Origin of the sequence: Novosphingobium sp. 18050 (genome assembly GCF_902706195.1) — a bacterium.
Classification (GTDB): Bacteria; Pseudomonadota; Alphaproteobacteria; order Sphingomonadales; family Sphingomonadaceae; genus Novosphingobium.
In genome coordinates, this window is the sequence record NZ_CACSJO010000001.1 from 332,221 (window position 1) to 444,706 (window position 112,486).

A 112,486-nucleotide genomic window follows, 5' to 3' on the forward strand; every position below is an offset into this window, starting at 1 on the left:
GGCCCGTCTCCATCAGTTCCGAGGCGACCACCACGTCGACATCGCCCGGCATCGGCATCTGCGCCATGACCGGCAGGCGGCCCGAACCGTCAGGCTTCGCAAGTTCGACGTAATAGACGGTCGAGCCGGTGCGCTGCGCGACGCCGGGAACCGAAGTGCCCTGTGCCATCCAGCCCTCGGCGCGGGCGACTTCCTGGATCCAGTCGGCCAGCACGCCGCCGCCCTGTCCGCCCAGGGCGAGGATGGCGATGGTGAGGCGGTTCTGGTTGGGAGCGGTGGTCATGGTAATGTCTCGCATCAGGAGATTTGTTTTTTCGTCGTCCCATATCAAGTCTGGGACGACGTCATTTTCAGAACGCGCGTGCCATACGCTCACGCTCGGCGCCTGCCTGCCAGCGCGCGATGATCGCGCCGCTGATCTTTGCCTTGAACCTCTCGAACCTGCCCGGATTGGCGACGATATGCGCGCGGTAGAAACTGGGGCACAGCACGGCCGCATGGCTGACCTCTCCGCACAGGCCGCAGCCCACGCAGGAGTTTTCGACATGCGCCACCGGGTCCTGCCGCAGCGGATCGGGATTGGGCTTGATCGTCAGCGAAGGGCAGCCCGACAGGCGGATGCAGCTATGGTCGCCGGTGCAGGTATCGCTGTCGACACCGAAGCGTTCGCGCACCACGCGCTTGCCGGCCTTCAGCGCGGCGGCCTTCACCTTCTTGTCGCGGCGCTGCAGGTTGAGCATGCATTCGGACTGCGCGACGATGACCTTCGGCCCCTTTTCAGGAGTGGTCAGTGCCTCGCGCAGCATGTCGCGCATCTTGGGTATGTCGTAGGTCCGCGTCGTCTCGCGGACCCATTTCGCACCGACGCCGCGCACGGCCTTGGTGATGAGGTTACGGGTCACGCGGTTCTTGTTGTCCGCGCGGGAGGAGAGGATATCCTGGCCGCCGGTCGCGGCGGAATAGCCGTTGTCGATGATGATGGTGACGCCGTCGTCCTTGTTGAACACCGCGTTGCCGATGCCGGACGTCAGGCCGTTATGCCAGAAACCGCCGTCGCCCATGATGGCGATGGAGCGCTTGGAGCCTTCCCCTTCCTTGGGCTTGAACGCCGATGCGCCCGCCGCGCCGAGCCCGTAGCCCATCGTCGTATTGCCGATGTTGAAGGGCGGCAGGATCGAGAACAGGTGGCAGCCGATGTCCGCCGAAACGTGCGTCGGACCCAGCTCGCGCTCGACCAGCTTCATCGCGGTGAAGATCGGACGTTCGGGGCAGCCGGTGCAGAAACCGGCGGGGCGCTGCGGGATTTCCTTGGCGACCGGAGCCGGCAGCGGGTTCGCCGCTTCCAGTTCGGGCGCCAGCGCCGGCGCATGGTCGGCGAGGAACTTGGCAAGACCCTTGCGGATCACCTCCGCGGTATACTCGCCCGAACGCGGCATGGTGTCCTTGCCGACGATCCGGGTGTCGAGCCCTGCGCGGCGGACCAGCGTGTTCAGTTCATGCTCGATGAACTCCGGCTGGCCTTCCTCGAGGATGAGGACGGCGCTCTTGTTCCGGCAGAAGTCCGCGACTTCCTCGGGGATCACCGGGTAGGCCACGTTCATGCAGTAGATCGGCAGCTTGCTTTCGCCATAGGCGTCGGCCAGCCCGATCAGTTCCATCGCGCGGTTGACGTTGTTGTAAAGGCCGCCCTGAACGATCAGGCCAATGCCTTCGCCGGTCTCTTCCGGGCCGAACCACTCGTTCAGCTTGTTGTCGCGGACATAGGCGATGCCTGCGGGCCAGCGCTTCTCGATCTTCTCGACTTCGTGGAGAAAGTTCGCCGGCGGCAGCACGATGCGGTCGGTATCGCGCACCGGATGGGCAGCGGCCTCGCCCACGGTCAGCGGCGGGCGCACGTTGTCCTTGGCCACGAACGAGCCGGTCATGTGGCACGAGCGCACGCGTAGCTGCAGCATGACCGGGGTGTTCGAGGCTTCGGAAAGCCGGAACGCCTGCTCTACCGAATCGACGATGCTGGGCAGGTTCGGACGCGGATCGATCAGCCACATCTGCGACTTCATCGCGAAGGCGTGGGTGCGCTCCTGCATGATCGAGGAACCCTCGCCGTAGTCTTCGCCCACGATGATGAGCGCGCCGCCGGTGACGCCGCCCGAGGCGACGTTCGACAGCGCATCCGATGCCACGTTGGTGCCCACCACCGACTTCCACGCGACGGCGCCGCGCAGGGGGTAGTTGACCGAAGCCGCCAGCATCGCCGCCGCCGTCGCTTCCGAGGCGCTGGCCTCGAAATGGACGCCGAGGCTTTCCAGCAGGTCGTTGGCGTCGGCGAAGACGTCCATCAGGTGGCTGATCGGCGAGCCCTGATAGCCGCCGACATAAGCGACGCCGGACTGCAACAGCGCCTTGGTAACCGCCAGGATGCCCTCGCCGGTGAAGGTCTCGCCCTCACCCGCGGTCAGCTTGGTGACTTCCTTCTTGAAGGAACGCTCCGCCATCGGTTTTTACTCCGAGACGAGCGCGAGGACGCGCAGCGGACTGCCCGAACCGCCCAGGATCTTGAGCGGAGCAGCGATCACCACCGCGCCGGTCGCGGGCAGTTTGTCCAGGTTTTCAAGGCACTGGAGGCCATACTTGCCTGCAGCGTGAAGAAGCGTGTGCGCCGGATACATCGGGTCGAGCAGGAATGCCTGTCCCGCGTCGGTGCCGATCGTCTCGACGCCGAAGCCCAGCACGTCGCGCTCCTCGACGATGTAGCGGATCGCGCAGGCGTCGGGGCCGGGCGTATGCGCACCGTCCTCGCGGCGGTTGGTATAGCCATCGACGTCGCGCTTCGACCAGTCGGTACGGAACAGCACCCAGGCGCCGGCGGGGATGGCGCCGTGCACTTCTTCCCAGGCCTTGATGTGTTCGGCCTTGAGCAGGAAATCGGCATCGGCAGCGCATTCGGCGGAAAAATCCAGGACGACGGCAGGCGCGACCAGCTTCTGCGCAGGCACCAGATCGACAGTGTTGTCGGCCAGGTCCTTCCCCGAAACCCAGTGCACCGGTGCATCGAAATGCGTGCCGGTATGCTCACCCACGGTGAAGTTGTTCCAGTGCCAGGCAACGCCGCGCTCGTCATAGCGCGAGATTTCCTCGCGCGAGAATGCGGCGGTCTGGCCGAAAGGCTCGGGCAGCACCAGCAGCGGGGTGTCTTCGGAAAGAGTCTGGGTAAGGTCGACAACGGTGATGTTACCGGCGACGAGTGCCTGTGCGAAGGTAGCAAGAACGTCTGTCATGGACTTGGGCTCCTTTTCGGACCATTACGCGAAGACTATCCGATTAAGTTGCATATGCAACTAAAATGTCATGGAATGGCGGGAGACCCGTCTGGAGCTTGGGATGAGCGAGGATTTGCGCCCTTTTGGTAACCCCGGGTCGGAAGATTTCCGCCTCGATGCCTACCCCTTCTACCTGCTCAACCGGGCAGCGAGCCGGTACAACGTGGCGATCGAGTCGGAGCTGCGCGGCATCGGGATCGACATCCCGACATGGCGCGTTCTGATGATCCTGGGCGAGCACGCCCCGCTCGCCATTGGTCAGGTCGCCAAGTCGGCGGTCATCAACCTCTCGACAATGATGCGTATCGTCGAGCGCATGTCCAAGGCTGGCCTCGTGGCCACTGCCCCGAGCGATACCGACGGCCGCGTGACCGAGATCGCCCTGACGGAAGAGGGGCGTGAGAAGCTGGCGGCAGCACGTCTGGTGACGGCGCCTTTGTATGAGAAGATCATCCGCGGCTTCTCAGCGACGGATTTCACGCGAATGCTGGATATGCTCAGCCGCCTCCACGACAACCTGGACTGATTGAACTTCCTCCCCGGCTTGGGGAGGATTAAACTTGCACGTGCAACCATATTAGTTTAGGCCTGAAGCATTCTTAGGAGGGCTTCCATGCGCATTGCCTGTCTCGGCGGCGGACCTGCCGGTATCTACTTCGCGATCTCGATGAAGCTGCGCGACCCGGCTCACGAAATTCATGTCTTCGAGCGCAACCGCTCCGGCGACACGTTCGGCTGGGGTGTGGTGTTCTCAGACCAGACGCTGGCAAACCTGGAAGTCAACGATCCCGTCAGCGCAGCAACCATCACCGACAGCTTCGCCCACTGGGACGACATCGACGTGAGCGTGGGCGAAAACACCGTCACCTCCTCTGGCCATGGTTTTATCGGCATCGGCCGCAAGCACCTACTGCAGATCCTGCAGTCCCGCGCGGCCGAACTGGGCGTGGTAATGCACTTCGAGACGCAATTCAGTGACGACCTTTCAGCCTATTCCGACTTCGACCTGATCGTGGCGGCCGATGGCATCAATTCGATGGTCCGCACCGCGAATGCTGAAAAATTCGATGTCGACATCGACACCAAGCGCAACAAGTTCTCGTGGCTGGGCACCACCAAGCTGTTCGACGCCTTCGCCTTCATCTTCGAGAAGACCGACCACGGCTGGATCTGGGCGCATGCCTACCGCTTCGACGCCACGCACTCGACCTTCATCGTCGAATGCTCGCCCGAGACGTGGGAAGGTCTTGGCCTCGACAAGATGGAGCAGGCCGATTCGATCGCGTTCTGCGAGAAGATCTTCGCCCGCCACCTGGATGGCCATCCGCTCATCACCAACGCAACGCACCTGCGCGGTTCAGCTGCATGGATCAACTTCCGCCGCGTGATCTGCCGCCAGTGGTCGTTCGACAACGTAGTGCTGCTGGGCGACGCTGCGCATACCGCGCACTTCTCGATCGGTTCGGGCACCAAGCTGGCGCTCGAAGATGCGATCAAGCTGGCGCAGGTTCTCGACCGTCCCGGCATCACCGGACGCGAGGAACTGGCCGGTGCGCTTGCCGAATATCAAGCGGAACGGCACGTCGAGGTCCTCAAAATTCAGAACTCTGCGCGCAACTCCACAGAATGGTTCGAGACTCTCGACCGATACCTCGGTTTCGACCTGCCGCAGTTCGCCTACTCGCTGATGACCCGCTCGCAGCGCGTCAGCCACGAAAACCTGCGCCTGCGCGACCCCGCCTGGCTGGCAGGACTGGAGCGTTGGTTCTGGAGCGGCAACGAGGGGCGTAACACCCCGGTGCAGCCGATGTTCACGCCGTATACCCTGCGCGGGCTGACAGTACCCAACCGCGTGGTCATGCCGCCGATGCTGACGTATAGCGCTGACACGGGCGGCTATGCGACGGACTTCCATTCGGTTCACTACGGCGCCCGCGCGCTGGGCGGGGCTGGCCTCGTCGTCACCGAACTGCTGGCCGTCGGCCCTGAAGGGCGCGCCACCCCCGCCTGCCCCGGCCTTTGGCATGACGGTCAGGTCGAGCGCTGGTCCGCCTTCAACGAGTTCGCCCACCAGCACTCGGCCGCGAAGACCTGCGCGCAGATCGGTCACTCCGGCGCGCGCGCGGCCTGCAAGGTTCCGGGCGAAGACATCGCCTACGATGTGTCGCTGGATGCGCCCTGGCCCACCGTCTCGGCCAGCGCGCAGCCATGGCGCAAGGGCGGCACGGTACCCAAGGCACTCGACGCCCGCAAGATGGACATGATCGTCCAGCAGTTCGTCGCCGCTGCCCTGCGCGCCGACAAAGCCGGTTTCGACATGCTCGAAGTGCAGGCCGGCCACGGCAACCTGCTCTCCAGCTTCATCACCCCGGTCATGAACGCCCGCGACGACGAGTTCGGCGGCACCCTCCACAACCGGATGCGTTTCCCGCTGCGCGTCATCGCAGCCGTGCGCGCCGCATGGCCCGAAGGCAAGCCGCTGGCCGTGCGCATCTCCGCCAACGACTGGGTCGGGGAAGCCGGCGTCACGCCCGGCGAGGCGGTCGAGATCGCGCGGGCATTGCGCGAAGCGGGCGTCGATATCGTCGACGTGTCTGCCGGCGAGACCGCGCCCGAGGGGCGCCCCGTTTACGGCCGCATGTTCCAGACCCCCTTCGCCGACCAGATTCGCAATGAGGCGCAGGTACCAACCATCGCCGTCGGCAACATTGCCGACGCCGATCAGGTCAACTCCATCCTGACCGCCGGGCGTGCCGATCTCGTCGCGCTGGGCCGCACACACCTGTTCGACCCGGTGTGGACGCTGCGCGCCGCCGCCTCCGCCGGATATGAGGAACAGCCGGTGCCGGCGCCTTATCGCACGGGCCAGGCGATGGCCCTGCGCGCCGCGTACCAGAAGGCGGAAGGGGCCCGGACCTGAAACCCGGGAAAACCTTCCTCGACCAGTTTCGTCGTCATCGTACAGTTTCCAGCCCTGTGCGAAGGTGGCGGATCGGTCGCGGTATGGTCCGCTAAATGTCACTTGCAGGAATCGACATGTTCGCCCCGGGCGCTATGGAACCTCCCGAAAAAGGAGCTTTCGAGGCGATGGCCGAGTCCGATAAACCTGCATCTGCAAGCACCCTGGACTTACGCGTCTGGGTACGCCTGCTGGACTGCGCGAAGATCATCGAGAAGCGCCTGCGCCGCAATTTCGAGGATCAGTTCGGCACCACCCTGCCCCGCTTCGACATTCTGGCAACGCTGGACCGAGCGCCGGACGGCTTGCGCATGGGCGAACTGTCGCGCGCGCTGCTGGTCTCGAACGGCAATGTGACCGCCATCGTTCGTCAGCTACAGGAGCAGGGTTTCGTTAATTCGCGCCCGGCCCCGGACGACGGCCGCTCGGCAATCGTGTCTCTGACACAGCAGGGCCGCGCCCAGTTCGTTGCGCTGGCCGAAGCGCATCACGGCTGGGTCCGCGAAGCGCTCGCCGAGTTTCCGGAAAGCAGCCAGCGCCACCTCCTCGACCTGCTGACGCAGCTCAAGTCATCCATCGCCTAGGATAGCCAAGATGCCTTTCACCACCCGCGCCCAGGTGCGCTTCGCCGATGTCGACCCGGCGGGAATCGTCTTCTACCCCCGCTACTTCGAAATGCTGAACGGCGCGGTCGAGGACTGGTTCGAGCAGGATCTGGGTATGGATTTCGCGGCGATGCATCTTGAGCGCCGCATCGGCGTGCCGACCGTAAAGCTGGAAACCGAATTCGTCTCGCCGAGCCGCCTTGGCGACCGGCTGGAGATCATCATTACCCCCCGGCGCCTCGGCCGCACGTCCTGCGGAATCTCCGTGGTATTCACCGGCGAAGGCCGCGAACGACTGCACGCGCAGGTCGTGCTGGTGTGCATGGACCTCGACAGCCATCGCCCGGTCGAATGGCCCGAAGGCGTGCGCGCTGCAATCGAGGCCGGGCTGATCGCGGCCTGACTTGCGGGCCCGGGACGCAGGGCTTCGACGCCGTAGGTGAAACCGGCTTCGATCCCAAATTCCACACCACCTACGAAAAAGGCGCCGCCCGGCTGAAGCACAGGCAGCGCCCTTTCGTTTACTCTTGTACTTTTAGACGAGCGCGCCGTGGCAATGCTTGTACTTGTTGCCTGAACCGCAAGGGCACGGTGCATTGCGGCTGATCGGCAGGTCGGCAAACGGGTTGCCCGCCTGCTCGGCGCCATCATGGCCACTGGCACCCTGCTCGATGAAGCCCTGCGGGCTACCGGCGAGCGAGCCGAACAGCGCCGGGTTCAGCGAGGAGCCGTCGCCGTCTTCGGAATTGTCGAGGCCGGTGAAGGGATCGATGTGGCCGGTCAGGAAGTCGGGCAGTTCGGGCAGCTGCGCGGGCTCGGGCATGCGCAGTTCGCTGACCGAGATGATGCGGGTCACATCCTCGCGGATCGTCTCCAGCATGCGCTCGAACAGGCTGAAGGCTTCCTGCTTGTATTCGTTGATCGGCTGCTTCTGCGCATAAGCGCGCAGGAACACCACCTGGCGCAGCGCGTCGAGCGTGGCGAGGTGCTCCTTCCAGTAGTGGTCAAGACGATCGAGCAGGATCGACTTTTCCACCTGCCGCCAGATCGCCGGATCGTCCTGCGACATCTTCTCGTTCATCTGCGCTTCGGCGATGTCCGAGATGCGCGTTTCCACCACCTCGGGATCGATCCCGTCCTCTTCGACCCACGCTTCGATCGGCGCATCGACATTGAGGATGTCCTTCGCCTTTTCCTTTAGCTCCTCGATCTTCCAGTGCTCTGGGTAGGAGCCCGGCGGGCAGGCGTCGGCGATCAGGGCGTTGATGGTGTCGTTGCGCATATCGACGACGACGTCGTCCACGGTCTCGGCGTCCATGATGTCCGAACGCTGTTCGTAAATGACCTTGCGCTGGTCGTTCATCACGTCGTCGTATTCGACGACCTGCTTGCGCACTTCATAGTTGCGCGCCTCGACCTTCTTCTGGGCGGTCTCGATGGCCTTGGACAGCCACTTGGAGCCGATCGCCTCGCCGTCCGCGAGGTTGTTGTTCATCATCTTGGAGAACAACGTGTCGGGGCCGAAGATGCGCAGGAGGTCGTCCTCGAGGCAGAGGTAGAACTTCGAGAGCCCCGGATCGCCCTGGCGGCCCGAACGACCGCGCAGCTGGTTGTCGATGCGGCGGCTTTCATGGCGCTCGGTGCCGATGACGCAAAGGCCGCCGGCTTCGAGGACGAGGCGCTTCTGCTCACCAACCTCGGCCTTGATCTTGGCCACGGCGGCATCGCGCTCGGGGCCTTCCGGCATGTCGCGCAGTTCGTCCTCAACGCGGAATTCCACGTTACCGCCCAGCTGAATGTCGGTGCCGCGGCCCGCCATGTTGGTGGCGATCGTCACCGCACCGAGGCTGCCGGCCTGAGCGACGATATGCGCTTCCATCTCGTGGAAACGGGCGTTGAGGACCGAGTGCTTCACGCCTTCCTTGTTGAGGAAGTCCGACAGCAGTTCCGACTTCTCGATGGAAACGGTGCCGACCAGGACCGGCTGGCCGGTTTCGTACTTGGTGCGGATGAGCTTGGCGATGGCGGCGAACTTGTCCACCGTGTTCTTGTAGAACTCGTCTTCCTCGTCGACGCGCATCACGGGCACGTTGGTGGGAATGGTGACGACGTTCATCTTGTAGATGTCGTAGAATTCGCCTGCTTCGGTCGCGGCGGTGCCGGTCATGCCCGAAAGCTTGGGATACATGCGGAAGTAGTTCTGGAAGGTGATCGAAGCCAGCGTCTGGTTCTCGGGCTCGATGCGCACGCCTTCCTTGGCCTCGACGGCCTGGTGCAGGCCGTTCGACCAGCGACGACCGTCCATCATGCGTCCGGTGAACTCGTCGATGATGACGACCTTCTCGTCCTTGACGATATAGTCGGTGTCGCGCTTGAACATGACCACGGCCTTGAGGCTCTGGTCGAGGTGGTGAACCACCTGCGTGTTTTCGACGTCGTAGAGGTTCGAGCCTTCAAGCAGGCCGGCGGCTTCGAGCATGCGCTCGGCCTTTTCGACACCGTCCTCGGTCAGGCTGATGTTCTTGGTCTTCTCGTCCGCCTCATAGTCCTCGGGGACCAGCTGCTTAACCAGCACGTCGACCTGGAGGTAAAGGTCCGACTTGTCGTCCGTCGGGCCGGAGATGATCAGCGGCGTGCGGGCCTCGTCGATCAGGATCGAATCGACCTCGTCGACGATCGCGTAATTGAAGGGACGCTGCACCATCTGGCTGCGCTCGTGCTTCATGTTGTCGCGCAGATAGTCGAAGCCGAATTCGTTGTTCGTACCGTAGGTGATGTCGGCTGCGTAGGCCTCGCGGCGCTCGAATTCGTTGAGGTTGGGCACGATCACGCCGACGGTCAGGCCGAGGAACCCGTGGACGCGCTCCATCTGCTCGGCGTCGCGGCGGGCGAGGTAATCGTTCACGGTGACGACGTGGACGCCCTTGCCTTCCAGCGCGTTGAGGTAGGTCGCGGTGGTGGCGACGAGGGTTTTGCCCTCACCCGTGCGCATCTCGGCGATTTCGCCGCGGTGCAGGACCATGCCGCCGATCAGCTGGACGTCGAAGTGGCGCATGCCGAACACGCGGCGCGAAGTTTCGCGCACTGTGGCGAAGGCCTCGGGCAGGAGATCGTCGAGGGTCGAGCCGTTCGCGAGCATCTCGCGGAACTTGATCGTCTGGGCAGAAAGCTCCTCGTCGCTGAGGGCTTCGATTGCCGGTTCGAAGGCGTTGATCTGCGCGACGACCTTGTCGAGCGACTTGACGTAACGCTCGTTGGACGAGCCGAAGATGGACTTGACGAGTGCGCCGAGCATGGCGGGAAATCCCTGTTTTTCGTGAATGCGTAAAATCGAAGGTGCGCGCAGCCGGGGCATGGCCCGGGCGCGTCAAAAGCTCGCGAGAACGCGAAGAGTTGCAAGCGCAGCGCGTTATTCGCGCGCGCGGTCTATCCCGGTAAGAACTGTCGCCACGGCAACCGGAACCGGCGCAGCGATACGCGGCGGGGCATGGAGCCGGGTATTGCGCAGGCCCGGTTCGGGCAATTGCGCCAATGCAACGGGTGCGCGGGGCGCCTTGATCGCCGCCACTTCACGCGGCGTCGCCACCTGCACGCTTGCCACCCGCGACGCACACGCGTCGACAGGGCCGATCTGCGCGGCAAGGCCCGTCAGCAGGGCAAGCAGGGTCAAGAGCAGGCGATGAGCCATGACAGAGCAGATAAGGACGAGTCCTCGACCTGTCCACAGTAGAGGCCGGATAAGCGCAAGGAAAAGCGACGACGGCAATGTCGCCCAACCTCGCAGGACACTCGCGCGGTGCCGCCGCGCCTGCGCTGCTTACCACTTATTCACCCTGTTTGCGCTAGACACGCAGGTGTGAAAGGGGGGCGAACATGATGCACGAACGATCGAAGCGCCTCGTGCTGCTCGACGGGATGCGCGGTATCGCCGCCATCGGCGTGGTCCTGTTTCATGCAGAACTGGCCGGTCCGGGCGTCATCTTCTCACGCGGATACCTGTTCGTGGACTTGTTCTTCCTGCTTTCGGGTTTCGTACTGACGCTTGCTTTCGACGCCCGCTTCGGACCGGAACTGCGCGTCGGCACCTTTCTGCGTCAACGCCTGCGTCGGTTTCTGCCGCTGGTCGCAACCGGGTCACTGCTCGGGGTGCTCGCCGTCCACGGGCAAGACTATAAGCCCATAGCCTTCCTCCTATCCTTCGTGGTTTCGGCGACATTGATCCCGTTGCCGATGACGATGATGTTTCCGCTCAATCCGCCGCAATGGTCGCTGATGGTCGAACTGGTCGCGAACGGGGTTCATGCGCGCTGGCTGCACCGTATCCCGGCGCGCATACTGCTGCTTTTCGCCGGAGCCTGCGCGGCGGGCATGGCCGCGATGATGATCCGGGCGGGCGAGGGCAACCTGGGCGCCGGCATCTGGCAGCTCCCGACGGGCCTGCTGCGCGCGGGATGGTCTTATACGCTCGGCATCGTCTTCGCCCGCATCTGGCGTGTCCGCAGTACCCGTATCCCGGCAGACTGGCGCATCGCCCTGCTTGCGCCCCTTGCCGTGACAACCGCCCTGCCGTTCCTGCCGGCACCGGTTTGGGCAGGCGATCTGATGGTCATCCTTGCTATCTTCCCCGCGCTGTTCTGGATGGCTGCCGGAGCCGTAATACCACCTCCCTCGGCCGAGCGATTGCTGACGGCGCTGGGCGCGATTTCCTTCCCCCTCTACGCGGTCCATTTCCCGATCCTGCGCATCGCCGACGAACTGGGCAACGAGACCGGGCGCGCTTTCGGCGTTGCTGCGGCGATTGCCGTATCGGCCGCGTTGGCCTTTGCCGGCCCGCAGTTGGCCGCCTTCAGAAAGCGACGTCTCGCAAACTCGGCAGGCGGAGCCGTCGCCGACGCTTGACCTGTCACAACCATGCGTTACCCAGCCCGCCATGGCCTACCCCGTCTCCCCGCTCGCCTCGCCCTTTCCCGCCCTGCCCGCGATCGCGGGCGTGACGCCGCATGTCGTGCGCGCCGGCTACAAGGACTGGGGCCGCTGCGACCTCACATACGTCACGTTCGAGGAAGGCACCGCCGTCGCGGGTGTCTTCACCAGGAACCTGTGCTGTTCGAGCGAAGTTGAACTGGGCCGTGACAACGCGACGCAGGGCCGTGCCCGCGCGCTGGTGGTCAATGCCGGCAATTCCAACGCCTTCACCGGCTACCGCGGCCGCGAGGCGGTGGAGCAGATCATGGACCAGGTCGCTGCGCATATCGGCTGCGCGCGCGAGCAGGTGTTCGTATCTTCTACCGGCGTAATCGGCGTGCCGCTCCCCAAGGATAAGGCGCGCGAGGGCGTTGAAAAGGCGTTCACCGCCCGGCCCTGCACCTGGGAAGAAGCCGCCAATACCATCGCCACCACCGACACCTTTGCCAAAGGCGCGACGGCGACCGCGATGATCGGCGATACCAAGGTAACGATCAGCGCCATCATCAAGGGCTCTGGCATGATCGCGCCCGACATGGCGACGATGCTGGGCTACCTGTTCACCGACGCGGCTGTGGAGCCGGCGTTCCTGCAGGCCTGCCTTTCCGCTGCGAACCTGCGCACGTTCTCGTGCATCACCGTCGATTCGGACACCTCGACCAGCGACACCGTGCTGGCCTTCGCCACCGGCAAGGCCGGCAACGCCCCGCTCACCTCGTTCCAGAGCGATGGCGCCCACGCTTTCGCCGCCGCCGTCCATGACGTGTGCCGCCAGCTCGCCCACCTCGTCGTGCGTGATGGCGAAGGCGCGCAGAAGTTCATTGCGGTGGCCGTTACCGGCGCCGTCTCGGACGAGAGCGCGCGCAAGGTCGGCATGGCCATCGCCAACTCACCGCTGGTCAAGACCGCCATCGCCGGCGAGGACGCCAACTGGGGCCGCGTCGTCATGGCCGTAGGCAAGGCAGGCGAACCGGCCGACCGCGACAGGCTGTCCATCGGTTTCGGCGGCACCTGGGCCGCGCGAGAGGGCCTGCCACTGGCCGACTACGACGAAGCCCCCGTTACCGCGCATCTCAAGGGCCATGACATCTCGATCGAGGTCGACCTGGGGCTTGGCGACGGCAGCGCGACCGTGTGGACCTGCGACCTGACGCACGGCTACATTTCGATCAACGCTGATTACCGGAGCTGAAATGGCCTCTCCCATATTCACGCTCTGGGGGCGACTGAACTCCCACAACGTCAAGAAGGTCGCCTGGTTTGCCGAGGAACTGGGTCTCAAGTACGTGCGCAACGATATCGGCGGCCAGTTCGGCTACACCGACGACTATCTCGCCAAGAACCCCAACCGCCTGATCCCGATGATCGAAGACGGCAAGGTTGTGCTGTGGGAATCGAACGCCATCCTGCGCTACATGGCGGCGGAATACGGCGGCGAGCGCTGGTTCCCGCGCGATCCCATCGACCGCGCGCTGGCCGACCGCTGGATGGACTGGCAGTTCGCCTATGCCGACGCTCAGCGCGTGCCCTTCCTCAGCCACGCCCGCACCCCGCGCGAGAACTGGAACCACGAAGTCATCGCCCGCGACGTGGCAACCTGCGCCCGCCACATGGCAGTGCTGGACAAATATCTGACGGAAAAGCCATGGCTGTCGGGTAACACGTTCGGCATCGGCGACATTCCCATGGGCGTCTATGCCTATACATGGTTCAGCCTTCCCTTCGAAAAGCCGGAGTTCCCAGCCGTTGCCGACTGGTATGCCCGGCTATGCAAACGCCCCGGCTTTGCCGCGCAAGTGATGATCCCGCTGACGTGATAACGCCCGCCCTTCACGCCGCCGTCGAAGCCATAATGCGCGAGGCGAGCGAGAGTGCGATCCTGCCGCACTACCAGTCGCTTACGGCCAGCGAGATCGACAACAAGGCGGCCGACGACGTCGTCACCATCGCCGACCACGAAGCCGAAGCCCTGCTGACCGAGCGCCTCTCCGCCCTGCTGCCCGAAGCCTCGGTAGTCGGCGAGGAAGCCGTGTTCGAGGATGCCTCGGTGATGGAGCGCCTGAAGGACGGCTTGTGCTGGATCGTCGATCCGGTGGACGGCACCAACAACTTCGCTGCCGGCAAGCCGCCCTTCGGCGTGATCGTGGCGCTGGCGGACAGGGGCGAAATCCTCGGCGGCTGGATTCTCGACTGCCTCACCGGCCGCTTTTGCCAAGCCGGCCTCGGCACCGGCGCCTGGATCGACGGCACGCGTATCACCGCCCGCACTACCGGCGAACACCCGCCGGTCGCGGCCATTTCGACGATCTTCCTCGATGACGGGGCGCGTGAAAAAGTGCTCACCCACATCGCCCCGCACTACCGCCTTGTCGACATTCCGCGCTGCGCCGCCGAGCAGTACCCGCGCCTCCTGCTGGGCACGAACGACATTTCAGTCTTCAACCGCACCCTGCCCTGGGACCACGCAGCGGGCGTGCTGCTGCTCAACGAGGCCGGTGGCAAGGCCGCCCGCCCCGACGGCAGCGCCTACCGCGCCGACGAATACGAACGCCGCGACCTTATCGGCGCATCGAGCCCGGCGCTATGGGACGGTTTCGCGGAAATCGTCGCAAGGATCGGCTAATCTTCCCCCCCTCCTCCGAAGCGGTCGGGACTTTCAGCACAAAGAAAAAGCCCCCACCGCGCGCGCGGTAGGGGCCTTTCACCTGACCGAAGCGGTCAGCTCAGCAAATCAAAGTTCGGCTTCGAGCCAGCCCTTGAGCGCGTTCTTGGGCGCAGCGCCCAGCTTCTGCGCGACCGGCTGGCCGTCCTTGAACAGCACCAGCAGCGGGATCGACTTCACGCCGATCTGCGCCGGAATGCCGGTGTTGGCCATGATATCCATCTTGGCGATGGTCACCTTGTCGGCAAGTTCTTCGCCGATCTCTTCGAGAGCCGGGCCGATCATCTTGCACGGACCGCACCAATCGGCCCAGAAATCCACGAGGACGGGCTTGTCGGACTTGAGGACGTCGTCCTCGAAGCTGGCGTCGGTAACGGCAATGGTGGACATCGAATAGCTCCTGGGAAATGTGTCGGGGGGAATAAAGTGATGAGCAATCTAGGGATGAAACGCGCGGACGCAACGCCGCGCGCATGAAAGCTTTACGCGCGCACCGTCAAGTCCGGCTTGTGCAGTGCCAGAACCCCGGCCGGGACTTCGATCAGCAGCGGCACCGCAGTGTAGAGCAGCGCCACTTCGACGTCTCGCCCCGGAAACGTCGCTTCCAGCGCGGCAGCGTAGGCGCCCATCTGACGCAGCACGCCTTTCGGCACCTTGTCCAGACCCTCTGGCGGGCGCCGCGCACTCTTGTAGTCGACAAGGCGGATGCGCGTCGGCTCGATCACCAGGCGGTCGATCGTACCGGCAACTACCTGCCCGCCCACGACTGCCGCCACCGGCACTTCGGCAAGACTATCGGGTGCAAAGAGATCTGCCCAATCCGGGTTACCCAATACCGCCATCGCGCTTGCCAGCAAGGCCGCGCGGTCCTCCTCGTCAAGGTCGGCAGCATGGCGCGCCAACCAGGCCGAACCGGCGCTTTCGCGCATATCCGGGGCCACTTCGGGCAAACGTTCGAGCAGCTTGTGCACCAACGTACCACGCCGGGCAGCATCGCGCCCCGCTCCCGGCGGAAACGGCGGGTCGGGCGCGTCTTCCTCGCCCAGCGCGGAAGGTGCAAGCGGGCGCGGCGGACGCGGTTCGGCGGGGGGGCCACGCTCCAGCCAGACCGGTAGCGGATCGCGCAAGTCGAGCTGCGCCGCAGCGGCCTTCACCGCGACCGGTGCCGCCAGACCGCCGTGCTCACACCGCGCGCCCCATATCGGATCGGCAACCTCGGCCCCTTCAGGGAACACGTCGCGCAGGCGCGCATACCAGCTTTTCGGGCTCGGCCCCTCGCGGTCCTTCGGCCCCAGTGCCCCGCCCACGAACAGCGCTTCCTCGGCGCGAGTCATCGCGACGTAGAGGAGCCGCCAGTGCTCCTGCTCATCAGCGCTGCGAGCATCCTCGATATGCTCGGCAATGCGGCCCTGCTTTTCGTCTTTCGACAGCGGCGGTAGCGGAATGGTCCGCGCCGCATTGACAGGGTCGGGCAGGTCCATGCCGCGTTCGCGTGCGTTATCGGGATTGCTTGTGGCGTCGGCAAGGATCACGATCGGCGCTTGCAGGCCCTTCGAGCCATGCACCGTCATCACCCGCACCAGACCTGCGGCATTGTCAGCCTCGCGCTTCAGTTCGCCGTCACCGGCATCGAACCACGCGAGAAAGCCGGCAAGGCTGGGCGTATCGGTGACGACGTAAGCTTTCGCCGCATTGAGTAGCTCGTCGATCGGATCGTTCGCTTCGCTGCCCAGCCGCGCAACCAGCCGGCGCCGTCCCTGCCAAGGGCCTACCAGCAGCCAGTGCAGCAGGTCCTGCGGCGGATTGAAATCGGCGCGCCCGAGGAGATCGACCAGCTGCGCCATTACGGCAGCCACCTCAGGCTCGCGCGAGCGGCGCATGTGTTCCCACAAAGGCGTATATTTCGGACGATAGGCATGGGCCAGAAGCTGCTCCTGGCTCCACCCCACCAGCGGCGAAACCAGTAGCCCGGCAAGGTTGAGATCGTCGAGTGGCTGCACTGCGAAACGCAGCGCTGCGACCAGATCCTTGACCGCCAGCGGCGCGCCCAGCCGCAGGCGGTCGACGCCCGCCACCGGCACCCCTGCCGCATGGAGCCGGGCGACGATCAATCCGGCCAGTTCCTTGCGCTGGCGCACCAGCACCATAATATCGCCCGCACCCGCGCGGCGCGGCGCACTCTTGACCAGCGTCAGGCCGGGGCCGTGCGGGTCGAGCCATTCACGGACCTGAAGCGCGATGCGCTCGGCCATCTGCCGGTCAGGGCGCGACAGCCAGTTCGGCGCGGTGCCGTCCTCGCCATCTTCCTCGCCTGCGCCCTCGTCCTCGCCATCCGAGGCATCACTGACCGGCCGCCATAGCGCGACGTAGCCCTTGCGGTCCTGCCCTTCGTGCCGTCCGGGCGGTGCATCCAGCCCGAAGTTTGCGTGACCGATGCCGACGATCGCCTCGTCCACGAAATCCAGCACCGTCTGCGCCGTGCGGAAGGAACGATCCAGCCCGAGTTCCAGCAGATTGCGCGGGGTAAAGTTGCTGCGCAGCATCTGCGCGTTCTGCGCCGCCTCGCCCATCTCACGCCGCACGCGGTCGGCGGCGCGGCGGAAGTTCTCGGGGCTGGTGCCCTGAAAACGGAAGATCGCCTGCTTGTAATCGCCCACGACGAACAGCGTGCGCATCAGTTCACCGGCGCGGCCCGCATCGCCGCCATCCCCGCGCCCCTCATGCTGGCCAAGGCCGGCCCAGAACTCGCCCGCCATGGCGAAGATGATATCCCACTGCGCAGCATTGGTATCCTGCGCTTCGTCAACGAGGATATGGTCGAACCGCCGGTCCAGCTTGTAGCGGATCCAGTCCGCCTGCTCACGATTGCCCAGCAGATCGGCGGCGCGGCGGATCTGGTCGTCGAAATCGATCAGCCCCTCGCGCTGCTTCGCCTCGTCCCAGGCGATCGCGAAAGCCCGGCCCAGCCGCAGCGCCGGGACCAGCCGGTCGGCAAGGTCCAGCAGGCCCCGCGCACTGCGGATCGCGCCGATGCGCTCGACCACGCGGGCGCAGTATTCGGGATAGGCAGGGTCGATCTTGTCCTGAGACTTGCTCGCCTTGGGCTCACCCTTCTGCGTCAGGAACACGCCGGTCAGCGCGTCCAGCCCGGCCAGTCGCTGCGCAGCGTCGCCCAGCAACCATTCACTGATCGCATCGACCGCGCCAAGCCCGGTCTTGGTGCCCCACTGGTGGTTCACCTCCATGCAGCGACGCAGCGAGGCGACATCGAACGCAGCATCGGCGCATTGACCGGCAAGCCAGTCACGGTCTGCCTCGGGTGACAGGCCGACCAGCCGCAGCACATTCGCGCGCATATCGCCCGCCTGCCAGCCGCCAGGCCCGAACCACGCCGAGCGCGCGGAGGCGCAGCGCAGCAGGAACCCGAGCACGGCGTCAGGGCCATGCCGCAGCGACAGCCCTTCCACCGCGCGCAGCAAAGTCGGGTCGCCCAGCGGATCATCCTGCGCATTCACCAGCAGATCTGCCAGAACCTGCCGGGCCAGCAGGTCGCGCTCGCGCTCCTCCATCGGGCGACTGCCGGGAATGAGATCGGCTTCCTGCGGGAACGTCGCCAGCAGCCACTGCGAGAAGGCATGGATCGTGTCGATCCGCAGCCCCCCGCCCGGACTGTCGAGCACAGAGGCGAACAGCGTGCGCGCACGCGCCTTGCTCTCGGCGCTGGCGGTCGCCCCGATGGCAGCCAGCCGCATCCCCAGCGCTGTGTCGTCCAGCCGCACCCATTCGGCCAGCGTGCCGTTAATGCGCGCAGCCATCTCGGTCGCGCCCGCCTTGGTGAAAGTGAGGCACAGGACCTGCGATGGCTCGACGCCCGGTTGCAGCAAAAGCCGCAGCACGCGTGAGGACAGCACCTGCGTCTTGCCCGTGCCCGCCGAGGCGGAAAGCCACACCGTCTCCTGCGGATCGACCGCAAGCATCTGGTTCCCGTGCAGCGGATGGACGGTTGCCGGGCCGCTCATGCCGCGTTCTCCCCGCCATGCGCCGTGCTGCCGCCCAGCGTCGTGATCCACTCGTCCAGTCGCATCAACTGGTCGTAATCGGCATAACTGCCCAGTTCCGGGTTCAGCCTTGCGGTGAAGGCCTCGGCGCCCAGAATCCAGCGGTCCAGCGCGTCGTTCAGGTAGCGCATCGTCTCGGGCAGGAAGTCCTCGCGCGGGATGCCGGACTTCTTGCGGCCCTCCAGCACGGGTTCGAATTCATAGCCCATCGCGCCGTCCTTGGCCTTGCCCATCGACCAGTATTCGAAACCCTCGGCCTTGCCCGAAACCCCTTCGAACCCGCCCGCCTCTGCAATCAGCGCGACAAGGCCAAGCTGCAGCGCAAAGCCTTCCTGCACGCGCCGCCCGGTCGGCGGCTGGCCGGTCTTGTAATCGACCACGGCAAGGGTGCCGTCCTCGCGCCGGTCGAGCCGGTCGGCGCGGCCGTGGATGCGCACTTCGCGGTGCTGCATGTCGCCCCATGCCTCCACCGCGAGGACTTCGCGCCCGGCAGCCTTGGCGGCGATGATCTTGCGCTCGAACGTCTCCAGCGCGGCGGAGAGGCGCGGCCACCACAACGCGCGCATCAGCGGGTGGGCGTTCTGGTCGGTCAGCACCTGCTGGGCGATGGCGTGAAGGCCGCCTTCCGGCTCGCCGGCGCGGTGCCACAGCTCCATGATGAGGTGCGCCACTTCGCCCTTCCACGCCGCGCTCGGCTCGGCATCGAGACCGTCGAGGCTGCGCAGGCCCAGGATCGCGCTGGCGTAGAACTGGTAGGGATCGCCGCGAAGACGGTCGAGTCCGGTCACCGAAAGATCGACACGCCGCTGCTCCGCCGAGGGTTCCGGCTGCGGGCGCGGGTGCGCGAGAACCGCCGGGGCATCGTCGATCAGCCGGGCCAGACGGACGGCCTCGCCCTCAAGGTGGCGGCCCAGCTGGTCGCCCAGCATCGCGCGCACCCGCAGCACGAAGCGCGAGGGGATCACCGGGCCGCCCTCGTCCCTTTGCGCCCAGCTCAGCACAACCTCCGGCGCGCCCAATGCTGCGGCCAGATCGTGCGCGGCAAGGCCGATGCGGAAGTCCGCGCCGGGCACGCCAAGCGCGCGCAGCACGGCAGGCGGCAGCAACGAATCCTGCGCCGGGCTGGCCGGCCAGACACCCTCGACAAGCCCGCCGCAGATGACCAGATCGGCGCGGCTCATGCGCGCTTCGAGCAAGCCGTAGATCGAGACGCGCGGGTGCCCGCCCCAGGGCGGACGCACCGAGGCGCGGTCCATCGCATCGCGCAGCACGGCGTGCAGTTCACGCGGATCGAGCAGCGTTCCCGCCGCCCCAGCGGCATCGCGCAGTTCCTCAACGAAAGCGCCCAGCGCGCGGCCGTCCGCTCCGCTCCACACCGTCTCGCCGCACATTGCCTCCGCCGCATCGGCCAGCATCTCGAGCAGCTTTTCCAGCGGCTCGGCATCGCTCAGCGCGAACAGCGGAGTGAGCAGCGTTTCCACCTCACCCCACCAGTCGCCCAGCTTCGCCTCCTGCGCCTTGGCGGCCACCGGCGCGAGGCCGACGCCGGGGCGCGGCCCCCGCAGCGCAAGGTCCAGCCGCCGCGCATTCTCCAGCCAGCGCGGGCGGCGTTCGCCTGCCCCCGCCAGCGGATGGACCAGCAGCGCGATCAATGGCACCGGCGCGGCCTGCTCGGCCACCACTTCCGCCAGCAGCAGCATGAGCCGCCCGGCGGCAGTCTGCGGCAGGGGCCGACCGGCGGTGTCGTCGGCGGCGATGCCCCAGCGTTCCAGATGCGCCACGACGCGCGCGGCGAGGCCCCGGTCCGGCGAGATCAGGGCGACGCGGCGCTCAGGCGTTTCCAGCGCCTCGCGCATCAGCACTGCGATGGCCTGCGCCTCCTCGCCGGGGTGGGTGCTTTCCATCAGGCGCACGCCGGAAAGGCGGCGATGTTCGGCGGGAAGATCAACCCACGCCGCAGATGCGCGCGGCGGCAGGAACAGGTTGGAGATCACCCGGCGGCGCTCTGGCGGGGCGGCAGCGGGGCCGGAGCGGTGCCAGGCCTGCACTTCGTCGCGCCGCAGATCCATGCGGTTTAGCAGCAGTTTCAGGTGGTACTGCGGGTGCGTCACCGCATCGCCGCGGCCGAACGGCGGGTCATCATACTGCGCCGGATTGCCCGCAGTGCCGAGTTCGTCCCAGACCTCCGCATCGAGTGACAGGTCGAGATCGGGCAGAACGACGCTGCCCTGCTCCATCTCGCTCACCACCCGCAGCAATTTCGCGAGGGCAGGCGATGCGCCCGTCACGCCGGCTGCCACGACGGGCCATGCAGGCGGGTTTTGCGCCCAGCGCGCGGCGGCGTGATCGAACAGGCGGTTGCGGCGTTCCGGCGCGTCGATTTCCCCGCGTGATGCGAGTTCGGCGATCCAGTGCTGCTGCACCATCAGGAAGGTGCGGGTATTGTCGGTCCAGTGGCCCGCCATCTCGCCCACGATGCCGATTACGCGGTCGGACAGCAGGTCGATCGGGGCGATGCCCTCGGCCAGAAGGCGGTCCATCGTGCGCCCGATTTCCCAGGCGCGTCGCAGCAATGCCGCGCCTTTCCCCGCAGCATCGCCTTCGACTTCGCGCAAGTAATGGGCCAGCCGCAGCCAGCGTCGTGTCGGGTCCGCAGCAGGCGGAATATCCGCCGCGCCCAGAGGATCGAGCAGCGGGCCAAGCGTCTCGTCCAGATCAAGGTCGCCCACCACCACCATGCGCGGCAGCAGCAGGCCGGTGCCGGAATGACGCACGAACGCCTCGGTCATCGTGCGTACGGTGCGGCGGCTCGGCAACAGCAACGTCAGCCGCGCAAGACCAAGCTCGCCTTGCGTGTAACGCGGCACGAGGCCAGCTACCAAGGCATCGGCAAAACCGCGATGGGCAGCAATCGAGTAGACTTGGGGGCCACCTTTACCGATGGGCGCCCTGTCAGGCACGCGTCAGCCATTCCTCGGTGGGCTTGATCGCTGCGGGTTCACCCACTTCGAACCACAGGCCCATATGCGAGATGCCGTAGAGGCGGCCTTCCTCGATCGCGCGGCTCCACAGCAGGTTGGTCGAGAACGGACCCTCGGGCGCATCGCGCAGCAAGCGCTTCGATACGATCTGGATGCCGGTGTAGATGAACGGCGCGACCCGGCCCGGACGGCGGCGGGTGACCTTGCCGTTCGGATCGAGGTGGAAATCGCCCTCGCCCCGGTAATGAAACGCACGGGTGTGCGGCACCATCAGCAGCAGCGCGTCCATGCGCTCAGCGTCCCAGCCCTGCGACAGTTCGGCGAAGACATCGCTGGGGCCGTCGAGCCAGATGTTGTCGCTGTTGAGGCAGAAGAACGGATCGGGCATCAGCGAGGCCGCGCGCACCATGCCGCCGCCGGTTTCCAGCAGCTGCTCGCGCTCGTCAGACAGGGTGACCTGCGGCGCGGTCTTGCGCACCTTCAGGTGGCCTTCCAGCGCATCGGCCATGTAGTGGGCATTGACCACCGCATGGGCGATGCCGGCACTGCCGACCTTGTCCAGCGCATGGTCGATCAGTGACTTGCCGGCCACGCGCACCAGCGGCTTGGGCTGGCTGGCGGTGAGCGGACGCATGCGCTTGCCCAGCCCTGCGGCCAGGATCATCGCCGTGTCGCTGGCGAGCGGCTTGTCACTCATCGCTCGAAGGTGCCCCCGTCGGCATCGCGCAAGGTTGCCGGAATATTTGCATCGAACCACGCCGCGACCGGCCCCAGCGCCGGGTGGGCGAGATCACGCTCCAGCATGGCCCATACGCGCGGGATCAGGTCGAGGTAGCGCGGCTTGCCGTCGCGGCGCCACAGGCGCACGAAGATGCCGATGATCTTGACGTTACGCTGCGCACCAAGGCGCGCATAATCGGCCAGGAACATGTCGGCATCAGCGCCGGACCCACGCACATAATGGTCGAACATCTGCGCCTCCAGCTCAGGCGAGACATCGCGGCGCGCGTCCTGCAGCAGCGAGACGAGGTCGTAAGCCGGGTGCCCCACCAGCGCGTCCTGGAAATCGAGCAGGCCCTGCTTCTCCAGGCTGCCGAGCAGCATGATATTCTCGGCGTGATAATCACGCAGCACGGTGACGCCGCTCTGGCGCTGGCGGCCGAGCAGTTCGGCCATGACCGACTCCCAAGCCGAAACAAAACCGGCGACATCGACGTAAAGGTTCTGCGCGGTGCAGTACCAGTCGATGAACAGACGCACCTCGCGCTGGTACTCGCTCATCGAATAGTCGCGGAAGGGCCCTGGCGGCAGCTGGTGCAGCCTGGTCAGCGCATCGACGGCTGCGGCATAAATCGCAGGCTCGTCGGCCGGCCACTGATCGAGATAGTCGCGCATCCGCGCCTCGCCGAAGTCCTCGATCAGAACGAGGCCGCGCACGGCGTTCTCGGCCAGGATGTGCGGCGCGCGCATGCCGTTGGCGTCGAGCCAGTGCGCCGCGCGCAGGTACGGTTCCGGGTCTTCGTTGGGCGGCGGTGCGTCCATCAGCATGGCGGTTTCGCCGCTGGCCTTGCGCACGCGGAAATAGCGCCGGAACGAGGCGTCGCCGGGCAATGGCTCCACCTCGGCAGCGCCCCAACCGGCGGCGGCGAGGAAAGCGTCGACGCCCTCGGGCAGGGACGTGGCGGGCAAAGGGACAGTGTTCTGCGTCATCGTGGCATCCGCCCTAGCCAATCTGGCCCACCTTCGACAATGGCGATCCTGCCCTCTTCCGCAACTTCCAGCGTGATTGAAAGGCAGCCCGGCTCATGTGCGAAGCCGCCGGCGTGATCGGGCCACTCGGCGATGAGAGCCGCGCCGCTGCGGTAATCGTCCAGGCCGATTTCCTGCGCCTCGTCCGGGTGCTTCAGGCGGTAGAAGTCGGCGTGGACCAGCGGCAGGCGGACGGCCGGCGGATCGTAAGGCTCGATGATGGAGAAACTGGGCGACGGCACCTCGCCGTCATGGCCAAGTCCGGCGATGATCGAGCGCGCCAGCGTGGTCTTGCCCGCGCCAAGCCCGCCGGTCAGCGCGATGACATCCCCGGCGCGCAGTTCCTGCGCAATCGCACGGCCAAGGCGGTCCATCGCGGCGAGATCAGGCAGCGCGATCATGGCAATTCAATGATCGCACTGGTGCCCTTGCCCGGCTCGGACGCGAGGCGCAGCGATCCGCCGTGGGCCTCCACCAACTGGCGGGCGAGCGGCAGGCCAAGGCCCTGTCGGCGATCCACGCTCTTGCCGTCCGCGCTCACCTTCATGCCGTCAAGCGCGCGGGCCAGGCTGCGGCTGTCGAGCCCGGCGCCCTTGTCCTGCACCACGATCCGCACGACATCCTCCCCCGCAGCCGACTTGCGGCGCGAGACATGGACCAGCACGCGTGCCCCGCGCGGCGAGGCGGCGATGGCGTTGTCGACGATGTGGCCGATGGCGCGCGCCAGCCGGCGGCGGTCGGCCACTAGCGGGCGCATCAGGCCATTGGCCTGCAGGTCCAGCGTCAGCCCCGCCTTCTGCAGCCGCCCTGCCCGTTCCTCGACCACGGTGCGCACGAAAGGCATCGGGTCGATCTCTTCCAGCTTGAGCGGGAGCAAGCCCGCTTCGCTCTGCGAAAGGTCGAGCAGGCTGTCGATATGTTCGCCCAACTGCGCCGAGGCGGTGATGATCGAGCCGACATAGTCCTTGCCCGCATCGCTGAGATCGCCGCCGAGGCCGATCTCCAGCATCTCGGCAAAGCCACCGATCGAGGTCAGCGGGGTGCGCAGTTCCTTGCTCATGTTGCCAAGGAAGCGGGTCTTGATTGCATCGGCCTCTATCAGCGCGGCGTTGCTTTCGCGCAGGGCGTCCTCGGCCTTTTGCGAATCGGTGATGTCCAGCACCGCCAGCAGGCCATTGCCATCGGGCAACGGCACGCCGGCAAATTCCAGCATCCGCCCGTCCGCCAGCGCGATGCGCCCGCCGGTCTGCGTGCGGTCGAGCGTCGCGGCCCGTACGACGTTGCCGACCGTCTCCGCCTCCACCGGGCGCTTCAGGCGCGGGGCGATCTTGCGCAGCAGCGCTTCGATATGCGGGTGGGTGTCGAGGAAATCGCTGTCCAGCCCCCAATCGGCGGCGAAACGGCGGTTCCAGATCTGCATCCGGCCATCGGGCGCAAAGACGGCGATCGATTCGAACAGGCTGTCGAACGTGGCTGTGCGGGTGCGCAGCAGAGTGTCGCGCATGGCGGAAAGGCGCAGCTGTTCGGTGCGATCCTCGACGATCAGCAGCAAGCCGCCATCGGGGACCGGCTGGGCGACGATGCGCAAATGCGTGCCATCCGCCAGCGCCCACGGCTCCTCCTGCGTACTGCCGGCGGAAAACCAGGCGGCCTTCTCGCGCCGCCATGCCGGGAAGTCGCGCGCCTCGGGTACGCGGCCGGCATCGCGCGCGGCATCGAGCAGGCGCTCGAACGCGGGTGGATCGACCAGGATGCGGCCATCGAGCTTGAAGAGGCGCTGGAACGGCTGGTTGGCGAACGTCAGGCGGCGCTTGGCGTCGAACTGGGCGACGCCGGCGGAAAGCTGGTCGAGCAGCGCGCGCTGCGCCTCGCGGAAGGCGCGGAACGAGCGCGACATTTCCTCAAGGTCTTCGATGTCCACCGCGTAGCCCGCCACGCCGTCCTCGCCCAGCGGCAGATCGCTGACGCGCAGGGCGCGGCGCTGGCCGTCGATGGTGGTGGAGACGATGCGCTCGATAGGGATGCCCTTTTCCATCGCCTGACGCGCGACGTGCCCGGGGGCGATGCCGTCCACCGCCTCGATCAGTTCGGTACCCTTGGCGACCACCGCATCGGCGCTTTCGGCGCCCACGGCGGCGACATAGGCGTGGTTGACCAGTTGCAGTTCGCCGTCCGGGCGGCGGAACCACATCGGCATCGGCGCGGCCTCGATCAGCGAGACGAGCGCGTGGAAATCGCCGCGCGCGCGGGCGGCTTCATCGCGCAGGCGGGTGAGTTCGGTCTCGCTGTCGCTGAAGTCGAACACCCAGACCATCGCCGCGCCGCCAGGGGACACCTGCGGGTCGGCAAGGTGACCGCGCAGGGCCAGGCTGCGGCTCGATCCGTGGGGCGTCGCCACCATGCGGAATGGCGCGGCGGTCTTCTGGCAGCGGCGCACCGCTTCGGTCAGTTCGGCCAGCTTCTCGGCAGGCAGGCCCTTCCCGTTTCCATCGAGTTCGGAGAGATATTGCGGCACCCCGTCCAGCCCCAGCCACTGGCCAAGGCGCGGGCTGGCCTCGATCCGGCCGTCGGTGCGCACCAGCAGCGGCAGCGCCGGCGATTCCTCGACCATGCGGCCAAGACGGCGGGCGGAACGAAGCTGGTGTTCGGCGCGGTTCTGGCGAGCGCGGGCGGCCAGCACGGCCCAGGCGGCAGCCATGGTCCAGGCGCCGAGCAGCAGGCCGATCAGAACGGGCAGGAAGCGGGAGAATTCCATTGCGCAAGGCTATGCTGCGCCCCGCGGGTGCTGACAATGGGGGATGGCGCGATTCTGGTAGATACGCGCGCCCGAATTGCCACACGAAATCACCAGCCAGCAAAAGCGGCATGATGCACGGGGGAAATCAAGCAGCTGAAAACGAACATCGGGCCGACGCCGGGAGCGTCCTTGCAAGGACGCGGGTATCGTAGCCCGTAGTCGCTTGCGAATATCCGGGTAGCGGCGCGCAGCCCGGCTCGGCCTGTATTTCAGAAACCTGCTGCTTGCCGAGCGCGGTGGCTTGCTACGGCATCGTCAAAGGGGAAACTGTTGCGCCAGATTGCTCCGGAAGCGCGAAAAGCGCCGGCCCGATACCCCGCCCCCTGCACTCGGCTGTGGCGGATGGGCTGCGCGGGTGCAACACGCCCTGTCACCCTGTTGGAGCGGGCGAGGCTGGCCGCCCGCTCCCATTCAGACAAGGGGCTGATTTGCCCTTTAGCGCAAGGAATAGGCTATGATCATGCCCGAACTCGGGGAACTCACAACCAGTTGTGCGTCAGGCGTGATCGCCAACAGACCGGGCGTTCTCGCGGACCAGGCCGTTGCATGGCTGGTGAGGTCGATCGCATAGACCCCAGCATCGGTGCTGACGAAGGCCAGTGTGTCGGTCACGACGATATTGCCGGTAAACTTCTCTCCTGCTGGCAAGGGCCAGGCCCATTTAACGGCGCCGGTCTCCTCGTCGATCGCGTCGAATTCCAACACTTGGTTGCTTGCGGCATAGACAACGCCTTTACCAACCGCCGGGATGACGGTGTAGCCGCTTGCCGTCCGCCAGCGATAGGCCCCTTTTGCAATATCGTAGCTGACCAGGGGGAAAGAAATCGAATATGTACCCTGTCCGTTGCCGGAATAGGCAACCACATGGTTGTCCGAACCAATCATCGGCGTGCCGCCGTAAGAATACCCATTCCATTGCCAGAATGGATCGTCGATGGACTTGACGATGGCGCCGGTCACCCTGTCGATCACATCGAGGTTGCCCGAATAATAATACAGATACCTGGCATCGACCGCCGGCGCTTCGCCGTCCCACGAGTTGCCACCCGATCCGCTAGTTTGCCATGTTTGAGTGCCCGCCTTGAAATTCCAGGCATAGACCTCGTTTCCGTAGTACCCAGAAGCGATGTAGGCGCTGTCATCATATACGGTTGGCTGGGCGAAGGTCGACCACTGTGCGGCAAATATCAAGTTACGCTTGAACTGTCCGCTCGCGGCGTCGAGCACCACCAGCGGATTATTACCTGACGATGTGAACATCGTGGAAAACAACACTTCGCCATCAGAGAGCGCAGGACCACTGGCATTGGAGACATTGCCGAGGCTGTAGTGCCACCTTTCAGCGCCCGAAGATGCGTCCAGAGCCACTGCAACGCTTGAACCGTCGGAGGCGATTCTGGTGGAGTAGATCGTTCCAGCCTTTGCCGCCACTTCCCGGAAGCCTTGCGTGGCCGAAGGCGCGTATTGCCAAACTTTCACGATCTTTGCCGGATCGAATGTCGCATGAACATAACCGTTATGCGACGGATTACGCTGACGGGTCGTCCAATCAGAGAATTTCACGTCAAGTGTATAGTCGAAGCTCTGGGTCGAACCAGGGTAGACCGTGGCGCACCCCGCTTCCTTGCAAAGTTTGAACGCGACAGTCGCCTTGTGAACCGCTGCGGAAAGGCCGCTGACGGTCTTGAAGTTCGCGGTGAACTTGTTTCCCGACTGCACAACGCTTCCATCAAGGGAAAGAAGCGCGGCGTCGAAACTGAGAACCGGAACTATGGCGTCGGTCGAACTGCCGGAATAGGTCGCATCAAGAGTAAAGGACGCAACGGAATTTTCCTCGGTCGCAGCCTGGCTTGAAGCAGACGGTGCCAGCGTGACAGCCAGTGTCGGCACGACGGGAACAGGGGCAACCGGCGTTGAATCATCTGATTCTCCACCGCAGCTACTCAAAACTACACAAGTAAAAACCGAGACGACCTTGCGCATTCCCAATTCTCCGCGCGACCCAATCGATCGCAAGTGGACAAAAGGGGCAAGCGGAGGCCCGGCCCCGCGTTGCATAACCTGAAAATCTGGACATTGCCCCCAATGCAATTACGCGCCTGCCAAAAAAATAATTCCAGTGCAAGAACTTAACTAAACAATCAGCATTCGCGCGAAGAGTTCCGGCTGCTCCATGCGCACGCAAACGAAGTCTTACGCGGGAGACCTATAGGGTCACGCCCCGCTTCGGTTAGTTGAACGGTGAGGTTTTGACAGCACGGCTTCAAAGGCAGCGAGCGCACTCTCCCACGAAAAAGGGGCGCATCCTTGCGAACGCGCCCCTCTGTCAATCAGATCGAAAACCGATCAGTAGCGGTAGTGGTCCGGCTTGAACGGGCCGGCCTCGGGCACGCCGATGTAGTCGGCCTGCTTCTTGGACAGCACGGTCAGCTTCACGCCCAGCTTTTCAAGGTGGAGCGCGGCGACCTTTTCGTCGAGGTGCTTGGGCAGCACGTAGACGCGGTTCTCGTACTCGGCGCTCTTGGTGAACAGTTCGATCTGGGCCAGCGTCTGGTTGGTGAAGCTGGCGGACATCACGAAGCTGGGGTGGCCGGTGGCGCAGCCCAGGTTCACCAGACGGCCCTTGGCGAGGATGATGATCTGCTTGCCGTCCGGGAACGTGACGAGATCGGTGCCCGGCTTCACTTCCTTCCACTCGTAGTTGTCGAGTGCCGAGATCTGGATCTCGCTGTCGAAGTGGCCGATGTTGGACACGATCGCCTTGTCCTTCATCGCGGCCATGTGTTCGCCGGTGATGACGGCTTCGTTGCCGGTGGCGGTCACGAAGATGTCGGCGCGCGTGACGGCGTCTTCCATCGTGACGACCTCGTAGCCTTCCATCGCCGCCTGCAGCGCGCAGATCGGATCGACTTCGGTGACGAGAACGCGGGCGCCGCCGTTACGCAGCGAAGCGGCCGAACCCTTGCCGACATCGCCGAAGCCGGCGACGCAGGCGACCTTGCCGGCCAGCATCACGTCGGTGGCGCGGCGGATCGCGTCGACCAGCGATTCACGGCAACCGTAGAGGTTGTCGAACTTCGACTTGGTGACGCTGTCGTTCACGTTGATCGCGGGGAACGGCAGCTTGCCTTCCTTGGCGAGGTGGTAAAGGCGGTGAACGCCGGTGGTGGTCTCTTCCGAAACGCCCATGATCGCCTTGACCGAAGCGGTCAGGTAGCCCGGACGCGCCTTGAGGAAAGCGTTCAGCGCGCGCACGAACTCGATTTCCTCGGCGTTCGAAGGCTCGAACAGGGTCTCGCCGGCTTCGACGCGTGCGCCCCAGAGCGCGAACATGGTGGCATCGCCGCCATCGTCGAGGATCAGGTTGGCGGTGAGATCGGGGTTCTCGTCGGTCGCCCAGTCGAAGATCTTGCCGACGTAGTCCCAGTAATCGGAAAGCGATTCACCCTTGATCGCGTAGACCGGGATGCCCGCAGCAGCGATGGCAGCAGCGGCGTGGTCCTGCGTCGAGAAGATGTTGCAGGTGGCCCAGCGCACTTCGGCGCCGAGCGCGACGAGCGTCTCGATCAGCACGGCGGTCTGGATCGTCATGTGCAGCGAACCGGTGATGCGCGCGCCCTTGAGCGGCTTGCTGTCGCCGAATTCGGCGCGCAGGGCCATCAGGCCCGGCATCTCGGTTTCGGCGATGTCGATTTCGGTGCGGCCGAAGTCGGCAAGCGACAGGTCGGCGATCACGTAGTCTTGAATGGCGGTCGAGGCAGTGGCCAAGGGAAAGCTCCTGGGGTTTGTCACGTCGGCGCCGCACAAGGGACGAACCCCGAGCGCAGCGCCGACAATGACGCTTCCCTATCGTTTCCACCCGCCGGTGGCAAATATAAAGATATCTTTATATGATTGCCGCAGCGCGTTCGTACAACGCTTCAACCCAGCCCGATCTCAGCGTCCCGCGAGTGCGAGCAGCGGGCGCGGCTGGCGTTCAAGAAGCTGACCGGCCACTTCCACCAGCGTCTCGTGCCCCTGCACGCTCGCCAGCCCCTGCGCCACCTGGTGCAGTTCGTGGCACGAGAGCCAAGGGTGCCCGGCGCCATATTCATTGGCCATGACGACGCTCATCTTGTCGAGCGCCTTGACCGCGCCCTCCTCGCCCGCCTCTACGGCGAGTTGAGCGCGCAGTTCACCGTTCGCTTCATTGAGTTCGGCCATGTGGCTGCTGGTGAAGCGGCCATAGTCCTCCATGAAATTATCCGCTGTGGTGCGGCAGCGAAGGCCGGTGACCATCAGCATGATGTCCATCCGGCGCAGCTTCTGCGCGTCGCCCGCCTCTGCATGGGCGGGTGTTGTCAGGCCTTGAGCCAGACCCAGGCCGCAAGCCATCGCCGCAGCCGCCGAAAACCACCTTTTACCCTTATGTTCAGAATTGCACATTTTGCCGTTGTCCCCGCAAGTTAATACCCGCGAGACAAAGATGACAACGATTGCATTTACCCAGATCTGAAAAGGCATACTGAACCGAAATTTACTATGCGGCCCAAAGGCTTTGGGGATAAATTTGCCACATACAGCGCCTTTCAGCGCTCACTAGTGACCGCTGCCATGGATTGTTCACGCGTCCTAACGGCCGGGAAAGCAAAGTTCTGAACACAACGTGCTCTGCACGCCTTCGCACCCGTCCTGCGAATCCCGACGCTTCACCCGAGTCGGAGCACAGATTGTCCACCGCGAAGCAACGACGTGAATTTCCCTTCGGCCAGGCGTTGCCGCAGCACCGTGCCGCCCTATATCTCCCGCGACGCTATTCCCCGTGAACGAAAGGACGAATTCATGACCATCGCCGTTGGAGACAAGCTGCCCGACATCAAGTTCATCAAGGTCGGCGAAGGCGGTCCCGAGCCGGTTCAGAGCGCGGACTTCTTCGCAGGCCGCAAGGTTGCGCTGTTCTCCGTCCCCGGCGCCTTCACGCCGACCTGCTCGGCCAAGCACCTCCCGGGCTTCGTCGACAAGGCGGCTGATCTCAAGGCCAAGGGCATCGACGAAATCGCCTGCACCGCCGTCAATGACGCTTTCGTGATGGGCGCCTGGGGCAAGGCCTCGGGCTCGTCGGACGTGACTATGCTGGCCGACGGCAATGCCGACTTCGCCAAGGCCGTGGACCTGGTCATGGACGGTTCGGGCTTCGGCATGGGCACGCGCGGCCAGCGCTTCTCGATGGTCGTCAACGACGGCGTCGTCGAGCAGATCAACGTCGAGGCTCCTGGCACGTTCGAGGTTTCTTCTGCCGACTATATGCTCGGCCAGCTCTGATCGTCAGGGCCGGTTGACTGCAAGAGGGCGGCCTTTCCTTCGGGAAGGGCCGCCCTTTTCGCATCTGGCGCAGCCATCGGGGGGGCGTTGGAAGGCCCTGCCCGGCTTGTCCGCCACTTGCACCCAAGTTAGCACTGCTGAACAGGTTCACAGGCCCCTGTCTTCACAGGCGCACTTCGGGAAACAGCATATGGCACGTTCGGTTATCGTCACCGGTGGTTTCGGCTTCCTCGGCCAGGCGGTGGCGCAAGCCTTCGCGAAAGACGGCGACAAGGTGGCGCGGATCGACTTCGCGCCCAAAGCGAAAAGCGCCCTTCCCGGCACGCTCGACATCGGCGGGGTCGACCTGACCGACGCGGCCTCCACTAGGGCTGCTCTGGACAAGGTCAAGGCGACGCATGGCGGCATCGACGTGCTGGTCAACGTCGCCGGAGGCTTCACCTGGGAGACGCTGGAAGGCGGCTCGATCGATGCATGGGCGCGGATGCAGTCGATGAACCTGCTGACTGCGGCCACGATCACCCAACTTGCTCTGCCCGCGCTCAAGGGTTCTGCGGCGGGACGCATCGTCAACATCGGCGCGGGCGCTGCGAACAAGGCGGGGGCCGGAATGGGCGCCTATGCGGCATCGAAATCGGGCGTCCACCGCCTGACCGAAGCGCTGGCCGAGGAACTGGCGGGCACCGCCGTCACCGTCAATGCGATCCTGCCCAGCACGATCGACACTCCGGTAAACCGGGCCGATATGCCCGATGCCGATTTCTCGACCTGGGTGCAGCCTGCTGCCATTGCCGATGTCATCGGCTTTCTCGCTTCGGACAATGCGCGCGCGATCAGCGGCGCGCTGATCCCGGTGACGCGCGGCGGCTGAGCCTCAGCGCCGCCGGGGTACGTAGACGACGATGCCGTCCTGCGCCCATATACGCCGCCACTCGCGGCTATGGGCCAGTTCCCCGGCAAGCGGGGCATTGTGCTTCTCGTCGAGGATGAAGGCGGCCGGTTGCCATTTGTGCACCACGTCTACCAGTGGGACGATGCCGTTCTCGATCCCTCCGTTGTACTGCCATTCCTTGCGCGAGTAGCGGTAATAGCGCCCGTCGTAGGCGACATGCCATGCCGGATAGCCGGCATCGATGATCGCTCCACCGAACGGGAAGTCGCCGTAGACCGTGCCCTGCACGCCTTCTTTGCGCAGCCGCTCCACGGCGGCCAACGGCAAGGTCGCAGCGAAGCGCGTGGGCGCCAGCAGCGGCGCGAACAAGGCGACGAGGAGGATCGGGACAACGACCATTGCTACGCCGATTCCTGTGCTGACACCGCCTTTGTCATCCGGCCTGGCGCCTGCGCGCGCGATCACCGGAACCATCGCCACCGCCCAGAACAGCACGAATCGATAGGCCGTCACCGTCATCAGCAGCAGGCCGATCGCCACCGCCAGTTCGCTTGCATCGATGCGCCTGCGATCGGCCATGACCAGCCGCGCCGCCAGCAAGACCGTCACCAGCACCGGCACCGCATTCGAGCGATTGCCCGAAATCCAAAGCGGCAGCCACTCGCTAGCGCCGATGGCGATGCTGGCTTCGGCATTGGTCGCGGAGGTCTGGATGATCGAAATGCCGTCAGGCGTCGCGAAGACCGCTGCCACGCCGATTACCGCCAGCGCGGTCGGCGCTACCGGCAAGCTGCGGCTGCGGCCAGTTAGCCAGGCGAGCCAGCCCGGCAAGGCCGCCAGCCCCATTGCGATGACGCCCACGCTGACCGACGGGTGCAGGTTCTGCCACGCCACCAGCAGTGGACCGCCCAGCGCGATCGTCAGCAGAGGGCGCAGTCCCAGCCGCTGCAAGGCCAGCAGCAGCCCGAAGCACAGGCATGCAAAGCTCTGCGGCCTGATGCTCGCGGTCGGCAGTGCGGCTATGAACGTCAGGACCAGCGCCAGCATGATCGCCGACATCGCTGCACCGCGCAGGCGGCAGGCGGCGGCCACCGCCCAGAACCCTCCGAGCCAGCACATCGCGTCCACCACGCGTAGCAGGTTCCAGCCGCCGACCCGCCGCGCCAGCGCCATCAACGCCTGCCCGGCCCAGGCCACTGACGGCAGTGGCTCATCCAGATGCAGCGCCGAGAAAGGCTCACGCGAGACCGGGCCAGCGCGGTCGAGGATCAGTTCCCCCAGCTTGAGTTGCCAGAAGATATCAACGTCCCACACGGTGCGCAGCAGCAGCGCCAGCAGCATGACGGCGGGGACCCACGCCAGCAGTATGCCTGCTGCGTTCACCTTTCTGCCCTGTGTGCTGTGAATGTGGTCGATCATCTGCCTGTACGCCCGCGAAAACATGCGTCTCTTGCCGCAGTCGCGAGCGCGTTCAAGCCCCCTTGTAGGACTATTCCAATTCTCTTGTCCGCCCCGTTCGGGGAGATCGCGGGAACAATCAGATCGCAGGTTCTCTCACGGCCGGCGTCACCTCTCCGCCCGCCATGCGGCGTAGCCGGCGATGAGTTCTGGATATTCGTCCAGCCGCGGAAAACGGTCGTAGCGGCGCTCCACCTGGGTATGAAGCCAAGGCAGTTTCTCGGCCGCCTGCATCTCCACATAGGGAGAGAAAGCGCGCGGATCGTCGAGCAGCGTTGCGCGCACGTTGATGAAACCCATCGCCGGATCGACCTTGGTAAAAACCCAGGACTTGCACCAGGGACAATGGTGGTGCTGCGCCTCATCGCCGTGAAGGCCGCCGATCTCGGGCTCTCCCGAAACCAGTTCGAACCCGGCTGTGGGGATGGAAATCGTCGTCGAGAACGCGCTTGCGGTCATCCGCTTGCAGCCCGAGCAGTGGCACAGGCTTTCGATCAGGGGCAGCGCAGTCAACTGGAAGCGCACCTGCCCGCAGCGGCAACCACCTTCCAGAACCTGCGCCTGTCCCATCACGTCCTCTTTGTCCAATCAGTATTATCCGATCAGTACCCCATCAGGCTGAGCACTTCCTTGCGGGAACGCTCATCCTCAAGGAATGTGCCCATCATCCGACTGGTGATCATGCCCACGCCCGGCGTGCGCACGCCCCGAGCGGTCATGCAGGCATGGTTGGCCTCGATCACCACCGCCACGCCCTGAGGCTTGAGGTGCTGCCAGATGCACTGCGCCACTTCGGCGGTCAGGCGTTCCTGGATCTGCAATCGGCGCGCAAAGCCGTGCAGCACGCGCGCAAGCTTGGAAATGCCCACCACATGGTTGCGCGGCAGATAGGCGATCGCCGCCTTGCCGATGATCGGCGCCATGTGATGTTCGCAGTGCGACTGGAACGGAATGTCCTTGAGCAGCACGACTTCGTCGTATCCGCCCACTTCCTCAAAGATGCGGCTCAGGTGGGCAGCCGGATCTTCCTGATATCCCTGGCAATATTCGAGCCAGGCCCGCGCCACGCGCTTGGGCGTATCGATCAGGCCCTCGCGCGTAGGGTCGTCGCCCGCCCACTCGATCAGCGTGCGGATGGCGTCCTGTACATGTCCGGGGACTGCGGGCTTTCCGGGCGACCCATCCTGCAGATCATCCTCGTCGTGACCGACCAGACTGCTCATCCCTCTTGTTCCTTTTCAATCTCTTCATCAGGCGCATACGCATCAGCCGTCCGTTGCGCCGGAACAACCCACGTCGCTCGATAGGCTCGAACATTTCGCCGGGGCGTTCCGGATCAAGCACCCCGCTCTTGCCGATTGCTCTTTCAGCTTCCGACAACTGTTTCAAGGGCAACGGTTCGAGATATTTGCCGGTACGCGGTGTCGCCCGATTGAGCGTGTCGACCATTGCCGCCATCGAACCGTGACGCTCGATCCCCGCCGCGACTTCGGCTTCGGCAATACCGCAATGCTCGGCCAGCAGGCGGATGCGCAATTTGGTGATCGTATCGCCCACATGCGCATTGGCCGGACGCGCGGCGTCGATGAAGACATCGCACTCGCTGTCCAGCCCCATCGAACGGTTGTTCATGTTGGCCGAACCCACGCGCAAAATCTCGTCGTCGACGATCGTCAGCTTGGCATGGACATAGATCGGCGTGCCGTCCGAGGCCGAAGGCGTGAAGATACGGAAACGGCCGGAATGATCTGCCTTCTGCAGCGTCTCGACCAGTTCGACGCGGGCCGTGTCCATCGCCTGCTGCTCCAGCCAGCCGTCGGCGGTGACCGGGTTGACGATGAAGAACTCGGGCGGCTCGTCCTCCAGCAACCGCTCGCAGATGGCCTCGGCAATGGCGCGCGAGGCGAAGTACTGCGTCTCTGCATAGATGAAGCGTCTGGCGCGGCGGATTTGCTCGACGAAGAGCTGCTCGATCTCGCTGATCTGCGGGCAGTCACCGTATTCGGCGCGGGTGCGGGCGATGCCGACTTCGACATTCTCGAATTCGGGACGCAGGCTGGCGGGCCACGGCGATTGCTGCTGCGGGCGGCAAGGAGCAAGCTCGTCCCCGCCGGCAACCTTCCAGCGCTCGCGGCCAAGCTCGCCCAGCGCGGCGGCCACTTCGCCTTCCAGCAGCATGGTGACGTCGTGCCAGGGACCATAGAGATGTCCGGTCGGTCGGCGGCGGCGCGGGTCCTTGGGAATATGATCGGGCGTGTCCCAGCGGTCCGAGGTCATGTCGATCCCGCCACAAGCCGCGACGACATCGTCGACCACGACGATCTTCTGGTGATGGCTGCAACCGACCGGGTGCGCGGAATCGAACTTGAAGTCGATGCGGGGATGCTTTGCCCAGCGTGCCAGGTCGAACAGCATGGTGCCGCGGAACATGTACTTCACCACCGCGAAGTTCCATTTCAGCAGCAGGATCTCCAGTTGCGGCTTGCGGTTCACCAGCCACAGCATGAAAGAACCGAGGCGCGCAGGGAATTTCCGTTGCCGGCCGCGCTGCCACCAGCGCCTGCCGGATGTCAAAAGTATCCGCGAATCGAAGTCCCAGCCGACCATGAAGATGCGCTGCTGCGCCTCATCCATCACCTCGCGGATCACTTCGAAATAGTCGGCCGCGTCGATGACGACATGCGCCCGCCGCGCCATGACATAGCGCCACACCGAGGGCGATACCCCCTCGGTGTGCTGCATCACGCGATCTTCCTCGCCGGAACCCGCCCGCGCAAGGTCCCCCTCCGTCGCAACCTGATTCATCGATAGCCTTGTTGGAACTTCCACCACGCGCGATCAAACGCCGAACCCCGCTAATGTTCCCTTTGGCACACAAAAGTTGGCGGTACACTGAAGGCTGAATTGCCTGCAGCGGCGATCTCGCATCGCGGCGATTGCCTGAGCTTGCCGCCCGGACAATCCTGCCGCGGAACGATAACCGGGAGCGGAGCCCAACAATGGCCACAAGGCGATGACGACAAGCCTGAGCCGGATCATCGGCGAACTGGCCGACCGCGAGGCTATCCGGGAGTGCCTCTACCGCTATGCGCGCGGGGTCGACCGGCTCGACGCCGACATGGTCCGCTCGGCCTACTGGCCGGACTGCCTGGACGAACACATGGGCTTCACCGGCAATGCCGAAGCCTTCATCGCATGGTCATTCCCGATCATGGGCGCCATGGACCAGACCATGCATCTCATCGGCAATGTGCTTGTCGAAGTGCGCGGCGACGAGGCCGATGCGGAATCGTGCTTTCACGGCATCCATCGGATCAATCTGCCGGACGGTTCGAAGTCGGATGTGATCGCCGCCGGGCGCTATCTCGACACCTTTCACAGACGCGGCGACGAATGGCGCATCGCGAAACGTTTCGTGGTGACAGACTGGTTCCGCCAGTATCCGGATTCTGCCGACTGGTCGCAGGGAATGCTCGGCATCATGGCCAAACCCGGTGGGCGATTCCCCGAGGATGAGAGCTACAAACGCATCAGAATTGGCTGAAAACCGCGAATTTTCCACAAGGTAGCGGCCGTTCATCGCGTCTACGGGGCGATTCGCCCCTTGTTTCGGCAACCGTTCACCCGGCAGCGCATTCGCCTCCCTATAGTCTTCCACCACCCCATCCGCCGACCCGCGATATTTGTCGCGGCGGCGGGCCCGGCCATGTCGGAGGGGTCCGTGTCCGGGTCTTCATCGTTGTCCCGGACCGCCTTTCACGCCCCTGACAGGGGGTCTGTCCCGGGGCCGCCCTCCCACGGCCCCGTCAAGAAGGAGTACGCCATGAAGAAAACCATCATTGCCGCCGCGATTGCCGCTGCCAGCCTCGTTCCCGCGGCTGCAATGGCACAGGCAGCCCCGGCAGCAGCAGCAGCCTCGGCCACGCCGAAGGTTGGTGCCAAGGTCTTCGACGCAGAGGGCGGCGAAGTGGGCACCGTAGAAGCAATCCAGGGCGACGTCGTGACGGTCTCCACCGGCACCGCACGCGCCGGCCTGCCCACCAGCGCCTTCGTCGCCCGCGAAAAGGGTCTGACGATCGGCATGAACAAGGCGCAGCTCGAAGCCGCCGTGAACGGCGCCAAGGCTGAGAACACGGCCGCCAAGGATGCTGCCATCGTCGCCGATGCGCCGATCAAGAGCAGCGACGGCGTCGTCATCGGCACCGTCTCCAAGGTCGAAGGTGACAACGTCACCGTCGCGCTGAGCAACGGTTCGGCTGCCGCGCTCAAGAAGTCGTACATCGGCCTTGGCACCGACGGTTCGCTTGCGCTCGGCATGACCGCGGCAGACTTCGCCAAGGCGACCCAGGCAGCCGGTTCGGCCCAGGCCAGCACCGATGCTGGCGCAGCCGCAAGCGGCGCCGCTGCCGCCACCGACAGCGCCGGCCAGTAAACCAGGCCTGCTTCCCATCGCGCTTGCGAGTGCGGTGAAATGGGGCCGGGACGCGACGTAAAGTCGCCTCCCGGCCCTTTTTTAGTAGTGCGTGCAGCACTGCCGCCATTTGGCAAAGTCACGCGCGAACCGGGAATTCGCCTTGCAACACCCGGTATTGCTGCCCCAATGGGTGCGCAAGCCCTTCCAAAGACGCGCGCGGCCGCGTCGCCTGAACAGCGAGCGAACCCATCTTGACCCTTCCGGAACGCGCCCGAGCCTTCTTCCTCGCCGTCCCCGGCATCGACGGATCGCTTGATCTTGCGCGTCGCCGTGCGGCGACAGGCATAGGTGCGGTCCTGCTGGGCCTCATCGCCATCCTTTTCGCCTGGGCGGGCGACAGTGCGCAGAAAATCTTCCTCCAGTTCGTCCACGTCCATCCTTACGCCCCGCTGGTGCTCACCCCTCTAGTCTTCGGCGCGGTGGTGCTGATCACCCAGCGCTGGACGCCTGCCGCACGTGGGTCGGGCATTCCGCAGGTCATGGCGGCAGGACAGGACCTCGATCTTGCACGTACGCCTATGCTCTCGATGCGCACGGCCATCGCCAAGCTGCTGCTGACGGTGACGATGCTGCTGGGCGGCGGTTCAGTCGGCCGCGAAGGGCCTACGGTGCAGGTCAGCGCGGCTGTCATGGTCGCGTTACACCGGGTATTTCGCGTCCCCGTCACGTCGGGCGTACTCATCGCGGGCGGCGCGGCCGGTGTCGCTGCAGCCTTCAACACCCCGCTGGCGGGCGTGGCCTTCGCGATCGAGGAACTTGCCGCCGCATTCGAGCAGCGGGTTGCAGTGCTGGTCATGGCCGCCGTCGTCGTTTCGGGCCTCGTCAGCCTCAGCATCGCAGGCGATTACGTGTACTTCGGCGCGATGCACCAGACCCTGGTGATCGGCTCGGTCGTAGTCGTAGCGCCGATCGCAGGCATCTTCGGCGGCGTTCTGGGCGGCATGTTTTCGCGCACCCTGCTCGGCTTCGCCCGCAGCGCCCACCCGTGGTTCCTCGCGGTCCGCAGCCGCCCGGTCACAGCCGCCGTCGTATGCGGACTGATCGTCGCGGTCGTCGGTATCCTGAGCGGCGGTTCGACCTGGGGCACCGGCTACGAAACCACCCGCGCCATGATCGAAGGACAGGACGGCGCCTCCGCCTGGTTCGGCCCTGCAAAGTTCCTCGCCACCGCCGCCACGGCCGTTTCAGGGGCACCTGGAGGCATTTTCGCCCCCTCGCTTTCCGTCGGCGCCGGATTCGGGCAGCTGCTGTCCTATGTCTTCCCCGACGATCCCATGCCCGCAGTAGTGTTGCTGGGCATGACCGGATACTTCGTGGGCGTGACGCGCGCGCCGCTCACTGCCGTGATTATCCTGATGGAAACGACCGCAAGCCGGGGCATGATCGTGCCACTGTTCCTCACTGCGATCATCGCCGACGCCGTCAGCACGCTGGTTTGCCGGGAAAAGCTGTATCACGGCCTGTCGCGCGGTTTCACCGCAAAGCCGCCTGCCCCGGCATCGACGGCCTGAGGCGCAAGGCTGCCTCAAACGGGAGGCCGCGAGACGGCTATCTGAACCCGGTGCTGAAATGAAAAACCCCGCCAGTGGCGGGGTTTCTTTGTAATGGTGGTGCACCCAGAGCGATTCGAACGCCCGACCCTCAGATTCGTAGTCTGATGCTCTATCCAGCTGAGCTATGGGTGCACAGTACCATTTTTCCAACACACAAAATGTACCGCAAACCCCAGAAGGGAAAGTGGTGCACCCAGAGCGATTCGAACGCCCGACCCTCAGATTCGTAGTCTGATGCTCTATCCAGCTGAGCTATGGGTGCGTTGGAGGTGGCCCTTTAGGAAGGGAATCGGATGCGGTCAACGCCTATATCGCACCTTCCGTCAGGAAAATGCGTTAGCCGGCGGAAAGGTAGCGCTTCAGCGCCTCGGCAAGCGGATAATCTAGAGGCGGCATCGACAGCGCAGCGATCGCCCCCGGCGCCAGCCACGCCAGCTCGGCCGCCTCCAGGGCGCTCGGCACGCCCTGCCACGTGCGGCACGCATAAAGGAGTATGACCAGCGGGCGTGACGGCCCTTTGCCGCCTTGCTTCACCGGCACCGTATGCCCGCTGGCAAAGCTTACCGCCTCCAGCGCGGGGATGTTCAGCGTAATGCCCAGTTCCTCGGACAGTTCGCGGACAGCCGCCTGCTCAGGCGTTTCGCCCGGATCGACCTTGCCGCCGGGAAATTCCCATAAGCCGCCATGCACGGCCCCGAAATCGCGCTGCTGCATAAGTACGGTGCCATCGCCTGCCGTAAGCGCCACGGCGACCACCAGCATCGGTGTCGGAAAATCTTGCAGTCGAACCTCCAGCCTTAAAGGCAATTTAACGCACCGGTGCGATGCCGGCGTCCACTAGCGGGAATTATACGGTGAACATGCTGCTGCTGCGCATCCTATCAACGATCACGAAAAGCGAACGCGGCACATCCTCGGTCGAATACGGGCTGATCCTCGCATTCATCGTCCTCATCGTCCTCATCGCCATCCAGGCAACGGCCACCCAGACCGTGCAGTTGTGGACAGACGTTGCAGCGAAGTCCGCGGCAGCACAGGCGCAAAATTGAACTCACCGCAAACACAGAACAATCTAGCTTAAACCTTTGTCAATCATTGCACTGTAAATAACAAGCTGTCCAAGGCGCAGAAGAGAGACTGAAGCGAGGCGGACCGGGTACACTAGACTGCTTTATCAGGAGACAATTCATGAAGTTTCTCGCCAAGCTGCGCCGTAACGAAAAGGGCGCCACTGCAATTGAGTACGGCCTGATCGCCGCTCTTATCGCAGTTGCCGCTATCGCCGCCATGCAGGGCATGGGTTCGCAGCTGATGTCGACCTTCAACAAGACTTCGTCGAAGATGTCTGAAGGCATCAAGTAATAGCCGATTACTGGCGATTACATGAATTCGAGGGCGGCAGGGAAACCTGCCGCCCTTTTCGTTTGCCTGCCACACATTCATTGAACGCCGGAAAACCGCGCCTGCTCAGTAGGTAACGAGCTTCACCTTCTGGCCCGGCGTCAGTTTCGAATCCGCCTGAAGCCCGTTCAGCACCAGAAAACGGTCCGCCCGCGCGTCGGAATAAGCCATTTTCGCCGCCAAAGACTGCACGGTGTCGCCTGCCTTTACAGTAACCACATCGAGCAAACGGGGCTTCACACTGCCGGCATCAGCGGCGGAAATGCGCCGCAGCGAGCGGAACATCGGGGTAAAGACGTCTGCCCCTCCCTGCTGCGCCAGCGCCACGAAGTGATAGGCCCGCCCGTTTCCGAAGTCGTAGGCGAAGACCACCACGTCGACCGTGCCGCTCGAAGACTGTACCCGCGCCGTCCCGTAGGCAGCCGGAATGCCGTTCACCGTCGTCTTCTCGATGGCGGTGGGCGTAATTCGCGCCTGATTCGATTCGGTTAGCCCGGCGAAGACCGTGCCGATGTACGAATCGAGAGTCCCGCTGAGCTTCCCGCCGGAAAATTGCGCCTTGCCCGAAGTTCCGGTGATCGACACCGAACTGGTGCCGTTGACCATGAAGAAGCCATCGGGCGCATCGAAGGCGAAACGCAGCACCGGATGCGTGTACTTGCGGCCGTCGACCACACCCTGCTTGGGATCGTCGCCATAGACCAGACCGTCGATTCGGGTGAGGAACGCATCGCGATTCGTCGTGCCCGTCGCCGAATTGCCGGCATACGTCATCGCCGTGCGCACGCGTGACGCGGGATCGGGGTGGGTGGAGGCCCATTCCGGGGTCTCGCTTGTTCCGCCGCGCAGCTGCGCTTCCAGGGCATTCTGCCGCGCCAGGCTTTCCAGCACTGTCGCCATGGACCGTGGATCGTAGCCCGCGCGCTTCAGGTAGGTAATGCCCAGCTGGTCCGCCTGCAGTTCCTGCGAGCGCGAGAACTTGAGCGTCAGCAGCTGTGAGCCTTGCGAAAAGACCTTCTGGCCAAGCTGCCCGAAGGCATTGTCGCCCAGCACCGCCCCTGCAAGCACGGAGCCGAGAAGGCCGATGATCTGGTTGCGCTGCGCCGCTTTCTGCCGCTGCGCCGAATGACGCGCGGCAACGTGGCCGACCTCATGCCCCAGCACGCCGGCGAGTTCCGCCTCGTTGTTCATCAGCGCGGTCAGCTGGCGCGTCACGTAGACATACCCGCCGGGAATGGCGAAAGCGTTGTTCACCGGCGAATTGAGCAGCGTCACCGTGAAGTCGCCGGCCGTGTTCGACAGTCCCGACTGCAGCGCGATCTTCTTGCCGACCTGCTCGACATAGCTGGCCTGCGTACCCGTGACCGCTCCGCCAAACTCGGCCAGCAGTTCCGGGTGGGCCTTGGCGCCCTGCGCCTTGTCGGTAGCACTGATGGCATAAACTTTGGCTGCCTTGGCAGCCTGCGCATCCAGCGGTGCCGGTCCCGTCAGCGTAACCAGCAGGCCCAACGCGCCCAGCGCCGTAGCCCCGCGCAGCACTGTTTTCGAGGCTCGTTTCGAATTGATGGCCATGTCGCTTCCCTTCCCTGCACGAAACGTCGCCGTTTCGCGTTGGCTCTCAAGTATTCTTCCCATGTCGAGGAACGAGGCGACAGATGCCTTGTTCCGCCCCCTACCGCGCCGTGCCGCCCGCCAGCGGATGGCGCGAATTGACCAACGCGACCAATCGCGCGCTGTCGACATGGGTGTAGATCTGGGTCGTCGCGATATCCGCGTGGCCCAGCAGCATCTGCAACACGCGAAGATCCGCCCCGCCTTCCAGCAGGTGCGTGGCGAAGGCATGACGCAGCACGTGCGGCGAAACACGCTCGGGATCGATCCCGGACCGCGCCGCCAGTGCCCGCAGCAATTGGAACAGCCGCACCCGGGTCAGGTGACCGCTCGCCCCGCTCGACGGGAACAGGTACCGCGAGGTGCCCTTGCGCACCAAAAGCCAGCGCGACAAAACGGCCCGCGCGCGGGTGCTCACCGGCACCATGCGCTGCTGCCCGCCCTTGCCGGTGACGTAGAGGAAAGGCGCATCGCGCGGCACCGCAGTCAGCGGCAGCGACACCAGCTCCGTCGCACGCAGACCCGAACCATAGAGCATTTCGAGCAGCGCCAGCAGCCGCACGGCATCGGGGCGTTCACTGACCGCATCCTCGTCGGCGGTGGCGAGGAAACGCTCCACCTCCTCATGGCTGAGCAGGCGCGGCAGAGGCCGGCGGGTCCGCGGGCGCGGCAAAGCGGGCGATGGATCGTCGGCGCGCAGACCTTCGTCGATCAGGAAACCGTAGAACTGGCGCAAAGCCGAACAGCGCCGCGCAAGACTGGAGGCTGCAAGCTGACTCCACGCCGAACCGAGCCGTTCCAGCTCGTCAGGCTGCGCCGCCGCGACATCGCCAAGCACTTCGCGCGCCGCTTCCAGATCGCGGCGATAGGCGGCCAGAGTGTTCGCCGCCGCGCCGCGCTCGGCGGCCAGCATGGCAAGAAAGCGTTCGGGGAGATCCTCTCCCGTCACTCGTTCAGACCCGCGCCACCGCTTCGGCAGCGATCATCCGGGCTTCGGCATCGAGACCGACTTCGCGCAGGGCCGAGACGATGTGGAACAGGAAGCGCGGCGTCATGCGCTGCCAGTCGTCGCCCTGCATGCCGAATCCGGCGAGCAGTACCACGCTGGCGGCATCGCCGCGCCGCGCCGCACTGTCGATCGCCTGGGTCCAGCGGGTGGTTCCGCCGATGCTGGCACCGGTTTCGCCCGAAACACGCTCCGCCTCCCCGCCGTCTATCCGGCCGAGGCCCGCGAGCCCCGCAACGAGGAAGGCCGACCGGCGCTTGTTCACGCTGTCATCGTCGTCGACATAAGTGCTGACCGTACCCGAATCGACCGTCGGTCCACGCCCTGGCGCTGCCAGGACCAGCATCCCCCAGCCGCGCGAACCGGCATTGACCACATTGGCCCAGCGCAGTGCATTGGCATCGTAACCCGCCGCCAGCATCGAGGCGATCAGCGATGGCGCGCTGTCAGCCAGCGCCGCGCTGGGCGCCATGCGCGCAGCGGCAGCGGCCGTCAGCACTTCGCGCGAATACTTCAGCGGCCCGCTGACGTTCCACAGCGCCTGCATCGCTGCAAGGCGCGCAGCCGGGTCTTCCTGAGTATAGGCATCACGCAGGGATTCGGCCCGGTCCTGCCATTCGCCGGTCACGTCCGGATCGGCGTATATCTGCGAATAGAGGTCGACCATCGCCGCATTCGACAGCACGCCCGCCGCCGCAGCGCGGTCCGCCGCCGCGGCACGGCGGGCAAGGCCCACCATTGGCGCCAGTGCGGTGACATAGTCATAGGACGGCCCCGCGCTCGCCATCAGCGTAGCAGGCGGCTCCAGCCCGACACCGATCGCAAGGCCATAGCGCCAGGACGTCAGACCGGTAACCTTGTCCCACTCGATCGTCACTGCTCGGCGAGACTTGCCGGCGGCGCCCGCGTATTTCTGCGCGAGCAGCATGTCGATCTGGTCCATCGTCCCGCGATTGCGGTCACGCTCCAGCCGCGAGATCGAGGCAGTGCTGTTGCCCCGGAAAGCATCGCAGATGGTGCGGGTGACGCCCCAGGCGGGGTCTTCGCGCAGCGAACCCTGCGTCGCCATGACAGGGCACATGCCGGTGAAGTCGGCGTTTTTCGAATAGACGTCGAGCACTACCGCGCCGATAGCCGGGTTGTAGTCTGCGATATCCATGTCCTGCAGGACGGCACGCGCGGCATCGGTTTCGCCCATGCGCAGCAGCAGCGAGACGCGCAGCGCCAGGAAATCCTGCGCGCTCATCCCGCGCGGCGGCTGCAGACGCGAAGCCAGTGCGCGGCGCAGCAGGATGTGTCCCCAGCGCGAAACGAGCGCACCGCGGTTACCCGAAAGCGCGACCTGGATGAGGCGGCCGTTCTGGATTGCCAGCGAATCGAGAGCCAAGCCGCCCTCGTCCTCGCCCAGCAAGCCGGCCTCGTTGACCGAACGGCGCGCCTGCGGCGGCATGTCGATCACGATCTTGCTGCCAAGCAGCGCCTCGAAATCCTCCGGCGACATGCGCGCCAGTTCGTCGAGCGTGGGCACGCGCGTCAGCGTCCCCTGATCCGGGGCCGGCTCCAGCGCCGTGGTTTGCGGCGTACCGGTGGGGACTGCCTGCACCACCGGCGTCGAGACCGCACGCGGTGCCGACGACGGCGCGCTGCCGGGCACCACCGGGCGCGGCGCTGCAGGGCGCGGCGCGGCGGTTCGCGAAGCTGTCGGCGCCGGCTCGTCGAACATCTTGGGAAGCAGCGATTCGGGCGCGTCCTGCGCCGCGACCCAGACCGAGGTCAGCGCCAGCGCGGCGCCTGCGAGAAGGTAGACCGCCCTCATTTCGCAAGCTCCGGCAGGGGAACGGAAATAGTCTGGTCCGCCACGGGCTGGACGCCCGCATCCCTCCATGCGGCAACGCCCAGGGCAACCACGGCGAGCGGAACGGCGATGGCGATTGCTCCTGCAAGCCTGCGCCTGCGCTTCATGATCGTCACTCGTCTTCCTTCATCATGCCCGATCTTAACCGTGCTTGCGCTGCGACCTAGCGCAACTATAGGCGGTCGGGCAATGGACGTTCAACAGACCCGGTTTTCCGCGCAGGAAATTGCGGCGCTCGCCCGCCGTATCGACCGCCCGATCGTGCTGGTAGGCATGATGGGCGTCGGCAAGTCGAGCGTGGGCAAACGGCTCGCCACCCTGATCGACTGCCCCTTCGTCGATGCCGACGACGAGATCGAGCGTTCGGCGCAGATGACGATCCCCGAAATCTTCGACACTTACGGCGAAGACTATTTCCGCGACGGCGAGCGCCGGGTGATCACCCGCCTCGTCACCGAGCGCGCGAATGCGGGCAAGCCGCGAATCGTGATCGCCACCGGCGGCGGTGCCTTCTGCAATGCCGAAACCCGCGCGCTGATCCTCGACAAGGCGATCACCATCTGGCTCGACAGCGAAGTCGATACCCTGGTCGAGCGTACCGCGCGCAAGGAAAACCGCCCGCTGCTGCGCGACGGTGATCCTCGTGAAATCCTCGGCCGCCTGCGCGATGAACGCGCGCCGCATTACGCCCAGGCACCTATTCACGTGACGAGTGGCAGCGGGCCGCACGTCCAGACGATCAACAAGGTTCTCCAGGGAATTTCGCAATGGCTGTGATCCCCGTCGATATCGCATCGCGCCCTTACGAAGTGCGCGTGGCCGCTGGCCTGCTGGCCGAACTTGTGCCCAATTGCCGGGGCAGACTGCGCAAGCGCGGCGTACCGATCATCACCGATTCCAACGTCCACGCCGCCTGGGGCGCTGTGGTCGAGGCATCCTTGCGCGATAATGGCCACGAACCGCACTGGCGCATCCTGCCCCCCGGCGAAAAGACCAAGTCGTGGGAAGAACTGGCCGCCACGGTGAACTGGCTGCTGGCCCTTGAAGTGGAGCGCGGCGACCATATCATCGCGCTGGGCGGCGGCGTCATCGGCGACCTCACCGGTTTTTGCGCCTCCGTGCTGAAGCGCGGCTGCCACTTCATCCAGGTGCCGACGACCTTGCTTGCGCAGGTCGATTCGAGCGTCGGCGGCAAGACCGCTATCAATACTCCTGCCGGCAAGAACCTCGTCGGAGCCTTCCATCAGCCTTCGCTGGTGCTGGCCGACCTTTCGGTGCTGGATACCCTGCCGACGCGCGAACTGCTCGCGGGCTATGCCGAAGTAGTGAAGTACGGCCTGATCGACGATGCCGATTTCTTCGGCTGGTGCGATGCCAATGCCGCAAAGATGATCGCTGGTGACGGCGCCCTTCGCGAATATGCGGTTGCCCATTCGGTGGCGTCCAAGGCTCGCATCGTCGCCGAGGACGAGTTCGAGACGACGGGCCGCCGCGCCCTGCTCAACCTCGGCCACACGTTCGGCCACGCGCTGGAAGCCGAAACCGGTTTCTCTTCGCGCCTGCTGCACGGCGAGGGCGTGGCGCTGGGCATGGTTCTGGCCGCACGCTACTCCGCCCGTCGCGAACTGATGCCGCACGCCACGGCAGAGCACGTCGCCCGGCATATTGCCGAAATAGGCCTCCCCGCAAGCCTTCCCGCCCTCGGCATGGACTGCGACGGCGCCGGCCTGGTGCGGCACATGCTGCACGACAAGAAGATGGACGCCGGCACCCTGCCCTTCCTGCTGCTCAAGGGCATCGGCCAGACCTATCTCGACAAGCAAGTCTCGCTGGACGACGTCGCCGCTTTCCTCGACGAGGAACTGGCGCGCCCGGCCTGAACCGCAGCAAAGCGGCGCGCCGTTGCCTGAGGGCGACGGGTGCCCTCAGTGCGGGAACGCCATTCGGCCCATGCCCGTTCCTTGTATGGGTTCCTCGATTCTGTCGCGTTACAGCACGGCCGGGGGGCCGTTACGCTCCGCGTGAATCCCCCGGAGCGTACCGGAGGCGGCAGGCTTTGTCGGGGTCTGCCGCCTTACCGGTGCGGGTCATATCGAAAATTGACGGCATTACATCGACGTGACATTGCTCGCCCACGCACCGCGATTGCGCATCGCGACAAGATAATTACGGGCCGAGAAAGTCACCTCATCCATGACAGCAGCCGAAGCGACACCTAAACTCGATTTCCCCGAGGAGGCCGCGCGGAACGACCGCGCCTTCCTCGGACACCCCAAAGGACTGGGTTATCTCGGCGTGGTGGAGGGGTGCGAACGGTTCTCGTACTACTCGATGCAGACGCTGCTGACGCTTTACATGGTCAAGTATCTGCTGGTGCCCGGCCGGCAGGAAAGCGTGATCGGACTGGAGTGGCTGAAAACCCACCTGTTCTCGGGCCTTGAAGGCCAGCCGCTCGCCTCGGAAATTTTCGGGACGTACACCGCGCTGGTCTACCTGACGCCAATCCTCGGCGGTCTGCTCGCCGACCTGCTGCTGGGCCGCCGCGCGGCGCTGATCGCGGGCGCGGTCATCATGTCGCTCGGCCATTTCCTGATGGCATTCGAGGGCGCCTTCCTGCTGGCCCTGCTTTCGCTGGTCATCGGTGTGGGTCTGTTCAAGGGCAACATCGCCAGCCAGGTGGGCGAACTCTATGCCGCTAACGACATCCGCCGCGCCATGGCGTTCCAGATCTTCTACATCTTCATCAACGTCTCGGTGATCGCCGCACCGCTGATCTCCGGCACCCTGGGCGAGAAGATCGGCTGGCACTGGGGCTTCGGCGCCGCCGGAGTGGTCATGGTGATCGGCCTGCTTATCTACCTCGCCGCACGCCCCTGGCTGCCGGCGGACAGGCCCAGGACCGTGAAATCGTCTCAGCCGCGTCCCCGCTTCGAGCCCGGTGACGGTGCGCGCCTGGCCGCCGTTCTGGTGCTGGTGCCGATCCTCGGCCTCTCGCTTCTGGTCAACCAGCAGATCTTCAACGCCTACCTCGTCTGGGCCGACCAGCAGTTCCAGCTGACTTTCATGGGCACAACCCTGCCCACCAGCTGGATGATTACTCTGGACGCGACGCTCAGCTTCTCGATGCTCGTGGCCGTTGCCGCGTTCTGGGCCTTCGTCGGCAAGCGCACCGGGAAGGAACCGGACGAACTGGGCAAGATGATCCTGGGCTGCGTGTTCATCGTCGGTGGCGCACTGTGCCTCTACATGGCGGCGCTGACGCAGGGGACGGGCAAGATCGGCCTGTTCTGGCCGGTGATGTTCCACCTCGTGAATTCGATCGGCTTCGCGCATCTGCTCCCGGTAAGCCTGGCCCTGTTCACCCGGCTGGCGCCGCGCGCGCTCAATGCCTCGATCGTGGGAATCTATTATCTGGCGTTCTTCGGCGCGAACCTGGCAGTCGGCAAGATCGGCACCCTGTTCGAGACGATGCCCACCACGCAGTTCTGGCTGCTTCACGCAGGAACCGCGATGGTCGGCCTAGTCGGCTTCGGGCTGTTCAAGCTGCTGCTGGCCAAGCGGCTGATGGGCGCACCCAAGCCGGGCTGACCTCGGCCCGGCGGTTGCACAAATGAAAAGCCCTCGGGAGACAATCCCGAGGGCTTTTCATTGTGAGAGGCATCGTCCGCAGCGCGAACGAAGGCGATCAGGCCCCGACGAGGCCCCGAATCGCGCTTTCGAACAGGCCGCGCCCGTCGGTGCCGCCGTGGGTGTCCTCGATCGCGCGCTCAGGGTGCGGCATCATGCCCAGCACGTTGCCGGCCGCGTTGAGCAGGCCTGCGATCGAGCGGGCTGAACCGTTGACCTCCTCGGCATAGCGGAAGGCTACGCGGCCCTCCCCCTCGAGACGGTCGAGCGTGGCGTCGTCGGCGAAGTAGTTGCCATCGTGATGCGCCACGGGAACGCGGATTACCTGTCCGGCATCGTAGGCGGAGGTGAACAGCGACTGCGCATTGGCGACTTCGAGGCTGACTTCGCGGCAGACGAAGTTCAGACCCGCATTGCGCAGAAGCGCGCCGGGCAGAAGGCCGCTTTCGGTCAGCACCTGGAAACCGTTGCACACGCCCAGCACCGGCACCCCGCGCTCCGCAGCGGCGATCACCGCCTGCATGATCGGCGAGCGCGAGGCGATAGCGCCGCAGCGCAGGTAGTCGCCGTAGGAGAACCCGCCGGGAACGGCGATGAAGTCCAGTCCCTCGGGCAGTTGGCTGTCGCCGTGCCAGACGCGGTGGGGCGCTGTGCCCGAGACCTTCTCCAGCGCCACCGCCATGTCGCGGTCGCAGTTCGAGCCCGGGAAGGTGATGACGGCGGAAGTGAAAGCCATCAGGCGGCCACCTTCTCGATGCGGTAGTTCTCGATCACCATGTTAGCGAGGAGCTTGCGACACATGTCGTCGATCGCTTCGTCGGTAACGGTCTCGGCGACGTCCAGCTCGAACAGGCGGCCGGCGCGCACGTCGTTGACGCCGGCAAAGCCGAGGCCTTCGAGCGAATGGTGGATCGCACGGCCCTGCGGATCGAGGACGCCGGGCTTAAGGCTGACGTGGACGCGGACTTTCATCTGAAGGGCCTTTCGCTTTGCGGGCGCAGATTCGTTGGGAGCGCCTATGACTCCCCAGCGTCGCCGGGGCAAGTCACGCTGTTACGCGATCGGCCAGGAATGTCCCGGCAATGCCCCGGAAATGCACCAGATCGGGCGCGCGAGATTGAACCACCCCGCCCAACCTGCCATCTGCGAGGGGCGGTCGCAGCCCTGCGCCGAAGCGGAGTTCCAAGTCCAATGACCATTTCCTTTGCCGGACAGGTTGCAGTGGTCACCGGCGCCGGAACCGGGCTAGGCCGCGCCTATGCGCTGGATCTCGCCCGGCGCGGCGCGAAAGTGGTGGTCAACGATCTGGGCGCGGCGCGCGACGGAACCGGCAACTCCGACGCCGCCCTCGCCGTCGTCGAGGAAATCCGCGAAGCCGGCGGCGAGGCGATGGCGGATGGCGGCGACGTTTCCGACTATGCCCAGATGGAAGCCATGGCCGCCCGCGCGAAAGAGGCCTGGGGCGCCGTCCACGTCCTCATCAACAACGCCGGTATCCTGCGCGACAGAACCTTCGCCAAGATGGACCCGGCCGATTTCGAACTGGTCGTGCGCGTCCATTTGCTGGGCAGCGCCTTCGCCACCAAGGCGGTGTGGGACACGATGCGCGAGCAGAACTACGGCCGCGTCCTGATGACCACCTCGTCGACCGGGCTGGGCGGCAATTTCGGGCAGGCAAATTACGGTGCGGCGAAAGCCGGCGTTCTGGGCCTTGCCCGCACGCTTCGGCTCGAAGGCGCGAAATACGGCATCCGCGTCAATTCGATCGCACCTACCGCAGGCACCCGCATGACCGCCGACATCTTTCCCGAAGAGGCCTACAAGGCCTTCGAGCCCGGCAACGTCGCGCCTGCGGCGGTCTTCCTCGTTTCGAAGGATGCGCCGACGGATGCGATCGTGGCGGCAGGCGGCGGCGTTATCCAAGGCGCCTGGATCACCGTCAACGACGGCATTCTCCTGCCCGAAGGCCACCGCACCGCCGAGGACATCGCCGCAGCCTGGCCGCGTATTGCCGACCGCAAGGGCGACCACGTCTTCGAAAACGGCATGGAGCAGGCGCAGCACGCTCTTTCGATGCTAACGAAGATGTAGAGGGAGCGTCTGGGGATATCGTCGTCCCGGGTCGAGTCCGGGACGACGGCTTCATGCTTGCTCTGACGACTGCCCTTAGCAGTTCTGGCCCGGCCGGCACGGCGGCGGACCACCCGCGCCTCCGGGAGCACCGCGGCCCGGCCCCTTGCCCGGACCACCTGCGGGGCGCAGTTCATCCATGCTCAACTCGCCGTCATGGTCCTTATCGGCCTCGTCGAAGTGCTTGCCTTCGTAGGCCAGCAGTTCCTCCAGGCTTACACCGGCATCGTAATTGGTGTTGGCGCGCGCGATCGTCGCGCCGTTCAGCGGCTCGATCATCTGGACCAGCACGAAATCGTCGGGATTGTCACTGGTCGCCACGATGGCGTCGGGGATCGGCCCGTTACGGTCCCCGAAGGCGTTCGCATCGCTGGAGGCGACCGATCCCATCCGCTTCTGCCACGCCATGAATTCGGCTGGGGAGATGCTGCCGTCGCGATTGCTGTCCACCGCCTCGAAACGGGTGTGGATGGTGGCTTCGCGCCGTGCATCGACGACCGCGTGAAGCTCGTCGATGGTGACCGTGCCGTCCTTGTTGGCATCGGCCTCACGGAACATGGCGGTGACGATCTTGTCGAACTGCTTGCGCTTCACCGGCTTGGGCGGACGCGGCGCGGATGGCTTTCCGCCGCCCGGCCCATCGTCCTCGCCGCCGGGACCACCGCCCATGCCTCCCATTCCGCCTCCCATGCCCCCATCCATGCCTCCGGGCATGCCCTGCGCATGAACGGCCGGAGACTGCATCAGCGACAACGAGGCCGCGGCGAGGATAAGGGAAATCTTGCGCATGATGGCGGTCTGTCCGTGCTATTTAACAGGAAGATTTCAACGCGAAAAAATAACCGGCCGCAATCACCAGGCGCCCGCGATCTTCAGTCTTCGACGATCTTGAGCAGTTTGCGCTCCAGCGGGCTGAGGACATTGGACAAGTCGTGCCCGCGCTTGAGGACCTGGCCAACTTCGCCGAACAGCGTCCACATGCCTTGCTTGCCCCGAAGCGCCGGGCGTTTCTCGATTCGAGCCTGGGGACGCTCGGCAGCGCGGCGGAACGCGCAGAAGCTGGCGGCATCGCGGGCGAAGTCCATCGCATAGTCGCGCCACATTCCGGCAGCGACCATGCGGCCGTAAAGATCGAGAATGCGCTGGAGTTCGAGCCGGTCGAAACCGACCTGAAGCGCACCGCCACCGGGAAAGGGAACGACGCTGCCGGTAGCGGAACCGCCGCCCTGAGGGCCTGCCGCCATGCGGTTCAAAGACCCTTGAGCACCGATTCGCCTGCCCGTTCGACCTTGCGGATCTCATGCTCGCGCGCTGCCAGAAGCGATTCCACCTGCGAGCGCAGCAGGGCGACCTGCTCTTCCAGTTCGTCGACGCGCTGGTTGCCCACCGGCTCGCACGGCTCCTTGCAGGGCGTGCCGTAGGGCATGAATTCCTTGGCGTAAGTCTCTGCCTTGACCAGCGTGGAGCGGGCCTTGACGCCGATCATGGTCGCGCCTTCGGGCACGTCCTCGGTAACCACGGCGCTGGCGCCGATGCGCGCACGCTTGCCAATCGTGACGGGGCCGATGATCTGCGCGCCCGAACCGACGATCACGTTGTCGAGCAAAGTCGGATGGCGCTTGCCGCCGACGCCATTGGTGGGGTTGGACCCGCCCAGCGTCACGCACTGGTAGATCGTCACATTGTCACCAATGATCGCGGTTTCACCGATGACGGTAAAGCCGTGGTCGATGAAGAAGTTCTTGCCGATGGTCGCGCCCGGATGGATGTCGATCGCGGTCAGGAAGCGCGAAAGGTGGTTCACCACGCGCGCCAGGAAGAACAGGTCTGCCTGGAACAGCGCATGGGCTATCCGGTGCCAGAATACGGCCCAGACGCCGGGATACAAAAGGACTTCCCACCGCGAACGCGGCGCAGGATCACGTGCGACGACGGAATCCAGGTAGCGGACAATATCACCCAGCATTACCCGAATCTCCCATCAATCGGATCGGTTTGCAACTACCCTGCAACAGGTACGCCCTCACGGCTCCCTGATATCGCCGCCTTTAGTCTCAATCAGGGCGTCGCGCCAGATTGCCATGGTAGGGGCAACCTTACGCTCAAGACTGAGCCGGTCGATGGCGGCGACCAGACGTTCGACGCCCAGATGGCTACGCTCACACCGTCCTGCAAGATACTGAATCGCCGTTTCATCGAGGATGAGTCCGCGCATCTCGGCGTGGATCTCGATAAGCCCGGCCAGCATGGCATCGTCCGGCTCGCCGATCTCCAGATCGAGCGCTGCACCCAGCCGAGAGGACAAGTCGGGCAAGGTCACCCGCCAGCGCGCCTCATCCCCGACACCTTCACCGTCACCGGTTCCGGGCGCGAAGCGGTTTTGGGCGACGATCAGCAGCGGGCGGCCGTTTTCCTGCGCCCGGTTCCAGCGGTGGAACAGCGCGTCCTCGTCCATGAGGTGGGCATCGTCGATGGCATCGCCCGCGCCCGATTCGGCGAACCAGCGCGCCAGCAGCGATTTGCCGGAACGCGCCGGCCCGGACAGAATCGCGGTACGGAACGGCCAGCTGCCGGGCTCCAGCAATGCGTCGACCACACCGGAATTGGCGGCGGCCACGACAATGCGCGGCGGGCTGTCGCTCGCAGCTGACAGCGGAAGGGCGATCTGCCTCATAACCGGGTGCAGCCTTAGCGGCTGATCCTGAGCGCGCCGCCCCCGCTCGACACCTTCCAGCCCTGCGCACGCAAGGCCGAAGCGATGCGTTCGGAGCCGCCCGCAGCGGTAACGCGCATGACTGAAGTGCCGCCGATGGCAAGGCTGACGGTCGCCGCGCCCTGAACGCCGGGCACCCCGCGAACGGCAGCCAGCGCCGCATCCACCGCCGCCGCATCGGGCGTGGCGAACTGGACCGTGACGGTCTCGGCCGGGGCGCCGCTGACATCCTCGGCGCGAATGGTCGGGGTGGGCTGAGGAACGGGCACGGCGGGCAGATCGTCGCCCTTGGGCATCAGCTTCTGGCGCAGTTCCTCGAACGCACGGTCGAGCGCGACGCCGCCGGCATTGATCGTCGGATCGGGCTGAAGCACGCCCTGCGAAAGCGCATCGCGGTAAAGCCCGTCAACCCGCGTCACCGCCTGGTCGAGCATGCGCGGCAGGTCCTGTTCGCTTGCCGCCGTCATCGTGAAGCTGTCGAGGAACTTGTTGTCGGGGCCGTAGCGGGCCGTGAACGTGCCGTTGATCGGGCCACCAGGCCACTGGCGCTCCAGCCGCGCGACGGGGCTGACCACGTCGGAAGCGTCGAACTGGCCCAGCACCGTGCGCCACCAGAGGCGGCTGCGGCGGCCTTGCTGGCCAGCGGTGAGAACAAGCGATTCGCCGCCTGTCCCGGCCGGACGCACGTAATCGACCGGGCTCGCCGCTGCCTGGAACTCCGCCCAGGCCTTCTGCCAGGGTCCGCGAACCTCAAAAACCTGACGCACGCCGCCCGACTGAAGAACCGGCAGCAGCAGCAGCGGCGCCGAGCGCGGGCCGGTGCCCGCACCGCTGCCTACATATTGCCCCGCCTTGGCCTTGTCGAAGATCACACCCAGCGTCGCCATGTACCGACGCGGGCCGACCTGCTCGTGGCCGATGACCACCGAGGAGACCATGGCATCGATCGATTCGACCGGCATGTCCGGGCCGCCCAGCTTCTTCCAGGCTTCCTTTTCCGCCTGTTTCCAGCCGGCAAGCCGCGCTTCCGCCCCGGTTTTCCCGGTAACGTCCACCTCGATGCCGTTGACCTGGATGTCCTCGGAATTGGCGAGCGGAGCGATACCGCGATCGCCCTCGATCTGGGCGGCGAGTCGCGCGCCGCCAATCCCGATACCGACTGCGCAGAGCGCAAGCGCAGCTACGCCGCCAATGACCAGCGCCTTGCGCCCCATCGGACTAATGCGGGCAGGCCGCGGGGTTTTTGGGGAAATCGTGTACGCCATCTGTCGAAACCGTGGGCCTTTTGCCCAAACGGCGATGGAAATCCAAGTCACAAAGCGCTAGGCGCGCCCAATGTCCGACGATAACTCTCAGAAGAGCTATAGCTACGAGCAGGCCGGCGTCTCGATCGCGGCCGGAAATGCGCTGGTCAAGGCCATCGCCCCGCTCGCGAAATCCACCGCCCGCCCCGGCGCAGACGCGGAGCTTGGCGGCTTCGGCGGCTTCTTCGATCCGCGTGCAGCCGGTTATAAGGACCCGTTGCTGGTCGCCGCCAACGACGGCGTCGGCACCAAGGTCAAGCTGGCCATCGACCATGATCGCCATGACCAGATCGGCATCGATCTCGTCGCCATGTGCGTCAACGACCTTATCGTGCAGGGCGCCGAGCCGCTGTTCTTCCTCGACTATTTCGCCACCGGCAAGCTGGAAAACGGCGTCGCAGAGCGAGTCGTCGCCAGCATCGCCGATGGCTGCAAGATTTCGGGCTGCGCCCTGATCGGCGGCGAAACCGCTGAAATGCCCGGCATGTATGCCGCCGGCGACTACGACCTCGCAGGCTTCTGCGTCGGCGCGGTAGAGCGCGGCGAGCAGCTGACCGGCGACAAGGTGGCCGAAGGCGACGTGCTGCTGGGCCTCGCTTCCTCGGGCGTTCACTCGAACGGCTACTCGCTGGTGCGCCGCCTTGCCGAGGACAAGGGCTGGAAGCTGAACCGACCTGCCCTGTTCGACCCCGAAGTACTGCTGATCGACGCCCTCATCGCGCCCACGCGCATCTATGTGAAGAGCCTGCTGCCTTTCGTTCGCCCAAAGGACGGAAAGCCAGCCCGCATCCACGCCCTCGCCCACATCACCGGCGGCGGTCTGCTGGAGAATATTCCCCGCGTGCTACCCAAGGGCCTGCATGCGCGAATCGACGCAGATGCGTGGCCCCAGCCGCGCCTGATGGCGTTCCTGCAGGCGCAGGGCCACATCGAGCCGGGCGAGATGGCGCGCACCTTCAACTGCGGCGTCGGCATGGTTCTGGCTGTCGCAGCGGACGAAGTCGCCTCGCTCAAGGCCGATCTCGAAGCGGCGGGCGAAACCGTCTTCACCATCGGCACCATCGAGGCCGGCGAAAAGGGCTGCACCGTCACCGGTTCGATCGAGACCTGGTCGGCACGCGAACCGTGGGAAGCCGTGCACCTTGGCTAACAAGGCCAAAGTCGCCGTCCTGATCTCGGGCAGCGGCACCAACATGGCCGCGCTGCTCTATGCCAGCCGCGCGGCCGACTGCCCTTATGAGATCGTGCTGGTCGCGGCCAACGATCCTGAAGCCAGGGGCTTGGCGCTCGCCGAGGCGGAAGGCGTGGCCACCTTCGCGCTCAGCCACAAGGGCATGAAGCGCCCCGAACATGACGCCGCGATGGATGCGGCGATCCGTGCCAGCGGCGCCGCATGGGTGGCGCTGGCCGGTTACATGCGCATCCTGACGGCGGAATTCGTGGGCAAGTGGGAAGGCCGGATGGTCAACATCCACCCTTCGCTTCTGCCCAAGTACACCGGCCTGCACACCCACGACCGCGCGATCGAGGCGGGCGACAGCCATGGCGGCGTCAGCATCCACCTCGTCACCGCCGAACTGGACGATGGTCCGGTGCTTGGGCAGACCCCGGTTGCGATCCTGCCCGGCGACACAGCAGACACCCTTGCCGCCCGCGTGCTGATCGCCGAGCACCAGCTCTATTCGCGCTGCCTTGCCAGTCTCGTCACGCGGGAAACCAGCCCCGAATGGCTGCTTGAACGCGTGCGCGAACGGGCGATGGAAATGCCCGAGGCAGAGGAAACCGTCAGCCATGGCATGGCGTGCTTCGGCATCGTGAAAGGCAAGAAGTTCGCCTATGTCAGTGCCGATCATCACGGTGACGGCCGCGTGGCGCTGCTCGTCAAGACCAGCGGGTCTGACGAACAGGCCATGCTTATCGAACAGGACATGGATCGCTACTACCGCCCCGCCTATTTCGGCGACGGCTGGATCGGCATCCGCCTTGACCTGGGCGATACCGACTGGGACGCCATTCGCGACTGGCTGTGCCGTTCATGGCGCACCGTGGCACCCAAGAAGCTGACTTCGCTGCTGGATGCCGCCGACGAGTTCTGAGCCTGTACCGGCTCAGACTTCGGTATATTCCACCTGGGGCCGGCTTTCACGCGTGCCGCGATAGTATTTGGCCGGGTCCTGCGGATCGCCGGCGATCAGGACATGATCGTCGTGCACTTCGACCAGAGTGCCCACGAATGGAAAGCCTTCGAGGCTGCCGTTGACGCGAAAGCTCACGGTGTCGCCGATCTTGAAGCTCTTTTCATCGAAGTTGAATTCGAAAGGGCAGCTTTCGCCCGTCTCGCCCATGTCCTGCATTGCCGCTCTCCTTTTGCGAAGCATAGTACAGCAGCGATCCAGAGTGGATCAAACCCAAATGACAGGGCTGGCAGCGCCGTCCCGATATCGGGGCAGTTCTGCAACGTATTCTTAGTACGAAGTGGTTGCAGCCTGTGCGTCCGACGTGCCGAACGGCATTACCGTGTCCGTGGTGTTGGCCACCCGGGATGCCAGGACCGCGCCCAGAAACGAGATGACTGCGGCAATCAGAATGGTCCTGGTCATTGAAACGCTAAATCCTGCAACGAGGCGCGCGGCCCCTCCCGTGGGCGGCGACGCTAGGCGTGCTTGCGAGTCGCGCCAAAGAAAAAGGCCGCCGAAACCGGCGACCTTCATCCTTGTTGCGAAGAATTAACCCCCGCAATTCAAGTGGGGTAATCAGCCCACCAGTTCTTCCGGCTTGAAGAAGTAGGCGATCTCGATCGCTGCGTTCTCTTCCGAGTCCGAACCGTGGACCGAGTTGGCCTCGATCGATTCGGCCAGTTCCTTGCGGATCGTGCCGGCATCGGCGTTCTCGGGGTTGGTGGCGCCCATGATATCGCGGTTGCGCTTCACGGCGTCTTCACCCTCGAGGACCTGAACCACGACCGGGCCCGAGATCATGAACGAGACGAGGTCACCGAAGAAGGGACGCTCGGCGTGAACGGCGTAGAAGCCCTCAGCCTGCTCCTTGGACATCTGGATGCGCTTGGAAGCGACGACGCGCAGGCCGGCTTCCTCGAGCATCTTGGTCACGGCACCGGTCAGGTTACGGCGGGTTGCGTCGGGCTTGATGATCGAAAAGGTGCGGGTGACCGACATGGAACTGTTCCTTGCGAAATGGGAAAGTGTGAATTGTTGGGCGCGCCCCTAGCGGGCTTTGCCGAGGGCGGCAAGCATGGCGTCGTCGGGTGGGTGCATGCTTCGCTGGAGCGCCGGCCGGAGCTTACTTCGACAACCTCGGCGTGAGCGGGGTTTGAGAAGGAAATACCTGTCCCAAGGCTGCATTGGATTGAAGGCGGTTTCCGCGATCCGCTCAGGCCGAGCCTGTCGAAGCCACCTCGGTCATCCCGCCTGAACCCAGCGCCCGCCTTCCTGCTTCCAGTAGAAGTGTTCCACTCCCTCGCGGGTGCGCAGTTCTCGCCAGACCTGCCGCGCTTGCTGCACGGTCTCGTCGTCGAACAGATAGAACGTGCGCGCGAAGGGCGATGCGCCCTCGCACCACTTGCCATCGGCGATGGCGAGAAACGCCGCACCATTGGTCGGTTCGGGCTTGTCGGAGATGAGGATCGGCTGGCGATCCTCGCTCCCTTGCCCGGCATGCCCATTGGCAAGGAACGTCTCGGGCCCGAGCGACCACAGTGCGCGCGAAATCCGCTCGCGCTGACCCTCGTTGCCCGAAACGACGAGCAGGCGCCCGCCGTCCGAAAGCACCTTGCGCGCGATCAGCGGCAAGGCCGCCTCGGCGGGGTCGCGGCTCAGCTGGTAGAAGTCCACGCGCACGAGCTGCGACCCTTCTTCGCTCACGCTTCCAGCGTATCGCGCACGAAACGGTCGAGCAGGCGCACGCCGAAGCCGGTCGCGCCCTTGTCCCAGGTGGCGCCGGCCTTGTCGGTCCATACGGTGCCGGCAATGTCGAGGTGCGCCCAGGGGGTGTCGTTCTCGATGAAGCGCAGCAGGAACTGCGCCGCAGTGATCGAGCCGCCGAAGCGCGGGCCAACGTTCTTGATGTCGGCGATCGGGCTGTCGATCATCTTGTCATAGGCCGAACCCATCGGCATGCGCCACAGGCGATCACCCGAAGCGTCACCGGCAGCGTTCAGTTCGGCTGCAAGCGCATCGTCGTTAGAGAACAGGCCGGCATATTCATGCGCGAGGCTAAGGATGATCGCACCGGTCAGCGTGGCAAGGTCGATGACCTTGGCGGGACTGTATTCGCGCTGCACCCAGGTCAGTGCGTCGCACAGGACGAGGCGGCCTTCGGCGTCGGTGTTGATGACTTCGATGGTCTGACCCGACATCGAGGTAACGACGTCACCCGGGCGCTGGGCGTTACCGTCGGGCATATTCTCGACGAGGCCGCAGACGCCGATCACGTTGGCCTTGGCCTTGCGCAGCGCGAGCGCGAGCATCGTACCGGCAACCGCGCCGGCGCCGCCCATGTCCCACTTCATGTCTTCCATGCCGCCGGCCGGCTTGATCGAGATGCCGCCGGTGTCGAAGGTCACGCCCTTGCCGACGAAGGCCACGGGCTTCTCGCCCTCGGTCCCGCCCAGCCACTCCATGACGAGGATACGTGCAGGGCGAACGGAGCCCTGCGCCACGCCGAGCAGCGAGCCCATGCCGAGCGCAGCCATTTCCTTGTCGTCAAGGACGCGGATATTGAGGCCGGTGCCTGCCATGCGCGCCTTGCAGCGCTCCACAAAGCTCTCGGGGTAGATGATGTTGGCGGGCTCGGTGACGAGTTCGCGGGTAAAGGACACGCCCTGCCCGATGGCCTGCTCGATTTCCCAGGCGGCCTCGGTGCCTTCCGGCGCGCCGACCACGGAAATTTCGGTGAGGCTGGGCTTGGCATCCGCGCCCAGCTTTGTGCGATAGACGTCATGGCGCCACGAACGCAGCACCGCGCCCAGCAGCGCGCCGGCCGCTTCCTCAGCGGTGAGACCCGCGCCGCTCAGGTCCAGCGTCAGCGCAGTCTCGCCGCTTGTCAGGTACTTGGCGACGACATTGGCGCCCGCACGCTCGATCGCACCCTTGCGGTCCTTGGCCGAAGCCTCGCCGATGCCGGCCAGCGCCGCGCGCACGACGTTGCCACCGCGCTCGGCGAATCCCTCGAAGACCTGGCCCGCCTTACCGGAAAACCGTGCCATCTTCGCGCCTTCGGCCAGCACCGGCTCAAGGTCGGCCGGCAGCGCGTCCTGGTTGACGAAGCGGGCAACGAGACGGGCATTGGGGGCAATTGCCGCGCCAAGGAACTGGATCTTCATGGATTCTCCTGGATTTCCCCGGTGAAACGCTGATCTTGTGCGCTTCACCGCATGACTGGATTGCAGTTAGGCACAGGCGATGCGATAGGCAACCCATGCTCCCTGCCGTGCAGAACCCGCTGCAAGCCCCGATCCGTCTCAAGGTCCGCCGCTTGCGCCCTCTTTCCCTGCGCGCGCTGGCTTTGGGCATCGCTGCTGCACCCGTCTTTTACACGGCTTTGCCCGGCACGGCCCTGGCCCAGGACGTTTCGCGTCAGGTCGACACCGGCCCGATGGTAGGCCAGCCCCCCGCACCGCCGCCTGCCACCGCCGAAGCGGAGCCGGTCGCCTTCGAGGCGGACGACGTTCAGTACGAACAGAATAGCGAACTGGTCACCGCGACCGGCAATGTCGTACTGCGTCGCCGCGACGAAAAGGGGCAGGCCCAGTCCGTCCGATCGGACAAGGTCACCTGGGACCGCAAAAGCGGTAAAATTCTGGCCACTGGCAACGTGCGCCTCGTCGATCAGGACGGCAACCAGCTTTACACCGAACAGGTCGAACTGACCGACCAGCTCAAGACGGGCATGATGGAGAACCTGCTTCTCGTCATGCGCGAAGGCGGGCGTTTGGCCGCACTCAAGGGTGAGCGGATCGCCAATGGCGACGTCATCCTCAATCAGGCGGCCTATACCGGCTGCGATGTCACCGACGACGAAGGCTGTCCCAAGAAGCCGTCCTGGCGAATCGTCGCCAAGCAGGTGGTCTATTCCGAAGAAAAAAAGCGCGTCCATTTCAAGGATGCGCGGATCGAACTGTTCGGCTTCGTCCAGCTGCCCCTGCTCGGGCTTACCATCGGCACGGACGGCGGCTCCGTTTCCGGCTTCCTGATCCCGGACATCCGCTCCAGCCCGTCGAACGGCATCGAGCTGGCGCAGTCCTACTTCTGGAAGATCGCCGAGAACCGCGACCTTACCGGCACGCTTTCTGCCTATACACAGGCTGCGCCGATGGCCTCGCTGCAGTACCGCGCGCTGACCGACAGGAGCGCGTACCAGATTACCGGCTACGCGACCTCCAGCAGCAGAATCCCCATCGCCGGCGGCACGGACATTACCAGCCCCGATGGCAAGCGCGCGTTTCGCGGCTACATCTTCGCCAACGGCCGCCTGCAACTCGACGACAACTGGAGCGTGACCGGCTCGATCCGCCGCGCGACTGACCGCACGTTCCTGCGCCGCTACGATCTCAGCCGCGACGATCGCCTGCGCTCGGCGATCGAGATCGAGCGGATCGACGACGACAGCTATTTTTCCATCGCCGGCTATACGACGCAGACCATGCAGGCAGACCGCGTGCAGGGGCAGATCCCGGTCGCCCTGCCGGTGATCGACTATCGCCGCCGCATCGATGACCCGCTGCTGGGCGGCAAATTCGAAATTCAGGCCAATACGCTGTCCATTACCCGCTCCGACGGTCAGGACACCCAGCGCGCCTTCGCCAGCGGGCAGTGGTCGCTGCGCAAGCTGACCGGCATGGGGCAGGAAGTGACGCTGACCGGCCTCGTGCGCGGCGACGTCTATCATTCCGACGATAACCTCGACACCGACACGGTGCTCTATCGAGGCACGGCCGGATGGCAGGGACGCGGCATCGCCACGGCCGCCGTCGACGTGAAATGGCCGTTCGTGGGCCAGGTCTTCGGCGGCACGCAAGTGCTGACCCCGCGCTTCCAGGTCGTTGCCAGCCCAAAAATCAGGAACCTGGCGATTCCCAACGAGGATTCGCGCGCGATCGAACTGGACACCGGCAACCTGTTCTCGCTCAACCGCTTCCCCGGTTACGACCGGGTCGAGGACGGCGTGCGCTTCACGTATGGGTTCGACTGGCAGTTCGAGCGGTCGCGCTGGCGGATCAAGTCCACCGTCGGCCAGTCGGTGCGCCTGACCAACCGCGAGACCGTGCTGCCCGACGGCACCGGCCTTGCCAACAAGACCTCGGACATCGTCGGCCGCACCGAGATACGTTACCGCGATGCCATCAACTTCGTGCACCGCTTCCGCGTCGACAAGGACACCCTTGCCATCCGCCGCAACGAATTCGACGCGGTCATCGGCAACACCCGCTCCTACCTGGAAATCGGCTACACCAAGCTGAACCGCGACATTTCCGAGGAAATCGAAGATCTCCAGGACCGCGAGGAACTGCGGGCCGCGGGCCGCATCGCGTTTGCCCGGTATTGGTCGATGTTCGGCTCGGCGGTCGTCAACATGACCTCCCGCAAAGAGGACCCCGACAACGGCTCGAACGGCTTCCAGCCGCTGCGCACCCGCCTCGGCGCCGCTTACGAGGACGACTGCATCCAGATTTCGCTTACCTGGCGGCGTGATTATGTGGCGCTGGGCGACGTGAAGCGGGGCGATTCGTTCCAGCTAGGCTTCGCCTTGAAGAACATCGGGGCACACTAAGCGGGAAAGGGGCCCGGCGTCGTGAAGCCGCGCGGGCCAAGCTTGCCGAAGCCGCCGACAGCATCCTCCGATGTACGTGCCGGAAACATTGGCACTCCCGAGCAAAGCCGCTATCGGGTGTGCTCATTTTCAGTTAAGCCGCCCCGGGGCACGTGGGGAGCAGGTACGCGATACGATACGGCAGGCAGCTCCAGCAGGGCACCTGCCCGGGATGATCCGGCTTTGGCCGGTCGAAGACGGGATTGAAATCACGGTGCAAGCAGTCAATACGCTCAGCCAGACCAGGCGCAGCAGTTTCATCAGGCGAGCATTCCTTTCCGTCGGCAGCCTGGCCGCACTCGCGTCGGCGCTCGGCGCCGGCACGGTTCAGGCGCAGTCTGCGCCGCAGGGCGAGATCGTCATCCCTGACGACGTGAAGATTTTCGGCAACGATAACCCCAACGTGCGCCGCGCGACGGCCGTGGTGAACGGCGACGTGATCACCGGCACCGATGTCGACCAGCGACTGGCGCTCATCGTCGCGGCTAACCAGGGCAAGATCGACGACGAGGAAATGAAGCGCCTGCGCCTGCAGATCCTGCGCAACCTCATCGACGAGACGTTGCAGATCCAGGAAGCCAAGGCTGCCGACGTTTCTGTAGCCGACGCCCAGGTCGACCAGTCCTACGCCCGCGTGGCGCAGCAGAACTTCAATCAGAACGTCAGCGCGATGGACGCCTACCTCAAGCGCGTCGGCTCCTCGCCGGAATCGCTGAAGCGCCAGATTCGCGGCGAACTGTCGTGGCAGAACCTGCTCCAGCGCAACGTCCAGCCCTTCATCAACGTCTCCGACGACGAGGTGAACGAGAACCTCTCCCGCCTGAAGGCTGCCAAGGGCACCGAGGAATACCGCCTCGGAGAGATCTACATGTCGGCCGCGCCGGATGCACGCCAGCAGGTCTACGAGAACGCCACGAAGATCGTCCAGCAGCTGCGTTCGGGCGGCAGCTTCGTTGCGTATGCCCGCCAGTATTCGGAAGCCACAACCGCATCGGTCGGCGGCGACCTGGGCTGGGTCCGCCTCGCCCAGCTTCCGAGCGAACTGCAGGTCGTCGCGCGTGACCTGGAAACCGGCCAGCTGGTCGGCCCGGTCGAAGTACCCGGCGGTTTCGACATCCTCTACCTGATCGACAAGCGCCAGGTCCTCACCGCCGATCCGCGCGATGCGATCCTTTCGCTCAAGCAGATCTCGCTGCCCTTCCCCAAGGGCGTCAGCGAGGCTGAGGCCGGCAAGCGCGCCGAATCCTTCGCCGCCGGCATCAAGGCGGCCAAGGGCTGCGGCGATGTCGACAAGGTGGCAACGGGTCTTGGCGCCCAAGTCGTGACCAACGATCAGGTCAAGGCACGCGACCTGCCAGCCCAAATCCAGACCTCTATCCTTCAGCTGTCACCCGGCGAAACGCTGCCCCCGTTCGGCTCGCTCGACGAGGGCATTCGCATCCTCATGCTCTGCGGCCGCGATGATCCGCAGGTCAACGACGGTCCCAGCTTCGAACAGCTGCAGGCCCAGCTCGAGGACGACCGCGTCAACAAGCGCGCGCAGACCTACCTGCGCGACCTGCGCCGTGACGCAATCATCGAATACAATTGATCTTCGCAGCGGGGCGGCTGACATGACAGTGGCGGCCCCGCTCGCCATTTCCCTGGGCGACCCTGCGGGCATCGCGCCCGAAGTGATAGTCGAGGCATGGGTCCGGCGCGAAGAACAGGGGCTCGCCCCGTTCTTCGTCGTCGGCGGCGCCGCGGTTCTGCGCGCCGCCGCCGCCTCGCGCGGCCTCGACCTCGCGATAACCCGCATTACCGAACCGCAGGGCGCGATTGCGACATTCGCCGCCGCCCTGCCCGTCCTCGGCGACGAGGACTGCGCACCCTCGTTCGGCGAGCCGACCATCGACGGCGCCCGCCTCGCGCTCCATTCGCTCACGCGCGCCGCTCAGCTGGCGCTGTCCGGGGAAGCGGGCGCGGTGGTTACCGGGCCGATCGCCAAATCGAAGCTCGCCGCAGTCGGCTTCACCCAGCCCGGGCAAACCGAATTCCTTGCCGATGCCTGCGGCCTCCCGCACGAAGATGCGGTGATGATGCTGGCCGGTCCATCGCTGCGGACTGTGCCGCTGACCGTGCACGAAGCGCTCAGCGCCGTGCCCGGCCTCGTCACCCGCGAACTGATCGAGCGCAAGGCGCGCATCGTCGCCCTGACACTCGCCCGCGATTTCGGCCTTGCCGCCCCACGCATCGCGATCACCGGCCTCAACCCCCACGCGGGCGAGGACGGACGCATGGGCACCGAAGACCGCGACGTCATCGCCCCCGCCATCGCAGCACTGCGCGGCGAGGGCCTGACCATTACCGGACCGCATCCCGCAGATGCCCTTTTCGCCGCGCACGAGCGAACCCGCTACGACGTGGCCTTGTGCATGTACCATGACCAGGCGCTGATCCCGATCAAGACGCTGGATTTCGATCAGGGCGTGAACGTCACCCTCGGCCTGCCCATCGTGCGCACCTCGCCCGACCACGGCACCGCCTTCGCCATCGCCGGCAGACACGAAGCCAGCGCCGGGGCCATGATCGCCGCGATCCGCATGGCGGGTGAATGCGCCGCCAGGAGAGCCCTTTGACCACCGTTCCCACCCCCAGCCTGCCGCCCTTGCGCGAAGTCATCGCCCGGCACGGCCTTTCGGCCTCCAAGGCGCTGGGCCAGAATTTCCTGCTCGATGAGCATCTGCTGGACCGCATCGCCGCGATCCCCAGCTCGCTCCGTGACCAGCATGTCCTCGAAGTGGGCCCCGGCCCCGGCGGCCTGACGCGGGCCCTGCTGCGCGCCGGTGCCAGCGTTACCGCTGTCGAGATGGATACGCGCTGCCTGCCCGCGCTCGCCGAAGTCGAAGCCGCATTTCCCGGCAAGCTCAAGGTTATCGAGGGCGACGCACTCAAGATCACCCCGGCTTCGCTGTTCGACGGCCCTTACCATATCGTCGCCAACCTGCCGTACAACGTCGGTACGGCGCTGTTCATCGGCTGGCTTTCGGGTGAAACCTGGCCGCCGCAGTGGGCTTCGCTGACCCTGATGTTCCAGGAGGAAGTGGCCCGCCGCATCATCGCCGAGCCCGACACGTCAGCCTATGGCCGTCTTGCGGTTCTCGCGCAGTGGCGCTCCACCGCGAAGCTGGCGATGAAGGTGCACCGCAGCGCCTTCACCCCGGCGCCGAAAGTCATGTCGGCAATCGTCCACGTCACCCCTGCCGAGGCGCCTGAAGGTGTCTCCATGCGGGTGCTGGAACGGGTGACGGAGGCCGCGTTCGGCCAGCGCCGCAAGATGCTGCGCCAGAGCCTCAAGGGCGTGCCAGGCGCGCTCGACGCGCTGGAGAGCTTGGGCATCGACGCCCAGCGCCGCGCCGAAACGCTGTCGGTGGCAGAGTTCGTCAGCGTTGCGAAAGTGCTGACCAAACCCAAAAGCTGACCTCGTCCCGGATCAAGTCCGGTACGGAAAGCACCCCACAACGAAAAAGGGCGGCGCATCATGCACCGCCCTTTTCTTTTTCGCAGACCGCGTGCGGATCAGCCCTTTTTGGGGGCGCTCGCTTCACGGGCGAGACGGTCCTGACGGTCGATCGCGCTCTCGGTGGTTACGAAGCTGTCCGGCTTCACACCCAGCCAGATCAGGATCGGCGCAGCCATGTAGATCGAGCTGTAGGTGCCGACGAAGATGCCCAGCACGATCGCTGCGGTGAAGCCGAAGATCACGTCAGGGCCCAGCAGCAGCAGTGCCAGCAGGGTGATCAACATCGACAGCGAGGTCACGATGGTACGCGCCAGAGTCTCGTTGACCGAAAGGTCGAGCAGCTCGGGCATCGGCATCTTGCGATACTTCTTCAGGTTCTCGCGGATGCGGTCATAGACGACGATGGTGTCGTTGAGTGAGTAACCGATCAGCGTCAGCAGCGCGGCCACGATGTTGAGGTCGAACTCCATCTGCGTCAGCGCAAACAGGCCCAGCGTCAGCGTCACGTCATGGACGAGGCTGAACAGAGCGCCCACACCGAACTGCCATTCAAAGCGCACCCAGATGTAGATCGCGACCGCAATCGCAGCCAGGCCGAGCGCCAGCATGGCGCTGCGCCCGAGTTCGCCGGAGACCTTGCCGGACACCGAATCGACACTGCCGATGTTCGCGCCGGGGTGGTTCTTGGCGATGTCGGCCTTGATCGTGGTCGCCATCGCATTGGCAAGCTTGGGGTTCTTGTCCGCGCCAACCGGCAGCTTCATGCGGATCGAGATCTCGTTCGCCTGGCCGAAACGCTGGATGATCGGCTCGCCGTAACCCAGCTTGTCGATTTCCTCGCGCAGCTGCGTAACCGGCGCATCGGTGCCACCCTCGAAAGTGACGCGCATCACCTGGCCGCCGACAAAGTCGACGCCCAGATTCAGGCCCTTGGTGGCGACCAGTCCGATCGAAGCGACGATCAGTAGCAGGCTGACGACGTAGAACGGCACACGCCACTTCAGGAAGTGGATGTTGGTGTTGTCGGGAATGAGCTTGAGGAGCTTCATATGTCCTCCCCTTACAGGTTCAGGTCTGCGGGCCGCGCCTTGCGCAGCCAGCCGGCAACCCACATGCGGGTCAGCGTGACGGCCGTGAAGACCGAAGTCGCAATGCCGATCAGCAGGACGATGGCGAAACCGCGGACCGGACCGGTGCCGAAGTAGGCCATCAGAACTGCGGCGATGACGTTGGTGATGTTCGCGTCGAAAATCGCGCGACTGGCTTCCTTGTAGCCCATCTCCACCGCCTGCACGACGCGCCGACCCCGGTGGCGTTCCTCGCGGATACGCTCGTTGATCAGCACGTTGGCGTCCACCGCCGCGCCGATCGTCAGCACGAAGCCGGCGATGCCCGGCAGCGTCAGCGTGGTGCCGAACATCGCCATCACGCCAAGGATCATCATCACGTTCACCACAAGCGCGACATTGGCGTAGATGCCGAAGCGGCCATAGGTCAGCAGGATGAAGATCATCAGGAGGCCGGTGCCGACGCCCATCGCGACGACACCCTTGTTGATCGAATCGGCGCCGAGGTCAGGACCAACGGTACGCTCTTCGACGACGGTGAGGTCAACCGGAAGCGCACCCGAGCGCAGCGCGATGGCGAGCTGCGTGGCGGACTGGACGTTGAAGCTGCCCGAAATCTGCGCGCTGCCGCCCAGGATCGGCTCGTTGATGCTGGGAGCCGAAAGCACCTTGCCATCGAGGATGATGGCGAAGCGCTTGTTGACGTTCTCGGTCGTCAGCCGGGCGAACTTCTCGCCGCCCTGTTGGTTGAAGGTGATCGAGACGACTGCCTGGTTGGTTTTCGATTCGAAGGACTGCTTGGCATCGGTGAGTTCGTCACCCTTGATGCCGCCCAGACGCTTCACCGCGATGACGGGAGCCTGGCCGCCAGCAGCACCAGCGTCGGCATAAGGCACGATCTCGTCGCCCGGAGGAACGATGCCCTGCGCCAGATCGCTGGGTACAGCGGTCTCGTCGACCAGCTTGAATTCGAGCTTGGCGGTCTGACCGAGCAGCGCTTTCAGCGCCGCCGGATCCTGCAGGCCCGGAACCTGAACGTCGATGCGGGTGCCGCCGAGGCGCCGGATATCGGGCTCCTTGGTGCCCAGTGCGTCGATACGCTTGCGCACGACGTCGACCGCGGTCTCCATCGCGTTGCTTACGGCAAGGTCGATGCCTTCCGGGGTAGGCGCGAGGACGAACTGGTTGCCGTTGACGACCTGAATATCCCAGTCGCGCTGGCCGGAAAGGCCGGCGCCGGTGGTCAGGGGCAGGATCGCTTCACGCGCCGCGTCGACCTGCGCGCTGTCGCGCACGGTGAAGGACAGGCGCCCTCCCCGGCTCGACACGTCGCCGATGGCGATGCGCGGCTCGGCGGTACGCAGCTTGGTGCGCACCGAATCCTCCATGCCCTCCAGTCGCTGCTGGACCACCTGGTCGCGGTTCGCCTCAAGCAGAAGGCGCGAGCCGCCCGCAAGGTCGAGCCCCATGTTGATCTTCGGGTGCGGGAGCGCCTCGGGCCAGCGGATATTGGTGACGGACAGCAAGGTCGGCAGCGCAAGCGCGCACAGGACCAGCGTCAGCCCCCAGTACCAGACCTTCTTCCAGGTGGAAAATTCAAGCATTGCCTATCGCTTCTCTCCAAAGGGACGCGGGCCAAAGGGACGCAGGCGTACCCGCGTCCTGGAATTGCGGCCAGATCAGTCGTTCGCGGGCTTGGAGCCGGCCGGCGGGATCACGTCGACGATCGTCGACTTGAGCGCCTTGACCTTCACGCCCTGCGCCAGTTCGACCTCGGCGTAGTTGTCGTCGACCTTGACGATCCTGCCGACGAAACCGCCGCCGGTCAGCACTTCGTCGCCCTTCTTGAGCGAGGAGAGCTTGTTCTTGTGCTCCTTCTGCTGCTTCATCTGCGGGCGCAGGATGAGGAACCAGAAGATCAGCGCCATGGCCACGAACGGCATGTACGTAATCCAGGCCGGCGGCGCACCGGCGGGTGCGGCGGCGGCTAGCTGAGCGAGGATCGAGGTCTGCATGGAAATGATGGGCCTTCTTTGTTTCGTGCCGGCTTCGCGGCGTGCCTGTCGGCGAATCGCGCGCCAGCCGGCCGTGCATCCAGTCGGAAAAAACCCCGAGCCGGACGCAACCGGATGCGCGCGGTTAGCAATAAAGCGCACCGCTGGCAACGCGCGCGCATCCGCGCTTCCCCGCCGACAAGCAGCCAGATAGGGCCTGATGCAGCGCGTTCAAGCGCCCCGCAGGCACGATGAAAAACTCCTCTCGCACGACGGGAGGCCGTGAAGCACCAAGAAAGAGCGCGGCGCGCAAATTCCTGACAAGAGGCGCTTGCGTATCTGAAAGGACGTGCCTATAGGCCGCGCTCCGGTCGGGACGTAGCGCAGCCTGGTAGCGCATCACACTGGGGGTGTGGGGGTCGGAGGTTCGAATCCTCTCGTCCCGACCAAGAAAAACCGCCGTTTCCTGCCTCGCGCAGGAGACGGCGTTTTCGTATCAGCAACCACATGACAGGTAACGCGCGCGATTTGAGCGCTGGCTTTGGCTTGCGATTGTCGAAACTGAATCCCCCTGCCCCTGGATGACACTCCTGTGTTAGATACCGGGGACGCGGCGAAATATACGCGGCGTCCGATCGCCGCCTGAACGGGTGAGCAAATCCATGGCCTCAGAAAATCCCAGTCCTACTCACGAGCGCAATGCAGCCATATACGTCGCCGTCGTCGATGGCGCGACCTTCGGCGAGCTTGCCGCGCAGTATGGCATCAGCAAGGTTCGTGTGCAGAAAACATACGCCCGCGAGCGGACGAACGCCTGGGAAGCGCGCAGGCGCGGAGATACCAGCTACCTCGACCGGCCCATTCCGGCGGACGTCTAAGCACTACCCGGCGGCCCCCGAGGCCATGCCGGGCATTGCCATATGTGCCACAGGGCCGAAAACCGTTTTCCTACACGAACCGATATGGTTATTTGATTGCGAGCCACTCCCGTCACCGGAAAGGACTCGCTCATGGCTCTGCTTGATTCGCTGCTCGGTCCCGTCACCCGCATCATCGACAAGGTCGTCCCCGACCCCGAAGCGCGCGACCGTGCCAAGCTGGAACTACTCAAGCTTGAGAGTTCGCAGGAACTCGAAATGCTGCAGGCCAGCCTATCGGCCATCGTCGCCGAAGCCAATTCCGCCGATCCCTGGACCAGCCGCGCACGGCCCAGCTTTCTCTACGTCATCTATCTCATGATCTTGTGGGCACTGCCGATGGGCGTGATCGGCGCACTCAGCCCGGCCACCGCCCGCGCCATTGGCGAAAGCATGAGCGCCTATCTCAACGGCATCCCGGAGCCGCTCTATGCCCTGTTCGGCACCGGCTACCTCGGATATTCGGCGATGCGCCAGTGGGGCAAGACCCGGGGGTCCGACCGCTAAGCAAACGCTAACCATCGTACGCTAAAGGGTAACGACCAACCCATCCGCACCACCCAGGAGCGTTCGAGTGTTTCGCATGACCGCGCGGCTTGCCGCTCTCTGCCTCCCCGTCGCCCTTGCCGCCTGCGGTTCCTCGCGCGAGGACGAACTGGAAAAGCAGCTCGCCCAGGCCCAGGCCACCGCAGCCGAGGAAGCAGCCGCCCTCAAAGCCCAGCAGGAGGCATCCGCCGCACGCGCCAAGGACAACGACCAGTCGCTCGCCGCCTTCTACGCGGGCGACGGCGGCTCCGAGGACAGCGCCCCGAACGAGGATCTGGGCGGTCCGGCCCCCGAAGCACCCGAGGCGCCGCCGCCGCCGCCGGCCGACATGCCACCCGGTCCGCCCCTGCCCGCTCCGCAATGACCGCAGCGGCTTGCGCCCGCCGGTCGCCCCGCTAAAGCTCGGCGCCTGACGATCACGGGAATTTCGAAGCGATGGCGATCAAGCTGATCTATGTGCTCAACGGCCCCAACCTCAACCGGCTGGGCAAGCGCGAACCCGAAATCTATGGTTCGCAGACGCTGGACGATATCGGCGCCATGCTGGCCGCGCGCGGTGAAGCGCTGGGCATGAGTATCGAAATGCGCCAGTCCAACCATGAAGGCGCGCTGGTCGACTGGCTCCATGAAGCGCAGGACAGCGGCGCCCACGCAGTGCTGCTGAACGCCGGGGCCTACACCCACACCTCCATCGCGCTGCTCGATGCGATCCGTTCGATCAAGGTGCCGGTCATAGAGGTCCACCTCTCCAATCCGCACACACGCGAGGAATTCCGCCACAAGTCCTGGGTCGGCATCGGCGCCAAGGGCACCGTCGCCGGTTTCGGCGCGCAGAGTTATATGGTGGCTTTGGAGGCTGCAGCGGGGCTCTGAGCCGGCACGCAGCCGATCACTTCGCCGTCGTTTCCACGCACGGAGACGATGCGGTGAACCGGAGTGTCTGCATAGCCGCCGTCTTTCGGCAGGCCCGCCTCATCCACCAGCGCCACGAAACATATCCGCTGGCGCGCGAGGCTCAGCAAAGCGCGGCGCACCTGTTCCGAGTTGGCATCGTCAGCCAGGCGCACCATCAGGAAATCGACGATGGCAGCGGTGTCGACGGGTGCCGAACTGCGTACCCTCGCCCGCAAATCGCGCACGGCGGCAGTGCCGACCGTCCAGCCATCGTGAACCGGGTCGAACAAGGGCGCGGAAGCCGCATCGGCTGCATTCACGCCAACCCTCAGGCCGCCGGTACTGCCCAGCTCGAACGCCGGGGTCTGCGGTTCGGGCGGGCGCAGGAAGAACCACCAGGCATTGCCCGCCAGCAATGCGACGGCCACCGCGACCAGCAGCGAACGCCGCGAGGATTTCGTCATCGCCGCCTCCTCGTTCAGCCCAGCGGCACGCCCGGAATGTTCTTCGCGGTGCGGATCGTCAGCGACGTCTTCACGCTGTCGACGTTCGGCGCAGGCGTCAGCTTGCTGGTGAGGAATTCCTGGAAGCTCTGCAGGTCGCGGCTGACGATCTTCAGTATAAAGTCTATTTCGCCGTTGAGCATGTGGCACTCACGCACTTCGGGCAGGCCCTTCATGTGGTCCTCGAAGGCGCGGAGCGATTCTTCGGCCTGGCTCTTGAGGCTGACCAGCGCGAAGACGGTGATCGTGAAGCCCAGCTTGGAAGCGTCGAGATCGGCGTGATAGCCCTGAATCACGCCCGCTTCCTCAAGGCTGCGCACCCGGCGCAGGCAAGGCGGAGCGGTCAGCCCGACGCGCTGGGCCAGCTCGACATTCGTGATCCGACCTTCGGCCTGCAACTCGGCAAGCAGGCGACGGTCGATTTCATCGAGATTAATCATTCGAATTTTCCCCGGCGGAGTGCTTTCGCATCACCGCGTTGCAACTTACACATCGAAAAGGCCAGTGCGCCGTAATATTATTATGCCATAGCGTAATCGTCCCGCTTTGCAACGCCTGCTGTGCAATGTCGAACTGACCTCTTCCTCTCCTCCACGGGTTTGCTAGGAGGTTCTCCCCTTGTTGTTTTCCTTATAGTAAACATAGGGGGTCCATAGGGACTGGTCTGCCATGACGGCAGCACCGCCGGAGACTGAATGCATTTCGACGATCGCCTTGCCACGGTTCTGCGCCTGCCGCCCTCTGGGGATGGCTTGGCGCGTATCCAGTTCAGGCAGCTCGTCGACATTCTCGGCCGGGCCCCGAACCCGCGCGAACCCAGCGAAACCGTGGAAGCCGGCTTCACGCGGCTGCAGGAACTGGGCCGCCAGATCCCGACTGCCGACCGCGCTCGCCTGCTGCGCGCACCGCTTCAGGCGATGACCAACCCGCGCCTTCTGGCATGGCTGGCGGAAGCCGAACCCGACGTCGCCTGCGCAGCGATTCGCGCCGCCCGACTGGATGACGAGGACTGGCTGGCTCTGATCCCCGCCCTCCCCGTGCGGGCGCGCGGGATATTACGCCACCGCCGCGATCTGCCGCCGCGTGTCGAGACGCTGCTGGAACGACTGGGCGTGCGCGACCGCGCGCTGCCACCAGGACCATGCGAAGATCAGACCGCAAATGTAGCCGCCGCGCCGGATATGGTCCTTGGCGCCGACCTCAAATTCGAGCCCGATCCCGAAGCGTCGCTTCCCGAAGAACCGCGCGCATCCTTCAATGCCCCGACCGGCAATATCGCCGTTGACCAGGACATGTCGGCCGACGTGCTGGAACTGCTCGGCATGGACGCCCAGCCGCCCGCCCCCACCTCGCTTAGCGAGTGGGCCAAGGCGCGCGCGGCGCAGCAACACAAGGACGTGCAACTCAAGGCTGCCAACGCGGACCATTCCAGAGATAGCCGGTCCGGGGGGGCCAATTCCGGCGAGGCTGGGATCGGCGCCATCGTCCGGCGCATCGAGGAGTTCCGCAGGGCCCGCGCAATGCAGGGCGCCGTGGGTACGAGCGCCGACGCCAACGCGCCGCGCCTGCCGCTGGGGGACACCGCACCCGCAACGGTGCGACTGGCGCTGGCGATAGACTTCACCACCGACGTCCACGGGCGCATCGCCTGGGCGGACGGCCCTTATGCTTCCTCGGTGATCGGTCTCAGCCTTCCCGCCGCGCAGGACGGGGCCGGGAATTCTCACGACCTTGGCACGGCTATGCGTCAGCGCCTGCCGCTGCGCGCCGCCCGCATCGCGGTCGCCGGAGCGCCGGCAGTCAGCGGCGCGTGGCAGGTAGATGCCATCGCCCGTTTCGAGGGCGGTGGCTTCATCGGCTATTGCGGCCGACTGCGCCGCCCTACGCCGCCCGTAGCTGCACCGGCAACGCCGTGCGCCGACACCGCCGAAGCCGACCGTATGCGCGAAGTGCTGCACGAACTGCGCACCCCTGCGAACGCCATCCAGGTCGCGGCCGAAATCATCCAGCAGCAGCTCTACGGCCCCGCGCCGCACGAATACCGTGCCCTCGCCGCCGCCATCGCCGGGGACTGCGCCCACATCCTTGCCGGCTTCGAGGAACTTGACCGGCTGGTGAAGCTGGAAACCGGCGCACTGCCGCTCGACGAGGGTGAGTGCGACCTTGCCCGCGTTCTTGCCCAGACCGTTGCGCGGCTGCGTACCTGGACCGAACCGCGCGGCAGCAGCTTCGCGCTTACGTCCGATCCTTCCGCCGCCACCCTGCCGGTCCGGGTGGCCCGCGCCGAAGTGGAGCGCCTGATCTGGCGCCTTTTCGCAGCCCTCGCAAGCTCGACCGCGCCGGGCGAGGCACTCGAACTGACCTGGGCGATGCGCGCGGGCATGGTTGAAGTGGCCGTCGCGCTGCCGTCCGTGCTGGCCGAGCGCGATCCTGATACCCTGTTCGATGCCGTCGCCGGGGAACGCGGGCAATCGCTCGCCACCGGCATGTTCGGGATCGGCTTCACATTGCGTCTCGCCATGGCCGAAGCCGCCGCAGCCGGGGGAATGCTGCAGCGCGTTAACAATGCGCTACACCTGTCACTGCCTGCCTTGACCGCTGTAAATGCAGGCAATAGCACTTCGGCAACCATTTCACCCTAAAACACTTCCAGACCCTGTCACCCTGACGGATGCGACCCGCAGAGGGGAAAGTTTTTTGCCGGGACCCAATCTCCTGGAGCCGCCGGGCCAGCATGCTTTTGCCTCATTCGGCAAGGACTTCGGCCAGCGCTTCATTGTAACCGTCGACACCGAAGAGGAGTTCGACTGGTCGGCTCCGCTCGACCGCGAGAAGCACAGCGTCGTCACCGTACCTGCGCTGCGCAAGTTCCAGCAGTTCTGCGAAGGCTTCGGGGTCGTCCCCTCGTACCTGATCGACTGGCCGGTCGCCTGTTCCTCCTTCGCGCCGGAAGCGATCGGCGATGCCGTGACGCGCGGCACCGCTGAGGTCGGTGTACAGTTGCACCCCTGGGTCAACCCGCCGTTCGTAGAGGAAGTGAACGAGTTCAACAGCTTCGCGGGCAACCTGCCCTTCGAACTGGAGCGCGAGAAACTTCACACCCTCCGCGACCGGATCGAGAGCGCTTTCGGCGTTCCCCCGCAGATCTACCGCGCCGGCCGCTACGGCCTGGGCCCGCGCACGGCCGAGATCCTGCGCGAATGCGGCATCGCTATCGACACGTCGGTGCGCGCGCACTGGGATTACAGCTCTGCCGGCGGCCCCAACTACCGCGAACATCCGCTGCGCCCCTACTGGACCGATGCCGAACAGAGCCTGCTCGAACTACCGCTGACCACGGTCTACTGGGGGCCGCTGCGGCAGGTCGGCAACGTGATCTACCCGCACCTTTGGCGTGCGCCGCAGGTACGCGGCGTACTCGCCCGTGCGGGGCTGCTCGAACGCATTCCGCTGACGCCCGAAGGCATTACTACAGAAGAAGCCCTGCGTGGCGTAGACATCGCCATCGATGAAGGCCTGCCCGTGCTGGTGTTCTCGTTCCACAGCCCCTCGCTGGCGCCGGGCCACACACCCTATGTACGCAACGAGGCAGACCTCGACGCGCTCTACGACTGGTGGCGCGCCCTGTTCACTCACCTGGAGCGGCGCGGCGTGAAGCCGACCAGCGTGGCCGACATCATGGCCTCGGTGAAACCGGGCTGAAGCCTGGGGTCGGCCTCAGGCCATCGCCAGGATCATGTTGCGCACCTGCGGGTAGATCTCGCGCTCCCACTTGGAGCCGGAGAACACGCCGTAATGGCCTACGCCCGGCTGCAGGTGGTGCCGCTTCAGATGCGGGCGCAGGCTGGTGCACAGGAGATGCGCCGCCGCCGTCTGCCCCACCGCGCAGATATCGTCGCGCTCCCCCTCGACGGTGAGGAGCGCAGTCTTGCGGATCGCCGAGCAATCCACTTTGCGCCCCCGATGCGTCAGCTCACCTTTCGCGAGGAGTGCCTTCTGGAACACCTTGTCGATCGTCTCGAGATAGAATTCGGAAGTCAGGTCGAGCACGGCCAGATACTCGTCATAGAAGTGCTCGATCTTGTCGACCTCGGCCTGTTCGAGGTTTGCGATGTGCTGGTACAGCTTGCGGAACTGGGCATAGTGACGGCCTGAATTCATCGACATGAAAGCGGAAAGCTGGATGAATCCGGGGTACACCTTGCGCCCCCCACCCTTGTAGCGCCACGGCACGGTGTGGATGAGGTTCTTCTCAAACCATTCGAACGTCTGCGCATTCGCAAGATCGTTCACCACCGTAGGCGATTCGCGCACGTCCACCGGACCGCCCAGCAGCGACATGGTGCGCGGCTGGCAGGGGTCGTCGTCCTGCGCCATCAGCGCCACGGCGGCGAGCACCGGGACACAGGGCTGGCACACCGCCAGCACATGCGCGCCGCGCTTCTCCGCCGGGTCGCCCAGTTCCTGCAGGAAGCGGATCACATAGTCGATGTAGTCGTCCAGCCCGAAGTCCCCGGCGGACAGCGGCACGTCGCGCGCATTCTTCCAGTCGGTAATGTAGACGTCATGGTCGCGCAGCAGCGTTTCCACCGTACCGCGCAGCAGCGTGGCGAAATGGCCCGACAGCGGGGCCACGACCAGAACCTTGGGCTGGGGCACGCTGACTTCGGGCTTGGCGAAATGAAGCATGTCGCCGAACGGCAGTGAAAGCGCTACTTCCTCGACCACCGGGGTCATGATGTTGCCCGACAGGACCTCGCCTATCGCGTAAGGCGGACGAGCATGGGTGACCGCCGATTTCTCGAACGTCTCGGCCAGCGCAAAAAGACGCCGCGCGAAGGGCATTTTCTCGGCCCCGCCCAGGAACTTGTCTCGAAGGCTGGTTGCAGTGCGCGCGGCGAACCGGGCCGGTGCCAGTGTGTCGCAATATGCCTGATAGGCCTGATAGAGCATATGCAACATTCCCCGCGATCCCGCTGCAACCCTCGCGATTCGAACAGGCGGCTGCAATCGGTTCTGGATTCATGCTGCGCTGCATCATAGGTTGATGCAAGCGAAAGTGCCCCCGCATAAAAGCCAGGAGTGAGGTCCATGACACAAGCCAGCGAAATCCGCGCTACGCTGACGATCTCCAGCAAGACTTATTCCGCGTGGTCGCTGCGCGGCTGGCTGCTGTGCCGCCTTGCCGGACTGGACGTTGAGGAAAAACCTGTCGCCAACGATGCCGCCAACCGCGCCGAACTCCTGCTGCTTTCGCCCTCGGTACTGGTTCCGCGGCTCAACTGCAGGGGCGCCAGCGTATGGGACACGCTGGCCATCGCCGAATTCCTCAACGAACAGTTTCCCGATGCCGGCATGTTCCCCGCAGATCCGATCACGCGGGCGCACTGCCGCTCTATCTCGGGCGAGATTCATTCGGGCTTCACCAACTTGCGCTCGGCCCTGCCGATGAACCTCAAGGTGCGGCACGAGAAATTCCCGGTCTTCTCCGGCGCGCGCCCCGATATCGAGCGAATCGAGGCGATCTGGATCGATTGTCTTCAGACTTTCGGCGGCCCGTTCCTGTTCGGCGCGGAGCCTACCGTCGCCGATGCCATGTACGCGCCGGTGACGACGCGATTCGTGACCTATGCAGTCTCCCTGCCCCCGGAATGCTCCGCCTATTGCCGCACGATCGCCGAATGGGCCCCGATGCGCGAATGGGTGGAAGCTGCAAAAGCCGAGCCGGAGGAAATGGAGGAACTCGACGTGGAGTTCTGATTTACCTATGGGCTAAGCATCGAGGAGGCGATGAGACCTCCCATTGCTTAAACCATGGATACGAATTCGCTGTGATACTGCAAATTTTCAACTGCCTTCTCAATCGCCACAAGCCCCGGAAGGGTAGCGATAAATGGAACGGCAGCATGTATGTCAGGATGTGCAAAGGTTGTGGCCGGGACATCGTGCGGCAACCTAATGGCAGTCGCTGGGTCCAAAAAACCGGCTAAGACCGCCTTACGAGCGGGACGGGCAGCTACAAGCCTGCAGCCTTTCCGAACAGGCCCGCTCAACCTTCCCCACCGCCGAATGAAACTATTTTCGCGACCTAGGCCCATCTTCATGCCGCGTTCTGACATTTGTCAGCACCGCATCCATAGGGATGCATGGTATGAAAAAGCGGGAGAAATTGGTCGGGGAGACAGGATTCGAACCTGCGACATCTTGCTCCCAAAGCAAGCGCGCTACCGGGCTGCGCCACTCCCCGACCGGGGTATCGATGAACCTTCACCCGCCAAGGCTCAGGTGACTGGCATTGGTGGGCCCGGCAGGATTCGAACCCGCGACCTAGCCGTTATGAGCGGCCAGCTCTAACCGCTGAGCTACAGGCCCGCCGTGCCGTTACCGGCCCATCGAGGAAGCCGGTCCGATGCCCGTTAGCTTGCGATGCGCGATCAGGCAAGCGGCCTTCTGGTAACTTTGCGCATTTGTCTGTGGGTGCAGGAGCAGCCGATGCCGCTCCTGCACCGCCGGATCAGTAGCCGGCCTTGGCCAGCCAGGCGTCGACCTCGCCCATGCGGGTTTCCTGTACCTTGATCCGATCCTCGATTTTGGCGACCGCCTCATCGACCGGACGGCGCGCGCCGGCCGGCAGGTGAGCCTGCGCGTAAGCCTTCAGCTTTTCGACCATCGCCGGATCGGCACTACCCTGCGCCAGCTTGGCGACGTAGCGGGTCGCGCCCGAGCTATCTACACGCGCCATAACCGCGTCGTAGTTGGCCGACACGAAGTCGAACGCCTTGTCAGGGTTGTCTCCCGCGACCGACGTGATGATCACCGGGCTGGTGGTCACGCTCGGCTCATCGGTCAACGAAAGCGCCAGCGCCTTGTCGGCCAGCGCCGGATCGCGCGCCATGCCAAGCTGGGAATAGAGCGTGGTCTTGACCTGCGCCGAAGTCTCCGCCTTCGCCAGTTCGTGCAGCGCATCCCAGGTCTGGGCATCGGCATTCTTCGCCACCACGGACAGAATAGCCACGCGCAGCGAGGGATCGATGGCGCTGTCGTCGGTCTTCGACGCTACGAAGCGGCGGCGCGCTTCGGCCAGCACGCCGGGCTCGCCCAGTTCGCCCAGCACCTCGATCAGGGCGGCGCGCAAGTCGCCCTCGGTCACCGGCTCGTTCGCGCGCGGGGTCCAGCCCAGACGCTGCATCACCGGAAGCAGGCGCGCGGAGGCGAAGCGCGACAGCGCGGCTTCACGCTTTGCGTTGCCGCGAGCATAGTCAGCAAGACCCGCGATCACCCTGGCGGCGCGCTCCATTACCTGCGGCGAGGCGTCTGCGGGCAGGCCCTTCACCACGTCGAGCATGTTCGCCATCGGCTGGTTACCGGCATAGCCCAGTGCCGCCGCATCGTTGAGGATGCCCAACTGGTCGACCGGCTGCACCTTGGCGATCGACTTGGCCAGAACCGCGAAGGTCTTTGCGTCGTAGAGCACGCGGTAATAGCCCGACTGCCCGGCATTCACGACCACCGGGCCGCAGCCGGCAACCGTGAGCGCACCCTTGCCCTGCAGCAGTGTCTCGGCAGCCGCGCCGTCAAGCCCTGCTGCGCGCACCGGCACGCGCCATTTCAGCGGCTGCTTGTCGGCGCGGTCACGGGTGAACTCGCCCTGCTCCAGGCTCAGGCTGGTCTGCCCGGCGGCGCACGATGCAGAGACCTTCACCAACGGGATACCCGGCTGCAATGTGAAGTCATGAGCGATCAGCGCGATGGGCTTGCCCGAGGCCTTCTCCATCTCGGCCCACAGGTCATCGGTGACCGTGTTCGAATTCCTGTAGCGCTTCATGTAGGCCTGAACGCCCGTGCGCCACTGATCGGAACCGGCATAGGCCTCCAGCATGCGGATCACCGCCTCGCCCTTGGAGTAGGTGATCGAATCGAAGGCCTGGCTGGCTTCCTCCACCGTCTTGATCGGGGTGATGATCGGGTGCGTGGTGACATAGCCATCCTGCGCCATCGCCAGTTCGCGCGATCCCACGCCGGTCAGTTCCGGGTTCCATTCGGGATGGAACTGCGCGGTCGCACGGCTTTCCATCCACGAGGCGAAGCCCTCGTTCAGCCACAGGTCGTCCCACCAGGACATCGTGACAAGATCGCCGAACCACTGGTGCGCCATTTCGTGCGCCACCACCGTGAAGATCCGCTCGCGCAGGGAATTCGACGCAATCTTGGGATCGAGCAGCATCGCATTCTCGAAGTAGAAGATACCGCCCCAGTTCTCCATTGCACTGAAGAACTGGCTGCGACCCGGCGCCGCGATATTGTCCATCTTGGGCAGCGGATAGGGCACCCCGAAATAATCGTTCATCCACGGCAGCAGCGCCGCCGACTGCTCCAGCGCGTAGTCCGCCTCGGCCAGGTCGCCGCGCTTGGTCAGCACGCCCACTTCGGTGCCGGCCGCCTGCACGGTCTTGCGCTCGAAATCGCCGAGACCGAGAAACAGCAGGTACGTCGACATCTTCGGGCTGGTGCCGAAAGTGACCAGCGTAAGGCCCTCGCCCGCGCTCTTGCGGCTTTCGACAGGCAGGTTGCCGACGGCCATCTCGCCCTCGGGCACAACCGCCTTGAGACTGAAGGTCGCCTTGTAGAACGGCTCGTCCCACGAAGGCATGAAGCGGCGCGCGTCCGAGTTCTCGAACTGGGTGAACAGAGCGCGCTTCGCGCTGCCGTCCGCCGCCTTGTAGTCGAGTGCGAAGAGGCCGTAGGCCTGCGTGTTGATCTTGCCTGCGTAGTCGATCGACAGGACGTAGCTGCCCGGCGCGATGGCCTTGGCAAAAGTGAAGGTAGCGGTCTGCGCGGCCGCGTCGATTGCGACGGCCGGCACGCCCATGCGCTTGCCGGCAGCTGTCGAAAGCGCGGCTTTGGCGATGGAGAGATCGGCGGCCTGGAGCGTGATCGTGCGGGTTTCCTCCAGCACGTCGACGGTGATCGCGGCCTTGCCGGCGAAAGTCAGCGCCTTGGCATCGGGAGTGACGGTAACGTCGTAATGGCTGGGCCGAACATTGCGGGGAAGCTGCGTGGTCACCGTCTCGGCGGTGGCCCCCTTCGAGGTTGATGCCTGGGCAAGAGCTGGTAACGGCATGGCGACACCTGCAAGAAGCGCCAGCACGGCGCAGCGAACATTGATTTTCATGGGCGACTCGTTTTCTTGGGGGATTGGCCTAGCTAACGCGTGATCTCCCGTGCGCAACAAATTTACCCTCCTGCGCAACTTTGCATGCAGGTCTTTGTTCCCGCACGGCGGCCGTTTTTGCCCCCCTGCACTTGCATTCCTATCAGAATCCGGTAAGGGCCCGCCTTCCCCGCAGTCACGAGACCGCCGGGAACCCAAACGAAAGCCGGAGGGGCCCCGCAATCCCGCGGACAAGCCAGCGATCGGTTAGACAGAGAAAAGGAAGTTGCCGTGGCTCTATATGAGCACGTGTTCCTGGCACGCCAGGACCTCAGCCAGGCGCAGGTCGATGCACTTGCCGCCGCCGCCACCGAGATCGTCGAGTCGAACCAGGGCAAGGTCACCAAGACCGAGACCTGGGGCCTCAAGAATCTCGCCTACAAGATCAAGCGCAACCGCAAGGCTCACTTCGTGATGCTGAACATCGAAGCAAACGGCGCCACCGTCGCCGAGCTCGAGCGTCAGACCTCCATCAACGAAGACGTCATCCGCTACGTGACCATCCGCGTCGACGAGCAGGAAGAAGGCCCGTCGGTCATGATGCGCAAGAGCGACCGCGAGCGTACTCGCCGCCGCGAACGCGAAGGGAACTGACACCATGGCACGTGCATTTTTCCGCCGCCGCAAGTCCTGCCCGTTCTCGGGCAAGAACGCGCCGAAGATCGACTACAAGGACGTACGTCTGCTGCAGGGCTTCATGTCCGAGCGTGGCAAGATCGTCCCCAGCCGCATCACGGCGGTTTCCGCCAAGAAGCAGCGTGAGCTGAGCCAGGCGATCAAGCGCGCCCGGCACATCGGCCTCCTGCCCTTCATCGTTAAGTAAGGAGGGACTGACCCATGGACATCATCCTCCTGGAACGCGTCGAGAAGCTCGGCGCCATCGGCGACGTCGTCTCCGTTAAGGACGGTTACGCACGCAACTACCTTCTTCCCAACAAGAAGGCCCTGCGCGCCAACGAACGCAACAAGAAGGTCTTCGAGGCCAACCGCGCCAAGATCGAGTCCGACAACGCCGACCGCCGCGCGGCTGCTCAGGCCGATTCGGGCAACGTCGACGGCAAGCAGATCATCCTGATCCGCGCCTCGTCGAACTCGGGCCAGCTCTACGGTTCGGTTTCGGTGCGTGACATCGTCGACGGCCTGAAGGCTGACGGCGCGAACGTCGCCAAGCACATGATCGTGCTGGAACGCCCGATCAAGACCCTCGGCGTCTTCGACGTCAAGGTCAGCCTGCACCCTGAAGTTGCCGTCAACATCAAGGTCAACGTCGCCCGCTCGGCCGACGAAGCCGAGCTGCAGACGCAGGGCGTGGACGTGATGGCCGCGATGTTCGAACAGGACGTCTCGGGCTTCACCGAAGCCTACGATCCGAACGCCGAACCCGGCGAAATCGCGATCGAGGAAGAAGCCGAAGAGGGCGAAGCTCAGGCCTGAGCTTTCCCTTCGGCTTTTGCCTGAGGAATAAAAAGCCCTCGCTCCCTCGTGGAGCGGGGGCTTTTCCTTTGCGCCAAAGGACAGCATCGATGATCGCCACCATTACCAGCACCGACTACCGCGCCGATGCAGGCTTGCGCGCCGCCATGCTGGCGCTCAACAACGCCCATGCCGTAGAGCTTTCCTTCGCTGACGAAGCCCGCATCGGCATGCTGGTGGAAGAAGCGTTCCTGGCCGCTCGGGTCGGCATGATCGACGCCATGATCCTCGCCTTCGCGCCGGGCGCCGCATACGACAGCGACAACTACCGCTGGTTCGACGCCCGCTACGCCAGCTTCGTCTACATCGACCGCGTCGTCACCGCGCCCGAGGCGCGTGGGCGCGGCCTTGCCCGCCGGCTCTACGCCCACCTCTTCGCAGCAGCCCGCGCCGCCGGGCACGAGCGCATCGTATGCGAGGTCAATTCCGACCCGCCCAACCCCGCTTCCGAAGCCTTCCACCGCTCGCTGGGCTTTGCGCCGCTGGGCGAGGCGCTGCTCGGCAACGGCAAGACGGTAACCTATCTGGCGTTATCGCTTTAGGCGCGCCGCAGGCCCAATCCGTCACATCCCTGCCCCGGACGCCCCCTATTGCGCCAAAACGAAGATTGCGTAATAGATGGCCATGCAGATGATGAACGAAACCATCGCGGAATTGGTCCGCGTCTACGAAGCCGCTGTATCCACTCTCAAGGCCGATATTACCGCCTTTGTCGAGCACGGCACCCTCCCCCCCGCCGACCGCCGCGAGAAGCGCCTCTGGACCTATCCCGAGCTGCGCATAACCTATCGCGGCACAGAACGCGCCGCCAGCGCCTCGCGCGCCTTCGGCCGCCTGGAAGTACCCGGCACCTACGCCACCACGGTCACCCGCCCACACCTCTTCGCCGATTATCTCTCCGACCAGCTCGGGCGGATCGAGGCCGAATACGAGGTGGAATTCACGGTCACCGCATCGGCACAGGAAATCCCCTTCCCCTACGTGCTCGAAGGCGTCCCCGTCGGCGCCGTGACGCCGCAGGAACTGGCGACCCACTTCCCCAGCACCGACCTCGCCATGATCGGCGACGAGATCGCCGACGGTATCCACATCTTCGCCGAAGACGAACCACAGCCCCTCGCCCTGTTCGATGGCCTGCGCACAGACTTCAGCCTCGCACGACTGGCGCATTACACCGGCACCAGCCCTGAACACTGCCAGCGATTCATCCTATTCACCAACTACCACCGCTACGTCGATGAGTTCGTGGACTGGGCAGGCAAACAGGTCGGCTCGAACGGCTACGTCGCGCTTTCGGGCGCCGGCGGTCTCTACATCGATGCCCCGGTGGACAACGCCCGCGCGCGCCTCTCCGACACCGCATGGCGCCGCCACCAGATGCCAGCCTACCACCTCGTTCGCGAGGACCGCTCGGGCGTCACTCTGGTCAACATCGGCGTCGGCCCTTCCAACGCCAAGACCATCACCGACCACCTTGCAGTCCTGCGTCCCGAGGCATGGCTGATGATCGGTCACTGCGGCGGACTGCGCGAAAGCCAGCGCATCGGCGACTATGTCCTTGCCCATGCCTACCTTCGTGACGACCATGTCCTCGACCCGGTCCTGCCGCCGGAAATCCCGCTCCCCGCCATTGCCGAAGTACAGATGGCACTGGCGCAGGCAGCGGAAATGGTCAGCGGCGGCGGCATGAACCTCAAGAAGCGGATGCGCACCGGCACCATCGTCACCACCGACGACCGCAACTGGGAACTGCGTTACACCGATTCCGCCAAGCGCTTCTCGCTGAGCCGCGCCATCGGCATAGACATGGAAAGCGCCACGATCAGCGCCCAGGGCTACCGCTTCCGCGTACCCTACGGCACTCTGCTCTGCGTCTCCGACAAGCCGCTCCACGGCGAGTTGAAGCTACCCGGCCAAGCCAACCGTTTCTACGAGGAGGCCATCGCGAGCCACCTCAAGATCGGACTGATCACCTGCGATCTCCTGCGCGAACAGGGCGACCGCCTGCACTCGCGCAAGCTGCGGGCATTCAACGAGCCGCCGTTCCGGTAAGGGATTAAAGGGGGAGGGAAGACCTGGGGCCATCGCCCCAGACCCCGGGAATGTCGAGGTCCTGCGTGCAGCTTCGTTGCGCGCCCACTTATCGCCGGTAGACATATAGCCTGCGGCAGCAAGGAGCGGGCAAGATCGCTGCACGCCCGACGCTGATATTAAAGGGGTCTGGGGCGATGGCCCCAGGTCTTCCTCTCCCGCCTCCTGCAACATTCTGAAATCGTCAGCCAAAACGTCGCCGATAGGCATGGCGACCATGCACCAGTTCACCACTTCCAAGACGCGCATCAACCGCCTGATCGCATCGGCTTTCCGGGTTCATCTCGTCAGCGACGTTCCCGAGCGAATGGCCCGGTCGCGCATTCCCTACCGTCCTAATGCCCGGCGCCGCAATCGCATCGCCGCCGTTCGCGCCAGCGGGATGCTCTTCATTCATGTTCCCAAGAACGCCGGCACTTCGGTGTCCGAACAGCTTTACGGGCAGCAGATCAAGCACGAGACGGTGCGGTATTACGCCATGGTCGCGCCTGACGTACTCGACCTGCCCAGCTTCGCCATCGTGCGCGACCCGATCGCGCGATTCCTTTCAGCCTTTGCCTATGCCAGCAACGGCGGCACCCGCGACCGCCGCGTAGCCCGGCCCTTCAACGCGAGGTATCAGGCATTCGAGGGCATCGACGACGCCATCGACCATCTCGCCTGCGCGCGCAGCCCGTTCGACATCGACCACATCTTCCGCCCGCAAAGCTGGTATCTCACCGACTCCGAGGGCGCCTGCCGCATCGACCGGCTGGTTCCCTACGAAGCACTGCACCAGCTTGGCCAGATCGTGGGACTGGCGGGGCTGGACGACCTGCCCCGCCTCAACGGCCGCAGCACCGCTGCGCCGCCGCCGCTCAGTCCGAGCCAGGAAGCCTTCGTGAAAGACTTCTACGCTGCGGACTTCGCGTTCTGGCGAAATGCCTGTCTGACTACCAGCCGGATTTCTCGCCCTTGTTCTGCTCGTCGAGCCACTTCTTGAGCGGTGCGAAGTATTCCAGCATCGGCTTGGCGCTCATCTGCGGCGAGCCGGTGAATACCTTCAGCGCCTCGGGCCAGGGCTTGGACTGGCCCATTGCCAGCATCGTGTTCAGCTTCGCGCCGACCTGCTTGTTGCCGTAGAAGCTGCAGCGGTGCAGCGGGCCTTTCCAGCCGGCCTGCTTGCACGCAGCCTGATAGAACTGGAACTGCAGGATACGGGCGAGGAAATAGCGCGTGTAGGGCGTGTTGCCGGGGATATGGTACTTGGCGCCGGCATCGAAGGCATCGTCGGGCCGCGCCGAGGGCGGAGTGATGCCCTGATATTCAAGGCGCATTTTCGTCCACGCCTTGTTGTAATCGGCGGGCTTGATGGTGCCGTCGAAAATACCCCAGCGATAACGGTCGAGCAGCAGGCCGAAAGGCAGGAACGCCACCTTGTCCATCGCCTGCCGCAGCAGCAGTCCGGTGTCCTTGTCGGCGCTGGGCACGCGTGATTTGTCGAGCAGGCCGATCTGCACGAGGTATTGCGGGGTGATCGAAAGCGCCACGAAATCGCCGATCGCCTCATGAAAACCGTCGTTGGCGCCATTGAGGTAGAGGAACGGCTGCTTGTTATAGGCGCGCTGATAGTAGTTGTGGCCCAGTTCGTGGTGGATCGTGGTGAAATCTTCCGCATTCACCTTGGTGCACATCTTGATGCGGATATCGTCCTTGTTGTCGATATCCCAGGCCGAGGCATGGCAGATCACCTCGCGGTCGGCCGGCTTCACGATCATCGAACGGGTCCAGAACGTACCGGGCAGCGGATCGAAGCCTAGCGACGAGTAGAACCCCTCGCCCGCTTTCACCATATCCACCGGCGTCTTCTTCTGCGCTTTCAGCAGATCGCCCACGTCATAGCCCAGATCACCCGCCCCGGCCGGCGCGACGAGAGGGTAGATGCTACCCCATTCCTGCGCCCACATGTTGCCCAACAGGTCCGCGCGGATCGGGCCGGTGCGCGGCTGCACGGCATCGCCGTACTTCTCGTTCAGTTTGCGGCGCACGTAAGTATGCAGCGCGAGGTAGAGCGGCTTCGTCTCCTCCCACAGACGCTGCGTCTCGGCGGCGAACTGCTCGGGCGTCATGTCGTAGCCCGATCGCCACATCGCACCGACGTCGGCGTAACCAAGTTCCTTGGCGCCCTCGTTGGCGATGCCGACCATCTTGACGTAGTCGCCTTTCATCGGCTTGCCGACGTTGTCATGCCAGGTGGTCCACATCTCGGCCAGTTCGGCAGGCGTGCGTTCGACGTTGCCCATCTGCTCTTCGATGTCGGAGCCGTTGATCGGCTTGCCATCCAGCGTGCCCTTGCCCTTGCCGTAAGTGGAGGTCATGCGCGTGGTGATCTCGCTGAGCTGCGCGGCTGCGCCCTGCGTGGTCGGCGCGGGCAGGACGATGCCCTGCCGCAGGATGCCCAGTTTGCGCGACACGTCGGCATCCAGCCCGGAAACCTTCGCGAACTTCGCCGCCTCGACTGCGTACTTAACCTGTTTTTCAGTCAGGTCACCGTTCGACTTGGCGGCCAGCGCGTCGGTGTCCTCGGTGATGTTAGTGTAGTTGACCCAGTTGGTGCGATTGTTGTCGAGCGAGAAGTCGAACAGATTCTTCTCCGCATCGGCGACGAATTTGGCCGCGCCCTCGGCGGTCATCGGATAGGCGGACGCTTCTTCTGCCGCCCCCTGAGCAAGCGCCGGCACGGCGGCAAACGACAGGCTGGCGGCAAGCGCTGCCAGCGCGGTGGAAGCGAACTCCATGGGGGGAACCTCTCTGAGCCTTTGAATGGCCCGGAGACTAGCCTGCAATGGCCGCAGATCAACAGCGCCCAGCGGATTTCCACTGGCGTAACCGAGGTTGCATACCCCCTGCTTCGTCAGCCGCCCCAAACGCGCGATCCCGCCGGCTCAGGACAGGCGGAGCGCGGGGCGGCGCCGAAACCTCAGGCCAGGAACTCCGCGATCGCGCGGCCCATGTCCTTGAAAGTCACAGACGACATGTGGTTGCCCGGCGTTTCCGCATAAGTCCCATGCGGCAGCGCTGCGGCCAGTTCCTGTGCCGAACCGTTGTCGTGATCCTCCGCGCCGCACACGCATAGCGTCGGCATGGTCACCTGAGTGATGGCATCGGCCGAAGTATCGTCCACGGAACCGAGCAGCAGCCGCGCGGCGACGCGGTCGATCTTCATCGACTTCATGAAGGCCTGCGCGACAAAAGCCTTGTCGCCGCGTTCGATGGTGCCGAAGCGGTCGATGGCGTCCACGAAATGCGCAGAGCGTCGCGCCCAGCCCGACAGTCCGGTCAAGCCCATCCCGCCCAGCACCAGCTTGCGCGGCGCAAGGCCGGCCAGAACGCCGCGGACTGCCGTGCGCGAGCCCAGCGAGAAACCACCGAGATCATAGTCATGCACGCCCAGCGCGGTGACCACGGCCTGCAGGTCCTGCACCAGCACGTCAGCGGGATAGGCAGCCGGGTCGTGCGGCCCATCGCTCTGCCCATGGGCGCGCAGGTCCGGCATGAAGACCTCGAACCCGGCGTCGGCGAGTATCCGGGCATTGCCGAACTTGATCCAGTTCACCTCGGCGCTGGAGAACAGCCCGTGGAGCAGCAGCAGCGGCCGCCCGCCTGTGTCCCCCAGCGAATGAACCGCCAGCTTCGCGCCGCCGAAACCTTCGACGAACTCGGTCTTCACATCAGTCACTGGCAAACTCGCTCAAAATCAGGGTGGTCAATCGGGCAGGTCCAGCCCTGCGGCCTGCCATCGTTCCACCACGTTGGCATTTTCCGCGCTGGCGGTGCCCGGCAAGTGCCGCACGTCCGCCCAGGCGGTCAACATGCTTTCGGTCGCGTAGTTCTGGCTAGGGCGAAAAGGAGAAGGATCGTCGAAACTGCCCACCGTCAGATCCAGGTTGCCGCCGTCAAGAAACGCGAAACCCAGGGGCGTGCCGCAATGCGAGCAGAACGGGCGATGCGCGATTGGCGACGACTGGTACCAGTCCGGCTCGGTGTGCCATGTCACTTTGTCATGTGGCGTATTTGCGAAGGCGATGGATACGCCGCCGGTCGCCTTGCGGCACATCTTGCAGTGGCACAGGTAAGCCTTTTCCGGCTCCACCTGTGCAGTATAACGGATGCGGCCACATTGGCAGCCGCCCGTCATGCTCTGGATCACGCCTGCGCTTCCGCCGGGATCGGCCGGAGGTCTCCCAGAATGTGCTGCATAAATTCGGCCTTGCCGAGGGGCGCCCCCTTCATCCGCAGGACCGCATAAGCGATGCTGAGGTGGAAGTAGAGGTTGGGCAGTATCCAGTCGTCGAGATAGCGCCGCGCCGTCAGGTCTACGTAAACACCCATCTGCGCGATCGTGATGCGCTTTTCGGCCGGCGCCACAATTCCATCGGCGGCGGCGGCAGTGACCTGGGCAAGCGTATCGGAAAGCACTGCGCGCGCCGCGCTCCATCCGGTGGTCGGGCTAACCACGTTAGGTTGCTCCGCGCTGTGGCACCAGTCCAGGAACTGCTGCGCCTGTGTGCAGACAGCAGAGACCTGCCACGCCAGTGGGTGCATATCCTCTGCCAGGCGCGCGGCGGCCAGCTCGTCGAGGCTCTCCCCGCCGGGCGCGCTTTCGGCCTTGTCAAGAATGCCCGACAGCGTCGTGAGGCGGCTGGCGAGCAATTCCAGCGCCTTCTTCGTTTCAACTGCGTCCACGCAAACCTCCCATGAATGCTGAGAGGCTTAGGTGCGCGCACCGGGCCGGCTTTTCAACCGGCCCGGCGGCGAAAACTCAGCCCTTCTTGAGGTGACGGCGGCCCAGCAGTTCCGCGATCTGCACCGCGTTGAGCGCCGCACCCTTACGCAGGTTGTCCGAAACACACCACAGCGCCAGCCCGTTCTCGACGGTGGAATCCTCGCGCACGCGGCTGATGTAGGTGGCACCGTCGCCCACGGCCTCTACCGGGGTGACGTATCCGCCGTCCTCGCGCTTGTCGACGAGCATGATGCCCGGCGCCTCACGCAGGATGTCCTGCGCTTCGGTGGCGGAAATCTCTTCCTCGAACTCGATGTTGAGCGATTCGGAGTGGCCGACGAAGACCGGCACGCGCACGCAGGTTGCCTGCACCTTGATCTTGGGATCGAGGATCTTCTTGGTCTCGACCACCATCTTCCACTCCTCCTTGGTGGAGCCGTCATCCAGGAAGACGTCGATGTGCGGGATCACGTTGAAAGCGATCTGCTTGGTGAACTTGCGCGGCTCGACCGAGTCGCCCACGAAGATCGCGCGGCTCTGCTCGAACAGTTCGTCCATGCCGTCCTTGCCCGCGCCGGAAACCGACTGGTAGGTCGAGACGACGACGCGCTTGATTTTCGCTTTGTCGTGCAGCGGCTTGAGCGCCACGACCATCTGCGCGGTGGAGCAGTTGGGGTTGGCGATGATATTGCGGGCCTTGTAGCCGGCGATCGCATCGGGGTTCACCTCGGGCACGACGAGCGGCACGTCTGGGTCCATGCGGTAGAGCGACGAATTGTCGATCACCACGCAGCCCTGCGACGCAGCCTTCGGTGCATAGACCTTGGTGGCCTCGGAGCCGGCGGCAAACAGCGCCATGTCCCACCCGGTGAAATCGAAATGCTCAAGGTTCTTGACCTTCAGCATGCGGCCGGTGTCGCCATACTCGATCTCAGACCCGGTCGAACGTGACGATGCCAGCACGGCGATCTCGTCGGCGGGAAATTCGCGCTCGGCCAGGATGTTGACGATTTCGCGCCCGACATTCCCCGTCGCGCCGACGACGACAACCCGGTAACCCATGGCAATATCCTTCCAGCAGCGCACGAATGGCGCCTGTATGAAGGCGGCGGGTTACAGCCAGACTACGCGCAGGGCAAGCGCCGCCCCGGCATCGGCCACTCGTTCAGGCCGGTGCGAGCGTGCCCATGGACGGTTCGGCAGGACGACGTGCGAATGGCTGGCGCTTGCCATAGGCCAGCGAACGCCAAACCCATTCCAGCGGCCCGCTGACGAAGAAACGCATCCAGACATTGGCGAACACCAACATGAACACATTGATCACGGTAGCCGCAAGGGCAAGCTGGGCCCAGCCGAACCTGTCCCACAGGTTCAGTCCCCAAGGCGCGAAAATGAACCAGAGTGTCACCACGCTGGTCAGCACGTAAATCGAGAACGCCATCCGCCCCACCGCCTTGAACGGCGCCAGCAAAGAACGGCCCGCGCCCGTCTTCATCGCCAGGTTGAACAGCGCAACATGACCCAGCGTCACCGCGAGGCGCGCGAACTCATCGGTGATCCAGCCGGGCTTGGGCGCCAGGTCGAAGGCGAATATCTCCGCTACGCCCCACGCGCGCAGACCGCAGCCGAGGCCATAGGCAGCGACCGCAGTCACCGCGTAGAAGCGTACCGAGCGCTCCCCCTGGATTACACCCCACTTCCACAGCGCCATGCCGATGAACATCGCGCAGACCGCCTCCAGCACAGTGAAGAAAGTGCCGTTGCCGTCGCCGAAAATCTTGTTCCACACGCCCCAGTTGTTTTTGAGAAAAGCCCAGGGGCCCGCGACATGCGCCTTGCGCTCGGCATCGATCATGGCCTGCGCCTTCTTGCTCGGCGGCTTGGAAAGATCATGAGCCTCCCGCTTTTCCTGCCAGTCGGCTAGGATCTTCTTGTCCGCGCCGTTCAGCTTCGCGCCCTGCGTCTGCCTTGCCTCCAGAGACTCGACTTTATGGATCATCTCGATCCGCTTGCTGTACTCGCTCGCGCCGCTGACGGCCACGAAGGCGGCGAAGCCCATGCCCATCGCCAGCAGCACCTTGGCCGGCGCCTTGCGGAAGGGAAACAGGAACAACGCGGAAAGCCCGTAGGCGAGCAGGATGTCGCCAATCCAGGCGACCAGAAAAATGTCGATCAGGCCGAAAGCGACCAGCAGAAGGTTGCGGCGATAATAGAGGTCCGCCACCGCAACCGGGTCGTCGGGGCGCATGGCCTTGGCCGTGAACACCATCACCCCGGCGCCGAACAGGAACTCGAACAGACCGCGCTGGGTGCCGTTCCAGAACACCTCGATCGTCGTCCAGGTGGCCCTGTCTGCCGCTGACCAGGACAGGCGGCGGATGTCGTCCATCCATGCCGCCGGGTTCGTCGCCATGAAGGGGATGTTCATGTAGAGAATGCCCAGGATCGCGATCCCGCGCATCACATCGAGAACATCGATCCGCGCCCGCCCGCGAACCGGATCAAGTTGCACCGCTTTGCCCGCCATCTACTGCCCCCGCAAGTCGCTGCCCGCAGATTACTTCACACCGCGAAAATCGTCAATTTACGTAAATTTGCCAATCAATGGAAAATAGCGTTCAAAATAAATCATCTGAAAAATAACGCCGCCGTTTTTATTCCTATTATTCAATAAAATACTATCCGACCGCATTCGCCACCCCGAACTTCTTTTGGAGGTGATCGCCCGACAGCGCCGCAGCTTGGTTTATCACCCGCAAACGCAGCTTCGTTTCCAGTCTCGCCAAGTCACGTATCGGATGCCGCCTGAAACGGACCGCCCGCGAGGATCGCTTCGATCACAGCACCGCAGCGGCCCCAACGACAAAGGGCGCCGGATTACCCGGCGCCCTTCCTCAATTTCCTAACTGCCCGACAGTGCCTCAGTGCGCAGTGGCACTCGTCGATGCAGCGTGCGGCGCCGGTGCGGCGGCCAGTTCATCAGCCTCGGTCCATTCAATCGCGGTGAGCGGTTCGGTGAGGGCCTTGGCCAGCACTTCATCGACATGAGATACGGGGATGATCTCCAACCCCTCCTTCACGTTGTCGGGGATTTCAGCGAGATCCTTGCGGTTTTCCTCGGGGATCAGCACCGTGGTGATGCCCCCGCGAAGCGCCGCAAGCAGCTTTTCCTTCAGACCACCTATTGGCAGCACCCGGCCGCGCAGAGTAACTTCACCGGTCATGGCGACGTCCTTGCGCACCGGAACTCCGGTCAAGGTCGAGACGATCGAGGTGACCATGCCGACGCCTGCCGAAGGACCATCCTTAGGCACAGCACCTTCGGGAAGGTGAATATGGATGTCCTTCTTCTGGATAACCGAAGGCTTGATACCATAGGCAGGCGAGCGCGCTTTCACGAAGCTGAAGGCGGCTTGGATCGATTCGCTCATCACGTCGCCCAGTTTGCCCGTCGCCTTGATCTGGCCCTTGCCGGGCACCGTCACGCTCTCGATCGTGAGCAGTTCGCCGCCCACTTCGGTCCACGCGAGGCCCGTCACAGCACCGACCTGATGCTCTTCCTCGCCCATGCCGTGGCGGTATTTCTGGACCCCGGCAAAATCGTGAAGGTTTTCGGCGGTGATGACGATTTGGGTAGCTTTGCCTTCGAGGATCTGGCGCAGCGACTTGCGCGCCAGCCGGGCGATTTCACGCTCCAGCGTACGCACGCCCGCCTCGCGGGTATAATACCGGATCAGATCGCGCAGGCCGTCCTGGGTCAGCGTGAACTCACCCTTCTTCAGGCCATGCGCCTCAACCTGCTTTTCGATCAGATGACGCTCGGCGATCTCGACCTTCTCGTCCTCGGTGTAACCCTCGAGACGGATGATCTCCATACGATCGAGCAGCGGCTGCGGCAGGTTCAGGCTGTTCGCGGTGCACACGAACATCACGTCCGACAGGTCGATGTCGAGTTCCAGATAGTGATCCTGGAACTTCGCGTTCTGTTCGGGGTCGAGCACTTCGAGCAGCGCGGACGCCGGATCGCCGCGGAAATCCTGGCCCAGCTTGTCTATCTCATCGAGCAGGAACAGCGGGTTGGACTTGCCGGCCTTGCGCAAGTTGGTGACAATCTTGCCCGGCAGCGAGCCGATATACGTGCGGCGATGACCACGAATCTCGGCCTCGTCACGCACGCCGCCCAGCGACTGGCGGATGAATTCGCGGCCCGTGGCCTTGGCGATCGATTTGCCCAGCGAGGTCTTGCCCACGCCCGGCGGGCCTACGAGACACAGGATCGGCCCCTTCAGCTTGTTGGTGCGCGCCTGCACCGCAAGATACTCGATGATGCGGTCCTTGACCTTGTCGAGCGCGTAGTGATCGGCGTCGAGAATGTCCTGCGCGGTGGAAATATCGCGCTTGAGCTTACTCTTCTTACCCCAGGGCAGGCCGAGCAGGACATCAAGGTAGTTGCGGATGACGGTCGCCTCGGCGCTCATCGGCTGCATCGAGCGCAGCTTTTTCAGCTCGCCGATGGCCTTTTCCTTAGCTTCCCGCGACAGGCGCGTCTTTTCGATGCGCTCGGCCAGTTCCTGAAGCTCGTTCGCCTCATCGCCTTCACCGCCGCCCAGCTCGGACTGGATCGCCTTGAGCTGTTCGTTGAGGTAATACTCGCGCTGGGTCTTTTCCATCTGGCGCTTCACGCGGCCACGAATCTTGCGTTCCACCTGAAGGACGCCGAGTTCGCCTTCCATGAAGGAATAGACCATCTCAAGACGCTTGAGCGGATCGGGCTCAGACAGCACGGCCTGCTTGTCGGACACCTTGGCGGAAAGCTGCGCGGCGACAGTGTCGGCCAGCTTGGCCGCATCCTCGATATCGCCCAGCTGTTCACCGGCGTCCTGGCTCAGTTTCTTGTTGAGCTTGGCATATTCGCCGAACTGGTCGACGACAGTGCGCATCATCGCTTCGGTTTCGGTGCCATCAGCCTCGACCGGGTCGATCATCTCGACTCCGGCAACGAGCATCTCGCCCTCTTCGGTCTGCTCAGTTCGCAGCGATTCGAGGCGGGCGCGGTCCTGACCTTCGACCAGCACGCGCACGGTGCCGTCGGGCAGCTTCAGCAGTTGCAGGACGCTGGCGACCACGCCGGTGTCGTAAAGGTCGTCCCGGTCGGGATCATCGCAGCCGGGATCCAGCTGTGCGAGAAGGAAAATATCCTTGTTTCCGGCCATTGCCGCCTCAAGCGCGGCCACGGATTTCTCACGGCCGACGAAAAGAGGCACGACCATGCCCGGGAAGACGACGATGTCACGCAGAGGCAGAAGCGGAAGCAGGTTCAAGGCAATATCCATTCATCACGCGCGCGGGCTTACCTGTCGGCGCACCCCGGCTCTTGCTCAGGATATGGGGTGTTTACACCACCATGCAATCTTTTGTGGGTTAAAGACTGTGCAAAGCCCCGCCCTGCCCCTTCTTGATACACGCAGAGTCAAACCGGAATATCTAGGGGTCGTCCGTCACGGACGGGTCCCGGGGCAGTTGGCGCCGCCCTCAAGCTAGCACCAGCTCTTCGGCAAGCCCGGGGCAAGCGAGGTGGAAAAACCGCCCCCCGCTCTGCCCCGTTTTCACCCGAAAACCGCTCAGGTCGAGCCTGTCAGAAACCCGCAGCGCGGGGCTCGAAACCTTAGAACGGCATCTTGAAGCCCGGCGGCAGGCCCATGCCCGACTGCGCCTTGGCAAGTTCCTCGTTCGCGACCGAGTCCGCCTTGACGCGCGCGTCGTTGTAGGCAGCCGCGATCAGGTCTTCGAGCATGCCCTTTTCGCTGGGCTGCATCAGGCTGTCGTCGATCGCCACGCCGATCACACGACCCTTGGCCGAGCAGCGAATCTTGACGAGACCGCCGCCGGAAAGCCCTTCGACTTCCATCTGGTCGAGCTTGCCCTGGGCCTCGTTCATCTGCTTCTGGATGGTCTCGGCGGCCTGCTGGGCGGCCTGGATCATCTCTTCCATCGACTTCATTTCAGCGTCTCCAATTGCGCCCGCCGCCGCCGATGGCGGCTGGACGGTCGTCTTCAATCAATTCGGCGCCCGGAAAGGCCGCCATGGTCGCCTCGACCAGCGGCGAAGCGCGCAGGGCCTCGGCATCCGCGCCCTGCTTCACTTCGGCGATTTCCACCAGCGTGGGTGCTGCTCCATCCGCGTCGGCATCATCGACACGCTCGACCTGCCAACGCTCGCCCGTGGCGCCTTGCAGACCGCCGCGCAGGATGGAAGCGATATCCTCCTTGAACGCGGGCGGCTGGGTGTAGCGCAGCAGCCCCAGCGTCAATTCGACCACGCGCACCTGCATGCGCATGGTGTTGGCCGTAGACAGTTCGCCGATATGCTCCACTTCGTCCACCAGCGCTTCCCAGCGCGGCACGATCGCTGCCGGGGGAGGCGTACCCGGCGCAGGCGCCTCGCCCTCAATCGCAGGCGCGGCGGCGGGAGCGCGCGCGGCGATCTCCTCCAGTTTGCGCACCAGCGCGCCGGGATCAGGCATGTCGGAGGCGTGCATGATCCGCAGCAGAGCCATCTGCGCCGCCACCAGCGGATCAGGCGCGGACTTCACTTCGTCATGGCCCTTGAGCAGCAGTTGCCAGAGGCGGTGGAGTTGACCCGCGCGGAGCCCCTTGGCCCAGCCCTCGATCGCCTCACGCTCCTCGGTCGAGTGGGCATCGGAGGCATTGCCTGCGACTTGTGCCAAAGCGATGCGGTGGATGAGGTCCATCAGCCCGCGCATCATCGCAATCGGCTCTACGCCAAGCGAGAACTGGCGCGCGACGATGTCGAGGAGCTCAGGCCCCCTGCCTTCGAGGATCGCAGCGACGAGCCCGCGCTGCACGCTCTTGTCCGAAAGGCCGAGCATGTCGCGTACCTTCTCGGCGCTGACCTGACCTTCACCGTCGAGGTCGGCATGCGCGATCGCCTGGTCGAGAATCGACAGGCCATCGCGTACCGAACCCTCGGCAGCGGCGGCGACCATCGCGAGCGCTTCCTCCTCCGCCTCGACGCCTTCCTGCTTGCAGACATAGGCGAAGTGCCCCGCCAGCATGGGCGCGGGAATACGGCGAAGGTCGAAACGCTGGCAGCGCGACAGCACCGTGACCGGCAGCTTGTCGACTTCGGTGGTGGCGAAAAGGAACTTCACATGCGCCGGGGGTTCCTCAAGAGTCTTCAGCAAGGCATTGAAAGCATTGCGAGACAGCATGTGGACTTCGTCGATGATGTAGATCTTGTAGCGCGCCGAGACGGCCGAATAGCGCACCGCCTCGATGATCTCGCGCACATCGTCGACGCCGGTGTGGCTGGCGGCGTCCATCTCGATCACGTCGATGTGGCGGCCTTCGGCGATGGCCACGCAAGGCTCGCACTTACCGCAAGGGTCGATCGTCGGGCCGCCCTGCCCGTCGGCGCCGATGCAGTTGAGGGCCTTGGCGATGAGGCGCGCGGTCGACGTCTTGCCGACCCCGCGCACGCCGGTCATCAGGAAAGCGTGGGCGAGCCGGTCCCGCTTGATGGCGTTGGCGAGGGTCTGGACCATCGCCTCCTGCCCGATCAGTTCGGCAAAAGTCTGCGGACGGTATTTGCGCGCCAGCACCCGGTAGGGCTGCGCGGCGGCGGGCTGCGCAGGCGCTGCGGGCGCGGCAACCGGCGCAGGCTTGGCGGTTTCTTGGGCAGGCGCCGCAGGTTCGGCGAACATTGCAGACTGCCCTGCCGCTTCCAGTTCGGCAGCTGTGGGCGCTATTTCTGCTTCGGGGGCCGGCTCGACGTCAGGCTCGGGCTCGTCGAACATCGACTGCTGCCCGGCGGCCTCCAGTTCGGCGGCACCGGGTTCGTCCTGGTTCTCGTTGTCGTCGTCCCAGGGGGGCGTATCGCCGAACATGTCGCGTGAATCGTCCATCGCCGCGCAAACTAGGGGCTGGGCCAGCGAATGTCAGGGGAAAAGCGCCGTCCTCCACAGCCTTCGCACCGTGTGGATAAAGAATGCGCGCAGCAGCGGCTGCGGGGCGCGAAATTCAGCCCATGCTTACATCAATGTGGTGAAATAGGAGCCGGGCGACCCGCCGCAATCCGTTGTGGCTGCTTCCTTCCGGACCTGACCAAGTTGGCGGACGAAAACGTCCACCCGACTCCCGGGCGGGCATATGCCGGGACGGTTCGGGTTTGTCCAGCCCCTGCGGCGAACAAACCTGACCGACTGTTATCTCAGCGGAAGTTGTCGGCGTAAGTCTGGATCTTGAGGCGGCGCGGCGGGGTGGTGTGAATGGTCGCCTCGATACCGTAGCGGTCGGCGTAAGCCTTCGCTTCGTCACTGGTGGGGAAACGCAGGATGACCTGCTGCTGCATGTCGCCCGAACCGGCCCAGCCCATCAGGGGATCGGGCTTCTTCGCTTCCGCCGGGGCGAATTCGAGGGTCCACTCGTCAAGCAGCGCCTTGCCGGACTGCATGGCGTTCTTCGGCGGCTGATAGATGCGTGCGCTCATGGGCCAAAGCCTTGCCCCCGAATCGCAGCGAAAATCAAGCGCGAATCACGCATTTCGCCCGCGCTCGAATGCATTGCGGGTCTTGAGGCTGGGGTCTTCGTTCCACGGCTCGTCCGGCCAGCGGTGGCGCGGGTAGCGGCCTTTCATGTCGCGCTGCACGTCGCGCCACGATCCGCGCCAGAAACCCGGCAGGTCGCGGGTGGTCTGGATCGGGCGGCCGGGGGGCGATGTCAGCTTGAGCAGCAGGGGCAGCGGCGGCTGGCCGAATGTCGGATGCCGGTCCAGCCCGAACAGCGCCTGCACCCGGACCTCGACCGAGGGACCGCCCTCGTCCTCGTAATCGATGGGGTGGGATGTGCCGGCAGGACTGCGAAATTCCGGCGGGGCGAGGCGGTCCAGCGCCTGCTGGTCGTCCCAGGTCAGCCGGTTGCGGAGGGCCTGCGACAGCGCCGCGCCGTCCAGCGCATCGAGGCGGCGGACCAGCAGCGGGCCAAGCCATTCCTCAAGGTCCGCCAGCAGAGCCTCCTCCGAAACGGCGGCGATCCCCGCGTAACGCGCGCGGCGCAGGAAAGAATGCGCGCCCTTGCCCATCGGCACCATGGCCAGGCCCTTAAGGCGGATACGTTCGATCAGGAAGGCGCGGATCGCCTCCGGGTCCGGCGCGGGATCGGGGCCGGTGGCGAGAGTGATCGCGCCCAGACGCCGTTCGAGGCGTGCCTCCACGCGGGCATCGTCGTCGTTCCAGCGCAGCACCGTGCGGCGCTCGATGGCATCGCCCAGCCACGCCTCGACTTCGGACGTTTCCAGCGAGGCGCCCGAAAGGATGCGGGCGCCCTTGGCCTGCCCCTGCGCATCGCCGATCACCATCCAGTCGCGCGAGGCCAGCGGGGAGGCCGGGTCGAGCACATAGCCCCTGCCCCCGGCGCTCAGCCACGTCTCGCCCGAAGCATCGCGGCGGCGCGCGAGCATGTCCGGGCGGCCGAGTGCGACGAGCACGCCGGGCGGCACGTCATCCGGCTGCGAAGGCCCGCTGACCAGCGCCTGCGCCCGCCGCGCCCAGCCTGCCGCCAGCTTGCGCGAAGCCTGCGCGCGGGGCGAACGGTCGGCGTCCCAGCGCGAGAGGCGCTGCGCAAGGTCGTCGCTGCGCCCGCCAAGGCCGCGTTCCTGGAGCAGCAGCGCCAACCGGGCCGCGACTTCGGCCTCGCCATGCTCACCCGCGCGCAGGATCATCGCGGCCTGCGCCGGGTCCATCGGCAGGCTGGCGACCTTGCGGCCAAATGCGGTGATGCGCCCTTCCCCGTCCAGCGCGCCAAGCACCGCCAGCCCTCTACGCGCCGCATCGAGCGCGGGAACGGGCGGCGTATCGAGCCAGCCCATCGCGGCGGGATCGCCCGCGCCCCACTGCGCCAATGTCAGCGTCAGCGGCGTCAGGTCGCTGGTGAGCATTTCGGGCGGATCGAACTCGGGCCGCCCGGCGTGGGCCGCTTCTTCCCACAAGCGGTAGGCGACGCCCGGCCCCTGCCGCGCCGCACGCCCTGCGCGCTGCGCGGCCGAGGCGCGGCTGGCGCGGTGGGTGACGAGCCGGGTCACGCCCGCCGCCTTATCGAACTCGGCCCGGCGCGAGAGGCCCGCATCGACCACCACCGAAACGCCGTCCAGCGTCAGCGAAGTTTCGGCGATGGCGGTCGCCAGCACGATCCGTCGGCGTCCATCAGGGTCGCGCCGGATGGCCGCGCGCTGGGCGCCCGGCTCGCATTGCCCATGGAGCGGCAGGACCAGCGCCGAGGGCAGCTTCTGCGCAAGGCTTTCCGCCACCCGCTCGATCTCGCGCACGCCGGGGAGGAAGGCGAGGACGTCGCCCTCCTGCTCGCGCCACGCGGTGAGGACGGCGGAGGCCATCGCATCCTCGATTCGCCGCTCCGCCGCATGGCCGAGCCAGCGGAAATCCAGCGGCCAGGCCTTGCCCGCACTCTCGATCACCGGCGTGCCTTCACCCAGCAGGCGGGCGAAGCGGGTGCCGTCGATGGTCGCGGACATGACGACGATCCGCAGGTCCTCGCGCAGCACAGCGCGGCTTTCGATGGCAAGGGCAAGGCCGAGGTCGCTGTCTAGGTGGCGCTCGTGCGCCTCGTCGAACAGCACGGCGGAAACGCCGGCAAGCTCGGGATCGGACAGGATCGTGGAGACGAAGATCGCTTCGGTCATCACCACTACCCGCGTGCGCGCGGTGCGCTTCACGTCGAGGCGGGTGACGTAGCCGATGGTGCCGCCGGCCTGTTCGCCAAGCTGCTCGGCCATGCGTTCAGCCGCGGCGCGGGCGGCGACGCGGCGGGGCGACAGCAGGATCACGGTGCCGTTACACCAGTCCTCGCCCAGCAGTGCCGGGGCGAGCGCAGTGGTCTTGCCCGCGCCCGGCGGCGCGATCAGCACAGCGCCGGTGGTTTCGCGCAAGGCGGCAAGCAGGTCGGGCAGGACGGCGTGGATGGGCAGAGTAGTCACCTGCGCAGCCTTAGTGCGCTCCCCCGCCGTGGGAAAGCGCCGAGACGAACCGTGCCTGCGGCAGCCTGGCGCCCGACCGGGCCCGTTTTTCCGGAACGTCCACTCTTCCTAAAGACTTATCACGTAACTGCAGTCTTTCCGCCCCGTTCCTTTCAACTGTACGCAGTTCCCGCATAGTATGCATCGCGCCGGCCAATATCCCCTCAGCGTCGCGCAATACTTGCGCCTGCGTGAGCACATACCGCCGATGTATGGGCTGCTGCTGACAAACGCCGCGGTTCTGGCCTTCACTCACCGCGCGCTTGCCCCGCCGCTGCTCGTCTACTCCGTACCTGCGATTTTATTCGCCGCTTGCGTCGCGCGCGCGCTCATCTGGATGAGGCCCGTCAAGCCCGGCGAACTCGAAACCGCCTTGGTCGAAAGGCGGATGCGCAAGACGTTCGCGGTCGCAGCGGTAATGGCGATGGCTTTCATCGGATGGGCGCTCTGGCTCGACCAGTACGGCGGCCCCTACGAGCACGGCCATGTTGCGGTATTCATTTCGGTAACAGTGCTGGGCTGCGTGTTCTGCCTTGGCTTCCTGCCGAACGCCGCGGTCATGGTCTGTGCTTCAGTGCTCGGCACGTTCCTGGCCTATTCGATCTGGAACGGCACAGAAGTACAGATCGCCATCGCCGGAAACATCGCGCTGGTCGCCGCCGTGATCCTCAAGATCCTGCGCACGTCGTACGCTTCCTTCGTCGATCTGGAGACATCCCAGCGCGACCTGCACTGCGAACGCAAGCAGGCGCATGCGCTGGGCGAGGAAAACGCCCGGCTCGCCCAGACAGACGCGCTGACCGGAATGCCCAACCGGCGCTACTTCTTCAAGACGCTGGAAAGCCTGCTCACCCGGTCCGGCGAGGGCGACGTGTTCAGCGTGGGGCTGATCGACCTCGACCGCTTCAAGCCGGTGAACGATACTCATGGCCATGCCCAGGGCGACCGCCTGTTGCAGGTGATCGGCAGCCGGATGATGAGCCAGTGCCCGGCAGACGCAATCGTCGCGCGGCTTGGCGGCGACGAGTTCGGGCTGATCGTGATGGGCGGCCCGGGGCACGCGGAGCGGATCGCAAACGATCTGTGCAAGGCGATCCGCGAGCCGGCGCGCATCGGCGACGCACTTGTCTCGGTCGGGTGTTCAGCGGGCCTCTCGGTTTATCCCGTTACCGCCGTGACCGCCGATTTGCTCTATGACCGCGCCGACTTCGCACTCTATCACGCCAAGAAGCACAAGCGCGGGCAATGCGTGCTGTTCTCGGACAAGCTGGAACGACTGATCCGCACGGAACAGGCGATCGACGCCGCGCTGCAGGGCGCCGACCTCGCGCGCGAACTGACGCTCGTCTTCCAGCCGATCGTCGCTACCGAAGACCTCGATCCTATCGGCGTAGAATGCCTCGCGCGCTGGCATTCGCCGCGTCTTGGCGATGTCTCGCCGGAAATGCTGATCGCCGCTGGCGAACGGCTCGGCCGCGCGCGCGAAGTCACGCTCACGCTGTTCGACAAGGCCATGGATGCATTGGCGCGGCTGCCGGCGCCGCTGCGCCTGTCATTCAACCTTTCGGGCAATGACGTCGGCAATACCGGGACCATCGACGCCTTGCTGTCGCGCCTCGAAGCTTCGGGTTGCGATCCCCGGCGCATGCTGATCGAGATCACCGAATCCTCGCTGATCCAGGAAATGGACAAGGCCGGCGCCACGCTGGAACGCCTGCGCGAAACCGGAATACGCATTGCGCTGGACGATTTCGGCACCGGCTATTCCAGCCTGTCGTCGCTGCACCAGTTGCCCCTCGACATGGTGAAGATCGACCGCAGCTTCGCCGTGCGGCTGGATGAAGCGGCCGGACGTCGGCTGATTACCGCGATTCGCCACCTTGCTCGCTCGCTCTCGCTGGAATGCGTGATCGAGGGGATCGAGACGGAGAACCAGTTGGTCAGCGCCCGCCTTGCCGGTTTCTCACTGGCACAGGGCTACTTCATTGCCCGGCCAATGCCGCTGGAGGACATGCTGGAGCGGCTGGCCCAGCCAGGCGCCTCGATGTGGGTCGCAGCGGGCTAGATCAGCCCGGCGCCTTAGCCGGGGCGATCACCCCGCCAGACGCGCTCCGTAATCGATGCGGATGCGGACCCAGGTGCCGATCTGCTGCTTGCCGTTGATGCGCGGAGGCAGGACCTGGAACTGCCAGGCGGCGTTGAGCACAGCGCGGCCGAAGCCGGAACCACGCGGCGATTCGCCCAGGATCTGGCAGTTTTCGACGCGGTAATGGTCCTGTGTCTGGCAGGCGATCATGCCCCAGCCCTGACGCGGTCCGCTGGCATTGAGATAGCCGCCCAGCTGTGCATCGCTGGGTTCCTTGTACCATTCGGCATTGTAGAGCACCGCGCCGCCTGGACCCTCGCCCGGTCCGTAGGTCGATCCGTTGCTGCCACCGCCGGGCGACGCATCGCCGTTACCGGGGCGCTTCATCGCACCGATATCGGCCGCCGCCATGTCCGAGCGGGACACCTTGAGGAACGAGAACGCCGGCTTTTCGGTCGGCTCCCTGGGTTTCTCGACCGGCGGCACGGGAGTTTCCACCCGCACTTCGGTCTGCTTGGGCTGATCTTTCTCGGTCTTTTCGGCCTTGGGGCTTTTGGCCTTGTCGGGTGACTTGGCGCCGCTGTCGGCATCCTCGCCCTCGACGTTGAAGGTGACCGGGTTGTTCGCCTTCTTCAGCGCCGGCGCCACCGTCGTCTGGTAAAGCGCAATCAACAGGGCGATAACGATGATCGCCGCCGAAAGCAGCATGGAGATCAGGCGTTGGCGGGGCGAGCCGGGCTGGTAACCCGTGACTGCCCGATCGGCATCGGAGCGCATGGAGCGCCTCCTTAAGCGAGCCAGGCTCGCGTCGCAATTACAGCATTGTTTCAGTCTGTCGCAGGAACCGGGCCTGCGCCCGGTCGGCAGACCGGCCTAGTACCGGCGGGCGACCGCAAATTCGACCGCTTCACCCATCGCCGCACGCGCTTCGCCCGCCGGAAAACCGGCGATCGCGTCAATCGCACGCTGGGCATAAAGGCGCGCGCGTTCACGCGTGGCCTCAACGCAGCCGTGGCGATTGATAAGTTCGACCGCGTGAGCAAGATCCTCGTCCTCGGTGCGGAAACCGGCGATGGCGTCCTCCCAGAACTTGCGTTCCTCGGCATTGCCGCGCGCATAGGCGAGGATGACCGGCAGGGTCATCTTGCCCTCGCGGAAGTCGTCGCCCTTATCCTTGCCTGATTCGCTGCTTTCCGAATCGTAGTCGATCGCATCGTCGACAAGCTGGAACGCGATGCCCAGATTGCGCCCGAACGCATCGAGCGCCATTTCCTCGGCCTCGCTCTTTTCAGCGACGATCGCCGGGATGCGGGTGGCGGCGGCAAACAGCGCGGCGGTCTTGGAGCCGATGATCTGGAGGTAATGCTCCTCGCTCGTCTCGATCCGGCGCTGGGCGGTCAACTGGTCGACCTCACCCTCGGCGATGATCGAGCTGGCCTTGGAGAAGATCTTGAGGACCTTGAGGCTGCCGTCCTCGACCATCAGTTCGAAGGCGCGGGTAAACAGGAAATCGCCCACCAGCACGGTCGCGGGATTGCCGAAGACGATGTTGGCAGCGGCCTTGCCACGCCGCATGTCCGATCCGTCAACCACATCGTCATGCAGCAGCGTCGCCGTATGGAGAAACTCCACAGCTGCCGCCAACTTGTGGTGGCGGGTTCCCTGATAACCGCACAACTCCGCCGCGGCGACCATCAGCATCGGCCGCATGCGCTTGCCGCCACCCGAAATCAGGTGCCCGGCCAACGCCGGTATCAACGGTATTTCGCTTTGCATGCGGTCAAGAATGACGGCGTTGACGCTGTTCATGCCGGCAGCGGTAAGCGCCAGCATGGGAGCAAGGGAAGGCTGGGGCCTGCGGGAACGCAGGGCGACGACATCTGCACTCATTGTCCGGCGCATTGCGCGCAAGGAGCCGCCAACGCAAGTGCAAACGCTATCAGCCGGTGGATCGAGGCGACTGGAAGAGCAGACGAAGCCGTGCTAGCGGGCGGGTCCATGAGCCAAGAACCCTCCACCGCCGATCCCGTACTCGCGGGCTTCCGCGCCAGCATCGACAATATTGATGCCGCGCTGATCCACATGCTCGCCGAGCGTTTTCGGATCACCAAGGCTGTGGGTGAATACAAGGCTCATACCGATTTGCCCGCCTCGGACCCCGGACGGGAGGAGCGCCAGATCACGCGCCTGCGCGCCTTGGCGGAAGACGCGCACCTCGACCCTGACTTCGGCGAGAAGTTCATCCGCTTCATCATCGACGAAGTGATCCGCCATCACCAGAAGGCGAAGAACGGGGGCTAAAAAGCCTGTTCCTCCCCGAGCGAGCCCCGGGGAGGAACCTAAAAATCACTCGGCTACGAATTCCTGCAGGCGCGCCATCAGCGTCTGGATGCGGGTCGCCGCTTCGGTGAAGGTCTTCACGTCCTCGCGATTGCCGTTGCCGCGCGCTTCCTTGGCGGATTCGAGGTAACCCTCGAGATCGACCTCAAGCGCGTCGACCAGCATTTCGATCTCGTCGGAGGTGAGCGGGACATTGATAGGCTTGGACATGAAGACTCCTGAGTGTGCAATGCGCGGCAAATGAGCACGAACGGCGGGAACCACAACCGCCCTTCACGCGGTTCCCCCGGATAAATTGAACCTCTCGTCAGACCGCGATGGCCCGTCAGGCAGAAATACGGGGCAGCCTGAGCTTTACCAGCAAACCGCCGAGATCCTCGCTCTCGTCGAGATGGACGGTGCCGCCGTAGATTTCCACGACGTCGCGCACGATGGCAAGTCCAAGCCCGGTGCCGGGCTTGCCGGTATCGAGCCGGGCGCCGCGATCGAAGATGCGGATTCGTTCAGCCTCGGGAATGCCCATGCCGTCGTCCTCGATCCAGATTTCGCAGAACTGCGGCTCCTTGACCGCATCCACAGTCACGAAAACGCTGCCGCCGCCGTACTTCGCCGCATTCTCGATCAGGTTTCCGAGGATTTCCTCAAGGTCCTGCTTCTCGATCGCAACGACGATGTCGCGCGGTCCATCAAGGTCGAGGCGGGCCTGAGTATAGAGCCGCTCGACAGCGCGCAGCACCGCTTCGAGGCTAGGCCAGACTTCCGCCCGCGACATGCCCACGGCGCGGCGGCCGACCGCCCTGGCCCGCGCAAGATGATGGTCCACCTGACGGCGCATCACCGCCGCCTCACGAATTACGGTATCGGCAAGATCGGGCGACTTGGCGGTCGCCGCGTTCATCACCACCGTCAACGGCGTCTTCAGTGCATGGGCGAGGTTACCGGCATGGGTGCGCGCTTCCTCAGCCTGACGCTCGGTATGGGCGAGAAGTGCGTTCAGCTCGTTGACCAGTGGCTCCACTTCGCGGGGCAGCGGATCGTTGACCCGGCTCGCCCCGGTGGTGCGCAGCTTCTGGATCGCGCGGCGCACGTGGCGAAGCGGAAACAGGCCGTACCAGGTCTGCATCCCCGCCATCAGCATGAGGCCGAACCCCAGCGCGACGAAGCTGTAGACCAGGATCGAACGGATCATCTTGATCTGGTCGTTCAGGTCCTTGCGGCTGGCGGCGACTGTGAACATCCACTGGGTATCGCTGCCGGGGAGGATGATCGAGCGTTCCAGCACGCGCAGCGGCTCGCCCGCGAACTGGTCGCTGTCATAGACGTGCGGCTCGGCGTCAAAGTGACCCGCGGGCACATCAAGGCTGCGATCCCACAGCGAGCGGGAGGGAAAATCCTCATGCCCTTTCGCGCGAATCTGCCAGTAGAGGCCCGAATTGGGCTCCATGAAGCGTTGGTCGCCGAGCGGGCGAATGAAGAACACTTCCCCATCCGCACCAATTTCAGCCGAACCGATCATGCCGGTAAGGACGTAGCTCAGGCCCTCGTCGAAATTGCGTGTGACGATCCCGGTTACGGTATGGTCGAGGGCCAGTCCGCCCGCGAGCAGCAGGAAGGATATCCACCCTGCCGCGATCAGCATCATGCGCCTAGCGAGCGAGCCCGTATTGGCGGGCCGAGGCGCGCGCGGTATCCCGGCATCGGCATCCAGGCCGACGCCGGTTCCGGAATCCTGAGCGGAATCCGGGCCGGGATCGGCCGCACCCATGGCGGCGGCCTCAGCCGCGGCCGGGGTGGGCGGGATCGTCGAGACTGTAGCCAAGGCCGCGGATCGTCGTGATGACGTCGGCACCCAGCTTCTTGCGGATGCGCGTGACGAAGACCTCGATCGTGTTCGAATCGCGGTCGAAATCCTGATCGTAGATATGCTCGATCAGTTCGGTACGGCTGACCACCTTGCCCTTGTGGTGCATCAGGTAGGACAGCAGCTTGTATTCCTGCGCGGTCAGCTTGACCGGCTCGCCCGCCAGGGTAACCCGGCCCGAGCGGGTGTCGAGGCGAACGTCGCCCGCAGTCAGCTCGCTGGAAGTATTGCCCGAGGCGCGGCGGATCAGCGCGCGCAGGCGGGCGATCAGTTCCTCGGTCTGGAAGGGCTTGGCGAGATAGTCGTCGGCGCCGGCATCGAGCCCTGCAACCTTGTCCGACCAGCTGTCACGCGCGGTGAGGACGAGGACCGGGAAGGTCCGCCCTTCGCGGCGCCACATGCCCAGCACGGTCAGTCCATCGATCTCGGGCAGGCCGAGGTCGAGGATCACCGCGTCGTAATCTTCGGTCGAGCCGAGGAAATGCCCGTCTTCGCCATCGGTGGACAGATCGACTGCATAGCCGTTCTGCTCCAGCGTGGTCTTGAGCTGGTTGCCCAGGGTGGGCTCATCCTCGACGATCAGGATGCGCAATGTATCGTCCTCCCTTTATGAACGGGCCTGAGATGGGGCGAAAGCCTGCAAGGGTCAAGCGGCGCCGCCCCGCGAGGTTCCCGCACCCTCCTCCGAGAAAGTGTCAGCGGCTCTGGCCGATGATGCGCCCGGTACGGGCATCGACGTCGACGAAATAGACTTTTCCGTCCTGAATGAACTTCAGTCGGTAAGCCATTGCCGCAGAATCGTAATCCGGGCCAAGGTACTGCTTTCCCGCCATTCGAGGCAGCACCATCTGCTCGATCTGGCGGATCGACATTATGTTGCCCGCCTTGCGCTCCTTGCGCGCCTCGCCCTGATCGCCGCCGGAATCGGCATGGACCGCAGGAGTGCTTGCAACGAGGGAAAGCATGGCCAGGGCGGCCAGCGGAGAGGAAAACCTTTTCATCACGGCTTCGGTGCCTAATTCCAACGCGTTGAACAAGTCCTGAATGTGGCTGGAAGGTGGCCGAAAGGTTCGTTTCATCGGTCTGCAAATTCGCCGCAGCTGGATTTGTCGGCACCAGCCCGTTCTTTTCAAGCGCCCAAGTCGCTTGCTCTCCCCCCTGCCCCGCCTGTAGGGGCGCGTCATATGGCAACCGCACCGATCTTAAGCTGGGAAGGCCTTGGCCTTGTCCAGGGCAATGGCTGGCTCTTTCAGAACCTCGATATCAACGTCGGTCCGCGTGACCGGCTGGCTCTGATCGGCCGCAACGGCGCCGGCAAGACCACGCTGCTCAAACTGATCGCGGGGATCGTGGAAGGCGACAAGGGCACCCGCTCGGTCCAGCCGGGCACGCGCGTCGTCACGCTGGAACAGGACCCGTTCTTCACCGGCTTCGACACCCTGCTCGATTTCGCCATCCACGGCGACGACGCCCCGCCGCGCCACGAAGTGGAAGCGATCGCCGACCAGCTCGGCATCGACCTTTCCCGCGAAGCCGCAAGCGCATCGGGCGGTGAGCGCCGCCGCGCCGCGCTGTGCCGCGCGCTGGCCTCCGAACCGGACCTGCTGCTGCTCGACGAGCCGACCAACCACCTCGACCTCCACGCGATCGACTGGCTGGAATCTTGGCTGCAACGCTACAACGGCGCCTTCGTGGTCATCAGCCACGACCGTACCTTCCTGACCCGGTTGACCAATGCGACGCTGTGGCTCGACCGTGGCGGCCTGCGCCGCAAGGACATCGGCTTCGGCGGCTACGACGCCTGGGAAGACGAAGTATACGCCGAGGAAGAACGCGCCGCCCAGAAGCTCGACGCCAAGCTCAAGATCGAGGCCCACTGGCTGGAACGCGGCGTCACCGCGCGGCGCAAGCGCAACCAGGGCCGCCTTGCCAAGCTATGGGAAATGCGCGCCACCCGCGCCGCGATGATGGGGCCGCAAGGCGCCGCCAAGCTGGCCGTGGTCGCCGACGACAGCAAGACTAAGTCGGTCATCGTCGCGGACAAGGTGACGAAGTCCTTCGGAGACCGCACAGTCATCAAGGACTTCAGCCTGCGCATCCAGCGCGGCGACCGCATCGGCGTGGTAGGCGGCAACGGTTCGGGCAAGACCACCCTGCTCAAGCTGCTGATGGGTGAACTGGAGCCCGATTCGGGCAAGATCACTCTGGCCAACACGCTCAACCCCACGGTGATCGACCAGCAGCGTAGCCGGATGGCGCCGGAATTGCGCATCCGCGACGTCGTAGCCGAAGGCGGCGACTGGATCGACGTGCGCGGGGTGCGCAAGCACATCCAGGGTTATCTCAAGGACTTCCTGTTCGACCCCAACATGGTCGAGGCCAAAGTCGGCACCCTTTCGGGCGGCGAACGCTCGCGCCTGCTGTTCGCGCGCGAATTTGCGACAACCTCGAACCTGCTGGTGCTCGACGAGCCGACCAACGACCTCGATCTGGAAACGCTGGACCTCCTGCAGGAAGTCATTTCCGATTACGAGGGCACCGTGCTGATCGTCAGCCACGACCGTGACTTCCTCGACCGTACCGTCAACCTGACGCTCGGCCTTGACGGGTCGGGGTTCATCGACGTGATCGTCGGCGGCTATGCCGACTGGGAAGCCAAGCGCCGCGAACGCACCGCCTCCTCGGGGAAGAAGGCCAAGGCCGAAACCGCCGCGCCGCCGCCGATGCCCGTGAAGAAGGCCAAGCTCTCGTACAAGGACCAGCGCGACTACGAGCTGCTCCCCAAGCGTATCGAGGAACTGGAAGCCACCATCGCCCGCGACGAACAGGCGATGGCCGACCCCGCGCTCTACACCCGCGACCCGAAGAAGTTCGCCGCCCTCACCGCCGCTATCGAGAAGGCGCAAGGCGACAAGGAAGCCGCCGAGGAACGCTGGCTCGAACTGGCGGAACAGGTGGAAGGCTGAATTCTCGTCGTCCCGGATCAAATCCGGGACGACGAAGCCTTACTCCCCCGGTACCCGGTAGAAGCCGGCGACCCGGTCCAGCGCCAGGCCCAGCACCAGCTTCCCGCTCCTAACCGGCCAGCCGAGCGCCTTTTCCGCCGCTGGTAACCCCTCGCCCGCGCAGACCACGCGCCACAGCACGTCCGAGAGACCGGGGCCTGCCGCCGCAATGCCGCCGTCGAATCGCGCCTGCGCCGCCAGTTGCCGCTCACCCGGCGTCAGCCCGGCATCGCCCCCGCCCATCCGCACAGCGTCCCATCGCATCGTCACGCGCGGCGCCAATTGCGCGCGCTCCCAATCCGCGCGTAGTTTCTCTCCGGCTGCGAACTGGCGATCAGACAGATGACCGCGCGCATGGAGCCAGGTCAGCGGCGATTCGGCGAGGTTCACCGTTACCGTTCGCCCCCGCCGGCCGCAGACAGCTTCCCGCCCCGGTCCTTCGGCGGTCAATTCCCGCTCTATCAATTGCTGTTTCATGGCCGTCTCCTCGTGATTCCCGATACCCTCAAGACTTGCCAAACCCTTCCTCCTGTAGGAAAGCGAAAAACCAGATCGGTTAGGGGCAGAAACATGATCAACCGCATCCGCGACATCCGCGTGCAAAAGGGCATGACCCTCGCCGACGTTGCGCTCGCCTGCGAACCACAGACAACGGCGCAGACCATCGGCCGTCTCGAAACCGGGATGCGCAACCTTTCGCTGGCATGGATGAACCGGATCGCAGCCGCGCTGGGGGTGGAGCCGGAGACCCTGCTGCGCAGCGAAGGCGCCGAACCTGCCCGCATTGTCGCGACATTGGGGGGCAAGGGGCCTGAAGCCCTGCGCACACCGATCGAGGCTGTTATGCCCAGCGCCCTGGCAGCGGACACCCCCTGGCTGGTGCTGGCGGTCGAGACATCCTGCGGCGAATACCGCGCCGACGACCAGGTATGGCTGCGCCAGTATCCCGCCGCCGAAGCCGCACGCCTGATGAACCGCGATGTGCTGGCTCCGCGTCCAGGCGGCCATTTTTCCTTCGGCCGCCTTATCGAAGGCAGCGAGGAATCCATTGTGCTTCTTCCTCCGACCAGCGGGCAGGACCGCGTGGTGGTGGAACATCCCGCATGGCTGGCAGTTGCTGAAATGCTTGTCCGGAAACTCTGAAGGCGCACGCCCCTCGATGCATATCCTCTCGATCGCAACGCTTTTTCCGAACCCGGTCAAACCCTCGTTCGGGGTCTTCGTGGGCAACCAGATGCGCGCAGTTGCGGCGCGTGACGATATCCAGCTGACGGTGGTCAGCCCGATCGGCGTGCCGCCATGGCCGCTGTCGATACGCGAGCCATACGTGCGACTGAAGAACATTCCCGAAGTCGGCGATACGACTGGTTTCCCGGTCTATTATCCCAAGTTCACCACCTATCCCAAGATCGGCGGGGACACCAACCCGGCCCGCATCGCGCACGCCGTGCTGCCACTGGTGCGCCGCCTTCACGCCGAGCGGCCCTTCGATCTCGTCGATGCGCAGTTCTTCTTCCCCGACGGCCCCGCCGCCGCGATCATCGCGCGCGAACTGGGTCTGCCGCTGACCATCAAGTCACGCGGCGCGGACATCCATTTCTGGGGCCAGCGCCCCCATGCCCTGAAGCAGATGCGTGAGGCAGCGTCGCAGGCGGCAGGCCTGCTCGCGGTCAGCCAGGCCCTGCGCGAGGACATGATCGCGCTGGGAATGCCGGCCGAGCGCATCGACATCCACTACACCGGGCTGGACCGTGAAAAGTTTCACCCGATCGAACGAGGCGCCGCGCGTGCGCTGGTTTCGGCCATGCCCAACCTGCAGATCTGGTCCGAAGGGCCGCTGCTGGTAACGCCCGGCGCGCTGATCCCGCGCAAGGGCCAGGGCATCGTCATCGAGGCGCTCACCCGCCTGCCCGAAGCGCGTCTGGCGCTGGCCGGT

At 64.9% G+C, this 112,486-nt stretch carries 104 protein-coding genes, 5 tRNA genes and 1 other RNA gene (2 of these 110 running past the window's edge); 44 read left to right on the forward strand and 66 right to left on the reverse strand.

Annotation, left to right across the window (positions count from 1 at the left end; translation table 11 throughout):
• From GVL61_RS01785 to GVL61_RS01795, 3 genes are all read right to left on the reverse strand, one after another.
• On the reverse strand, nt 1–283 hold the 5' end (the start) of the coding sequence (locus tag GVL61_RS01785; protein ID WP_159976271.1) for an indolepyruvate oxidoreductase subunit beta family protein. It extends 1,190 nt beyond the left edge of the window; 283 of the gene's 1,473 nt are visible here — the first part of the coding sequence; it begins with the start codon at nt 281–283; its stop codon lies off the left edge, out of view.
• 67 nt (nt 284–350) lie between these two features.
• Nucleotides 351–2,495 (reverse strand): indolepyruvate ferredoxin oxidoreductase subunit alpha, encoded by a 2,145-nt coding sequence (locus GVL61_RS01790; protein ID WP_159976274.1) that lies wholly within the window; start codon nt 2,493–2,495, stop codon nt 351–353.
• A 6-nt stretch (nt 2,496–2,501) separates the two neighbouring features.
• Nucleotides 2,502–3,278, reverse strand: coding sequence for a cyclase family protein (locus GVL61_RS01795; protein ID WP_159976277.1), 777 nt, complete (start codon nt 3,276–3,278; stop codon nt 2,502–2,504).
• A 103-nt stretch (nt 3,279–3,381) separates the two neighbouring features.
• On the opposite strand from GVL61_RS01795, the gene GVL61_RS01800 reads away from it, so the two are divergent.
• The 4 genes from GVL61_RS01800 (at nt 3,382) to GVL61_RS01815 (ending at nt 7,287) form a co-directional block, all read left to right on the forward strand.
• Nucleotides 3,382–3,846: a MarR family winged helix-turn-helix transcriptional regulator gene (locus tag GVL61_RS01800; RefSeq protein WP_159976280.1), complete on the forward strand. Its 465-nt coding sequence runs from the start codon at nt 3,382–3,384 to the stop codon at nt 3,844–3,846.
• Nucleotides 3,847–3,933: 87 nt separating this feature from the next.
• Nucleotides 3,934–6,240 carry a bifunctional salicylyl-CoA 5-hydroxylase/oxidoreductase gene (locus GVL61_RS01805; RefSeq protein WP_159976283.1) on the forward strand — a complete coding sequence of 769 codons (2,307 nt, stop codon included), beginning with the start codon at nt 3,934–3,936 and terminating at the stop codon, nt 6,238–6,240.
• A gap of 167 nt (nt 6,241–6,407) precedes the next feature.
• Nucleotides 6,408–6,863: a MarR family winged helix-turn-helix transcriptional regulator gene (locus GVL61_RS01810; protein ID WP_159976286.1), complete on the forward strand. Its 456-nt coding sequence runs from the start codon at nt 6,408–6,410 to the stop codon at nt 6,861–6,863.
• Nucleotides 6,864–6,873: 10 nt separating this feature from the next.
• Nucleotides 6,874–7,287, forward strand: a complete 414-nt coding sequence (locus tag GVL61_RS01815) for a thioesterase family protein (protein WP_159976289.1) — start codon at nt 6,874–6,876, stop codon at nt 7,285–7,287.
• Between the two features lie 132 nt (nt 7,288–7,419).
• Here the strand turns inward: GVL61_RS01815 and secA are convergent, their stop codons facing one another.
• Both secA and GVL61_RS01825 read right to left on the reverse strand, forming a co-directional pair.
• Nucleotides 7,420–10,179, reverse strand: coding sequence for a preprotein translocase subunit SecA (secA, locus tag GVL61_RS01820; RefSeq protein ID WP_159976292.1), 2,760 nt, complete (start codon nt 10,177–10,179; stop codon nt 7,420–7,422).
• Nucleotides 10,180–10,293: 114 nt separating this feature from the next.
• Nucleotides 10,294–10,554: a hypothetical protein gene (locus tag GVL61_RS01825; RefSeq protein ID WP_235037495.1), complete on the reverse strand. Its 261-nt coding sequence runs from the start codon at nt 10,552–10,554 to the stop codon at nt 10,294–10,296.
• Nucleotides 10,555–10,757: 203 nt separating this feature from the next.
• Here GVL61_RS01825 and GVL61_RS01830 point away from each other — a divergent pair, with 203 nt between their 5' ends.
• From GVL61_RS01830 to GVL61_RS01845, 4 genes are read left to right on the forward strand one after another with little or no spacing between them, the layout of a single operon-like run.
• On the forward strand, nt 10,758–11,783 hold the full coding sequence (locus GVL61_RS01830) for an acyltransferase (protein WP_159976298.1): 1,026 nt from the start codon (nt 10,758–10,760) through the stop codon (nt 11,781–11,783).
• 31 nt (nt 11,784–11,814) lie between these two features.
• The gene (gene argJ, locus GVL61_RS01835) at nt 11,815–13,041 is read left to right on the forward strand and encodes a bifunctional glutamate N-acetyltransferase/amino-acid acetyltransferase ArgJ (protein WP_159976301.1); all 1,227 of its coding nucleotides are present in this window, start codon (nt 11,815–11,817) and stop codon (nt 13,039–13,041) included.
• A gap of 1 nt (nt 13,042) precedes the next feature.
• Nucleotides 13,043–13,666, forward strand: a complete 624-nt coding sequence (locus GVL61_RS01840) for a glutathione S-transferase family protein (protein ID WP_159976304.1) — start codon at nt 13,043–13,045, stop codon at nt 13,664–13,666.
• Entirely contained in the window at nt 13,663–14,472 is an 810-nt protein-coding gene (locus GVL61_RS01845) for an inositol monophosphatase family protein (protein WP_159976307.1), read from the forward strand. The genes GVL61_RS01840 and GVL61_RS01845 overlap by 4 nt, the downstream gene beginning before the upstream one ends.
• A gap of 108 nt (nt 14,473–14,580) precedes the next feature.
• On the opposite strand, the gene trxA is transcribed toward GVL61_RS01845, so the two are convergent.
• The 10 genes from trxA to GVL61_RS01895 all read right to left on the reverse strand — a co-directional run bounded on the left by trxA (nt 14,581) and on the right by GVL61_RS01895 (nt 30,470).
• The gene (gene trxA / locus GVL61_RS01850) at nt 14,581–14,901 is read right to left on the reverse strand and encodes a thioredoxin (protein ID WP_159976310.1); all 321 of its coding nucleotides are present in this window, start codon (nt 14,899–14,901) and stop codon (nt 14,581–14,583) included.
• 92 nt (nt 14,902–14,993) lie between these two features.
• Complete coding sequence (addA, locus tag GVL61_RS01855) at nt 14,994–18,530, reverse strand: double-strand break repair helicase AddA (protein WP_159976313.1); 3,537 nt, start codon at nt 18,528–18,530, stop codon at nt 14,994–14,996.
• Nucleotides 18,527–21,529: a double-strand break repair protein AddB gene (gene addB / locus GVL61_RS01860; protein WP_159976316.1), complete on the reverse strand. Its 3,003-nt coding sequence runs from the start codon at nt 21,527–21,529 to the stop codon at nt 18,527–18,529. The genes addA and addB overlap by 4 nt, the downstream gene beginning before the upstream one ends.
• Nucleotides 21,522–22,247 carry a nucleotidyltransferase family protein gene (locus tag GVL61_RS01865; protein ID WP_159976319.1) on the reverse strand — a complete coding sequence of 242 codons (726 nt, stop codon included), beginning with the start codon at nt 22,245–22,247 and terminating at the stop codon, nt 21,522–21,524. The genes addB and GVL61_RS01865 overlap by 8 nt, the downstream gene beginning before the upstream one ends.
• Complete coding sequence (locus GVL61_RS01870) at nt 22,244–23,260, reverse strand: aminoglycoside phosphotransferase family protein (protein WP_159976322.1); 1,017 nt, start codon at nt 23,258–23,260, stop codon at nt 22,244–22,246. The genes GVL61_RS01865 and GVL61_RS01870 overlap by 4 nt, the downstream gene beginning before the upstream one ends.
• Entirely contained in the window at nt 23,257–23,700 is a 444-nt protein-coding gene (tsaE, locus tag GVL61_RS01875; RefSeq protein ID WP_159976325.1) for a tRNA (adenosine(37)-N6)-threonylcarbamoyltransferase complex ATPase subunit type 1 TsaE, read from the reverse strand. The genes GVL61_RS01870 and tsaE overlap by 4 nt, the downstream gene beginning before the upstream one ends.
• Nucleotides 23,697–26,054 carry a PAS domain-containing sensor histidine kinase gene (locus GVL61_RS01880; protein WP_159976328.1) on the reverse strand — a complete coding sequence of 786 codons (2,358 nt, stop codon included), beginning with the start codon at nt 26,052–26,054 and terminating at the stop codon, nt 23,697–23,699. Before GVL61_RS01880 ends, tsaE begins: the two co-directional genes overlap by 4 nt.
• A gap of 477 nt (nt 26,055–26,531) precedes the next feature.
• Nucleotides 26,532–28,079: a PQQ-binding-like beta-propeller repeat protein gene (locus GVL61_RS01885; RefSeq protein WP_159976331.1), complete on the reverse strand. Its 1,548-nt coding sequence runs from the start codon at nt 28,077–28,079 to the stop codon at nt 26,532–26,534.
• A gap of 363 nt (nt 28,080–28,442) precedes the next feature.
• Nucleotides 28,443–29,864 carry an adenosylhomocysteinase gene (gene ahcY / locus GVL61_RS01890; protein ID WP_159976334.1) on the reverse strand — a complete coding sequence of 474 codons (1,422 nt, stop codon included), beginning with the start codon at nt 29,862–29,864 and terminating at the stop codon, nt 28,443–28,445.
• Nucleotides 29,865–30,032: 168 nt separating this feature from the next.
• Nucleotides 30,033–30,470: an S-adenosyl-L-homocysteine hydrolase gene (locus tag GVL61_RS01895; RefSeq protein ID WP_159976337.1), complete on the reverse strand. Its 438-nt coding sequence runs from the start codon at nt 30,468–30,470 to the stop codon at nt 30,033–30,035.
• Between the two features lie 447 nt (nt 30,471–30,917).
• On the opposite strand from GVL61_RS01895, the gene GVL61_RS01900 reads away from it, so the two are divergent.
• On the forward strand, nt 30,918–31,397 hold the full coding sequence (locus GVL61_RS01900) for a peroxiredoxin (protein WP_159976340.1): 480 nt from the start codon (nt 30,918–30,920) through the stop codon (nt 31,395–31,397).
• A 190-nt stretch (nt 31,398–31,587) separates the two neighbouring features.
• Nucleotides 31,588–32,268 (forward strand): SDR family NAD(P)-dependent oxidoreductase, encoded by a 681-nt coding sequence (locus GVL61_RS01905; RefSeq protein WP_159976343.1) that lies wholly within the window; start codon nt 31,588–31,590, stop codon nt 32,266–32,268.
• Nucleotides 32,269–32,271: 3 nt separating this feature from the next.
• On the opposite strand, the gene GVL61_RS01910 is transcribed toward GVL61_RS01905, so the two are convergent.
• The 4 genes from GVL61_RS01910 to GVL61_RS01925 all read right to left on the reverse strand — a co-directional run bounded on the left by GVL61_RS01910 (nt 32,272) and on the right by GVL61_RS01925 (nt 36,489).
• Nucleotides 32,272–33,672, reverse strand: coding sequence for a hypothetical protein (locus tag GVL61_RS01910; protein WP_235037496.1), 1,401 nt, complete (start codon nt 33,670–33,672; stop codon nt 32,272–32,274).
• Between the two features lie 183 nt (nt 33,673–33,855).
• Nucleotides 33,856–34,335, reverse strand: a complete 480-nt coding sequence (locus tag GVL61_RS01915) for a GFA family protein (RefSeq protein ID WP_200844791.1) — start codon at nt 34,333–34,335, stop codon at nt 33,856–33,858.
• A 14-nt stretch (nt 34,336–34,349) separates the two neighbouring features.
• The gene (gene folE / locus GVL61_RS01920) at nt 34,350–34,970 is read right to left on the reverse strand and encodes a GTP cyclohydrolase I FolE (RefSeq protein ID WP_159976349.1); all 621 of its coding nucleotides are present in this window, start codon (nt 34,968–34,970) and stop codon (nt 34,350–34,352) included.
• Nucleotides 34,939–36,489 carry a phospholipase D-like domain-containing protein gene (locus GVL61_RS01925; protein WP_159976643.1) on the reverse strand — a complete coding sequence of 517 codons (1,551 nt, stop codon included), beginning with the start codon at nt 36,487–36,489 and terminating at the stop codon, nt 34,939–34,941. Before GVL61_RS01925 ends, folE begins: the two co-directional genes overlap by 32 nt.
• A 271-nt stretch (nt 36,490–36,760) precedes the next feature.
• Here GVL61_RS01925 and GVL61_RS01930 point away from each other — a divergent pair, with 271 nt between their 5' ends.
• The 3 genes from GVL61_RS01930 to GVL61_RS01940 all read left to right on the forward strand — a co-directional run bounded on the left by GVL61_RS01930 (nt 36,761) and on the right by GVL61_RS01940 (nt 39,732).
• Entirely contained in the window at nt 36,761–37,291 is a 531-nt protein-coding gene (locus GVL61_RS01930) for a nuclear transport factor 2 family protein (protein ID WP_159976352.1), read from the forward strand.
• 279 nt (nt 37,292–37,570) lie between these two features.
• Entirely contained in the window at nt 37,571–38,179 is a 609-nt protein-coding gene (locus tag GVL61_RS01935) for a hypothetical protein (protein ID WP_159976355.1), read from the forward strand.
• Between the two features lie 233 nt (nt 38,180–38,412).
• A complete protein-coding gene (locus GVL61_RS01940; protein WP_159976358.1) occupies nt 38,413–39,732 on the forward strand; it encodes a chloride channel protein in 1,320 nt (439 codons plus the stop codon).
• 97 nt (nt 39,733–39,829) lie between these two features.
• Here the strand turns inward: GVL61_RS01940 and GVL61_RS01945 are convergent.
• From GVL61_RS01945 to GVL61_RS01955, 3 genes are all read right to left on the reverse strand, one after another.
• Nucleotides 39,830–39,906: transfer RNA gene (locus GVL61_RS01945), tRNA-Arg, on the reverse strand.
• A gap of 53 nt (nt 39,907–39,959) precedes the next feature.
• Nucleotides 39,960–40,036 (reverse strand) — tRNA-Arg (locus GVL61_RS01950).
• Between the two features lie 74 nt (nt 40,037–40,110).
• Complete coding sequence (locus tag GVL61_RS01955) at nt 40,111–40,536, reverse strand: (deoxy)nucleoside triphosphate pyrophosphohydrolase (RefSeq protein ID WP_159976361.1); 426 nt, start codon at nt 40,534–40,536, stop codon at nt 40,111–40,113.
• Nucleotides 40,537–40,634: 98 nt separating this feature from the next.
• On the opposite strand from GVL61_RS01955, the gene GVL61_RS01960 reads away from it, so the two are divergent.
• Complete coding sequence (locus tag GVL61_RS01960; RefSeq protein ID WP_159976645.1) at nt 40,635–40,823, forward strand: Flp family type IVb pilin; 189 nt, start codon at nt 40,635–40,637, stop codon at nt 40,821–40,823.
• Between the two features lie 139 nt (nt 40,824–40,962).
• Nucleotides 40,963–41,136, forward strand: a complete 174-nt coding sequence (locus GVL61_RS01965; protein ID WP_043975365.1) for a Flp family type IVb pilin — start codon at nt 40,963–40,965, stop codon at nt 41,134–41,136.
• 105 nt (nt 41,137–41,241) lie between these two features.
• On the opposite strand, the gene GVL61_RS01970 is transcribed toward GVL61_RS01965, so the two are convergent.
• The 4 genes from GVL61_RS01970 to GVL61_RS01985 form a co-directional block, all read right to left on the reverse strand.
• Nucleotides 41,242–42,747 carry a M48 family metalloprotease gene (locus GVL61_RS01970; RefSeq protein ID WP_159976364.1) on the reverse strand — a complete coding sequence of 502 codons (1,506 nt, stop codon included), beginning with the start codon at nt 42,745–42,747 and terminating at the stop codon, nt 41,242–41,244.
• A 100-nt stretch (nt 42,748–42,847) separates the two neighbouring features.
• The gene (locus GVL61_RS01975) at nt 42,848–43,735 is read right to left on the reverse strand and encodes a tyrosine recombinase (RefSeq protein ID WP_255456501.1); all 888 of its coding nucleotides are present in this window, start codon (nt 43,733–43,735) and stop codon (nt 42,848–42,850) included.
• A gap of 4 nt (nt 43,736–43,739) precedes the next feature.
• The gene (locus GVL61_RS01980; RefSeq protein WP_159976367.1) at nt 43,740–45,608 is read right to left on the reverse strand and encodes a hypothetical protein; all 1,869 of its coding nucleotides are present in this window, start codon (nt 45,606–45,608) and stop codon (nt 43,740–43,742) included.
• Entirely contained in the window at nt 45,605–45,763 is a 159-nt protein-coding gene (locus GVL61_RS01985; protein ID WP_159976370.1) for a hypothetical protein, read from the reverse strand. The genes GVL61_RS01980 and GVL61_RS01985 overlap by 4 nt, the downstream gene beginning before the upstream one ends.
• 73 nt (nt 45,764–45,836) lie before the next feature.
• Here GVL61_RS01985 and GVL61_RS01990 point away from each other — a divergent pair, with 73 nt between their 5' ends.
• The 3 genes from GVL61_RS01990 to GVL61_RS02000 all read left to right on the forward strand — a co-directional run bounded on the left by GVL61_RS01990 (nt 45,837) and on the right by GVL61_RS02000 (nt 49,235).
• Nucleotides 45,837–46,424: a shikimate kinase gene (locus GVL61_RS01990; protein ID WP_159976373.1), complete on the forward strand. Its 588-nt coding sequence runs from the start codon at nt 45,837–45,839 to the stop codon at nt 46,422–46,424.
• Nucleotides 46,415–47,527 carry a 3-dehydroquinate synthase gene (gene aroB, locus GVL61_RS01995; RefSeq protein WP_159976376.1) on the forward strand — a complete coding sequence of 371 codons (1,113 nt, stop codon included), beginning with the start codon at nt 46,415–46,417 and terminating at the stop codon, nt 47,525–47,527. Before GVL61_RS01990 ends, aroB begins: the two co-directional genes overlap by 10 nt.
• 313 nt (nt 47,528–47,840) lie before the next feature.
• A complete protein-coding gene (locus GVL61_RS02000) occupies nt 47,841–49,235 on the forward strand; it encodes a peptide MFS transporter (protein ID WP_159976379.1) in 1,395 nt (464 codons plus the stop codon).
• A gap of 97 nt (nt 49,236–49,332) precedes the next feature.
• Here GVL61_RS02000 and purQ read toward each other — a convergent pair whose 3' ends face one another.
• Both purQ and purS read right to left on the reverse strand, forming a co-directional pair.
• Nucleotides 49,333–50,010, reverse strand: coding sequence for a phosphoribosylformylglycinamidine synthase subunit PurQ (gene purQ, locus GVL61_RS02005; RefSeq protein WP_159976382.1), 678 nt, complete (start codon nt 50,008–50,010; stop codon nt 49,333–49,335).
• Entirely contained in the window at nt 50,010–50,246 is a 237-nt protein-coding gene (gene purS / locus GVL61_RS02010) for a phosphoribosylformylglycinamidine synthase subunit PurS (protein WP_159976385.1), read from the reverse strand. The genes purQ and purS overlap by 1 nt, the downstream gene beginning before the upstream one ends.
• Nucleotides 50,247–50,465: 219 nt before the next feature.
• On the opposite strand from purS, the gene GVL61_RS02015 reads away from it, so the two are divergent.
• Complete coding sequence (locus GVL61_RS02015; protein WP_159976388.1) at nt 50,466–51,365, forward strand: SDR family NAD(P)-dependent oxidoreductase; 900 nt, start codon at nt 50,466–50,468, stop codon at nt 51,363–51,365.
• Nucleotides 51,366–51,440: 75 nt separating this feature from the next.
• Here the strand turns inward: GVL61_RS02015 and GVL61_RS02020 are convergent, their stop codons facing one another.
• From GVL61_RS02020 to GVL61_RS02040, 5 genes are all read right to left on the reverse strand, one after another.
• Nucleotides 51,441–52,193 carry an EF-hand domain-containing protein gene (locus GVL61_RS02020; RefSeq protein WP_159976390.1) on the reverse strand — a complete coding sequence of 251 codons (753 nt, stop codon included), beginning with the start codon at nt 52,191–52,193 and terminating at the stop codon, nt 51,441–51,443.
• Between the two features lie 83 nt (nt 52,194–52,276).
• Complete coding sequence (locus tag GVL61_RS02025) at nt 52,277–52,648, reverse strand: DUF2794 domain-containing protein (protein WP_159976393.1); 372 nt, start codon at nt 52,646–52,648, stop codon at nt 52,277–52,279.
• A gap of 5 nt (nt 52,649–52,653) precedes the next feature.
• Nucleotides 52,654–53,370, reverse strand: coding sequence for a serine O-acetyltransferase EpsC (gene epsC / locus GVL61_RS02030; protein ID WP_159976396.1), 717 nt, complete (start codon nt 53,368–53,370; stop codon nt 52,654–52,656).
• A gap of 57 nt (nt 53,371–53,427) precedes the next feature.
• Nucleotides 53,428–54,078: an ATPase gene (locus tag GVL61_RS02035; RefSeq protein WP_159976399.1), complete on the reverse strand. Its 651-nt coding sequence runs from the start codon at nt 54,076–54,078 to the stop codon at nt 53,428–53,430.
• A 14-nt stretch (nt 54,079–54,092) separates the two neighbouring features.
• A complete protein-coding gene (locus tag GVL61_RS02040; protein ID WP_159976402.1) occupies nt 54,093–55,382 on the reverse strand; it encodes a heavy-metal-associated domain-containing protein in 1,290 nt (429 codons plus the stop codon).
• Between the two features lie 70 nt (nt 55,383–55,452).
• Here GVL61_RS02040 and purM point away from each other — a divergent pair, with 70 nt between their 5' ends.
• Together purM and purN are read left to right on the forward strand one after the other, a co-directional pair.
• Complete coding sequence (gene purM, locus GVL61_RS02045; RefSeq protein WP_159976404.1) at nt 55,453–56,571, forward strand: phosphoribosylformylglycinamidine cyclo-ligase; 1,119 nt, start codon at nt 55,453–55,455, stop codon at nt 56,569–56,571.
• The gene (gene purN / locus GVL61_RS02050) at nt 56,564–57,517 is read left to right on the forward strand and encodes a phosphoribosylglycinamide formyltransferase (protein ID WP_159976407.1); all 954 of its coding nucleotides are present in this window, start codon (nt 56,564–56,566) and stop codon (nt 57,515–57,517) included. Before purM ends, purN begins: the two co-directional genes overlap by 8 nt.
• 12 nt (nt 57,518–57,529) lie before the next feature.
• Here the strand turns inward: purN and GVL61_RS02055 are convergent, their stop codons facing one another.
• The 5 genes from GVL61_RS02055 to GVL61_RS02070 all read right to left on the reverse strand — a co-directional run bounded on the left by GVL61_RS02055 (nt 57,530) and on the right by GVL61_RS02070 (nt 60,762).
• Nucleotides 57,530–57,775: a hypothetical protein gene (locus tag GVL61_RS02055; RefSeq protein ID WP_159976410.1), complete on the reverse strand. Its 246-nt coding sequence runs from the start codon at nt 57,773–57,775 to the stop codon at nt 57,530–57,532.
• Between the two features lie 111 nt (nt 57,776–57,886).
• A complete protein-coding gene (locus tag GVL61_RS25230) occupies nt 57,887–58,021 on the reverse strand; it encodes a hypothetical protein (protein WP_255456502.1) in 135 nt (44 codons plus the stop codon).
• 153 nt (nt 58,022–58,174) lie between these two features.
• Nucleotides 58,175–58,597: a nucleoside-diphosphate kinase gene (ndk, locus tag GVL61_RS02060; RefSeq protein WP_043975382.1), complete on the reverse strand. Its 423-nt coding sequence runs from the start codon at nt 58,595–58,597 to the stop codon at nt 58,175–58,177.
• Nucleotides 58,598–58,840: 243 nt separating this feature from the next.
• Nucleotides 58,841–59,278, reverse strand: coding sequence for a DNA polymerase III subunit chi (locus GVL61_RS02065; protein WP_159976649.1), 438 nt, complete (start codon nt 59,276–59,278; stop codon nt 58,841–58,843).
• 20 nt (nt 59,279–59,298) lie between these two features.
• Nucleotides 59,299–60,762, reverse strand: coding sequence for a leucyl aminopeptidase (locus tag GVL61_RS02070; protein WP_159976413.1), 1,464 nt, complete (start codon nt 60,760–60,762; stop codon nt 59,299–59,301).
• A 95-nt stretch (nt 60,763–60,857) separates the two neighbouring features.
• Here GVL61_RS02070 and GVL61_RS02075 point away from each other — a divergent pair, with 95 nt between their 5' ends.
• From GVL61_RS02075 to rsmA, 4 genes are all read left to right on the forward strand, one after another.
• Nucleotides 60,858–63,209, forward strand: a complete 2,352-nt coding sequence (locus GVL61_RS02075) for an LPS-assembly protein LptD (protein ID WP_159976416.1) — start codon at nt 60,858–60,860, stop codon at nt 63,207–63,209.
• Nucleotides 63,210–63,462: 253 nt separating this feature from the next.
• Nucleotides 63,463–64,839, forward strand: a complete 1,377-nt coding sequence (locus GVL61_RS02080) for a peptidylprolyl isomerase (RefSeq protein ID WP_159976419.1) — start codon at nt 63,463–63,465, stop codon at nt 64,837–64,839.
• Nucleotides 64,840–64,861: 22 nt separating this feature from the next.
• The gene (pdxA, locus tag GVL61_RS02085; RefSeq protein ID WP_159976422.1) at nt 64,862–65,866 is read left to right on the forward strand and encodes a 4-hydroxythreonine-4-phosphate dehydrogenase PdxA; all 1,005 of its coding nucleotides are present in this window, start codon (nt 64,862–64,864) and stop codon (nt 65,864–65,866) included.
• Complete coding sequence (gene rsmA / locus GVL61_RS02090; RefSeq protein WP_235037497.1) at nt 65,863–66,708, forward strand: 16S rRNA (adenine(1518)-N(6)/adenine(1519)-N(6))-dimethyltransferase RsmA; 846 nt, start codon at nt 65,863–65,865, stop codon at nt 66,706–66,708. Before pdxA ends, rsmA begins: the two co-directional genes overlap by 4 nt.
• Before the next feature lie 98 nt (nt 66,709–66,806).
• Here rsmA and secF read toward each other — a convergent pair whose 3' ends face one another.
• The 3 genes from secF to yajC form a co-directional block, all read right to left on the reverse strand.
• The gene (secF, locus tag GVL61_RS02095; protein WP_159976428.1) at nt 66,807–67,799 is read right to left on the reverse strand and encodes a protein translocase subunit SecF; all 993 of its coding nucleotides are present in this window, start codon (nt 67,797–67,799) and stop codon (nt 66,807–66,809) included.
• A gap of 11 nt (nt 67,800–67,810) precedes the next feature.
• Nucleotides 67,811–69,421 (reverse strand): protein translocase subunit SecD, encoded by a 1,611-nt coding sequence (gene secD / locus GVL61_RS02100; protein ID WP_159976431.1) that lies wholly within the window; start codon nt 69,419–69,421, stop codon nt 67,811–67,813.
• Nucleotides 69,422–69,496: 75 nt separating this feature from the next.
• Nucleotides 69,497–69,832 (reverse strand): preprotein translocase subunit YajC, encoded by a 336-nt coding sequence (gene yajC, locus GVL61_RS02105; RefSeq protein WP_159976434.1) that lies wholly within the window; start codon nt 69,830–69,832, stop codon nt 69,497–69,499.
• A 351-nt stretch (nt 69,833–70,183) separates the two neighbouring features.
• Here yajC and GVL61_RS02110 point away from each other — a divergent pair.
• The 5 genes from GVL61_RS02110 (at nt 70,184) to aroQ (ending at nt 72,147) form a co-directional block, all read left to right on the forward strand.
• Nucleotides 70,184–70,260, forward strand: a tRNA-Pro gene (locus GVL61_RS02110).
• A 213-nt stretch (nt 70,261–70,473) separates the two neighbouring features.
• Nucleotides 70,474–70,689: a hypothetical protein gene (locus tag GVL61_RS02115; protein WP_159976437.1), complete on the forward strand. Its 216-nt coding sequence runs from the start codon at nt 70,474–70,476 to the stop codon at nt 70,687–70,689.
• 132 nt (nt 70,690–70,821) lie between these two features.
• Nucleotides 70,822–71,235, forward strand: coding sequence for a holin family protein (locus GVL61_RS02120; RefSeq protein ID WP_159976440.1), 414 nt, complete (start codon nt 70,822–70,824; stop codon nt 71,233–71,235).
• Between the two features lie 76 nt (nt 71,236–71,311).
• Complete coding sequence (locus GVL61_RS02125) at nt 71,312–71,638, forward strand: hypothetical protein (RefSeq protein ID WP_235037504.1); 327 nt, start codon at nt 71,312–71,314, stop codon at nt 71,636–71,638.
• 71 nt (nt 71,639–71,709) lie between these two features.
• Nucleotides 71,710–72,147 carry a type II 3-dehydroquinate dehydratase gene (aroQ, locus tag GVL61_RS02130; protein WP_159976443.1) on the forward strand — a complete coding sequence of 146 codons (438 nt, stop codon included), beginning with the start codon at nt 71,710–71,712 and terminating at the stop codon, nt 72,145–72,147.
• On the opposite strand, the gene GVL61_RS02135 is transcribed toward aroQ, so the two are convergent.
• Nucleotides 72,111–72,632, reverse strand: a complete 522-nt coding sequence (locus tag GVL61_RS02135; protein ID WP_159976446.1) for a hypothetical protein — start codon at nt 72,630–72,632, stop codon at nt 72,111–72,113. The two genes, aroQ and GVL61_RS02135, sit on opposite strands and share 37 nt — an antisense overlap.
• A gap of 14 nt (nt 72,633–72,646) precedes the next feature.
• Nucleotides 72,647–73,111, reverse strand: coding sequence for an Lrp/AsnC family transcriptional regulator (locus GVL61_RS02140; protein WP_043975394.1), 465 nt, complete (start codon nt 73,109–73,111; stop codon nt 72,647–72,649).
• A 255-nt stretch (nt 73,112–73,366) separates the two neighbouring features.
• On the opposite strand from GVL61_RS02140, the gene GVL61_RS02145 reads away from it, so the two are divergent.
• Both GVL61_RS02145 and GVL61_RS02150 read left to right on the forward strand, forming a co-directional pair.
• Nucleotides 73,367–75,313, forward strand: a complete 1,947-nt coding sequence (locus GVL61_RS02145) for a sensor histidine kinase (RefSeq protein WP_159976449.1) — start codon at nt 73,367–73,369, stop codon at nt 75,311–75,313.
• 55 nt (nt 75,314–75,368) lie between these two features.
• Entirely contained in the window at nt 75,369–76,373 is a 1,005-nt protein-coding gene (locus tag GVL61_RS02150) for a polysaccharide deacetylase family protein (protein ID WP_159976452.1), read from the forward strand.
• Between the two features lie 15 nt (nt 76,374–76,388).
• Here the strand turns inward: GVL61_RS02150 and GVL61_RS02155 are convergent, their stop codons facing one another.
• Nucleotides 76,389–77,624 carry a polyhydroxyalkanoate depolymerase gene (locus GVL61_RS02155; protein WP_159976651.1) on the reverse strand — a complete coding sequence of 412 codons (1,236 nt, stop codon included), beginning with the start codon at nt 77,622–77,624 and terminating at the stop codon, nt 76,389–76,391.
• Nucleotides 77,625–77,762: 138 nt separating this feature from the next.
• On the opposite strand from GVL61_RS02155, the gene GVL61_RS02160 reads away from it, so the two are divergent.
• A complete protein-coding gene (locus GVL61_RS02160) occupies nt 77,763–78,431 on the forward strand; it encodes a glutathione S-transferase (RefSeq protein WP_159976455.1) in 669 nt (222 codons plus the stop codon).
• Nucleotides 78,432–78,841: 410 nt separating this feature from the next.
• Here GVL61_RS02160 and GVL61_RS02165 read toward each other — a convergent pair.
• From GVL61_RS02165 to GVL61_RS02175, 3 genes are all read right to left on the reverse strand, one after another.
• A tRNA-Pro gene (locus GVL61_RS02165) sits at nt 78,842–78,918 on the reverse strand.
• A 49-nt stretch (nt 78,919–78,967) separates the two neighbouring features.
• Nucleotides 78,968–79,043 (reverse strand) — tRNA-Ile (locus GVL61_RS02170).
• Between the two features lie 142 nt (nt 79,044–79,185).
• Nucleotides 79,186–81,843, reverse strand: coding sequence for a M1 family metallopeptidase (locus GVL61_RS02175; RefSeq protein ID WP_159976458.1), 2,658 nt, complete (start codon nt 81,841–81,843; stop codon nt 79,186–79,188).
• A 270-nt stretch (nt 81,844–82,113) separates the two neighbouring features.
• Here GVL61_RS02175 and rpsF point away from each other — a divergent pair, with 270 nt between their 5' ends.
• The 6 genes from rpsF to GVL61_RS02205 all read left to right on the forward strand — a co-directional run bounded on the left by rpsF (nt 82,114) and on the right by GVL61_RS02205 (nt 86,428).
• On the forward strand, nt 82,114–82,476 hold the full coding sequence (gene rpsF, locus GVL61_RS02180) for a 30S ribosomal protein S6 (protein ID WP_159976461.1): 363 nt from the start codon (nt 82,114–82,116) through the stop codon (nt 82,474–82,476).
• Nucleotides 82,477–82,480: 4 nt separating this feature from the next.
• Nucleotides 82,481–82,705 (forward strand): 30S ribosomal protein S18, encoded by a 225-nt coding sequence (gene rpsR / locus GVL61_RS02185; protein WP_039284546.1) that lies wholly within the window; start codon nt 82,481–82,483, stop codon nt 82,703–82,705.
• Nucleotides 82,706–82,719: 14 nt separating this feature from the next.
• On the forward strand, nt 82,720–83,316 hold the full coding sequence (gene rplI / locus GVL61_RS02190) for a 50S ribosomal protein L9 (protein ID WP_159976464.1): 597 nt from the start codon (nt 82,720–82,722) through the stop codon (nt 83,314–83,316).
• An 89-nt stretch (nt 83,317–83,405) separates the two neighbouring features.
• Nucleotides 83,406–83,897: a GNAT family N-acetyltransferase gene (locus GVL61_RS02195; protein ID WP_159976467.1), complete on the forward strand. Its 492-nt coding sequence runs from the start codon at nt 83,406–83,408 to the stop codon at nt 83,895–83,897.
• Between the two features lie 82 nt (nt 83,898–83,979).
• Nucleotides 83,980–85,407 carry an AMP nucleosidase gene (locus tag GVL61_RS02200; RefSeq protein WP_159976653.1) on the forward strand — a complete coding sequence of 476 codons (1,428 nt, stop codon included), beginning with the start codon at nt 83,980–83,982 and terminating at the stop codon, nt 85,405–85,407.
• A 256-nt stretch (nt 85,408–85,663) separates the two neighbouring features.
• The gene (locus GVL61_RS02205; protein ID WP_235037498.1) at nt 85,664–86,428 is read left to right on the forward strand and encodes a sulfotransferase family 2 domain-containing protein; all 765 of its coding nucleotides are present in this window, start codon (nt 85,664–85,666) and stop codon (nt 86,426–86,428) included.
• On the opposite strand, the gene GVL61_RS02210 is transcribed toward GVL61_RS02205, so the two are convergent.
• From GVL61_RS02210 to hrpB, 12 genes are all read right to left on the reverse strand, one after another.
• The gene (locus tag GVL61_RS02210; protein ID WP_159976473.1) at nt 86,379–88,223 is read right to left on the reverse strand and encodes a M2 family metallopeptidase; all 1,845 of its coding nucleotides are present in this window, start codon (nt 88,221–88,223) and stop codon (nt 86,379–86,381) included. The genes GVL61_RS02205 and GVL61_RS02210 overlap by 50 nt on opposite strands.
• Before the next feature lie 182 nt (nt 88,224–88,405).
• Nucleotides 88,406–89,164 (reverse strand): alpha/beta fold hydrolase, encoded by a 759-nt coding sequence (locus GVL61_RS02215; protein ID WP_159976476.1) that lies wholly within the window; start codon nt 89,162–89,164, stop codon nt 88,406–88,408.
• 27 nt (nt 89,165–89,191) lie between these two features.
• A complete protein-coding gene (locus GVL61_RS02220) occupies nt 89,192–89,635 on the reverse strand; it encodes a GFA family protein (RefSeq protein WP_159976479.1) in 444 nt (147 codons plus the stop codon).
• Nucleotides 89,632–90,171 carry a DUF1993 domain-containing protein gene (locus GVL61_RS02225; RefSeq protein ID WP_159976482.1) on the reverse strand — a complete coding sequence of 180 codons (540 nt, stop codon included), beginning with the start codon at nt 90,169–90,171 and terminating at the stop codon, nt 89,632–89,634. Before GVL61_RS02225 ends, GVL61_RS02220 begins: the two co-directional genes overlap by 4 nt.
• A gap of 76 nt (nt 90,172–90,247) precedes the next feature.
• Nucleotides 90,248–91,273, reverse strand: coding sequence for an aspartate-semialdehyde dehydrogenase (locus tag GVL61_RS02230; protein ID WP_159976485.1), 1,026 nt, complete (start codon nt 91,271–91,273; stop codon nt 90,248–90,250).
• Nucleotides 91,274–91,376: 103 nt separating this feature from the next.
• Nucleotides 91,377–92,738 carry a DUF418 domain-containing protein gene (locus GVL61_RS02235; RefSeq protein ID WP_159976488.1) on the reverse strand — a complete coding sequence of 454 codons (1,362 nt, stop codon included), beginning with the start codon at nt 92,736–92,738 and terminating at the stop codon, nt 91,377–91,379.
• Nucleotides 92,739–93,132: 394 nt separating this feature from the next.
• Nucleotides 93,133–95,544: an endopeptidase La gene (gene lon, locus GVL61_RS02240; RefSeq protein WP_159976491.1), complete on the reverse strand. Its 2,412-nt coding sequence runs from the start codon at nt 95,542–95,544 to the stop codon at nt 93,133–93,135.
• A gap of 332 nt (nt 95,545–95,876) precedes the next feature.
• Nucleotides 95,877–96,212: a YbaB/EbfC family nucleoid-associated protein gene (locus GVL61_RS02245; protein ID WP_159976494.1), complete on the reverse strand. Its 336-nt coding sequence runs from the start codon at nt 96,210–96,212 to the stop codon at nt 95,877–95,879.
• Between the two features lies 1 nt (nt 96,213).
• Complete coding sequence (locus GVL61_RS02250) at nt 96,214–98,136, reverse strand: DNA polymerase III subunit gamma/tau (protein ID WP_200844793.1); 1,923 nt, start codon at nt 98,134–98,136, stop codon at nt 96,214–96,216.
• Nucleotides 98,137–98,277: 141 nt separating this feature from the next.
• Nucleotides 98,278–98,372: signal recognition particle sRNA small type (ffs, locus tag GVL61_RS02255), an RNA gene on the reverse strand.
• Between the two features lie 69 nt (nt 98,373–98,441).
• Nucleotides 98,442–98,720: an ETC complex I subunit gene (locus GVL61_RS02260; RefSeq protein ID WP_159976497.1), complete on the reverse strand. Its 279-nt coding sequence runs from the start codon at nt 98,718–98,720 to the stop codon at nt 98,442–98,444.
• A 45-nt stretch (nt 98,721–98,765) separates the two neighbouring features.
• Entirely contained in the window at nt 98,766–101,219 is a 2,454-nt protein-coding gene (gene hrpB, locus GVL61_RS02265; protein ID WP_159976500.1) for an ATP-dependent helicase HrpB, read from the reverse strand.
• Between the two features lie 178 nt (nt 101,220–101,397).
• Here hrpB and GVL61_RS02270 point away from each other — a divergent pair, with 178 nt between their 5' ends.
• The gene (locus GVL61_RS02270) at nt 101,398–103,323 is read left to right on the forward strand and encodes a bifunctional diguanylate cyclase/phosphodiesterase (RefSeq protein ID WP_159976503.1); all 1,926 of its coding nucleotides are present in this window, start codon (nt 101,398–101,400) and stop codon (nt 103,321–103,323) included.
• A gap of 27 nt (nt 103,324–103,350) precedes the next feature.
• Here GVL61_RS02270 and GVL61_RS02275 read toward each other — a convergent pair whose 3' ends face one another.
• Together GVL61_RS02275 and GVL61_RS02280 are read right to left on the reverse strand one after the other, a co-directional pair.
• Nucleotides 103,351–104,121 (reverse strand): energy transducer TonB, encoded by a 771-nt coding sequence (locus GVL61_RS02275; RefSeq protein WP_159976506.1) that lies wholly within the window; start codon nt 104,119–104,121, stop codon nt 103,351–103,353.
• Nucleotides 104,122–104,217: 96 nt separating this feature from the next.
• Nucleotides 104,218–105,234 carry a polyprenyl synthetase family protein gene (locus GVL61_RS02280; protein ID WP_159976509.1) on the reverse strand — a complete coding sequence of 339 codons (1,017 nt, stop codon included), beginning with the start codon at nt 105,232–105,234 and terminating at the stop codon, nt 104,218–104,220.
• A gap of 108 nt (nt 105,235–105,342) precedes the next feature.
• Here GVL61_RS02280 and GVL61_RS02285 point away from each other — a divergent pair, with 108 nt between their 5' ends.
• Nucleotides 105,343–105,645 carry a chorismate mutase gene (locus GVL61_RS02285; protein ID WP_159976512.1) on the forward strand — a complete coding sequence of 101 codons (303 nt, stop codon included), beginning with the start codon at nt 105,343–105,345 and terminating at the stop codon, nt 105,643–105,645.
• A 45-nt stretch (nt 105,646–105,690) separates the two neighbouring features.
• Here the strand turns inward: GVL61_RS02285 and GVL61_RS02290 are convergent, their stop codons facing one another.
• From GVL61_RS02290 to GVL61_RS02305, 4 genes are all read right to left on the reverse strand, one after another.
• Nucleotides 105,691–105,894, reverse strand: coding sequence for a hypothetical protein (locus GVL61_RS02290; protein ID WP_043975417.1), 204 nt, complete (start codon nt 105,892–105,894; stop codon nt 105,691–105,693).
• A gap of 115 nt (nt 105,895–106,009) precedes the next feature.
• On the reverse strand, nt 106,010–107,326 hold the full coding sequence (locus GVL61_RS02295) for a sensor histidine kinase KdpD (protein WP_200844796.1): 1,317 nt from the start codon (nt 107,324–107,326) through the stop codon (nt 106,010–106,012).
• Nucleotides 107,327–107,459: 133 nt separating this feature from the next.
• Nucleotides 107,460–108,137 (reverse strand): response regulator transcription factor, encoded by a 678-nt coding sequence (locus GVL61_RS02300; RefSeq protein ID WP_043975418.1) that lies wholly within the window; start codon nt 108,135–108,137, stop codon nt 107,460–107,462.
• A gap of 103 nt (nt 108,138–108,240) precedes the next feature.
• On the reverse strand, nt 108,241–108,546 hold the full coding sequence (locus GVL61_RS02305; protein WP_159976515.1) for a PepSY domain-containing protein: 306 nt from the start codon (nt 108,544–108,546) through the stop codon (nt 108,241–108,243).
• A gap of 183 nt (nt 108,547–108,729) precedes the next feature.
• Here GVL61_RS02305 and GVL61_RS02310 point away from each other — a divergent pair, with 183 nt between their 5' ends.
• On the forward strand, nt 108,730–110,511 hold the full coding sequence (locus GVL61_RS02310; protein WP_159976518.1) for an ABC-F family ATP-binding cassette domain-containing protein: 1,782 nt from the start codon (nt 108,730–108,732) through the stop codon (nt 110,509–110,511).
• Nucleotides 110,512–110,550: 39 nt separating this feature from the next.
• Here the strand turns inward: GVL61_RS02310 and GVL61_RS02315 are convergent, their stop codons facing one another.
• Nucleotides 110,551–111,027 (reverse strand): DUF6456 domain-containing protein, encoded by a 477-nt coding sequence (locus tag GVL61_RS02315; protein ID WP_159976521.1) that lies wholly within the window; start codon nt 111,025–111,027, stop codon nt 110,551–110,553.
• Nucleotides 111,028–111,120: 93 nt separating this feature from the next.
• Here GVL61_RS02315 and GVL61_RS02320 point away from each other — a divergent pair, with 93 nt between their 5' ends.
• Nucleotides 111,121–111,693 carry a helix-turn-helix domain-containing protein gene (locus GVL61_RS02320; RefSeq protein WP_159976523.1) on the forward strand — a complete coding sequence of 191 codons (573 nt, stop codon included), beginning with the start codon at nt 111,121–111,123 and terminating at the stop codon, nt 111,691–111,693.
• A 16-nt stretch (nt 111,694–111,709) separates the two neighbouring features.
• Nucleotides 111,710–112,486, forward strand: the 5' portion of a protein-coding gene (locus GVL61_RS02325; RefSeq protein WP_159976526.1) for a glycosyltransferase. It continues 450 nt past the right edge of the window; the window shows 777 of its 1,227 coding nt (coding positions 1–777); its start codon is at nt 111,710–111,712; the stop codon falls past the right edge of the window.

Coding starts and splice junctions, on each gene's coding strand:
- ndk (WP_043975382.1), bottom strand. CDS start 58,597: ATGTCGGTCACCCGCACCTTTTCGATCATCAAGCCCGACGCAACCCGC.
- GVL61_RS01880 (WP_159976328.1), bottom strand. CDS start 26,054: ATGGAATTCTCCCGCTTCCTGCCCGTTCTGATCGGCCTGCTGCTCGGC.
- GVL61_RS01905 (WP_159976343.1), top strand. CDS start 31,588: ATGGCACGTTCGGTTATCGTCACCGGTGGTTTCGGCTTCCTCGGCCAG.
- GVL61_RS02040 (WP_159976402.1), bottom strand. CDS start 55,382: ATGGCGTACACGATTTCCCCAAAAACCCCGCGGCCTGCCCGCATTAGT.
- aroB (WP_159976376.1), top strand. CDS start 46,415: ATGGCTGTGATCCCCGTCGATATCGCATCGCGCCCTTACGAAGTGCGC.
- rplI (WP_159976464.1), top strand. CDS start 82,720: ATGGACATCATCCTCCTGGAACGCGTCGAGAAGCTCGGCGCCATCGGC.
- GVL61_RS02055 (WP_159976410.1), bottom strand. CDS start 57,775: ATGCAGGACATGGGCGAGACGGGCGAAAGCTGCCCTTTCGAATTCAAC.
- GVL61_RS02125 (WP_235037504.1), top strand. CDS start 71,312: ATGACCGCGCGGCTTGCCGCTCTCTGCCTCCCCGTCGCCCTTGCCGCC.
- yajC (WP_159976434.1), bottom strand. CDS start 69,832: ATGCAGACCTCGATCCTCGCTCAGCTAGCCGCCGCCGCACCCGCCGGT.
- GVL61_RS01795 (WP_159976277.1), bottom strand. CDS start 3,278: ATGACAGACGTTCTTGCTACCTTCGCACAGGCACTCGTCGCCGGTAAC.
- GVL61_RS01965 (WP_043975365.1), top strand. CDS start 40,963: ATGAAGTTTCTCGCCAAGCTGCGCCGTAACGAAAAGGGCGCCACTGCA.
- GVL61_RS01980 (WP_159976367.1), bottom strand. CDS start 45,608: ATGAGGGCGGTCTACCTTCTCGCAGGCGCCGCGCTGGCGCTGACCTCG.
- GVL61_RS02020 (WP_159976390.1), bottom strand. CDS start 52,193: ATGCGCAAGATTTCCCTTATCCTCGCCGCGGCCTCGTTGTCGCTGATG.
- GVL61_RS01925 (WP_159976643.1), bottom strand. CDS start 36,489: ATGCAGCACACCGAGGGGGTATCGCCCTCGGTGTGGCGCTATGTCATG.
- GVL61_RS02000 (WP_159976379.1), top strand. CDS start 47,841: ATGACAGCAGCCGAAGCGACACCTAAACTCGATTTCCCCGAGGAGGCC.
- purQ (WP_159976382.1), bottom strand. CDS start 50,010: ATGGCTTTCACTTCCGCCGTCATCACCTTCCCGGGCTCGAACTGCGAC.
- GVL61_RS02315 (WP_159976521.1), bottom strand. CDS start 111,027: ATGAAACAGCAATTGATAGAGCGGGAATTGACCGCCGAAGGACCGGGG.
- addA (WP_159976313.1), bottom strand. CDS start 18,530: ATGAGCGGCCCGGCAACCGTCCATCCGCTGCACGGGAACCAGATGCTT.
- GVL61_RS02075 (WP_159976416.1), top strand. CDS start 60,858: ATGCTCCCTGCCGTGCAGAACCCGCTGCAAGCCCCGATCCGTCTCAAG.
- GVL61_RS01885 (WP_159976331.1), bottom strand. CDS start 28,079: ATGCGCAAGGTCGTCTCGGTTTTTACTTGTGTAGTTTTGAGTAGCTGC.
- GVL61_RS02155 (WP_159976651.1), bottom strand. CDS start 77,624: ATGCTCTATCAGGCCTATCAGGCATATTGCGACACACTGGCACCGGCC.
- GVL61_RS02210 (WP_159976473.1), bottom strand. CDS start 88,223: ATGGAGTTCGCTTCCACCGCGCTGGCAGCGCTTGCCGCCAGCCTGTCG.
- GVL61_RS02310 (WP_159976518.1), top strand. CDS start 108,730: ATGGCAACCGCACCGATCTTAAGCTGGGAAGGCCTTGGCCTTGTCCAG.
- rpsR (WP_039284546.1), top strand. CDS start 82,481: ATGGCACGTGCATTTTTCCGCCGCCGCAAGTCCTGCCCGTTCTCGGGC.
- GVL61_RS02205 (WP_235037498.1), top strand. CDS start 85,664: ATGCACCAGTTCACCACTTCCAAGACGCGCATCAACCGCCTGATCGCA.
- GVL61_RS01970 (WP_159976364.1), bottom strand. CDS start 42,747: ATGGCCATCAATTCGAAACGAGCCTCGAAAACAGTGCTGCGCGGGGCT.
- epsC (WP_159976396.1), bottom strand. CDS start 53,370: ATGCTGGGTGATATTGTCCGCTACCTGGATTCCGTCGTCGCACGTGAT.
- GVL61_RS02250 (WP_200844793.1), bottom strand. CDS start 98,136: ATGGACGATTCACGCGACATGTTCGGCGATACGCCCCCCTGGGACGAC.
- GVL61_RS01800 (WP_159976280.1), top strand. CDS start 3,382: ATGAGCGAGGATTTGCGCCCTTTTGGTAACCCCGGGTCGGAAGATTTC.
- trxA (WP_159976310.1), bottom strand. CDS start 14,901: ATGTCCACCATTGCCGTTACCGACGCCAGCTTCGAGGACGACGTCCTC.
- folE (WP_159976349.1), bottom strand. CDS start 34,970: ATGAGCAGTCTGGTCGGTCACGACGAGGATGATCTGCAGGATGGGTCG.
- GVL61_RS02120 (WP_159976440.1), top strand. CDS start 70,822: ATGGCTCTGCTTGATTCGCTGCTCGGTCCCGTCACCCGCATCATCGAC.
- GVL61_RS25230 (WP_255456502.1), bottom strand. CDS start 58,021: ATGACCAGGACCATTCTGATTGCCGCAGTCATCTCGTTTCTGGGCGCG.
- secF (WP_159976428.1), bottom strand. CDS start 67,799: ATGAAGCTCCTCAAGCTCATTCCCGACAACACCAACATCCACTTCCTG.
- GVL61_RS02145 (WP_159976449.1), top strand. CDS start 73,367: ATGCATTTCGACGATCGCCTTGCCACGGTTCTGCGCCTGCCGCCCTCT.
- GVL61_RS01900 (WP_159976340.1), top strand. CDS start 30,918: ATGACCATCGCCGTTGGAGACAAGCTGCCCGACATCAAGTTCATCAAG.
- argJ (WP_159976301.1), top strand. CDS start 11,815: ATGGCCTACCCCGTCTCCCCGCTCGCCTCGCCCTTTCCCGCCCTGCCC.
- GVL61_RS02025 (WP_159976393.1), bottom strand. CDS start 52,648: ATGGCGGCAGGCCCTCAGGGCGGCGGTTCCGCTACCGGCAGCGTCGTT.
- GVL61_RS01955 (WP_159976361.1), bottom strand. CDS start 40,536: ATGCTGGTGGTCGCCGTGGCGCTTACGGCAGGCGATGGCACCGTACTT.
- pdxA (WP_159976422.1), top strand. CDS start 64,862: ATGACAGTGGCGGCCCCGCTCGCCATTTCCCTGGGCGACCCTGCGGGC.
- GVL61_RS02305 (WP_159976515.1), bottom strand. CDS start 108,546: ATGAAAAGGTTTTCCTCTCCGCTGGCCGCCCTGGCCATGCTTTCCCTC.
- GVL61_RS01865 (WP_159976319.1), bottom strand. CDS start 22,247: ATGAGTGACAAGCCGCTCGCCAGCGACACGGCGATGATCCTGGCCGCA.
- aroQ (WP_159976443.1), top strand. CDS start 71,710: ATGGCGATCAAGCTGATCTATGTGCTCAACGGCCCCAACCTCAACCGG.
- GVL61_RS01870 (WP_159976322.1), bottom strand. CDS start 23,260: ATGACGCAGAACACTGTCCCTTTGCCCGCCACGTCCCTGCCCGAGGGC.
- GVL61_RS01935 (WP_159976355.1), top strand. CDS start 37,571: ATGAAGAAAACCATCATTGCCGCCGCGATTGCCGCTGCCAGCCTCGTT.
- GVL61_RS02230 (WP_159976485.1), bottom strand. CDS start 91,273: ATGGGTTACCGGGTTGTCGTCGTCGGCGCGACGGGGAATGTCGGGCGC.
- GVL61_RS02275 (WP_159976506.1), bottom strand. CDS start 104,121: ATGCGCTCCGATGCCGATCGGGCAGTCACGGGTTACCAGCCCGGCTCG.
- GVL61_RS02285 (WP_159976512.1), top strand. CDS start 105,343: ATGAGCCAAGAACCCTCCACCGCCGATCCCGTACTCGCGGGCTTCCGC.
- GVL61_RS01805 (WP_159976283.1), top strand. CDS start 3,934: ATGCGCATTGCCTGTCTCGGCGGCGGACCTGCCGGTATCTACTTCGCG.
- GVL61_RS02245 (WP_159976494.1), bottom strand. CDS start 96,212: ATGAAGTCGATGGAAGAGATGATCCAGGCCGCCCAGCAGGCCGCCGAG.
- GVL61_RS01810 (WP_159976286.1), top strand. CDS start 6,408: ATGGCCGAGTCCGATAAACCTGCATCTGCAAGCACCCTGGACTTACGC.
- GVL61_RS02270 (WP_159976503.1), top strand. CDS start 101,398: ATGCATCGCGCCGGCCAATATCCCCTCAGCGTCGCGCAATACTTGCGC.
- GVL61_RS01840 (WP_159976304.1), top strand. CDS start 13,043: ATGGCCTCTCCCATATTCACGCTCTGGGGGCGACTGAACTCCCACAAC.
- GVL61_RS01895 (WP_159976337.1), bottom strand. CDS start 30,470: ATGGCTTGCGGCCTGGGTCTGGCTCAAGGCCTGACAACACCCGCCCAT.
- GVL61_RS02035 (WP_159976399.1), bottom strand. CDS start 54,078: ATGAGGCAGATCGCCCTTCCGCTGTCAGCTGCGAGCGACAGCCCGCCG.
- GVL61_RS02280 (WP_159976509.1), bottom strand. CDS start 105,234: ATGAGTGCAGATGTCGTCGCCCTGCGTTCCCGCAGGCCCCAGCCTTCC.
- GVL61_RS02295 (WP_200844796.1), bottom strand. CDS start 107,326: ATGATGCTGATCGCGGCAGGGTGGATATCCTTCCTGCTGCTCGCGGGC.
- GVL61_RS01790 (WP_159976274.1), bottom strand. CDS start 2,495: ATGGCGGAGCGTTCCTTCAAGAAGGAAGTCACCAAGCTGACCGCGGGT.
- GVL61_RS02135 (WP_159976446.1), bottom strand. CDS start 72,632: ATGACGAAATCCTCGCGGCGTTCGCTGCTGGTCGCGGTGGCCGTCGCA.
- purS (WP_159976385.1), bottom strand. CDS start 50,246: ATGAAAGTCCGCGTCCACGTCAGCCTTAAGCCCGGCGTCCTCGATCCG.
- lon (WP_159976491.1), bottom strand. CDS start 95,544: ATGGATATTGCCTTGAACCTGCTTCCGCTTCTGCCTCTGCGTGACATC.
- GVL61_RS02015 (WP_159976388.1), top strand. CDS start 50,466: ATGACCATTTCCTTTGCCGGACAGGTTGCAGTGGTCACCGGCGCCGGA.
- GVL61_RS02320 (WP_159976523.1), top strand. CDS start 111,121: ATGATCAACCGCATCCGCGACATCCGCGTGCAAAAGGGCATGACCCTC.
- GVL61_RS02140 (WP_043975394.1), bottom strand. CDS start 73,111: ATGATTAATCTCGATGAAATCGACCGTCGCCTGCTTGCCGAGTTGCAG.
- GVL61_RS02070 (WP_159976413.1), bottom strand. CDS start 60,762: ATGAAGATCCAGTTCCTTGGCGCGGCAATTGCCCCCAATGCCCGTCTC.
- GVL61_RS01815 (WP_159976289.1), top strand. CDS start 6,874: ATGCCTTTCACCACCCGCGCCCAGGTGCGCTTCGCCGATGTCGACCCG.
- GVL61_RS01960 (WP_159976645.1), top strand. CDS start 40,635: ATGCTGCTGCTGCGCATCCTATCAACGATCACGAAAAGCGAACGCGGC.
- GVL61_RS02160 (WP_159976455.1), top strand. CDS start 77,763: ATGACACAAGCCAGCGAAATCCGCGCTACGCTGACGATCTCCAGCAAG.
- GVL61_RS01930 (WP_159976352.1), top strand. CDS start 36,761: ATGACGACAAGCCTGAGCCGGATCATCGGCGAACTGGCCGACCGCGAG.
- GVL61_RS02235 (WP_159976488.1), bottom strand. CDS start 92,738: ATGGCGGGCAAAGCGGTGCAACTTGATCCGGTTCGCGGGCGGGCGCGG.
- GVL61_RS02290 (WP_043975417.1), bottom strand. CDS start 105,894: ATGTCCAAGCCTATCAATGTCCCGCTCACCTCCGACGAGATCGAAATG.
- secA (WP_159976292.1), bottom strand. CDS start 10,179: ATGCTCGGCGCACTCGTCAAGTCCATCTTCGGCTCGTCCAACGAGCGT.
- GVL61_RS02260 (WP_159976497.1), bottom strand. CDS start 98,720: ATGAGCGCACGCATCTATCAGCCGCCGAAGAACGCCATGCAGTCCGGC.
- GVL61_RS02195 (WP_159976467.1), top strand. CDS start 83,406: ATGATCGCCACCATTACCAGCACCGACTACCGCGCCGATGCAGGCTTG.
- secD (WP_159976431.1), bottom strand. CDS start 69,421: ATGCTTGAATTTTCCACCTGGAAGAAGGTCTGGTACTGGGGGCTGACG.
- GVL61_RS02175 (WP_159976458.1), bottom strand. CDS start 81,843: ATGAAAATCAATGTTCGCTGCGCCGTGCTGGCGCTTCTTGCAGGTGTC.
- GVL61_RS01990 (WP_159976373.1), top strand. CDS start 45,837: ATGGACGTTCAACAGACCCGGTTTTCCGCGCAGGAAATTGCGGCGCTC.
- GVL61_RS02200 (WP_159976653.1), top strand. CDS start 83,980: ATGCAGATGATGAACGAAACCATCGCGGAATTGGTCCGCGTCTACGAA.
- GVL61_RS01830 (WP_159976298.1), top strand. CDS start 10,758: ATGATGCACGAACGATCGAAGCGCCTCGTGCTGCTCGACGGGATGCGC.
- purM (WP_159976404.1), top strand. CDS start 55,453: ATGTCCGACGATAACTCTCAGAAGAGCTATAGCTACGAGCAGGCCGGC.
- GVL61_RS02115 (WP_159976437.1), top strand. CDS start 70,474: ATGGCCTCAGAAAATCCCAGTCCTACTCACGAGCGCAATGCAGCCATA.
- tsaE (WP_159976325.1), bottom strand. CDS start 23,700: ATGATCGCGCTGCCTGATCTCGCCGCGATGGACCGCCTTGGCCGTGCG.